At 62.1% G+C, this 114620-nt stretch carries 112 protein-coding genes, 1 tRNA gene and 5 pseudogenes (1 of these 118 running past the window's edge); 79 read left to right on the top strand and 39 right to left on the bottom strand.

Annotated features, from left to right (window positions below; translation table 11 throughout):
* Positions 1-157, top strand: the 3' end of a protein-coding gene (locus X735_RS142565; RefSeq protein ID WP_023813016.1) for a VOC family protein. It extends 281 nt beyond the left edge of the window; the window shows 157 of its 438 coding nt (coding positions 282-438); the start codon falls outside the window, past its left edge; it ends in the stop codon at positions 155-157.
* Positions 158-167: 10 nt separating this feature from the next.
* Here the strand turns inward: X735_RS142565 and X735_RS142570 are convergent, their stop codons facing one another.
* Positions 168-473, bottom strand: coding sequence for a ribbon-helix-helix domain-containing protein (locus X735_RS142570; protein WP_023813015.1), 306 nt, complete (start codon positions 471-473; stop codon positions 168-170).
* Between the two features lie 227 nt (positions 474-700).
* Here X735_RS142570 and X735_RS142575 point away from each other — a divergent pair, with 227 nt between their 5' ends.
* From X735_RS142575 to X735_RS142585, 3 genes are all read left to right on the top strand, one after another.
* On the top strand, positions 701-1096 hold the full coding sequence (locus X735_RS142575; RefSeq protein WP_023813014.1) for a VOC family protein: 396 nt from the start codon (positions 701-703) through the stop codon (positions 1094-1096).
* Between the two features lie 84 nt (positions 1097-1180).
* A complete protein-coding gene (locus tag X735_RS142580; RefSeq protein WP_023813013.1) occupies positions 1181-1711 on the top strand; it encodes a twin-arginine translocation pathway signal in 531 nt (176 codons plus the stop codon).
* A gap of 46 nt (positions 1712-1757) precedes the next feature.
* The gene (locus X735_RS142585; protein ID WP_023813012.1) at positions 1758-3329 is read left to right on the top strand and encodes a GMC family oxidoreductase; all 1572 of its coding nucleotides are present in this window, start codon (positions 1758-1760) and stop codon (positions 3327-3329) included.
* Between the two features lie 65 nt (positions 3330-3394).
* Here the strand turns inward: X735_RS142585 and X735_RS142590 are convergent, their stop codons facing one another.
* Positions 3395-3808 (bottom strand): hypothetical protein, encoded by a 414-nt coding sequence (locus X735_RS142590; protein ID WP_023813011.1) that lies wholly within the window; start codon positions 3806-3808, stop codon positions 3395-3397.
* A gap of 339 nt (positions 3809-4147) precedes the next feature.
* Between X735_RS142590 and urtA the strand changes: the two genes are divergently transcribed.
* The 6 genes from urtA to X735_RS1000000167960 all read left to right on the top strand — a co-directional run bounded on the left by urtA (position 4148) and on the right by X735_RS1000000167960 (position 10334).
* A complete protein-coding gene (gene urtA, locus X735_RS142595; protein WP_245273273.1) occupies positions 4148-5428 on the top strand; it encodes an urea ABC transporter substrate-binding protein in 1281 nt (426 codons plus the stop codon).
* A gap of 97 nt (positions 5429-5525) precedes the next feature.
* Positions 5526-7142, top strand: coding sequence for an urea ABC transporter permease subunit UrtB (urtB, locus tag X735_RS142600; protein ID WP_023813009.1), 1617 nt, complete (start codon positions 5526-5528; stop codon positions 7140-7142).
* Positions 7139-8371, top strand: a complete 1233-nt coding sequence (urtC, locus tag X735_RS142605) for an urea ABC transporter permease subunit UrtC (RefSeq protein WP_023813008.1) — start codon at positions 7139-7141, stop codon at positions 8369-8371. Before urtB ends, urtC begins: the two co-directional genes overlap by 4 nt.
* Positions 8372-8377: 6 nt before the next feature.
* Positions 8378-9124: an urea ABC transporter ATP-binding protein UrtD gene (gene urtD / locus X735_RS142610; protein ID WP_023813007.1), complete on the top strand. Its 747-nt coding sequence runs from the start codon at positions 8378-8380 to the stop codon at positions 9122-9124.
* 69 nt (positions 9125-9193) lie between these two features.
* Complete coding sequence (urtE, locus tag X735_RS142615) at positions 9194-9889, top strand: urea ABC transporter ATP-binding subunit UrtE (RefSeq protein ID WP_023813006.1); 696 nt, start codon at positions 9194-9196, stop codon at positions 9887-9889.
* A gap of 268 nt (positions 9890-10157) precedes the next feature.
* Positions 10158-10334 carry a hypothetical protein gene (locus X735_RS1000000167960; RefSeq protein ID WP_023759335.1) on the top strand — a complete coding sequence of 59 codons (177 nt, stop codon included), beginning with the start codon at positions 10158-10160 and terminating at the stop codon, positions 10332-10334.
* A 144-nt stretch (positions 10335-10478) separates the two neighbouring features.
* On the opposite strand, the gene X735_RS142620 is transcribed toward X735_RS1000000167960, so the two are convergent.
* The 4 genes from X735_RS142620 to uvrA form a co-directional block, all read right to left on the bottom strand.
* Positions 10479-11630, bottom strand: coding sequence for a GGDEF domain-containing protein (locus X735_RS142620; RefSeq protein ID WP_023813005.1), 1152 nt, complete (start codon positions 11628-11630; stop codon positions 10479-10481).
* A 115-nt stretch (positions 11631-11745) separates the two neighbouring features.
* The gene (locus X735_RS142625) at positions 11746-12567 is read right to left on the bottom strand and encodes a DUF72 domain-containing protein (protein WP_023813004.1); all 822 of its coding nucleotides are present in this window, start codon (positions 12565-12567) and stop codon (positions 11746-11748) included.
* A 25-nt stretch (positions 12568-12592) separates the two neighbouring features.
* Positions 12593-13063, bottom strand: coding sequence for a GNAT family N-acetyltransferase (locus X735_RS142630; RefSeq protein WP_023813003.1), 471 nt, complete (start codon positions 13061-13063; stop codon positions 12593-12595).
* Between the two features lie 31 nt (positions 13064-13094).
* A complete protein-coding gene (uvrA, locus tag X735_RS142635; protein WP_023813002.1) occupies positions 13095-16016 on the bottom strand; it encodes an excinuclease ABC subunit UvrA in 2922 nt (973 codons plus the stop codon).
* Between the two features lie 742 nt (positions 16017-16758).
* Here uvrA and X735_RS01000000166210 point away from each other — a divergent pair.
* Positions 16759-17000 (top strand): annotated as a pseudogene (locus X735_RS01000000166210) (hypothetical protein); the annotation flags it as partial.
* Positions 17001-17199: 199 nt separating this feature from the next.
* Here the strand turns inward: X735_RS01000000166210 and X735_RS142640 are convergent.
* From X735_RS142640 to X735_RS142650, 3 genes and pseudogenes are all read right to left on the bottom strand, one after another.
* Positions 17200-17724, bottom strand: a pseudogene (locus X735_RS142640) (ATP-dependent Clp protease proteolytic subunit); the annotation flags it as partial.
* 23 nt (positions 17725-17747) lie between these two features.
* Entirely contained in the window at positions 17748-18239 is a 492-nt protein-coding gene (locus X735_RS142645) for an SRPBCC domain-containing protein (RefSeq protein ID WP_023813000.1), read from the bottom strand.
* Complete coding sequence (locus tag X735_RS142650; RefSeq protein ID WP_013531836.1) at positions 18236-18550, bottom strand: metalloregulator ArsR/SmtB family transcription factor; 315 nt, start codon at positions 18548-18550, stop codon at positions 18236-18238. Before X735_RS142650 ends, X735_RS142645 begins: the two co-directional genes overlap by 4 nt.
* 226 nt (positions 18551-18776) lie before the next feature.
* Between X735_RS142650 and X735_RS142655 the strand changes: the two genes are divergently transcribed.
* Both X735_RS142655 and X735_RS142660 read left to right on the top strand, forming a co-directional pair.
* A complete protein-coding gene (locus tag X735_RS142655) occupies positions 18777-19298 on the top strand; it encodes a single-stranded DNA-binding protein (RefSeq protein ID WP_023812999.1) in 522 nt (173 codons plus the stop codon).
* 117 nt (positions 19299-19415) lie between these two features.
* The gene (locus X735_RS142660; protein ID WP_023812998.1) at positions 19416-19841 is read left to right on the top strand and encodes an OsmC family protein; all 426 of its coding nucleotides are present in this window, start codon (positions 19416-19418) and stop codon (positions 19839-19841) included.
* Between the two features lie 27 nt (positions 19842-19868).
* Here the strand turns inward: X735_RS142660 and X735_RS142665 are convergent, their stop codons facing one another.
* The gene (locus X735_RS142665) at positions 19869-20498 is read right to left on the bottom strand and encodes a MarC family protein (RefSeq protein ID WP_023670949.1); all 630 of its coding nucleotides are present in this window, start codon (positions 20496-20498) and stop codon (positions 19869-19871) included.
* A gap of 146 nt (positions 20499-20644) precedes the next feature.
* A complete protein-coding gene (locus X735_RS142670) occupies positions 20645-21175 on the bottom strand; it encodes a hypothetical protein (RefSeq protein WP_023812997.1) in 531 nt (176 codons plus the stop codon).
* A gap of 85 nt (positions 21176-21260) precedes the next feature.
* Between X735_RS142670 and X735_RS142675 the strand changes: the two genes are divergently transcribed.
* Together X735_RS142675 and gyrA are read left to right on the top strand one after the other, a co-directional pair.
* Positions 21261-22103: an AraC family transcriptional regulator gene (locus X735_RS142675; protein WP_023812996.1), complete on the top strand. Its 843-nt coding sequence runs from the start codon at positions 21261-21263 to the stop codon at positions 22101-22103.
* Positions 22104-22356: 253 nt separating this feature from the next.
* Positions 22357-25158 (top strand): DNA gyrase subunit A, encoded by a 2802-nt coding sequence (gyrA, locus tag X735_RS142680; protein WP_023812995.1) that lies wholly within the window; start codon positions 22357-22359, stop codon positions 25156-25158.
* A gap of 68 nt (positions 25159-25226) precedes the next feature.
* Here gyrA and X735_RS1000000167955 read toward each other — a convergent pair whose 3' ends face one another.
* Positions 25227-25379 carry a hypothetical protein gene (locus X735_RS1000000167955; protein WP_023812994.1) on the bottom strand — a complete coding sequence of 51 codons (153 nt, stop codon included), beginning with the start codon at positions 25377-25379 and terminating at the stop codon, positions 25227-25229.
* 322 nt (positions 25380-25701) lie between these two features.
* Here X735_RS1000000167955 and coaD point away from each other — a divergent pair, with 322 nt between their 5' ends.
* From coaD to tgt, 7 genes are all read left to right on the top strand, one after another.
* Positions 25702-26202, top strand: a complete 501-nt coding sequence (gene coaD / locus X735_RS142685; protein WP_023812993.1) for a pantetheine-phosphate adenylyltransferase — start codon at positions 25702-25704, stop codon at positions 26200-26202.
* Between the two features lie 109 nt (positions 26203-26311).
* On the top strand, positions 26312-26806 hold the full coding sequence (locus tag X735_RS142690; protein ID WP_245273275.1) for a peptidylprolyl isomerase: 495 nt from the start codon (positions 26312-26314) through the stop codon (positions 26804-26806).
* 41 nt (positions 26807-26847) lie between these two features.
* Complete coding sequence (locus tag X735_RS142695; RefSeq protein ID WP_023812991.1) at positions 26848-27360, top strand: peptidylprolyl isomerase; 513 nt, start codon at positions 26848-26850, stop codon at positions 27358-27360.
* A 12-nt stretch (positions 27361-27372) separates the two neighbouring features.
* Entirely contained in the window at positions 27373-27822 is a 450-nt protein-coding gene (locus X735_RS142700) for a DMT family transporter (protein WP_023812990.1), read from the top strand.
* Positions 27822-28910, top strand: a complete 1089-nt coding sequence (queA, locus tag X735_RS142705; RefSeq protein WP_023812989.1) for a tRNA preQ1(34) S-adenosylmethionine ribosyltransferase-isomerase QueA — start codon at positions 27822-27824, stop codon at positions 28908-28910. The genes X735_RS142700 and queA overlap by 1 nt, the downstream gene beginning before the upstream one ends.
* A complete protein-coding gene (locus X735_RS1000000169365; RefSeq protein WP_023812988.1) occupies positions 28900-29073 on the top strand; it encodes a hypothetical protein in 174 nt (57 codons plus the stop codon). The genes queA and X735_RS1000000169365 overlap by 11 nt, the downstream gene beginning before the upstream one ends.
* Positions 29066-30196, top strand: coding sequence for a tRNA guanosine(34) transglycosylase Tgt (gene tgt, locus X735_RS142710; RefSeq protein WP_023812987.1), 1131 nt, complete (start codon positions 29066-29068; stop codon positions 30194-30196). The genes X735_RS1000000169365 and tgt overlap by 8 nt, the downstream gene beginning before the upstream one ends.
* Before the next feature lie 4 nt (positions 30197-30200).
* On the opposite strand, the gene X735_RS142715 is transcribed toward tgt, so the two are convergent.
* Entirely contained in the window at positions 30201-30620 is a 420-nt protein-coding gene (locus tag X735_RS142715) for a DUF4864 domain-containing protein (RefSeq protein WP_023812986.1), read from the bottom strand.
* 266 nt (positions 30621-30886) lie between these two features.
* On the opposite strand from X735_RS142715, the gene X735_RS142720 reads away from it, so the two are divergent.
* The 16 genes from X735_RS142720 (at position 30887) to X735_RS142795 (ending at position 47824) form a co-directional block, all read left to right on the top strand.
* Complete coding sequence (locus X735_RS142720; protein WP_023812985.1) at positions 30887-31198, top strand: Lrp/AsnC family transcriptional regulator; 312 nt, start codon at positions 30887-30889, stop codon at positions 31196-31198.
* Positions 31199-31369: 171 nt separating this feature from the next.
* Positions 31370-32782, top strand: coding sequence for a circularly permuted type 2 ATP-grasp protein (locus X735_RS142725; protein ID WP_023812984.1), 1413 nt, complete (start codon positions 31370-31372; stop codon positions 32780-32782).
* Between the two features lie 163 nt (positions 32783-32945).
* A complete protein-coding gene (locus tag X735_RS142730) occupies positions 32946-33887 on the top strand; it encodes an alpha-E domain-containing protein (protein ID WP_023812983.1) in 942 nt (313 codons plus the stop codon).
* An 85-nt stretch (positions 33888-33972) separates the two neighbouring features.
* The gene (locus tag X735_RS142735) at positions 33973-34767 is read left to right on the top strand and encodes a transglutaminase family protein (protein ID WP_023812982.1); all 795 of its coding nucleotides are present in this window, start codon (positions 33973-33975) and stop codon (positions 34765-34767) included.
* Between the two features lie 132 nt (positions 34768-34899).
* Positions 34900-35631, top strand: a complete 732-nt coding sequence (locus tag X735_RS142740; protein WP_023812981.1) for a peptidase — start codon at positions 34900-34902, stop codon at positions 35629-35631.
* 101 nt (positions 35632-35732) lie between these two features.
* Positions 35733-37142: an aspartate aminotransferase family protein gene (locus X735_RS142745; protein ID WP_023812980.1), complete on the top strand. Its 1410-nt coding sequence runs from the start codon at positions 35733-35735 to the stop codon at positions 37140-37142.
* Positions 37143-37220: 78 nt separating this feature from the next.
* Positions 37221-37988, top strand: coding sequence for a DeoR/GlpR family DNA-binding transcription regulator (locus tag X735_RS142750; protein ID WP_023812979.1), 768 nt, complete (start codon positions 37221-37223; stop codon positions 37986-37988).
* Positions 37989-38113: 125 nt separating this feature from the next.
* Positions 38114-39640 carry a glycerol-3-phosphate dehydrogenase gene (gene glpD, locus X735_RS142755; RefSeq protein ID WP_023812978.1) on the top strand — a complete coding sequence of 509 codons (1527 nt, stop codon included), beginning with the start codon at positions 38114-38116 and terminating at the stop codon, positions 39638-39640.
* 42 nt (positions 39641-39682) lie between these two features.
* Positions 39683-40762, top strand: coding sequence for an ABC transporter ATP-binding protein (locus X735_RS142760; protein ID WP_023812977.1), 1080 nt, complete (start codon positions 39683-39685; stop codon positions 40760-40762).
* A 10-nt stretch (positions 40763-40772) separates the two neighbouring features.
* Positions 40773-41840 carry an ABC transporter ATP-binding protein gene (locus tag X735_RS142765; RefSeq protein WP_023812976.1) on the top strand — a complete coding sequence of 356 codons (1068 nt, stop codon included), beginning with the start codon at positions 40773-40775 and terminating at the stop codon, positions 41838-41840.
* A complete protein-coding gene (locus X735_RS142770; RefSeq protein WP_023812975.1) occupies positions 41841-42707 on the top strand; it encodes a sugar ABC transporter permease in 867 nt (288 codons plus the stop codon).
* A gap of 1 nt (position 42708) precedes the next feature.
* The gene (locus X735_RS142775) at positions 42709-43632 is read left to right on the top strand and encodes a carbohydrate ABC transporter permease (protein WP_027036701.1); all 924 of its coding nucleotides are present in this window, start codon (positions 42709-42711) and stop codon (positions 43630-43632) included.
* A 2-nt stretch (positions 43633-43634) separates the two neighbouring features.
* The gene (locus X735_RS142780; protein ID WP_023812973.1) at positions 43635-43916 is read left to right on the top strand and encodes a DUF2160 domain-containing protein; all 282 of its coding nucleotides are present in this window, start codon (positions 43635-43637) and stop codon (positions 43914-43916) included.
* A 78-nt stretch (positions 43917-43994) separates the two neighbouring features.
* A complete protein-coding gene (locus X735_RS142785; protein WP_023812972.1) occupies positions 43995-45719 on the top strand; it encodes an ABC transporter substrate-binding protein in 1725 nt (574 codons plus the stop codon).
* Between the two features lie 97 nt (positions 45720-45816).
* Positions 45817-47310, top strand: a complete 1494-nt coding sequence (gene glpK, locus X735_RS142790; protein ID WP_023812971.1) for a glycerol kinase GlpK — start codon at positions 45817-45819, stop codon at positions 47308-47310.
* Between the two features lie 34 nt (positions 47311-47344).
* The gene (locus X735_RS142795; RefSeq protein ID WP_023812970.1) at positions 47345-47824 is read left to right on the top strand and encodes a DUF6882 domain-containing protein; all 480 of its coding nucleotides are present in this window, start codon (positions 47345-47347) and stop codon (positions 47822-47824) included.
* 96 nt (positions 47825-47920) lie between these two features.
* On the opposite strand, the gene X735_RS142800 is transcribed toward X735_RS142795, so the two are convergent.
* The gene (locus tag X735_RS142800) at positions 47921-48406 is read right to left on the bottom strand and encodes a BA14K family protein (RefSeq protein WP_023812969.1); all 486 of its coding nucleotides are present in this window, start codon (positions 48404-48406) and stop codon (positions 47921-47923) included.
* A gap of 258 nt (positions 48407-48664) precedes the next feature.
* Here X735_RS142800 and X735_RS142805 point away from each other — a divergent pair.
* Positions 48665-48740: transfer RNA gene (locus X735_RS142805), tRNA-Lys, on the top strand.
* Between the two features lie 63 nt (positions 48741-48803).
* Here the strand turns inward: X735_RS142805 and X735_RS142810 are convergent.
* The 5 genes from X735_RS142810 to X735_RS142830 all read right to left on the bottom strand — a co-directional run bounded on the left by X735_RS142810 (position 48804) and on the right by X735_RS142830 (position 53571).
* Positions 48804-49274 (bottom strand): nucleoside deaminase, encoded by a 471-nt coding sequence (locus X735_RS142810; protein ID WP_023812968.1) that lies wholly within the window; start codon positions 49272-49274, stop codon positions 48804-48806.
* 252 nt (positions 49275-49526) lie between these two features.
* A complete protein-coding gene (gene dprA, locus X735_RS142815) occupies positions 49527-50666 on the bottom strand; it encodes a DNA-processing protein DprA (RefSeq protein ID WP_023812967.1) in 1140 nt (379 codons plus the stop codon).
* A 17-nt stretch (positions 50667-50683) separates the two neighbouring features.
* Entirely contained in the window at positions 50684-51271 is a 588-nt protein-coding gene (gene plsY / locus X735_RS142820) for a glycerol-3-phosphate 1-O-acyltransferase PlsY (protein ID WP_023812966.1), read from the bottom strand.
* Positions 51272-51328: 57 nt separating this feature from the next.
* Positions 51329-52615 (bottom strand): dihydroorotase, encoded by a 1287-nt coding sequence (locus X735_RS142825; RefSeq protein WP_023812965.1) that lies wholly within the window; start codon positions 52613-52615, stop codon positions 51329-51331.
* Positions 52612-53571, bottom strand: coding sequence for an aspartate carbamoyltransferase catalytic subunit (locus X735_RS142830; RefSeq protein ID WP_013531794.1), 960 nt, complete (start codon positions 53569-53571; stop codon positions 52612-52614). Before X735_RS142830 ends, X735_RS142825 begins: the two co-directional genes overlap by 4 nt.
* Positions 53572-53764: 193 nt before the next feature.
* Between X735_RS142830 and X735_RS142835 the strand changes: the two genes are divergently transcribed.
* From X735_RS142835 to X735_RS142845, 3 genes are all read left to right on the top strand, one after another.
* Positions 53765-55393, top strand: a complete 1629-nt coding sequence (locus X735_RS142835; RefSeq protein ID WP_023812964.1) for a DNA alkylation response protein — start codon at positions 53765-53767, stop codon at positions 55391-55393.
* 194 nt (positions 55394-55587) lie between these two features.
* Complete coding sequence (locus tag X735_RS142840) at positions 55588-56157, top strand: hypothetical protein (RefSeq protein ID WP_023812963.1); 570 nt, start codon at positions 55588-55590, stop codon at positions 56155-56157.
* The gene (locus X735_RS142845; protein WP_023812962.1) at positions 56157-56498 is read left to right on the top strand and encodes a DUF6105 family protein; all 342 of its coding nucleotides are present in this window, start codon (positions 56157-56159) and stop codon (positions 56496-56498) included. Before X735_RS142840 ends, X735_RS142845 begins: the two co-directional genes overlap by 1 nt.
* On the opposite strand, the gene ruvX is transcribed toward X735_RS142845, so the two are convergent.
* Positions 56416-56922, bottom strand: a complete 507-nt coding sequence (gene ruvX / locus X735_RS142850; protein WP_023812961.1) for a Holliday junction resolvase RuvX — start codon at positions 56920-56922, stop codon at positions 56416-56418. The two genes, X735_RS142845 and ruvX, sit on opposite strands and share 83 nt — an antisense overlap.
* 123 nt (positions 56923-57045) lie before the next feature.
* Between ruvX and X735_RS142855 the strand changes: the two genes are divergently transcribed.
* The 6 genes from X735_RS142855 (at position 57046) to X735_RS142880 (ending at position 61545) form a co-directional block, all read left to right on the top strand.
* The gene (locus X735_RS142855; protein WP_023812960.1) at positions 57046-57753 is read left to right on the top strand and encodes a metal-dependent hydrolase; all 708 of its coding nucleotides are present in this window, start codon (positions 57046-57048) and stop codon (positions 57751-57753) included.
* A 54-nt stretch (positions 57754-57807) separates the two neighbouring features.
* Complete coding sequence (locus tag X735_RS142860) at positions 57808-58194, top strand: hypothetical protein (protein ID WP_032909417.1); 387 nt, start codon at positions 57808-57810, stop codon at positions 58192-58194.
* Between the two features lie 118 nt (positions 58195-58312).
* On the top strand, positions 58313-58600 hold the full coding sequence (gatC, locus tag X735_RS142865) for an Asp-tRNA(Asn)/Glu-tRNA(Gln) amidotransferase subunit GatC (protein ID WP_023812958.1): 288 nt from the start codon (positions 58313-58315) through the stop codon (positions 58598-58600).
* An 8-nt stretch (positions 58601-58608) separates the two neighbouring features.
* Positions 58609-59064: a GNAT family N-acetyltransferase gene (locus X735_RS142870; protein ID WP_023812957.1), complete on the top strand. Its 456-nt coding sequence runs from the start codon at positions 58609-58611 to the stop codon at positions 59062-59064.
* Positions 59064-60629 (top strand): amidase family protein, encoded by a 1566-nt coding sequence (locus X735_RS142875; RefSeq protein WP_023812956.1) that lies wholly within the window; start codon positions 59064-59066, stop codon positions 60627-60629. The genes X735_RS142870 and X735_RS142875 overlap by 1 nt, the downstream gene beginning before the upstream one ends.
* Before the next feature lie 124 nt (positions 60630-60753).
* Entirely contained in the window at positions 60754-61545 is a 792-nt protein-coding gene (locus X735_RS142880) for a YdcF family protein (protein ID WP_023812955.1), read from the top strand.
* Here X735_RS142880 and X735_RS142885 read toward each other — a convergent pair.
* Positions 61524-62237 carry a DUF599 domain-containing protein gene (locus X735_RS142885; protein WP_013531782.1) on the bottom strand — a complete coding sequence of 238 codons (714 nt, stop codon included), beginning with the start codon at positions 62235-62237 and terminating at the stop codon, positions 61524-61526. The two genes, X735_RS142880 and X735_RS142885, sit on opposite strands and share 22 nt — an antisense overlap.
* Before the next feature lie 178 nt (positions 62238-62415).
* Here X735_RS142885 and X735_RS142890 point away from each other — a divergent pair, with 178 nt between their 5' ends.
* The 4 genes from X735_RS142890 to X735_RS142905 all read left to right on the top strand — a co-directional run bounded on the left by X735_RS142890 (position 62416) and on the right by X735_RS142905 (position 65847).
* Positions 62416-63819 (top strand): L-serine ammonia-lyase, encoded by a 1404-nt coding sequence (locus X735_RS142890; protein ID WP_023812954.1) that lies wholly within the window; start codon positions 62416-62418, stop codon positions 63817-63819.
* Between the two features lie 76 nt (positions 63820-63895).
* Positions 63896-64333 carry a DUF1489 family protein gene (locus X735_RS142895; protein WP_013531780.1) on the top strand — a complete coding sequence of 146 codons (438 nt, stop codon included), beginning with the start codon at positions 63896-63898 and terminating at the stop codon, positions 64331-64333.
* A gap of 84 nt (positions 64334-64417) precedes the next feature.
* A complete protein-coding gene (locus tag X735_RS142900; protein WP_023812953.1) occupies positions 64418-65149 on the top strand; it encodes a hypothetical protein in 732 nt (243 codons plus the stop codon).
* On the top strand, positions 65149-65847 hold the full coding sequence (locus X735_RS142905) for a DnaJ domain-containing protein (RefSeq protein ID WP_023812952.1): 699 nt from the start codon (positions 65149-65151) through the stop codon (positions 65845-65847). Before X735_RS142900 ends, X735_RS142905 begins: the two co-directional genes overlap by 1 nt.
* A gap of 46 nt (positions 65848-65893) precedes the next feature.
* Here X735_RS142905 and X735_RS142910 read toward each other — a convergent pair whose 3' ends face one another.
* Positions 65894-67303: a D-alanyl-D-alanine carboxypeptidase gene (locus tag X735_RS142910; protein WP_023812951.1), complete on the bottom strand. Its 1410-nt coding sequence runs from the start codon at positions 67301-67303 to the stop codon at positions 65894-65896.
* Positions 67304-67588: 285 nt separating this feature from the next.
* Here X735_RS142910 and X735_RS142915 point away from each other — a divergent pair, with 285 nt between their 5' ends.
* From X735_RS142915 to clpA, 3 genes are all read left to right on the top strand, one after another.
* Positions 67589-67918 (top strand): phasin family protein, encoded by a 330-nt coding sequence (locus X735_RS142915; RefSeq protein ID WP_013531776.1) that lies wholly within the window; start codon positions 67589-67591, stop codon positions 67916-67918.
* Between the two features lie 297 nt (positions 67919-68215).
* Positions 68216-68545, top strand: a complete 330-nt coding sequence (gene clpS / locus X735_RS142920) for an ATP-dependent Clp protease adapter ClpS (RefSeq protein WP_023812950.1) — start codon at positions 68216-68218, stop codon at positions 68543-68545.
* A 6-nt stretch (positions 68546-68551) separates the two neighbouring features.
* A complete protein-coding gene (gene clpA / locus X735_RS142925) occupies positions 68552-71020 on the top strand; it encodes an ATP-dependent Clp protease ATP-binding subunit ClpA (RefSeq protein WP_023812949.1) in 2469 nt (822 codons plus the stop codon).
* Positions 71021-71078: 58 nt separating this feature from the next.
* Here the strand turns inward: clpA and X735_RS1000000168920 are convergent.
* Positions 71079-72433: pseudogene (locus X735_RS1000000168920) on the bottom strand (IS3 family transposase).
* A 79-nt stretch (positions 72434-72512) separates the two neighbouring features.
* Between X735_RS1000000168920 and X735_RS01000000166205 the strand changes: the two are divergent.
* A pseudogene (locus X735_RS01000000166205) lies at positions 72513-73065 on the top strand (chloramphenicol phosphotransferase); the annotation flags it as partial.
* 284 nt (positions 73066-73349) lie between these two features.
* A complete protein-coding gene (locus X735_RS07225) occupies positions 73350-74150 on the top strand; it encodes a phosphatase PAP2 family protein (protein ID WP_245273272.1) in 801 nt (266 codons plus the stop codon).
* Between the two features lie 2 nt (positions 74151-74152).
* On the opposite strand, the gene X735_RS142940 is transcribed toward X735_RS07225, so the two are convergent.
* From X735_RS142940 to X735_RS142955, 4 genes are all read right to left on the bottom strand, one after another.
* Positions 74153-74587 (bottom strand): HIT family protein, encoded by a 435-nt coding sequence (locus X735_RS142940; RefSeq protein WP_023812944.1) that lies wholly within the window; start codon positions 74585-74587, stop codon positions 74153-74155.
* A gap of 90 nt (positions 74588-74677) precedes the next feature.
* Entirely contained in the window at positions 74678-75892 is a 1215-nt protein-coding gene (locus X735_RS142945) for a GNAT family N-acetyltransferase (protein ID WP_023812943.1), read from the bottom strand.
* A 50-nt stretch (positions 75893-75942) separates the two neighbouring features.
* Positions 75943-76671, bottom strand: a complete 729-nt coding sequence (locus tag X735_RS142950) for a glycerophosphodiester phosphodiesterase (RefSeq protein ID WP_023812942.1) — start codon at positions 76669-76671, stop codon at positions 75943-75945.
* A 14-nt stretch (positions 76672-76685) separates the two neighbouring features.
* Positions 76686-77150: a RidA family protein gene (locus tag X735_RS142955; protein WP_023812941.1), complete on the bottom strand. Its 465-nt coding sequence runs from the start codon at positions 77148-77150 to the stop codon at positions 76686-76688.
* 138 nt (positions 77151-77288) lie between these two features.
* On the opposite strand from X735_RS142955, the gene X735_RS142960 reads away from it, so the two are divergent.
* From X735_RS142960 to tsf, 5 genes are all read left to right on the top strand, one after another.
* On the top strand, positions 77289-78116 hold the full coding sequence (locus tag X735_RS142960; RefSeq protein ID WP_023812940.1) for a cell envelope integrity EipB family protein: 828 nt from the start codon (positions 77289-77291) through the stop codon (positions 78114-78116).
* A 113-nt stretch (positions 78117-78229) separates the two neighbouring features.
* The gene (locus tag X735_RS142965) at positions 78230-79528 is read left to right on the top strand and encodes a hypothetical protein (RefSeq protein ID WP_023812939.1); all 1299 of its coding nucleotides are present in this window, start codon (positions 78230-78232) and stop codon (positions 79526-79528) included.
* Between the two features lie 43 nt (positions 79529-79571).
* Complete coding sequence (locus tag X735_RS142970; RefSeq protein WP_023812938.1) at positions 79572-79850, top strand: DUF4031 domain-containing protein; 279 nt, start codon at positions 79572-79574, stop codon at positions 79848-79850.
* A 203-nt stretch (positions 79851-80053) separates the two neighbouring features.
* On the top strand, positions 80054-80842 hold the full coding sequence (rpsB, locus tag X735_RS142975; protein WP_023812937.1) for a 30S ribosomal protein S2: 789 nt from the start codon (positions 80054-80056) through the stop codon (positions 80840-80842).
* A 109-nt stretch (positions 80843-80951) separates the two neighbouring features.
* Complete coding sequence (gene tsf, locus X735_RS142980; protein WP_023812936.1) at positions 80952-81872, top strand: translation elongation factor Ts; 921 nt, start codon at positions 80952-80954, stop codon at positions 81870-81872.
* 21 nt (positions 81873-81893) lie between these two features.
* Here tsf and X735_RS142985 read toward each other — a convergent pair whose 3' ends face one another.
* Complete coding sequence (locus X735_RS142985) at positions 81894-82820, bottom strand: LysR family transcriptional regulator (protein ID WP_023812935.1); 927 nt, start codon at positions 82818-82820, stop codon at positions 81894-81896.
* 116 nt (positions 82821-82936) lie between these two features.
* On the opposite strand from X735_RS142985, the gene X735_RS142990 reads away from it, so the two are divergent.
* The 13 genes and pseudogenes from X735_RS142990 to lpxB all read left to right on the top strand — a co-directional run bounded on the left by X735_RS142990 (position 82937) and on the right by lpxB (position 96051).
* Positions 82937-83464: a nuclear transport factor 2 family protein gene (locus X735_RS142990; RefSeq protein ID WP_023812933.1), complete on the top strand. Its 528-nt coding sequence runs from the start codon at positions 82937-82939 to the stop codon at positions 83462-83464.
* Positions 83465-83502: 38 nt separating this feature from the next.
* Positions 83503-84609 (top strand): aldo/keto reductase, encoded by a 1107-nt coding sequence (locus tag X735_RS142995; protein WP_023812932.1) that lies wholly within the window; start codon positions 83503-83505, stop codon positions 84607-84609.
* Between the two features lie 147 nt (positions 84610-84756).
* Positions 84757-85479 (top strand): UMP kinase, encoded by a 723-nt coding sequence (gene pyrH, locus X735_RS143000; RefSeq protein ID WP_013531760.1) that lies wholly within the window; start codon positions 84757-84759, stop codon positions 85477-85479.
* A 99-nt stretch (positions 85480-85578) separates the two neighbouring features.
* Positions 85579-86133: a ribosome recycling factor gene (gene frr / locus X735_RS143005; RefSeq protein WP_023812931.1), complete on the top strand. Its 555-nt coding sequence runs from the start codon at positions 85579-85581 to the stop codon at positions 86131-86133.
* A gap of 34 nt (positions 86134-86167) precedes the next feature.
* The gene (locus tag X735_RS143010) at positions 86168-86902 is read left to right on the top strand and encodes an isoprenyl transferase (RefSeq protein WP_023812930.1); all 735 of its coding nucleotides are present in this window, start codon (positions 86168-86170) and stop codon (positions 86900-86902) included.
* Positions 86899-87714: a phosphatidate cytidylyltransferase gene (locus tag X735_RS143015; RefSeq protein WP_023812929.1), complete on the top strand. Its 816-nt coding sequence runs from the start codon at positions 86899-86901 to the stop codon at positions 87712-87714. Before X735_RS143010 ends, X735_RS143015 begins: the two co-directional genes overlap by 4 nt.
* A gap of 104 nt (positions 87715-87818) precedes the next feature.
* Entirely contained in the window at positions 87819-88961 is a 1143-nt protein-coding gene (gene rseP / locus X735_RS143020; protein WP_023812928.1) for an RIP metalloprotease RseP, read from the top strand.
* 217 nt (positions 88962-89178) lie between these two features.
* Positions 89179-91550, top strand: a pseudogene (gene bamA, locus X735_RS01000000166200) (outer membrane protein assembly factor BamA).
* A 75-nt stretch (positions 91551-91625) separates the two neighbouring features.
* Positions 91626-92684: a UDP-3-O-(3-hydroxymyristoyl)glucosamine N-acyltransferase gene (gene lpxD / locus X735_RS143025; protein ID WP_023812926.1), complete on the top strand. Its 1059-nt coding sequence runs from the start codon at positions 91626-91628 to the stop codon at positions 92682-92684.
* Positions 92677-93144: a 3-hydroxyacyl-ACP dehydratase FabZ gene (gene fabZ, locus X735_RS143030; protein WP_013531753.1), complete on the top strand. Its 468-nt coding sequence runs from the start codon at positions 92677-92679 to the stop codon at positions 93142-93144. Before lpxD ends, fabZ begins: the two co-directional genes overlap by 8 nt.
* A 13-nt stretch (positions 93145-93157) precedes the next feature.
* A complete protein-coding gene (lpxA, locus tag X735_RS143035; protein ID WP_023812925.1) occupies positions 93158-93991 on the top strand; it encodes an acyl-ACP--UDP-N-acetylglucosamine O-acyltransferase in 834 nt (277 codons plus the stop codon).
* The gene (locus X735_RS143040) at positions 93963-94880 is read left to right on the top strand and encodes an LpxI family protein (RefSeq protein WP_023812924.1); all 918 of its coding nucleotides are present in this window, start codon (positions 93963-93965) and stop codon (positions 94878-94880) included. The genes lpxA and X735_RS143040 overlap by 29 nt, the downstream gene beginning before the upstream one ends.
* Complete coding sequence (gene lpxB, locus X735_RS143045) at positions 94873-96051, top strand: lipid-A-disaccharide synthase (RefSeq protein ID WP_023812923.1); 1179 nt, start codon at positions 94873-94875, stop codon at positions 96049-96051. Before X735_RS143040 ends, lpxB begins: the two co-directional genes overlap by 8 nt.
* A 75-nt stretch (positions 96052-96126) precedes the next feature.
* Here the strand turns inward: lpxB and gltA are convergent, their stop codons facing one another.
* Positions 96127-97455: a citrate synthase gene (gene gltA / locus X735_RS143050; protein WP_027036654.1), complete on the bottom strand. Its 1329-nt coding sequence runs from the start codon at positions 97453-97455 to the stop codon at positions 96127-96129.
* Between the two features lie 185 nt (positions 97456-97640).
* On the bottom strand, positions 97641-99065 hold the full coding sequence (gltX, locus tag X735_RS143055) for a glutamate--tRNA ligase (RefSeq protein ID WP_023812921.1): 1425 nt from the start codon (positions 99063-99065) through the stop codon (positions 97641-97643).
* A gap of 101 nt (positions 99066-99166) precedes the next feature.
* On the opposite strand from gltX, the gene X735_RS143060 reads away from it, so the two are divergent.
* Positions 99167-101617, top strand: coding sequence for a ComEC/Rec2 family competence protein (locus tag X735_RS143060; RefSeq protein WP_023812920.1), 2451 nt, complete (start codon positions 99167-99169; stop codon positions 101615-101617).
* Here X735_RS143060 and lexA read toward each other — a convergent pair.
* From lexA to X735_RS143080, 4 genes are all read right to left on the bottom strand, one after another.
* The gene (gene lexA / locus X735_RS143065; RefSeq protein ID WP_013531746.1) at positions 101611-102351 is read right to left on the bottom strand and encodes a transcriptional repressor LexA; all 741 of its coding nucleotides are present in this window, start codon (positions 102349-102351) and stop codon (positions 101611-101613) included. The genes X735_RS143060 and lexA overlap by 7 nt on opposite strands.
* Positions 102352-102762: 411 nt before the next feature.
* Positions 102763-104010, bottom strand: a complete 1248-nt coding sequence (kynU, locus tag X735_RS143070) for a kynureninase (protein ID WP_023812918.1) — start codon at positions 104008-104010, stop codon at positions 102763-102765.
* 79 nt (positions 104011-104089) lie between these two features.
* Entirely contained in the window at positions 104090-104926 is an 837-nt protein-coding gene (gene kynA, locus X735_RS143075; RefSeq protein WP_031213580.1) for a tryptophan 2,3-dioxygenase, read from the bottom strand.
* On the bottom strand, positions 104923-106548 hold the full coding sequence (locus X735_RS143080; RefSeq protein ID WP_023812916.1) for an AMP-binding protein: 1626 nt from the start codon (positions 106546-106548) through the stop codon (positions 104923-104925). The genes kynA and X735_RS143080 overlap by 4 nt, the downstream gene beginning before the upstream one ends.
* A gap of 309 nt (positions 106549-106857) precedes the next feature.
* Between X735_RS143080 and X735_RS143085 the strand changes: the two genes are divergently transcribed.
* Complete coding sequence (locus X735_RS143085; RefSeq protein ID WP_023812915.1) at positions 106858-107688, top strand: alpha/beta hydrolase; 831 nt, start codon at positions 106858-106860, stop codon at positions 107686-107688.
* Positions 107689-107736: 48 nt separating this feature from the next.
* Here the strand turns inward: X735_RS143085 and glp are convergent, their stop codons facing one another.
* Genes glp through X735_RS143110 form a run of 5 tightly spaced genes read right to left on the bottom strand, consistent with a single transcriptional unit; the run spans position 107737 to position 113149 of the window.
* Complete coding sequence (gene glp / locus X735_RS143090; RefSeq protein WP_023812914.1) at positions 107737-108942, bottom strand: gephyrin-like molybdotransferase Glp; 1206 nt, start codon at positions 108940-108942, stop codon at positions 107737-107739.
* A complete protein-coding gene (moaC, locus tag X735_RS143095) occupies positions 108942-109424 on the bottom strand; it encodes a cyclic pyranopterin monophosphate synthase MoaC (protein ID WP_023812913.1) in 483 nt (160 codons plus the stop codon). Before moaC ends, glp begins: the two co-directional genes overlap by 1 nt.
* A 2-nt stretch (positions 109425-109426) precedes the next feature.
* On the bottom strand, positions 109427-110239 hold the full coding sequence (gene trpC, locus X735_RS143100; protein ID WP_023812912.1) for an indole-3-glycerol phosphate synthase TrpC: 813 nt from the start codon (positions 110237-110239) through the stop codon (positions 109427-109429).
* Between the two features lie 10 nt (positions 110240-110249).
* Positions 110250-111260 (bottom strand): anthranilate phosphoribosyltransferase, encoded by a 1011-nt coding sequence (gene trpD, locus X735_RS143105; protein ID WP_023812911.1) that lies wholly within the window; start codon positions 111258-111260, stop codon positions 110250-110252.
* Positions 111257-113149 (bottom strand): SurA N-terminal domain-containing protein, encoded by a 1893-nt coding sequence (locus X735_RS143110; RefSeq protein ID WP_023812910.1) that lies wholly within the window; start codon positions 113147-113149, stop codon positions 111257-111259. The genes trpD and X735_RS143110 overlap by 4 nt, the downstream gene beginning before the upstream one ends.
* Positions 113150-113294: 145 nt before the next feature.
* Here X735_RS143110 and tpiA point away from each other — a divergent pair, with 145 nt between their 5' ends.
* The gene (gene tpiA, locus X735_RS143115; protein WP_023812909.1) at positions 113295-114062 is read left to right on the top strand and encodes a triose-phosphate isomerase; all 768 of its coding nucleotides are present in this window, start codon (positions 113295-113297) and stop codon (positions 114060-114062) included.
* A 170-nt stretch (positions 114063-114232) separates the two neighbouring features.
* Positions 114233-114620, top strand: a 388-nt coding sequence (gene secG / locus X735_RS143120; RefSeq protein WP_023812908.1) for a preprotein translocase subunit SecG, incomplete at its 3' end; no start/stop codon positions are given.

Here is a 114620-nt window from a genome sequence, read left to right as displayed (position 1 = left end):
GTTCACTGTGGACGACATTGACGGGACGCTCGAAAGGCTCCGCAATCGCGGTGCGCGGCTCGAAGGCGAAGTCGTCCAGTATAGAGACGTGTATCGGCTATGTTACATTCGAGGGCCTGGAGGGCTTCTCATCGGGCTCGCCCAAGAACTCAGCTGAGCGCAATACGCTAAGCGGCCTCCCGCTTCGGCACCATCTGCTCATCCATTCCCGGCCGATGGCCGCGCAAATAGAGCGCGCAGGTGGTGCGCAGCATCGACGCAAAGTTCGGGATGGCGCCGTTGATCTCTATGGCTTCGTCATAGAGCTTGGAGATGAATTTCGGCGTCGTCAGGTTCTGGTTTTCGGCGATCTCGTCGAGCAACGCCCAGAATGTTCCTTCAAGCTGGATGCTGGTCGAGTGGCCGTCGATGCGAATCGACCGGTTGATCTGGCGATAGCCTTCGGGATCCTGGCCCGCAAACACCCTGCACATCCGACAAACCTCCCATAATTGTTGGTCTTGGGTGGACGGGCGTGCAGTTTGATACTGCTTGACCTGTCCCCACATGCATTCTCGGGCAAAATCGCCGCCACGGCAATCGAACTTTTGTCCTTGTTGGCGATGGAGGACGGTTCACGGCTTCGGGCGTGGTAACCGGCTGCCACCACCTTATTGTCCGTGCCGCGCATAATCGTCTCCACACCAGAGCGGAGACTGATTTGGCCAAGGCGATCCACAGCATGATCCGGGTTCTCGAAGAGGCCCGGTCCGTCGATTTCTACAGAAATGCATTCGGGCTCGATGTCGCCGACAGGCTGGACTTCGAGACATTCACGCTCATTTACCTCAGCAACGCAGAGTCGGGGTTCGAACTCGAACTGACCGTGAACAAGGATCGGCAAGAGCCTTACGGGCTCGGCGACGGCTACGGTCACCTCGCTGTCTCGGTCGCCGATCTCGACAGCGAACATGACCGTCTCGGTGCGCTTGGCCTCAATCCGAAGAAGATCGTCGAGTTCAACCGCGACGGATCGCTGATCGCCCGCTTTTTCTTCATCGAGGACCCCGACGGCTACAAGATCGAGGTTCTGCAACGCACAGGTCGCTTCCAATAGGAGACATCGCAGCCGCCTCTGAGGGGCGGCGCGCCAGCAACGGCGTTCTGAGCAGAGCGCACATAGCAAGCAGGGAGGAATAAAATGGTCACGATCTATGACGCGAAGCCTGGGCTTTCCCGTCGAGAGCTTCTCAGACGCGGCGGCATCGGTGCGCTGCTCGTCATCTCCGGCAGCGCCGTCATCAGCCCCGAACATGCCTGGGGGCTCGAGACATCGGCACTCAAGCCCGAAACCATGGCGACGCTGATCCAGATGGCGCGTGACATCTATCCGCACGATCAGGTTCCGGACAAATATTACGCCATTGCCGTGAAAGGTCATGACGAGCAGGCCGGCAAGGACGCCGCCTACAAGTCGATGCTCGAGGACGGCATCGCCGACCTCGACAAGAAGTCCGGTGGCGGCGGCTATCGCGGCCTTGGCTGGGAGGACCAGCGGATCGCCGTGCTGAAGCAAATCGAGGTGACGCCATTCTTCCAGGCCATCAGAGGCGGCCTCGTCGTCAGCCTCTACAACCAGAAAGAGGTGTGGCCGATCTTCGGTTACGAGGGCGAGTCCTATTCCAAGGGCGGCTACATCGCGCGCGGTTTCGACGACATCGAGTGGCTCTGAGCCCCGTCGTTCCTGAACCCGCAAACAGAAATCATGGGAGGAAACCATGGCAGCTTCATTTGATCTGAACAACGACGGCGTGGTCGTCATCATCGGCTCGGGTGCCGGTGGCGGCACGCTCGGCAACGAACTCGCCCAGAAGGGTGTCGACGTCGTCATCCTGGAAGCCGGCGCGCGCCACGAATACGAAGACTTCATCAATGACGAGTGGGGTTCGTTCAGCCAGCTCGCCTGGACGGACAAGCGCACCACGTCGGGTGACTGGCGTGTGGCCAAGGACTTTCCCAACCTGCCGGCCTGGATCGTCAAGTCGGTCGGCGGTTCGACCACGCATTGGGCCGGAGCTTCGCTGCGCATCCAGGAGCATGAGTTCAAGACGCTGTCGACCTACGGCAAATTGGAAGGCGCCAACCTGCTCGATTGGCCGATCACGCTGGCCGAGCTGGAGCCCTACTATGCCAAGGCTGAAGCCAAGATGGGCGTCACCGGCACCAATGACTGGCCGCGGCTGCCGGGCAACAACAATTTCAAGGTGTTGAAGGCCGGCGCCGACAAGCTCGGCTACAAGGAATGCCACACCGGCAACATGGCGATCAATTCGGTCGATCGTGACGACCGCATGTCTTGCCAGCAGACCGGCTTCTGCTTCCAGGGCTGCAAATGGGGCGCCAAATGGTCGACGCTCTACACCGAGATCCCCAAGGGCGAGGCGACAGGCCATCTCGAAGTCAGGCCGAACGCCATGGCGATCAAGATCAACCACGACGCTAGCGGAAAGGTGACCGGCATCGTCTACGCCGACAAGGACGGCAAGCTGCAGGAGCAGAAGGCGCGCATCGTCGCGGTTGCCGGCAATTCGATCGAGAGCCCAAGGCTGCTGCTCAATTCGGCATCGGGCAAATTCCCCGATGGGCTTGCCAACTCATCGGGGCAGGTCGGCAAGAACTACATGCGCCACACCACCGGCTCGGTCTATGCCATCTTCGACAGACCGGTGCATATGTATCGCGGCACCACTATGGCCGGCATCATCCGCGACGAGGCGCGGCATGATCCGTCTCGTGGGTTCGTGGGTGGCTACGAGTTCGAGACGCTGTCGCTCGGCCTGCCGTTCATGGCGGCGTTCCTCGATCCGGGTGCCTGGGGGCGCTCGTTCACCACCGCACTCGATCACTACGACCACATGGCCGGCCTGTGGATCGTCGGTGAGGATATGCCGCGTGCGGAGAACCGCATCACGCTGCATACCGACGAAAAGGACGCGCACGGCATGCCGATCGCCGACGTGCATTTCGACGACCATCCGAACGACACCGCGATGCGCAACCACGCCTACAAACAGGCTACGGCACTTTACGATGCGGTCGGCGCCACCCGCACCTTCCCGACGCCGCCCTATCCGTCGACCCACAATCTCGGCACCAACCGGATGAGCGAGAAAGCGGAAGACGGCGTCGTCAACAAGCACGGCCAGGCGCACGACATCAAGAACCTGTTCGTGTCCGACGGCAGCCAGTTCACCACCGGGGCCGCCGAAAACCCGACCCTGACGATCGTGTCGCTCGCGATCCGCCAGGCCGACTACATCGCCGCGCAGATGTCGGCAAAGACGATCTAGTCAAATCCTCCCGACAGACTGCTGGCGCGGAACCCGCAAGGTTCCGCGCCTTTTTTCCTGCCGCTTCATTGCTTGGTGCAGGTCGAGGCGGTGAAGGCGCCGTCGGGCTGCTTCATGATGATGTCGAAGGAAGGGGCGGTTTCACCGTCGAGCGTCGCCTGGGTCAGCGACAGCGAATTGCCGCCGGTGGTATATCCGCCCAGCGGCCCCAGCCACGAGATCACGCCGTTTGCGTCCATTTGATAGTTATAGCCCTGCTGCACGGGGTCGAAGACGCGGAGGCTGGTGTAGACCGGGCCGCTGTAGACGTTCCCCTTGATGGTGATGTCGCCGAGGCTGAGGAACATGCCAAGCAGGTACACTTCGCAATGATAGGTGCCGTCAGGCATCTTGCCGTCGCTGAAATCGGCTCGCGCAGGCCCGGTTGCTGCGGCCAGAAGCAGTATGCCGATAAAAATGCGTGAAATCCCTGAAACCATGACGTCGCTCGCTTGAAGAGCGAGCTTGCCCTATTTTTGCACCGCGCCGCAACATCGGTCGCCTGAGGCACTGGTGAGATCAAAATCTAGGCAGATTGGGCAAATGATCGAAAAATAGGCAGCAGCTGCGAAAGCTGCGCAAATTTCCCTCAATCGATTTCTGGCCACCTCTCTTTGTTTTGTAAGCTCTATATTCCAAGGTGCTGATATCTCTAATTTATTTGTGCCCTTTCGGGATTGCCAGAGCGGTTGGCATGGGGGTTGCTTTGTAGTGTTGCGGTGCAATCAACCAGCTTGGGAGTCCGTCATATGAGGGGTAATTTCTCGACAATAACAAAAATGTTTTCGGCGAGCGTGGTCGCCGCCGGCCTGTTGATCTCCGCTCCGGCGAAGGCCGCCGACGACACGATCAAGGTCGGCATTCTCCATTCGCTGTCGGGGACCATGGCGATTTCGGAGACGACGCTGAAGGACGCCATGCTGATGCTCATCGACGAGCAGAACGCCAAGGGCGGCCTGCTCGGCAAGAAGCTCGAGGCGGTCGTTGTCGATCCGGCTTCCAACTGGCCGCTGTTTGCCGAAAAGGCGCGCGAGCTGATCTCCAAGGACAAGGTCGCGGCGGTGTTCGGCTGCTGGACCTCGGTGTCGCGCAAATCGGTGCTGCCGGTGTTCTCGGAACTCGACAACATCCTGTTCTACCCCGTCCAGTATGAGGGCGAGGAAAGTGAGCGCAACGTGTTCTACACCGGTGCGGCGCCAAACCAGCAGGCCATTCCGGCCGTCGACTATCTGATGAGCGAGGATGGCGGTTCGGTGAAGCGCTGGGTGCTGGAAGGCACCGACTACGTCTATCCGCGCACCACCAACAAGATCCTCGAAGCCTATCTGAAGGCCAAGGGCGTGGCTGCGGAAGACATCATGGTCAATTACACGCCGTTCGGCTTCTCCGACTGGCAGACCGAGGTTTCGGCGATCAAGAAGTTCGGTTCGGCCGGCAAGAAGACCGCCGTCGTCTCGACCGTCAACGGCGACGCCAACGTGCCGTTCTACAAGGAACTCGGCAACCAAGGCATCAAGGCCGAGGACATTCCGGTCATGGCCTTCTCGGTCGGCGAGGAAGAGCTTGCCGGTCTCGACACCGCGCCGCTGGTCGGCCATCTCGCTGCCTGGAACTATTTCGAGAGCATCGATACGCCCGAGAACAAGAAGTTCATCGCCGACTGGCACAAGTTCATCAAGAACGACAAGCGCACCACCAACGACCCGATGGAGGCCCATTATATCGGCTTCAACATGTGGGTGAAGGCGGTCGAGAAGGCCGGCACCACCGATCCGGACAAGGTCATCGACGCCATGATCGGCGTCTCGGTGCCGAACCTGACCGGCGGCTATTCGACGATGATGCCGAACCACCACATCACCAAGCCGGTGCTGATCGGCGAAATCCAGGCCGACGGCCAGTTCGAAACCGTGTCGCGCACGCCGGGCCTGGTGATGGGCGACGAATGGTCCGACTATCTGCCTGATTCCAAGGACCTGATCTCCGATTGGCGCGCGCCTCTGTCCTGCGGCAACTTCAATGTTGCCACCGGCAAGTGCGGCGGCAAGGGCACGAACTGATCCCTCCCAGGGCTGACCTAGTCAGACCGCGCGCGTCCGGACGGCTTCCTCCGCCGTCCGGACGCCCACTTCAACCTTCAAGGGTTACCAGAGACCGATGAACCTGTTTCGTACGATTGGTTTGATGCTGTTGTTCCTGCTGGCGACACTGTCGTCCTCCGGCGCCGGCGAAGCCGATCTGCGCGGCATCATCGCCAAATTCGCCGCGGCCAAGGGCTTTTCCGAGATCGGAGCCGTCGTCCACGAACTGGCTGCTGCCGGCGATCCGGCGGTGGAGCGGCCGCTTGCGGCACTGGCCGACGGCAACCTCTATGTCCGCAAGGCCGATTCCCTGGTGTTTGTCGGCAAGGAAGCGGGCGAAAGCGTCCAGCTTTCCGACCCGTTGAGCGGCGAGGCATCGGGCGAGGCGGCCAAGGACGACATCACCAAGATCAAGGTCAACAACACGCTGCGTCGCGTCATCCGCGATGCGTTGGGCACGCTGACGCTTTGCGCCAAGGATCCGGCCGTGCGCATCGCCGCCGCCGACACCATGTTCAAGACGCCCGACGCCGCAAACATCGGACCGCTCGACACGGCAATCGCCAGTGAGACCGTGGCCAGCGTCAAGGCGCTGCTCGAACAGGCTCGTGCCGCCTCCGTTCTGGTCTCCGACCGGCCTGAAGCCGACAAGCTCGCTGCAATTGCCCTGATCGGCGCGCGTGGCGACCGCGATGCGGTTTCCCTGCTCACCTCGGTCGAGGCGAAATCCACCGACGCGGTCAAGCAAGCGGCGACGACCGCAATCGCCAACATCAATTCGACGCTGGCCTTCTGGGATGCCGGCCAGAACATCTGGTACGGCATTTCGCTGGGCTCGGTGCTGCTGCTGGCGGCGATCGGCCTTGCCATCACCTTCGGCGTCATGGGCGTTATCAACATGGCGCACGGCGAGATGGTCATGCTCGGCGCCTACACGACCTTCGTCGTCCAGCAGGTGATCCGCACCTCCTTTCCCGGCCTGTTCGACTGGTCGCTGGTTATTGCGCTGCCGCTGGCTTTCCTCGTCTCGGCTCTGGTCGGCCTGATCATCGAGCGCGGCGTCATCCGCTTTCTCTACGGGCGGCCGCTGGAAACACTGCTTGCGACTTGGGGCGTCTCGCTGATCCTGCAACAGGCCGTGCGTTCGATCTTCGGGCCGACCAACCAGGAGGTGGGCAACCCCTCGTGGATGTCGGGCTCGTTCAATGTCGGACAGTTGGCGATCACCTGGAACCGGCTGTGGATCCTGGTTTTCGCGCTCGCTGTCTTCGGCATCCTGCTCTACGTGATGAAGCGCACGCCCTGGGGCCTTCAGATGCGCGCCGTCACCGCCAACCGGCGCATGGCCGCCTCGATGGGCATCAGGACGCCATGGGTAGACGCGCTGACTTTCGCGCTCGGCTCCGGCATTGCAGGCATTGCCGGTGTCGCGCTCAGCCAGATCGACAATGTCTCGCCCAATCTCGGTCGCGGCTACATCATCGACAGCTTCATGGTCGTCGTCTTCGGCGGCGTCGGCAATCTGTGGGGCACGCTGGTCGGCGCCTTCTCGCTTGGCATCGTCAACAAGTTCCTCGAGCCCTATGCGGGCGCGGTGCTCGGCAAGATCGTCGTGCTGGTGCTGATCATCCTGTTCATACAGAAGCGCCCGCGCGGCCTGTTCGCGCTCAAGGGCAGGGCGGTGGAAGCATGATCACGGGACGCTTCTTTGCCGCCGGCGCGGACCGCCGCATCGCCATCACGATCTTCATCCTGCTGGCGGTGGCCGTCATCGTGCCGCTGCTCAACCTTGCGGTGTCTCCTGCCAGCGCCTTCTACATCCCATCCTACATTGTCGCGCTGACCGGCAAATATCTCTGTTATGCACTGCTCGCCTTGGCGCTCGATCTTGTCTGGGGCTATTGCGGCATCCTTTCGCTTGGCCACGGCGCCTTCTTCGCGCTCGGCGGCTATGCGATGGGCATGTATCTGATGCGCCAGATCGGCTCACGCGGCGTCTACGGCAATCCCATCTTGCCCGACTTCATGGTGTTCCTGAACTACAAGGAATTGCCCTGGTTCTGGTACGGTTTCGACCATTTCTGGTTCGCCGGCCTCATGGTGCTCGCGGTGCCCGGCCTGCTCGCTTTCGTCTTTGGCTGGTTCGCCTTCCGCAGCCGCGTCACCGGCGTTTATCTCTCGATCATCACCCAGGCGATGACGTACGCGCTGCTGCTTGCCTTTTTTCGCAACGACATGGGGTTCGGCGGCAACAACGGCCTGACCGATTTCAAAGATATTCTGGGCTTCAACGTGCAGGCCGACGCGACGCGCTCGGCGCTGTTTGCCGCCAGCGCCGTGATGCTCGCGCTAGCCGTCTTCGTCACCTGGGCGATCGTCGGCTCCAAATACGGCAAGCTCTTGATGGCTGTGCGCGATGCCGAGAGCCGCACGCGCTTCCTCGGCTGGCGGGCGGAGAACGTAAAACTGTTCGCCTTCACCGTCTCGGCCGTCATGGCCGGCATAGCCGGCGCGCTCTACGTGCCGCAGGTCGGCATCATCAATCCGGGTGAATTCGAGCCGGCCAATTCGATCGAGGTCGTTGTGTGGGCCGCCGTCGGCGGGCGCGGCACCATTGTCGGACCGATCATCGGTGCGTTGCTGGTCAATGCCGGCAAATCCTGGTTCACCGGCGTGCTGCCGGAATTCTGGCTGTTTGCCTTGGGTGGGCTGTTCGTCGCCGTCACGCTCTTGCTGCCCAAGGGCATCATCGGCATGTGGGACAGCTGGCGCGGCAACGCCAGGGCGTTGCGGGCAGCTTCGATTGCCGAGGAAGCCGGCACCGATGCCGACGTCCCGCCGCCGGCGAAAATCGTTCGCAGCGAGGCGAGAAAGCCCGGCGACTGGTCCGCCAGCAACCCCGAACCGCAGCCGGCGGAGTGAGCGACCATGTCAAAGTCGAACACGATCCTTTATCTCGACGGAGTTTCGGTCTCCTTCGACGGCTTTCGCGCCATCAACAATCTGTCGCTGGTGCTCGACAAGGGTGAGATGCGCGCCATCATCGGCCCCAACGGCGCCGGCAAGACGACGATGATGGACATCGTCACCGGCAAGACGCGGCCCGACGAAGGCGACGTGTTCTTCGACGGCCAGGTCGATCTGACCAAGCATGATGAGGCCGAGATCGCCATGATGGGCATCGGCCGCAAGTTTCAGAAGCCGACCGTGTTCGAAAGCCACACGATCGAGGAAAACCTGATGCTGGCGCTGAAGGGGCCGCGCTCGATCTTCCCGGCGCTGTTCCATCGCCGCTCGGCCGCCGAGACGCGGCAGATCGATGACATCCTCGGCATCATCCGGCTTGGCGACAAGCGTGACGAACTGGCGGCCAATCTGAGCCATGGGCAAAAGCAGTGGCTCGAGATCGGCATGCTCTTGGCGCAGGACCCGAAACTGCTTCTGGTCGACGAACCGGTCGCCGGCATGACCGATGCCGAGACCGAGGAAACCGCGCGGCTGCTCAAGGATATTGCCCGCGACCATTCGGTCATCGTCGTCGAGCACGACATGCATTTCGTGCGCGAGCTCGGCGTCAAGGTCACCTGCCTGCATGAGGGCTCGGTGCTGAGTGAGGGCACACTCGATTTTGTGTCGGCCGACGAGCGTGTCGTCGAAGTCTATCTGGGGAGATGAGCATGGTTTGGCGGGTGCAGTTCCATCACTTCGATTTGTCGTTTCTGCGGTTCTGGAAAAGGCGCTGACATGCTCGAAGTTTCCAATGCCACGCTGCACTACGGCGCCGCCCAGGCGCTGCGCGGCGTGTCGCTGAAGGCGGGCGCCGGCAAGATCACCTGCGTGCTCGGCCGCAATGGCGTCGGCAAGACCAGTTTGATGAGATCGATCGTCGGCCATCACCGGCTGACGAGCGGAAGCGTTGCCTTCGAGGGGAAGGCGCTCGACCGGAGCGCGGCGTATGACCGCGCCCGGTCGGGCATCGCATTCGTACCGCAGGGCAGGGAGGTCTTTCCGCTGCTCACCGTGCGGGAGAACCTGGAATCAGGCTTCGCGCCGCTGAAACGGGCCGACCGCAACATTCCTGCACATGTCTTCGAATTGTTCCCGGTGCTGAAGCAGATGCTCGGCCGTCGCGGTGGCGATCTTTCCGGGGGCCAGCAGCAGCAGCTCGCCATCGGGAGGGCATTGGTGATGCGGCCGAAGCTGCTGGTGCTCGACGAGCCGACCGAAGGCATCCAGCCGTCGATCATCAAGGACATCGGCCGCGCCATCCGCTACCTGCGCGACCAAGCCGGCATCGCCGTGCTTTTGGTCGAACAATATCTCGATTTCTGCCGCGAACTCGCCGACGAGGTCAACATCATGGACCGGGGCGTGATCGTCCATACCGGTCCGGCGGAAGATCTGGACCGTGCCGATGTCCGGAAGTTCCTGACGGTGTAGAATCGCCGCCGCACTTCAGTTGACGATCCGAAGTCCTTGCCAAATCCAATATTTCTCCGGCCCTGCATCAGCGTCTCTGGTGCATCGGCAACTGCGTGCTAGTCTTTTCCTAGGCTTTTGTGAGTCGGCCGCTTCCGTACCAGTCTGGTTTATCGCAGATCGAGGCCGCGGCTATCACCGGCAAGTCTCACGCAAGCAAGGCTTCCTAGCTTCTCTCCTGCGATCTTTGTCGTTCAACGCGTTTGGGCACACAGGCTAAGGGACAGCCATGGAACGTTACGTCGAGGACTACCAGAAGCGGCGGCTTACCGAGCGCGTCGATATCATCACTGCCATCAACATCTTGAAGTCCCAAGGCTACGGCCATGACGACCTGATCGAGGAGATCACCAAGGTCTTCTATGTCGACCTGGATGCATTCAATGAAATCGTGATGGCGGCGTAGAGCAATTCTGGGAAAAGTGCGAAGCGCTTTCCCTGGATAATTGCATCAGACAACGGGTTAGAGCAGCTCGCCGTTTCCTTGAAACGGTGAAATGCTCTGGAAGTCGCACAGCTCATCGTGATCGTGGCTGCCACAGATGCGCGATCAGCCTGCGCGCCTGAACGGAGAGGCGGTGACGCGGTTGCGGCCACCGCGCTTGGCGTCGTAGAGCGCCTTGTCGGCGGTATTGAGCACCTTGTCGAAGCCGAGACCTTCCTTGGTGCCGAAAGCAAATCCGGCACTGACCGTGCATATCAGCGAGCCTGTCTCGGTTTCGATGCGGTGCGCGGCAAAAGCTGTCCGTATGGCCTCGGCGGTGGCCTCCACCGTTTCGGGCAAGGTCCGCTTCAGCACCAGCGCGAATTCCTCGCCGCCCATGCGCGCGGCGACGTCGCCCGGGCGGAGATTGCCGGCGAGTTCCCGTGCGAACACCTTCAGCACCTCATCGCCGGCGGCGTGGCCGAATTCGTCGTTGACGGCCTTGAAGTTGTCGAGATCGAAGACGACCACCGCCGTGAAGGCGCCGACCGGCGCATCGCCGTGCAGGTCGAACAGGGCGCGGCGGTTGAGCAGGCCGGTCAGCGGGTCGGTCAGGGCATTGTGGCGGTGATGCCGGGCCAGACGTCCCTGGTTCAGGGCCAGGGAAAGCGCCCCGATCCCGGTCATGCTGGCGATGACGATGATGAGGCTCAGTTCCTCGGCCCAGTTGCTTGGCGCATGTCCAAGGACCAGCTTTCCATCCAAGGCTAGAACCATGGCGCAGAGAGCGAAGGATGCGGCCGTGGCGGAATAGAGCGCGGTGATACCGATCGTCAGGGCAGGGGCTTCGTCGCGGCCTTTCCAGTATTCGACCGCCGTTGCGAACAGAAGCAAGGCGGCGAAGGCATTTTCGAACATGAAGCCCAGCCCGTCATAGCCTAGAGCCATCGGAGGCAACGTCACGGCCAGCGAAATGGCGCTGCCAAGCACCGTTCGCGGCACTGGCGAGCCGCCGGTTCTGAACTGGTAGGCCGCGCCCAGCATTGTCGAGAAACCGAGCAGGAGGAAAGCCAGCGTGGCGATGCCGAGCAGGCGCCCGGGCATATCGATATAGGCGTCATAGACAAAAATATCGCCGACCACGAACACCAGACTGATCGCCCATGTCAGCAGGAATTTCTCCGAGCGAGCGGTCAGCCACATGCCAAACAATGTCAGGCTCAGGCAGGCAGCGGAAAAACCGACAGCCAGCAGAAGTGAAGTGTAGTCGAGCGACATGCCCCTCGTCCTTGCCCGCGGCGGCCCAAATCTGCGACTGGTTCGGCTGGATTCATGCAGCAAGGAGGTATCGATAAGGTTACGACGGTAGCGAAGATGCCATGATTCCGCTGCGTCAGGGCACCGGCTGACCCTGGTCCACTCGCTTCATCAGTGCCATGGCGCCGAACGGCGCGCGCACCTTGCCCTCGGTGATGAAGTAGACGAACACGTCGCGCGGCTTGACCGGCGCATCGGTGGCGGGGTCGGCGCGCCGCAGGTCGGCCGGCTGCTTGCCTTGCGCCCAAATCTTTACCCGCGCGGCCCATTCATCGAGGCCTTTCGGCGTGTAGCAGTCGGGATTGTCATCGCTGCCGGTCTGCAGCCGGGCGTAGACGAAATCACCGGTGACATCGGCGATGTCGGGATATTTGGCATGGTCGGCGTAAACGATCGCGGCCTTGTATTTTCGGGCAAGTGCTGCGAATTCCGGCACGACAAAACTGTCGTTGCGGACTTCGAGCGCATGGCGCAGCCCAACGCCGTCCTGCTTTTCCGGCAGCAGTTTCAAAAAGGCTTCGAAATCGTCCGGATCGAATTTCTTGGTCGGCGCGAACTGCCACAGGATCGGCCCGAGCTTTTCACCGAGCGCGGCAACACCCGAGCCGAGGAAGCGCATCATCGATTCGCCGGCCTCGCCGAGCACGCGCCGGTTGGTGACGAAGCGGTTGCCCTTTAGCGAGTACACGAAACCGTCCGGCGCCTCGTTGGCCCATTTAACGAAGGTCGGCTCCTTGAAGCTGGAATAGTAAGTGCCGTTGACCTCGATGCTCGGCACCTGGCGAGTGGCGTAGTTCAGCTGCTTGGCCTTGGGAAGCTTGTCGGGATAGAAGGACGTATCCCAGGGCTCGAAGGTCCAGCCGCCCATGCCGGCGCGGATTGTTCCCGATGTGCTCATTGTCATCCTCCCAGTGCTGAAAAAATCAGGCCGCGGTGGTCTCATCGACGACTTTTGCCATGTCGACGAGCACCCATCCCGGCCGGTAGGGATTGGGCCGGCGACCCGTTTCGTGGAAACCGTAGGCCAGATAGAGCGCGATGTTCCGCTCCATCCTGGCGTTGGTGTAAAGCCGCACCTCGGGCAAGCGCCACAGCCGCGTCTGTTCGTCCGCGTGTTTGAGCAACGCAATACCGAAGCCTTTGCCCTGAAAGTCAGGAGAGACCGCGACGGAGAAGATCATCGCGTGATCGTCGTGCCGTTCCAGTGTGAGTACTCCGGCAATTTCGCTGCCGCTTTCCAACACCCACACCTCGCCGCGCGCGATGCGCGGCGTATAGTCTTCGGTGACTGGGATCGGCGGTGCGCCTAACAGTGCAGTGTAAGGCGCATAGGCCGCTTCCGTCAGCGAGACGACAGTTTGGAGATCACCGGCAAGCGCTCTTCTGATTTTCATTCAAAAGCTCTCCAGGCGCCAACCGGTCCGATCACTCCGCCGCTTCGCGCTTGCCTCCGGGGCGCCGCTCCAGAAGCTCCTTGAGGAACTGGCCGGTGTAGCTGCGCTTCTCGCGCACGATTGCTTCCGGCGTGCCGGAGGCAACCAGTTCGCCGCCGCCGTCGCCGCCTTCGGGGCCGAGGTCGAGCACCCAGTCGGCGGTCTTGATCACTTCGAGATTGTGCTCGATGACCACCACCGTGTTGCCCTGGTCGACCAGTTCATGCAGCACTTCCAACAGCTTGGCGACGTCGTGGAAATGCAGCCCGGTGGTCGGCTCGTCGAGGATATAGAGCGTCTTGCCAGTTGCCTTGCGCGACAGTTCCTTGGCGAGCTTGATGCGCTGCGCCTCGCCGCCGGACAGCGTCGTCGCCTGCTGGCCGATGTGGATGTAGCCGAGGCCGACCTGCTTCAGCGTTTCGAGCTTGTCGCGCACGCCGGGCACGGCGGCGAAGAAGTCGACGCCTTCCTCGACCGTCATGTCGAGCACGTCGGCGATCGACTTGCCCTTGAACACGACGTCGAGGGTCTCTCTGTTGTAGCGCTTGCCGTGACAGACGTCGCAGGTGACGTAGACGTCGGGCAAAAAGTGCATCTCGATCTTGATGACGCCGTCGCCCTGGCAGGCCTCGCAGCGGCCGCCCTTCACGTTGAAGGAGAAGCGTCCCGGCTGGTAGCCGCGCGCCTTGGCTTCGGGCAGCCCAGCGAACCAGTCGCGGATCGGCGTGAAGGCGCCGGTATAGGTGGCGGGGTTCGAACGCGGTGTCCTGCCGATCGGCGACTGGTCGATGTCGATGACCTTGTCGAGGAATTCGAGACCCTCGATGCGGTCGTGTTCGGCCGGATGTTCGCGCGAGCCCATGATGCGGCGCGACGCGGCCTTGAACAGCGTCTCGATGAGGAAGGTCGACTTGCCGCCGCCCGACACGCCGGTCACGGCGGTGAAGGTGCCGAGCGGGATTTCTGCGGTGACGTTCTTCAAATTGTTGCCGCGCGCGCCGACGATTTTCAGGCGGCGGTTCTTCTTCGCCTCGCGCCTGACACCAGGCGTCGCCACTTCGAGCGCACCGGACAGGTATTTGCCGGTGATCGAATTGGGATTGGCCATGACCTGCTGCGGCGTGCCCTGGGCGATGATCTCGCCACCATGGATTCCGGCGGCCGGGCCCATGTCGACGACATAGTCGGCATGCAGGATGGCATCCTCGTCATGCTCGACGACGATCACCGTGTTGCCGATGTCGCGCAGATGCTTCAGCGTATCGAGCAGACGGGCATTGTCGCGCTGGTGCAGGCCGATCGATGGCTCGTCCAGCACATAGAGCACACCGGTAAGACCCGAGCCGATCTGCGACGCCAGCCGGATGCGCTGGCTCTCGCCGCCCGACAGCGTGCCGGAATTGCGCGACAGCGTCAGATAGTCGAGCCCGACATCGTTGAGGAAGCGCAGCCGCTCGCGGATCTCCTTCAAGACCCGCACCGCGATCTCGTTCTGCTTGTCGTTGAGCGACGCTGGCAGGTCGGTGAACCACTGGTCGGCCTTGCGGATGGAAAGCTCGGTGACTTCGCCGATGTGCTTGCCGGCGATTTTCACCGCCAGCGACTCGGGCTTCAGCCGATAGCCCTTGCAGACCGGGCAGGGCGTCGCCGACATGAAGCGCTCGATCTCCTCGCGCATCCAGGCGGATTCGGTTTCCTTCCACCGCCGTTCGAGATTGGGAATGACGCCTTCAAAGGTCTTGGTGGTCTTGTAGGAGCGCAGGCCGTCATCATACTGGAAGGTGATTTCGCGCTCGCCCGTGCCGTGCAGGATGGCTTCCTTGGCCTCTTCGGACAAATCCTTGAACTTGTCGCCAAGCTTGAAGCCATAAGCCTTGCCCAGCGCTTCCAGCGTCTGCGCGTAATAGGGCGAGGTCGACTTCGCCCACGGGCTGACGGCGCCGTCGCGCAGCGAGATGTTCTCGTCCGGCACGATCAGATTGCCGTCGATGGCGCGCTGGCTGCCGAGACCGTCGCAGGTCGGGCAGGCGCCGAACGGGTTGTTGAACGAGAACAGCCGCGGTTCGATTTCCGGAATGGTGAAGCCGGAGACCGGGCAAGCGAACTTTTCCGAGAACAGGATGCGCTCATGCGTCTCGTTCTTCGACTTGTTGACCGAATCCTCGCCGGTCTGGCTGGCATCGAGCGGCTTGTCGGCGAATTCGGCGACCGCCAGCCCATCGGCCAGCTTCAGGGCGGTCTCGATGGAATCGGCAAGCCGCGTCGCCAGATCGCCGCGCACGACGATGCGGTCGACGACGACGTCGAGGTCATGCTTGTACTTCTTGTCCAGCGCCGGCACGTCGGCGATTTCGTAGAAGACGCCATCGACCTTGACGCGCTGAAAGCCCTTTTTTTGCAACTCCAGCAATTCCTTGCGGTATTCGCCTTTGCGGCCGCGCACCATCGGCGCCAGGATGAACAGCCGCGTGCCTTCCTCGACCGCCAGCACGCGGTCGACCATCTGCGAAACCGTCTGGCTCTCGATCGGCAGGCCGGTGGCCGGCGAATAGGGGATGCCGACGCGCGCAAAAAGCAGCCGCATATAGTCGTAGATCTCGGTGACGGTGCCGACGGTCGAACGCGGGTTCTTCGAGGTGGTCTTCTGCTCGATGGAGATGGCGGGCGACAGGCCGTCGATCTGGTCGACGTCAGGCTTCTGCATCATCTCAAGGAATTGCCGCGCGTAGGCCGACAGGCTTTCGACGTAGCGGCGCTGGCCTTCGGCATAGATCGTGTCGAAGGCAAGCGATGACTTGCCGGACCCCGACAGGCCGGTCATGACAATCAGGCTGTCACGCGGCAAGTCGAGATCGACATTCTTCAGATTGTGTTCGCGCGCCCCGCGAATGGAAAGATATTTATGGTCGGCCATAGCCGGTCGCCGCCTCAGAATCTGGAATTTCCTGGAATGGCGGGTTTTCCCGGCCATCCCCTATGTAGGTAGTTTTGCCGCCACGTCGAGAGACGCCACAATTCCCGACCAAAGCGTTTAACCGTCTTTCGCGTGAACGGGCAAGCGGAAAGAACAAAGGCCGAACACGCTCCTGACAAAGCTGTGCAAAAGCTGACCTGCACGTAACCTTCCGGCGATCACATTTTTCGGTAACCGGCTATTGATGGTTGACGCCACCAGCTGACGGGAGCAGTCTCCAGCAGTCAACGAAGACGGCCGTCTTTCGATGGCCTCGCCGCCCAAAGGCGGCCTGCGAGACGCCGCAGGCATTTGCGATTTGTGCTTCGTGACGACAACGTCGCAATGGACAAAGGAGCGGAGCTATGACGCCACCGGATCGTCCCATAGGGTTCCAGTTGTTACTGGAGCGGCGGCAGGCATAAGTGCCAGGGTTTAGCGTTTTCGCCACCCGACAAACCGTGACCTGCCATATCCCCGTAAAAATCAGAGACTGTTAGTCGGATCGTCGGTTGAACGCCGCGTTGCATCCGAAATCAAATGCCGGCAGTACACTCCCGGTAGAGATTGGATTTGAGATCCAAAAAGGCCCCGTCCGTTTGCGCAAAGCACGGCGGGGCCGTTTTCATGTGCGGATTGTCTGTTGGCGACAGGCGCAACGCAGCACGCGCCGACAGACTGTCAGTGGCGCGGCCACCGCGTCATCGCCGTTGTAGCGCTCGCCATTGCGGGCCTCATCAGCGGCGCGGCACTTGCCGAAGACAGTTCGCCGTCAACGCAAAAAGGCGCCCTGCCCGGCCGTAACCGGTGACTACCGCATCGCCAAGCCGGCTCCGGAGCCCGACGACGCGTTTCCCGGCAAACGGCAACGGCCAGTTCAAGATCGGCGATACGGATGTCAGGATTTCCGGCAGCATCACCGTCGATGTCGGCGCCAGCTCGATCGGGCCCATGGTCGACGATGCCCCATGCCTGGGCCTCGCGGGCGGTCCTGTTTTCGACACGCGAAAAAAGGCGGCGTGAGCCAGGGCCGGATCGGAGTCCGTCCGGCTGTCGAAGATTTGACGATGCCGGTCTGGTTCCATCGGCGGCGCGCCACTATAGTCTTGGGATGACCGACACTCATCAGTCCAGATCATTGCACGCGGTCCAGCGTGCGCTCGACCTCTTCATAGCTGCGGCCGCAATGCTGCGCGTAGAGTTCGGCCATGTGCCGTTTCGTCCGGCCGATGCGCTCGGCATGGCGCTGGATGTCGGAGGCCTGGCCCTGGAACCCGCCCAGCGGCTGATGCAGCAGGATGGTGGCGTTCGGCAGCGAGAACCGGCGCCCCGGTGCGCCTGCCATCAGCAGGAACGAGCCCATCGATGCGGCAAACCCCATGCATACGGTCGACACCGGGCAGCTGATGTATTGCATTGTGTCGTAGATGGCGAAGCCGCTGGTGACCACGCCGCCCGGCGAGTTGATGTAGAGCGAGATCTCCTTGTCGGGATTGTCCGATTCCAGCGACAGAAGCTGCGCGCAGACCAACGCCGAGATGTCGTCGTTGATCTCACCGTTGATGAAGACGATGCGCTCGCGCAGCAGTCGTGAAAAGATGTCGAAGGCGCGTTCGCCGCGGCTCGATTGCTCGATCACCATCGGAACCAGATTGGCAACACCGCTCATTGTCTCTCTCCGTCTGTTTGTTTTCAGGCCGCGCGCAGCAGGAGGCGAGGCGTGTTTGCGGCGATTGGCTTAGGTGACCTGTTTGCATCGAGCGAAAGCCGGCAGCCGGCGCCTGCCATGGCGACGGCAGGCATGGCCTTGCGGGCAAAGCCGTCATGGACGACACGCAGATGCGTGCCGCCGGAAACGGTTCGGGCAAGTGTGAAGGTGACGGTGCTGTCGAGCGGATCCTGCCTGGCTGCGTCGCCCGGCTGCTCCCGCCAGGAATAGCGCAGCAGCTTCTCGGGATCGGCGTCGAGGATTTCGCATTCGATCGACGCGCCCGTTCCGGCGAAGGCAAAACGGTTGCCCATCTCGGGTCTGATGTCGTTCGGCATCATCCAGGCGGCGAGCAATTCCGGTACGGTCAGGGCCCGCCAGACCTTTTCCGGCGGCTCGGCAAGCTCGTACTCGAACTCGAGCGCATCCGCGGCGTCGCTTTGGCCCGCGTTGGTCGTTGATCCCGCCTTCTTCATTGATCCATGTCCTTCAAAACCGCCTTCAGCCTTTCGATGCGCTCCGGCCAGAAGGTCCGGTAGCGTTCGATCCAGGAGAGCAAGGGGGCGAGCCCCTGCGGATCGGCGCGGTAATAGGCGTTGCGGCCGGCTCGCCGCTCGACCACCAGCCCGGCCCCACGCAGCACCGCCAGATGCTGCGACACCGCGGGCTGCGACACCGTCATCCCGGTGCGCAATTCCGACACGCTCATCTCGCCGGCGGCCAGCCGCTCAAAGACGGCGCGGCGCGTCGGGTCGGCCAGTGCCCGGAAAATCTCTGCTTCGATCATGCCAAAAGCATAAGTGAATACTTATTGATTTGGCAAGCGGTCTTTTCAAACCCATATGAGCGGCTTCGGCATTGCTGCCATTCCTTGACAATAAGCAGCGATGCGGATAAGAACGAAAAGGGAACAAAAACCTTGTGGGTAAAGGCAGCCATGGCAAGCGGCGATCGCCTGCAGCCTGTAAGGTGCTGCGACAAAAATTTGTTTCGGATGAGCGCGGAGAAATATCATGGCGGGTAGCGTCAACAAGGTCATTCTGGTCGGCAATCTCGGCGCGGATCCCGAAATCCGTCGCCTGAATTCGGGTGAACCGGTCGTCAACATCCGCATCGCCACATCGGAAAGCTGGCGCGACAAGAATTCCGGCGAACGCAAGGAAAAAACCGAGTGGCACAACGTCGTCATCTTCAATGAGGGCATCGCCAAGGTGGCGGAGCAGTATCTGAAGAAGGGCATGAAGGTCTATGTCGAGGGCCAGTTGCAGACGCGCAAATGGCAGGACCAGACCGGTGCCGACAAGTACACGACGGAAGTCGTGCTGCAGAAATTCCGCGGTGAGCTGCAGATGCTCGACGCACGCGGACAGGGCGAGGGCGGTCAGGTCGGCGGCTATACCGGTGGCGGCAGCAGCCGTGGTTCCGATTTCGGTCAGTCCAGCCCGAGCGAAGGCTTCAATCGCGGCGGCGGCGGTACCAAGAGCGGCGGCGGTGGCGGTTCGTCGCGCGAATTGGATGACGAAATCCCGTTCTGATCGCAACAGTTATGTCAGACACAGTGCCCCGAGAGTCATTCATGGACTTTCGGGGTTTTGCATCGTGATTGAGGCTGACCGGGCCGATCAAGGAAATACGGTGAAAGGACGAGTTCGGTGAAAGCACGCGTAAAGTGGGTCGAGGAGCGCACCTTCGTCGGGGAATCCGGCAGCGGTCACAAGGTCGTGCTCGGAACAGCGCACGGATCGGAAGGCAAGACGCCGGGTCCAAGCCCGATGGAGCTGGTGCTGATCGGCACCGGTGGCTGTTCGGCCTATGATGTCGTGCATATCCTCGAAAAAGGCCGCGAGGCGGTCGAGGACTGCGTCGTCGAACTCGACTCCGACCGGGCCGAAACCGAGCCCAGGGTTTTTACACGCATCCATATGCATTTCGTCGTCAAGGGCAGGGCACTCTCCAGCGACAAGGTGAAACGCGCGATCGACCTTTCGATCGAAAAATATTGCTCGGCGTCTGCGATGCTGGCCAAGACCGCGACGATTACCCACGATTTCGAAGTGATCGACACGACGGTGAAATAGGGCCGGCTTCGGCGGCAGCTCGTCGCGTTACCCCGCCATCAGCGCCTTGATGCCGTCGGCCACGAATTGCACCGCCAGTGCCGCCAGGATGACGCCAAGCAGCCGGGTCAGGATCGAACGACCAGTCTGGCCGAGGATGCGGTCGATGCGTTCCGACAGCACGAACACCAGATAGGTGATGGCGAGGCAGACGAAGATGATGCCGACCAGGGCTGCCTGCGCGGCAAATCCCTGAAATGAACCGGAAAGCAGCACCGTCGCCGAAATCGCGCCGGGGCCGGCGATCAGCGGGATCGCCAGCGGGAAGGCGGCGATGTTGTGGATCATGTCCTTGGTGATGGCGACGTCGCCGATCTTCTCCTTACGGTCCTGCCGGCGCTCGAACACCATCTCGAAGGCGATGAAGAACAGCAGGAAACCGCCGGCGACGCGGAAGGCCGGCAACGTTATGCCGAACACCGACAGGATCGATGCGCCGGCAACTGCAAACAACGCCATCACCAGGAAGCCGATGATCGAGGCACGGACGGAAACCTGCTGGCGCTCCTCGCGGTTCATGCCGCGCGTTACGGCCAGGAACAGCGGCGCCAGGCCAGGCGGATCGATGGTCACGAGAATGGTGACGAAGGCGTTGAACAGGCTGTCGAAACTCGGCATCTCTGACCCTCCCGCCGGGCCGTGCCCGGACAGAATATTGGTAGAGCAAAGCCCGGTCGGTGGGAACTGTCAGCGGGAAAGTGGTTGATGCCGGCGCAAAGGATCGCGACGCTTTTATTCTGGGCTGCTGCTGCATTCCTCGGCGATCAAACCTCTCGGCGCGCCAGGAACTCGACTTCCAGCCGCCATGTCGCGCCATTGTCTTGCGAGCGTTCGCCCAGCCATCGGAAGGAGTTTTCGGTGATGCGTGAAAAGCTCCAGCGTACTGAACTGCCGGTGCCGTCGGCGCCCACTTGCATGATCGTGTCGCCCTCGGCGCGACCGAGCTGGCGGCTGTAATACTGGTTGCGCGGATCGCTCCAGAAGATGTGCCAGGCATCCGCGCCGGGATCATAGACGCGCAGCGTCGTGCCATAAAAAGTCCATTTGCCGAGCGAAGGCTGGGAACCAGTGTCCCGCGCGGGCAGGATCCACACGTCCTGAATCGCCCGGCCTTCCAGCACCCAGCCGAAATGCACCTCGCCACGCCCGGTCAGCACCGTACCGTCCTCGAGATGGCGCGAGGCGTTGAAAGTCCAGGCGCCGACGAAGCGGCCGTAAAGGCTCAGTTTTTCGGCAAGCCCTTCGATCGGTCCGGGGCTATGCAGGGCTTCGGCAAACGAGGATTGATCGAACATGGTTGTGGCCTCTTCTTGTCAGGAGACCGGGAAGGGTAGGCGGTGAAGGGGTTCTGGGCTTGGGAAAAATTGCTATATTTCGGCCATGACAGCGACCACACATATTCTCGCCTCCGGACCTGGCTGGCACGTGACGGATGTCATCTGCACGGCCGGTGCCGGCGACCGGCCGTTCGAGGAAGCACATCAGGATTTCTGCGTGGCTGCCGTCACCAGCGGCACGTTCCGCTACCGTGCGCAACAAGGCACGGCGATGCTGGCGCCCGGCGCGCTCCTGCTCGGCAATCCCGGCACATGCTACGAATGCGGGCATGAGCATGGCGGCGGCGACCGTTGCCTGTCGTTTCATTTCGGACCGTCTTACATGGAGCGGGTCGTGGCCGGCGTGCCGGGCGCCAGGAAGCTGGCCTTCGCCACGCCGCGCCTGCCGCCTTTGCCGGTGCTGGCGCCACTGCTGGCCGAGGCGGAAGCCGCGCGCGAGACTGCTGACATGGATGCCTTCGAGGAACTTTCCCTGCGCATGGCCGGTGCCGCCGCGACGATTGCCACCGGAGCCACGCATGTCAGGCGCGCGCCGAGCCGCCGCGATCAGAAACGGGTGGCCGAAGCGGTGCGGCGGATAGAGTTGGATGCCGACGGGCCGGTCTCGCTTTCAGCGCTTGCGGATGAGACTGCGACCAGTCCTTACCATTTCCTGCGCATCTTCCGGCAGGTCGCGGGCATGACGCCCTATCAGTTCTTGCTCAAGACGCGGCTGCACAGGGCAGCGGTGCGGCTGCAGATGTCGGATGATGCGGTCTCGGCGATCGCCTTCGGGGCCGGCTTCAACGACCTGTCGACCTTCAACCGCCGGTTTCGTCGTGTCATGGGCGAAACGCCCGGTAAGTATCGCGCCCGCCGTGGCGCTATGGGCCTTCGCGTCTCGTGAATCGGCTCAGGTGCTCGCAAGGGCAGCCACAGGGTCCAATCCATCGCGCTCGTGGCTTTTGCTCGGGGAAAACGTCCATTGCAGGCTTTTGCGTCGATGGCGGCGAAACCGCCTTGGCCATATCGTCGCAATCAGTGGTATCCATTTGAAATTACCACCAAAAATGACACTGGAAAAGTGCTGGGAATGTTGGAGTTTCAGCCTTGCTTCCTATATAAGCACCAAGTGATTCCTGATTAGATTGTGATCCGATTTGACCGACCAGAAGACACCGCGCGGCGCCGACGGCGGCCCCACCGGCATCGAGCCGATATCCATCGTCGAGGAGATGCAGCGCTCCTATCTCGATTACGCCATGAGCGTCATCGTCAGCCGTGCGCTGCCGGACGTGCGCGACGGCCTCAAGCCGGTGCATCGCCGCATTCTCTTCGCCGCCCATGAGAGCGGTTACCACTGGAACCGCAAATATGTGAAGTCGGCGCGTCCTGTCGCCGACGTGATGGGTAAATACCATCCGCATGGCGACGCCTCCATCTATGATGCCTTGGTGCGCATGGCACAGGACTGGTCGCTGCGCGTTCCGTTGATCGACGGGCAGGGCAATTTCGGCTCGATCGACGGCGATCCGCCTGCGGCGATGCGCTACACGGAAGCGCGCCTGACCAAGGTCGCGCACGAGCTCCTGGAGGATATCGACAAGGATACCGTCGATTTCCAGGACACTTATGACGCGTCGGGCAGCGAACCGAAGGTTCTGCCGGCACGGTTTCCCAACCTTTTGGTCAACGGCTCGGGCGGCATCGCCGTCGGCATGGCGACCAACATCCCGCCGCACAATCTCAGCGAAATCTGCAACGGCGCCATTGCCCTAATCGACAATCCGGCGATCGACCTGCCGGCGTTGATGGAGATCATTCCGGGACCGGATTTCCCGACCGGCGGCATCGTGCTTGGCCGTTCGGGCATCTACAACGCCTATTCGACCGGCCGTGGCTCCATCGTCATGCGCGGCAAGGTCAACATCGAACAGCGCGGCAATGACCGCGAGTCGATCATCATCACCGAAGTTCCCTACCAGGTGAACAAATCGTCGATGATCGAGAAGATGGCTGAACTGGTGCGCGACAAGCGTATCGAGGGCATTTCCGATATCCGCGACGAGAGCGACCGCCAGGGCTACCGCGTCGTCATCGAGTTGAAGCGCGACGCCGTTGCCGACGTCATCCTCAACCAGCTCTATCGCTTCACGCCGCTGCAGACCTCTTTCGGCGCCAATATGGTGGCACTGAATGGCGGCAAACCGGAAGTGATGAACCTGACCGATATGCTGAAGGCGTTCGTCGCCTTCCGCGAGGAGGTGATCACAAGGCGGACAAAATTCCTGCTGCGCAAGGCGCGCGACCGCGCCCATGTGCTGGTCGGTCTCGCCATCGCCGTCGCCAATATCGACGAGATCATCAAACTGATCCGCACCGCTCCGGATCCGCAGACAGCGCGTGAGCAGTTGATGGAGCGGCGCTGGCCCTCTGGCGACGTGGAATCTCTGATCCTCCTGATCGATGACCCGCGTCATCGGATCAATGAAGACGGCACCTACAATCTGTCAGAGGAACAGGCGCGCGCCATCCTCGAACTGCGCCTGCAGCGCCTGACCGCGCTCGGCCGCGACGAGATCGCCGACGAGTTGAACACGATCGGCGCTGAAATCATTGATTATCTGGACATTTTGTCGTCCCGAGCGCGTGTCCAGAAGATCGTCAAGGACGAGCTTGCCGCCGTGCGCGACGAGTTCGGCACGCCGCGCCGCACCGAACTCACCGACGGCGGTTCGGACATGGAAGACGAGGATCTGATCCAGCGCGAGGACATGGTCGTGACGGTGAGCCATTCCGGCTACATCAAGCGCGTGCCGCTGTCGCTCTACCGGGCGCAGCGCCGCGGCGGCAAGGGCCGCTCCGGCATGTCGACCAAGGAAGAGGATTTCGTCACCCGGCTGTTCGTCGCCAACACCCATACACCGGTGCTGTTCTTTTCCTCGCGCGGCATCGTCTATAAGGAAAAGGTCTGGCGGCTGCCGATCGGCAATCCGCAATCACGCGGCAAGGCGCTGATCAACATGCTGCCGCTGGAGCAGGGCGAGCGCATCACCACCATCATGCCGCTGCCCGAGGACGAGGCCAGCTGGAGCGAACTCTACGTGATGTTCGCCACCACACGTGGCACCGTGCGCCGCAACGATCTATCCGACTTCGTCCAGGTCAACCGCAATGGCAAGATCGCCATGAAGCTGGAGGAAGCAGGCGACGAGATCCTCGGCGTCGAGACCTGCACCGACAAGGACGACGTGCTGCTGACCGCCAGTTCCGGCCAGTGCATACGCTTCTCCGTCGGCGACGTGCGCGTCTTCCAGAGCCGCAATTCGGTCGGCGTGCGTGGCATAACCATGGCCGAGACCGACCGCATCATCTCGATGTCGGTGATAGAGCATGTCGATGCTTCGCCGGCGGAACGCGCCGCTTACCTGAAGCGCGCGGCGGCGGAGCGGCGTCTTGCCACAGAAACGGCCGGCGAAGAGGAAGAGATCGCGCTGACCAATGAGGAGATCGGCGAGGAGACGGAGCTTTCCGAAAGCCGATACGAAGAGCTCAAGGCGCACGAACAATACGTGCTGACGGTGACCGAGTTCGGCTACGGCAAGCGTTCGTCGTCTTATGATTTCCGGCTGACTGGACGCGGCGGCAAAGGCATCCGCGCCACCGACGTGTCGAAGGCAGCCGAGATTGGCAGGCTGGTGGCGACGTTCCCGGTCGGCAATGACGACCAGATCATGCTGGTGTCGGACGGCGGCACCGTCATCCGGGTGCCGGTCAACGGCATCCGTTTCGCCAGCCGCGCCACCAAGGGCGTGACCATCTTCAACACGGCTGAAGGTGAAAAGGTGGTTTCGGTCGAGCGGATATCGGAACCGCAAGCGGACGAAGAAAGCGACGAGACGGTCGAGGGCGGTCCCGATGCCGCTCCGGCGCCTGACGCCGGTCCGGAGGGTACGGACTAAGTCCGGCACCCAGGTTTTGACATGGCAACGCCGGCCAGTTGGCCGGCGCAGCAGCAAATCAGGCTTTATCAGTAGTGACGATATGGCTTGCGCAGGCCGAAGCCTTCGAAGCGCTTGGTGTTTGCCTTGACGCGGATGCGTTGTGCCTCGTGATGCAGCCCAAAGACGGTGGCGATCAGCATGGCGACGGTCATTGCGGTGGCGAGCATGTAGATCAGCATGTGCGTGTTCTCCTGCGCCTAACAACGGATAGATGGGATTTTGGTTTCATCTTATTAAGGTGCAACCTAGTGAACGCTGCGTGAAGGCTTCGTGATCAGCGTGTTCATCTGTCGTTCATGTGCCGGAAAAGGTTCATGGCCGGCGCGCCGATCGGATTTGCCTTTGCGAGAGAGGCTCGCTAGAGCCTGTTCCATCTTGATGGACGGAAGATGGAACAGGCTCTAGCTTTCATTTGAGCATGATCTCTAGGACAAACGAAAAACCGTTTGTCCGCAAAAACCGGTTTCCACTTTTTGGGATCATGCATTAGAAGCACCAGCCATGACTGAACGCATCGCCCTCTATGCCGGCTCCTTCGACCCGCTGACCAACGGCCATCTCGATGTGCTGAAGGCCTCGCTGGCCGTGGCCGATATCGTTTATGCGGCGATCGGCATCCATCCGGGCAAGCAGCCGCTGTTTTCCTTCGAGGAGCGGGTGAAGCTGATCGAGACGGCGACGAAGACGGAATTCGGCAGCGATGGTGCCCGCATCAAGGTCGTCGCCTTCGACGGGCTGGTCATCGACGCCGCCAGGAAGCACGGCGCCTCGATCATGATCCGCGGCCTGCGCGACGGCACCGACCTCGACTATGAGATGCAGATGGCCGGCATGAACGAGACCATGGCGCCTGAACTGCAGACGGTTTTTCTGCCCGCCAGTCCTTCGGTACGCACCATTACCGCCACACTTGTCCGCCAGATTGCCTCGATGGGCGGCGACATTCGCCCCTTCGTGCCGGCGGCGGTTGCCGGCGCGCTCACAGCCAAGTTCAAGAAGTAAGTTTTCGGAGAAAACCATGCAGCTGAAAAAGCTAGCCTCGTTCCTTGTCGTGCTCGCCGGTCTTGTGGCTGCGTCGGTCTCGGCTTTCGCCGCCGACCCGGAAAACACAATGATCATCACGCTGAAGGACGGCGACGTCACCATTGCGCTGAGGCCCGATCTGGCGCCAAAGCATGTCGAGCAGATCAAGAAGCTGGTGCGCCAAGGCGCCTATGACAACGTCGCCTTCCACCGCGTCATCGACGGCTTCATGGCGCAGACCGGCGACGTCAAGTTCGGCAATATGAAAAAGGGTTTCAGCGCCGAGGCCGTTGGCACCGGCGGTTCCGACCTGCCCGACCTGCCCGCCGAATTCTCACAGACCGAACATTATAAGCGCGGCGTGGTCGGTATGGCCCGCTCGCAGGACCCCAATTCGGCCAATTCGCAGTTCTTCATCATGTTCGCTCCGGCACCGCCCCTCGATGGCCAGTACACGATCGTCGGCAATGTCGTCAGCGGCATGGAACTGGTGGATCACATCAAGAAGGGCGACCAGGCGGACAACGGCACGGTCACCGATCCCGACCGGATGATCAAGGTGCGCATCGCCGCCGACAAGTAAATTGTCGAATAACTCTGTTTTTCTGAAAAAGGATATCTGACATGGCCGAAATCAAGGACCGCGAGAACGCGCTCATCATGGAAACGACCAAGGGCAATGTGGTCATCGAACTTTTCCCCGACCTGGCGCCGGGCCATGTCGCCCGCATCAAGGAACTGGCCAGGGAAGGCGCCTATGACGGCGTGGTCTTCCACCGCGTTATCGAGGGTTTCATGGCGCAGACCGGCGACGTCAAGTTCGGCAATTCCAGCAAGCATTCCTTCGCGCCGTCCCGCGCGGGCATGGGCGGCTCTGAAAAGCCGGATTTGAAGGCTGAATTCTCCAACGCCAACCATGCTCGCGGCACCTGCTCGATGGCCCGTTCGCAGAACCCGAACTCGGCCAATTCGCAGTTCTTCATCTGCTTCGACGATGCCGCCTTCCTCAATCGTCAGTACACGGTCTGGGGCCAGGTCATCGAAGGCATGGACAATGTCGACAAGATCAAGCGCGGCGAGCCGGTGCAGGATCCCGACAAGATCGTCTCGCTGAAGGTCGCGGCCGACGTCAAGTAAGGGCAAACGACAATGATGGGCGTCGTCTGGTCGCTTCTCGGCATCCTGTCCGGCGCCTTCATTGCCATTCAGGCGCCGATCAATTCGCAACTGGCGCGCGGCCTGGGCCTCCCGGTCGCGGCGGCTGCGTTTTCGTTCCTGTCGGGCGCGATCGTGCTCGGCATTATTTCCGTCACGGTGGTGAAGCTGCAGGGCATCTCGCTCGACTGGAAGGCGCCGGCGCCCTGGCTGTTCGTGGCCGGCGGCATGCTGGGCGGTTTCTATGTCACGCTGTCGACGATTCTCACGCCACGCATGGGTGCGGCCGCGCTGATGGCGTTTCTGGTCGCCGGCCAGTTGCTGGCCGGCATGCTCATCGACCGCATCGGCTTCCTCGGCGTCGCGGTGCGTGAAATCTCGCTCGGTCGCATCGCCGGCGCGGTGCTGCTGCTGGTCGGAGCGCTGCTCGTCCGGCTCTACTGATGCGCGTCGATCTCTTTGACTTCGATTTGCCGGAGGAGCGCATCGCGCTTCGCCCGGCGGAGCCGCGCGACAGCGCCAAGATGCTGGTGGTCAAGCCGGGCGAGGCGCTCGACGACCGGACGGTTGGCAACCTGCCATCGTTGCTCAGGGCCGGCGACGTGCTGGTGTTCAACGACACCAAGGTCATTCCAGCGCAGCTCAAAGGCATCCGGCGGCGGGGTGAGGCGACGGCGCAGGTCGAAGCCACGCTGCATATGCGCATGGCGCCGGACCGCTGGCTGGCCTTCATGCGGCCGGGCAAGCGCATCGCAGCCGGCGACCGTATCCATTTCGGCCATGACGGCAATTCCTGTTTCCTCGGTCAGCTCGACGCCACGGTGATCGAGAAAGGCGAGGGCGGCGAAGCGCTGCTTGACTTCGATCTGTCGGGGCCGTTCCTCGACGAGGCGCTGCACGCGGTCGGCCACATTCCGCTGCCGCCCTACATCGCCTCGAAACGCGACGACGACGAACGCGACCGGGCCGACTACCAGACCATCTATGCAAGCGAGGAAGGCGCCGTTGCGGCTCCGACAGCGGGCCTGCATTTCACGCCGGAGCTTTTTGCAGCGCTTGACAGCAAGGGCATCGAACGCCGCTTCGTCACCTTGCATGTCGGCGCAGGCACGTTCCTGCCGGTGAAGGCGGACGATACCGCCGACCACAAGATGCATGCCGAGACCGGTTCGGTCAGCGAAGCCACTGCGGACGCCCTGAATGCCGCAAGAGCAAGGGGCGGGCGCATCGTCGCTGTCGGCACGACCTCGCTGCGTCTGCTGGAGAGTGCGGCGCGTGAGGACGGTACTCTGGCTGCGTGGTCCGGTCCGACCGATATCTTCATCACGCCCGGCTACCGTTTTCGCACCGCCGACGTGCTGATGACCAATTTCCATCTGCCGCGCTCGACGCTGTTCATGCTGGTCTCGGCCTTCAGCGGCCTCGGCACGATGCGCGCGGCCTATGCGCATGCCATCGAGAGCCGCTACAGATTCTATTCCTATGGCGACGCAAGCCTGCTTTTCCGAGCGGAGACGAGCGATGGACGATGATCTGCAAGCCTTTGACCGTGATGCGCTGGTCGCGGAAGTGAAAAAACTGCGCGCGGGCATTCGCCAGCACCGCGATTCCACCATGCGCGGCATCCACTACCGCCAGTCGCTTGACAATCAGGCGCCGGACGCCCCGGTCCACGACAAGGAATTCAATGGCTAAGCCGTTCAGCTTCAAGGTTCTGGCAACCGACGGCAAGGCGCGACGCGGCGTGATCGACATGCCGCGCGGCGAAATCCGCACGCCGGCCTTCATGCCGGTCGGCACCGGCGGCACCGTCAAGGCGATGTATATGGACCAGGTGCGCGGTGTCGGCGCCGACATCATCCTGGGCAACACCTATCATCTGATGCTGCGGCCCGGCGCCGAGCGCGTCGCGCGGCTCGGTGGCCTGCACGAGTTCGCCCGCTGGCCGCATCCGATTCTGACCGACAGCGGTGGTTTCCAGGTGATGTCGCTGTCGAAGCTGAGAAAGCTGACCGAAAAGGGCGTCACCTTCCGTTCGCATATCGATGGCGCTGCCTACGAGATGTCGCCGGAGCGGTCGATCGAGATCCAGGGACTGCTTGATTCCGACATCCAGATGCAGCTCGACGAATGCACGGCGCTGCCGGCCGAGATGAAGGAGATCGAGCGCGCCATGGAGCTGTCGCTGCGTTGGGCCGAGCGCTGCAAGACGGCGTTCGGCGATCAGCCGGGCAAGGCGATGTTCGGCATCGTGCAAGGCGGCGACAACGCAGCGCTCAGGGTGCGTTCGGCGCAGGCGCTGAGCGCGATGGAGCTGAAGGGCTACGCGGTTGGCGGCCTGGCCGTCGGCGAGCCGCAAGCGGTGATGCTCGAAATGCTCGACATCACCTGTCCGGAATTGCCAGCGGACAAGCCGCGCTATCTGATGGGCGTCGGCACGCCTGACGATATCCTGAAATCGGTGGCGCGCGGCATCGACATGTTCGACTGCGTAATGCCGACGCGGGCCGGCCGCCACGGCCTTGCCTATACAAGGCGCGGCAAGGTCAATCTGCGCAACGCCCGCCATGCCGACGATCCGCGGCCGCTCGACGAGGAAAGCGACTGCCCTGCCGCCCGGGACTACTCACGCGCCTATCTGCATCATCTGGTGCGCTCACAGGAGGCACTTGGCGCCATGCTTTTGACCTGGAACAACCTTTCCTACTATCAAAAGCTGATGCAGGATATCCGCGCTGCGATCGAGGCCGGCGCCTTCGAGGCGCGCGGCGCGGAAATCACCGAGGGCTGGGCAAGGGGCGATATCCCGTTGCTGTGAGGCCTCAAGTGCTGAGCGAATTCGAGGCGCGCAGGCTGCAACCGGTGATCTGGAACGTGCCGTCGGGCTGTTGCTGCAACGTGTAGACAGCCTCGTAGTCCTTGCCGTTGGGGCCGACGATCAGCACCTGCTGGACGATCGAACCCGGAGCCGTCTCCTCGACCTTGCCGAAGGAATAGGTCCGCGGCTTGCGCACCGGCGGATAGCCGTTGGTCACCATGTTCATGAAGGCGTCGACGGTCGGGAAGATCCGCTTCACATTCGGGGCGGCGAAGCTGTAGGCAGTGGCGCCGTCATCGGCAATGAGGGCCTCTAGCTGACTGTCGATGACGGACTGGCCCGCCTTGATCTCGGCATCGCCGGCCAATGCCGACGATACAAAGAGGAATGGAACGACTGCGATTGCGAAAAAGGCGTGGCGCATGGCCTGTCTCCGTTATCCCGCGAAATATCTTCCCTCAAAAATGGTGCTGTCCGAAGACGCATCATAACATACGCTTGGCAGCGCATCGCGGTTTCAGCGATTGCGAATAATCGCTGGCGATCGGCGGCAGGTTGCATGCTGGTGTAGCAGCTGCGGAAGGTCGCAGCCCAGGCCTGGGCCGGCTGGGTACGGATTCCAGCGCTTGAAAGCCCGCCTCCAGTCTGCCAGAAGGGCCGCTGGACTTGGACGTTTAGCGGGACGAAGCCATGAAGGCGTTTTTCGTGCAGATCAAATGCGAGCTCGGCAAATCCTATGAGGTTGCCAGCGCGCTTGCCGATGCCGAGATCGCCTCGGAAATCTACTCCACCGCCGGCAATTACGATCTGCTCGCCAAATNCAGCGCGCTTGCCGATGCCGAGATCGCCTCGGAAATCTACTCCACCGCCGGCAATTACGATCTGCTCGCCAAATTCTACGTCGACGATGAGGAAGACGTCGGCCATTTCGTCAATGAGAAGGTGCAGATTCTCCCCGGCATCAAGGACACGTTCACCGTCGTCACGTTCCGCGCTTTCTAGCTGGCAAACGCATTTGCCCGGGCACGAGGCAAAGGCTGACCAGGGTCATATTTCGACTGCCTCAATTTTAGGCAGGCGCAACATACTGATCGCCCGTATCTCCCAAATCACCGATTGCGCTTGATTTTCTCCGGCGACGCCAGTGAAATGGCGTCACAGGGGAGTATGCGATTGGCAGCGTTCGATGAAATGCTTCCGGAAGTCTCCGGATTGAGAAGACCGTATTCGGCTTATGATCGCTGGCTGAAGGAGCAGGACCCAGCCAGGTTGACCGAGAAGATGCAGGACGCCGAACGCGTCTTCCGCAAGACCGGTATCACCTTCGCCGTCTATGGCGAGCAGGAAGCCTCCGAGCGGCTGATCCCGTTCGACATCGTTCCCCGCATCATTTCAGGCAATGAATGGCGGCGCCTCACGCAGGGCATAGAGCAGCGCGTGCAGGCGCTGAACGCCTTCCTCGACGACATCTACCATCGCCAGGAAATCCTGCGCGCAGGGCGCGTCCCCAGGGAATTGATCGCCAGGAACGAGGCCTTCCTGCCGGAGATGATCGGGGTCAGGCCGCCGGCCGGCGTCTATACCCACATCATCGGCGTCGACATCGTCCGCATCTCGGAGGACGAATTCTACGTGCTGGAGGACAATGCGCGCACGCCGTCGGGCGTCTCCTACATGCTGGAGAACCGCGAGACGATGATGCAGCTGTTCCCCGAGCTGTTCCAGAAGATCAAGGTGCGGCCGGTGGAAAACTACCCTCAGCTTCTGCGCCAGTCGCTGGCGGCGGTGCGGCCGCAAAGCACAAAGGGTGCGCCGACCATTGCGGTGCTGACGCCCGGCAGTTTCAACTCCGCCTATTTCGAACACGCCTTCCTCGCCGACCAGATGGGCGTGCAACTGGTCGAAGGCCAGGATCTGCGGGTCGTCGACGGGCATGTCGCGATGCGCACGACCGAAGGCTACAAGCAGATCGATGTGCTTTACCGCCGCGTCGATGATTCCTTCCTCGACCCGCTGACCTTCCGGCCGGACTCCGCACTTGGCATACCCGGCATCATGGATGTCTATCGGGCCGGCAACATCACCATCGCCAACGCGCCGGGCACCGGCATCGCCGACGACAAGGCGATCTATTCCTACATGCCCGAGATCATCGAATTCTACACCGGCCGCAAGGCGATCCTGGGCAACATCCCAACCTGGCGCTGCTCGGAGCCCGACAGTCTGAAATACGTGCTCGAACACATCGACGAACTGGTGATCAAGGAAGTGCACGGTTCCGGCGGCTACGGCATGCTGGTTGGGCCGGCAGCAACCAAGAAGGAATGCGAGACGTTTGCCAAGAAACTCCAGGCAAAACCTTCGAATTACATCGCCCAGCCGACGCTCGCGCTGTCGACATGCCCGATCCTGACGGAAAAGGGGTTGGCGCCGCGCCATGTCGATCTCAGGCCTTATGTGCTGGTCTCCGACCGCATCCAGATCGTGCCCGGCGGGCTGACCCGCGTCGCGCTGAAGGAAGGCTCGCTGGTGGTCAATTCCTCGCAGGGCGGCGGGACGAAGGATACGTGGGTGCTGGATGATTGAAGTGAGTGAGTAAGGAATTAGGCAGTAGGCAGCAGGCAGCAGGCAGCAGGCAGTAGGCAGTAGTGGAAGCAGAGGACAGGGAAATGCCATATTCCATTGAGATTCAAACTCTTACTATTCCCTACTGCCTATTCCCTACTCACTAGCCCGAGGGGCCAATTCAATGCTTTTAGGCCGCACCGCCAACGGGCTCTATTGGATGAACCGCTATATCGAGCGGGCGGAAAACATGGCGCGCTTGGTCGATGCCGGCCTGCGCATGGCGCTGACCCGCACGCAGAGCGCCTCGGAAGAGTGGAGTTCGGTGCTGCTCAGCGCCGGTTCCGACGTCACCTTCAGCCAGAAATATTCTGACTATACCGCCGCCAATGTCGCCGACTTCCTGTTGCGCGACACGTCGAACCCGTCGAGCACGATGGCGTCGATCGAGACGGCCCGCAACAATGCCCGCATGGTGCGTACCGCGCTGACGCGCGAAACCTGGGAAAGCATCAACGAAGCCTGGATGTCGCTGAAGCGGATGCTGGCCAGGCCGATCGACGAGCGCGACCTGCCCAGCGTGCTCGACGCCATCAAGCGCGAGACGGCGCTGATCCGCGGCTCATTCTACGGCACCATGCTGCGCAACGAGATCTTCGACTTCTCGCAGCTCGGCACTTATGTCGAGCGCGCGGACAACACGGCGCGCATCCTCGACGTGAAATATTATGTGCTGCTGCCGTCGATCTCCTGGGTCGGCTCGACGCTCGACAATTATCAGTGGGAATCGATCCTGCGTTCGGTCTCGGCGCATCGCTCCTATCGCTGGGTCTACGATGCCGATTACAAGCCGACCAACATTGCCGATTATCTGATCCTCAACGTTCGTATGCCGCGCTCGCTGATGTTCTGCTATCGCTTCCTGTCGGAGCATCTGAAATTCCTCGGCGACGATTACGGCGAACGCCATGCCTGCCACGCAACGGCCGAGAAGACGCAGACAATGCTGAGAGCCGGGTCGATCAAGGGCATATTCGACGCCGGCCTGCATGAATTCCTGGCCAATTTCATTCGCGACAACACCAAGCTGGGCGAAGAGATCGCACAAGATTATCGGTTCAATTGAGCATGGTCCCGAAAGGTGGAGCCGGTTTTCTCAGACAAATGGAAACCGTTTGTCCGGAGATCGTGCTCACAAACGGAATAGAAGCATGCGGCTGAAGATCACCCATCGGACCGAATACCGCTACGATGCGCCGGTGCACTATCTGTTGCAGCGGCTGCGGTTGCTTCCGGTCAGCGGATCGACGCAGACTGTTCTGTCCTGGGCTCTGGCGATCGAAGGCGCGCGCGAAGAGGTCCGCTTCGTCGACCATTTCGGCAACGACACAAGGCTGTTGAGCGTCGAGGGCGAGCGCGACTTCATCACTGTGGAAGCATCAGGCGAAGTGGTGACGCGCGACACCGCGGGTGTCTCGGGACCACACCAGGGCTTTACGCCGCTCTGGCTGTACAGCCATGAGACACCATTGACGACGATCGGCAGCGGTGTTCGCGATCTCGCCGCGTCGGTCGGCAAGGGCAGCGACATTGAAAGGCTGCACCGGCTGATGGCCATCATCGGCGAACGCGTCGCCTACACGCCCGGCACCACCAACGCGACGACGCCGGCGGAGGAAGCCTTGGCGCTCAAGACCGGGGTCTGCCAGGATCATACCCATATCTTTGCCGCCGCCGCCCGCGCCATGGGCTTTCCAGCTCGCTATGTCAGCGGCTATCTGATGCTGGATGCCACGGTCGAGCAGGCGGCCAGCCATGCCTGGGCCGAAGCGCATGTCTCGGGTCTCGGCTGGGTTGCCTTTGATGCCGCCAATGGCATTTCACCCGACGAGCGTTATGTAAAGGTGGCAACGGGCCGCGATTACCGCGACGCCACGCCGGTGTCGGGAATTCGGCTGGGACAGGCGGAAGAACGGCTTGCGGTCACCGTCACGGTGGAGCAGTAATCCTCCGCACGATTGCTGCCGAGCGATTCATCGTTTCAAGGAACGCCGAACCGCTCTATCCCCTTGTTTTAACGCAATTCCGCACGGAAAACCGCTTCACACTTTTCCTGGAATTGCTCTAGAAGAGATTCCATGACCTATTGCGTTGGCCTGAAGATCGACCGCGGGCTCGTGTTCATGTCGGACACGCGCACCAATGCAGGCATGGATTCCATCTCCACCTTTCGCAAGATGCATGTCTGGGAAGAGCCGGGCGAGCGTGTCATCGTTTTGATGTCGGCGGGCAATCTGGCGACGACGCAGGCCGTGGTCAGCCTGCTCGACGAGCGCACCAAGGCGATCTCCGAAAGGCATTCTACGGTGCTCGAAACGCCGTCGATGTACCAAACGGTCCGCATTGTTGGCGACACGGTCAAGGAGGTCATCGCCAATTCGTCACCCGCTGGCGAAAAGGCGGATTCCTATTTCAATGCGTCCTTCATCCTCGGCGGTCAGATCAAGGGCAGCGAGCCGCGCCTGTTCATGATCTATCCCGAAGGCAATTTCATCGAATCGACCGATGACACGCCGTTTTTCCAGATCGGCGAGACCAAATACGGCAAGCCGATCATCATCCGCGCCTACGAAAGGACGATGAGCCTGGCCGAGACGGTGAAGCTGCTTTTGGTGTCGTTCGATTCGACGTTGAAGTCGAACCTGTCCGTCGGCTTGCCGCTCGACCTGCTCTTCCTGGAGAAGGACGCCTTCAAGGTCGGATTGAAGAAGCGGATCGGCCAGGATGACCAGTACTACCGCACGATCTCCGACGGCTGGTCGAATGCGCTGAAGACGGCCTTTGCCAGCCTGCCGGATTTCCCCGGCTGAGGCGTGCGGCATCCGTTGCTGGTTGCATATATTTCACGCGTTAATTAATAAAGAGACCAGCCGCGATGGATGGTAGCGATGGATCATGTCGGGAGGACAGGATGAACAACGATGATTTCCGGCAATGGTCGCGGCGCGCCGCCGACTGGGGCGCCGACTACCGCAATACGCTGCGCGAGCGGCCGGTGCGGCCGCTGGTCGAGCCTGGCGACATTTTCCGAGGCATAGAGGCGTCGCCGCCCGAAGACGCCGAACCGATGGACCGGATCTTCGCCGACTTCGAAGAGAAGATTCTGCCTGGAATGACACATTGGCAGCATCCGCGTTTCTTCGCCTATTTCCCGGCCAATGCGGCGCCGGTCTCGGTGGTGGCGGAATATCTGGTTTCGGCGATGGCCGCGCAATGCATGCTCTGGCAAACGTCACCGGCAGCGACCGAACTCGAAACGCGCACCGTCGACTGGATGCGCCAGGCGCTCGGTCTGCCCGAAGGGTTTTCCGGGGTGATCCAGGATTCGGCTTCGTCGGCGACACTGGCCGCGGTGCTCACCATGCGCGAGCGGGCACTCGAGTGGCAAGGCAACAAACAAGGCCTGGCAGGGCAGGCGCGGCTGCGCATCTATTCCTCCGATCAGGTGCACACATCGATCGACCGGGCGATCTGGGTGTCAGGCATCGGCGAGGACAATCTCGTGCGCATTCCGGTCGGCGGCCGCTTTCGCGCCATGGACACCGCAGCGCTCGAGGCGGCAATCATCGCCGACCGGGAAGCGGGCATGCTGCCGGCCGGCATCATCGCTTGCGTCGGTGGCACCAGCACCGGCGGCACCGACGACATCGCCGCGGTGGCAGAGGTGGCGCGGCGGCATGGGCTCTATCTCCACGTCGATGCCGCATGGGCGGGGTCGGCGATGATCTGTCCGGAGTATCGGCATTTCTGGACAGGCGTCGAAGGCGCCGATTCGATCGTCTTCAACCCGCACAAATGGCTGGGCGCCCAGTTCGACTGCTCGATCCAGTTCCTGCGCGACCCCGAAAGCCATGTGAAGACGCTGGCCATCAAGCCGGATTATCTGAAGACGCACGGTCATGACGGCATCATCAACTATTCGGAATGGTCGGTGCCGCTCGGCAGGCGCTTCCGCGCCCTGAAATTGTGGTTCCTGCTGCGCGCCCATGGTCTGGAAAACCTGCGCATGATGATCCGCAATCATGTCGCGTGGAGCGAAGGGTTGGCGGCGCGGCTGGCAAGGGAGCCGGATTTCGAGATCGTCAGCGAACCGATGCTGTCGTTGTTCTCGTTCCGACACAAGACCGCAACCGATGCGGACGAGCACAATCTGCGCCTGGTCAATGCGATCAACGACGATGGCCGCATCTACCTGACGCAGACGAAAGTCGATGGACTGATAGCAATCCGTTTCCAGGTCGGCCAGTTCGAGGCGACCGCCGCCGATGTCGATATGGCTTTTGTGGTGATTACTGATATCGCACGTGGCTTGGATCGCTGATTTCGTTAGCCGGCTTATGCCTTTTCATCGGTTTCGTTTTCGACTATAGACAAGAAAAACGAAAACGGGAGGTTGCCTATGTATCTGTCGCCGCGCCATGCCGAGATTATCCAGATGGCCAAGGATCATGGCCGCGTGCTGGTCGATGATCTGGCCGCCCACTTCAATGTGACGCCGCAGACCATACGCAAGGACCTCAACGATTTGTGCGACCAGCGGCTGCTCTCGCGCATCCATGGTGGCGCGCTGTATCCCTCCGGCATCGAGAACATGGAGTATGAGGCGAGACGCAAGATCGCCGCCGACGAAAAGGAGGCGATCGGCCGTGCGGCCGCCAGACTGATTCCCGACAATGCCTCGCTGTTCATCAACATCGGCACCACGACAGAGTCGGTCAGCAAGGCGTTGCTCGATCACAACGGTCTCATGGTCATCACCAATAACATCAATGTTGCCAATAGGATGCGGATATATCCCTCGATCGAGGTGGTGATCGCCGGCGGGGTTGTGCGCGGTTCTGATGGCGGTGTGGTCGGCGAAGCGGCGGTCGACTTCATCAGGCAGTTCAAGGTCGACTACGCGGTGATCGGTGCATCCGCCATCGACCATGACGGCGCCTTGCTCGATTTCGATTTTCGCGAGGTCAAGGTGGCGCAGGCGATCATCGCCAATGCAAGGCATGTCATCCTAGTTTCCGACCAGACCAAATTCGAGCGAACCGCACCGGTGCGCATCGGCCATCTGTCGCAGGTCAACACCTTCATCACCGATCGTTGCGACATCCCGTCGGTGCGCAAGATCTGCCAGGAGGCCGAGGTTCAGCTGATCGAGACGTCGCTCGCCTAGGCGGTTTTCACCCGATATCACGCGCTCGTGATATTTCGTTTGACATTCGTTATCATTTCGAAATAATTCCGACACGGTTTCGTAAAAGCCCAAAAATGGTGCAATGCGAAATCGTTGGAGGAATTGTGGACGCATCTCCGATCCGTGACATTTTCGTCATAGGTGGCGGCATCAATGGCTGCGGCATTGCCCGTGATGCCGTCGGTCGTGGCTTTTCCGTGTTTCTCGCCGAGATGAACGACCTCGCCAGCGGAACCTCCTCGGGTTCGACCAAATTGATCCATGGCGGCCTGCGCTACCTCGAATTCTACGAATTCCGCCTGGTGCGCGAGGCGCTGATGGAGCGCGAGGTTTTGTGGAAGAACGCGCCGCACATCATCTGGCCAATGCGCTTCGTGCTGCCCTATGCCAAGGGCCTGCGCCCGGCCTGGCTGATCAGGCTCGGTCTCTTCCTCTACGACCACATTGGCGGGCGCAAATTGCTGCCCGCGACCCGGACGCTGGACATGGCCAGGGATCCGGCCGGCAAGCCTTTGAAGCCACTGTTCAAAAAGGCCTTCGAGTATTCGGATGGCTGGGTCAATGATGCGCGGCTGGTGGCGCTGAACGCACGTGACGCCGCCGACCGCGGCGCAACGGTCCGCACCCGCACGAAAGTGACCGGCGCGCGCCGCGAAAACGGCCTGTGGGCAATCCAGATCGAGGATCTGCAGACCGGCGAGACCGAGGAGATCAAGGCGCGACTGCTGGTCAATGCCGCCGGCCCCTGGGTCGATCATGTGCTGTCCGGCGTCGTCGGGCTCAACGATGTGCACAATGTTCGTCTCGTGCAGGGCAGCCACATTGTCATCGCCAGGAAGTTCGACGATCCACGCGCGTATTTCTTCCAGAACAAGGATGGCCGCATCATCTTCGCCATTCCCTATGAGGAAGAGTTCACCCTGATCGGCACCACCGACCAGGATTATCCCGGCGATCCGCATGACGTGAAGATCAGCGACACCGAGATCGATTATCTCTGCGCCGCGGCAAGCGAATATTTCGCCCAACCCGTCAAGCGCTCGGACATCGTCTGGACCTATTCGGCCGTCCGTCCGCTCTATGATGACGGCGCCTCCAAGGCGCAGGAAGCGACGCGCGACTATGTGCTCAAGGCCGATGGCGGCGAGGGCGCCGCCCCGATCGTCAACGCCTTCGGCGGCAAGATCACCACCTATCGCCGGCTGTCGGAATCGATGCTGGAAAAGATCGAGGGTTTTCTCGGCAAGCGCGGCAAGCCGTGGACGGCAAACGCGCCACTGCCGGGCGGCGATTTCCCGGCCACCGGTTTCGATGCCGAAGTGGCGAAATTGAAAACCGCTTATCCATTCCTCGACGCGCGCCTGGCTCGCCGGTTGACCCGGCTCTATGGAACCCGCGCGAGGATGCTGTTGGGGCTGGCCAAATCGAACGTCGATCTCGGCCGCAACTTCGGCGCCGATCTCTACGAGGCCGAGGTGCGCTATCTCGTTCAAAACGAATGGGCCGTCACATCAGAAGATGTATTGTGGCGCCGGACCAAGCGCGGTCTGCATCTCAGCCGCGAGCAGGTGGCGGCGCTCGATGAATTCATGCGCGGCATAAGCCGGCGCCATGTCGCGGCTGCCGAATGAAGAGGGGTTTGAGCTGATGCGGAAGGCCTGGGAGGAGGCGTCATGCTGGAACTGAGAAACGTCACCAAGGCGGTCGGCGCGGTCGAGCATATAAGCGACGTGTCGCTGACGCTCCAGCACGGCTCGCTCAACGTCCTGCTCGGACCTACGCTTTCCGGCAAGACAAGCCTGATGCGGCTGATGGCCGGCCTGGACGTGCCAACCTCCGGTTCGATCTGGTTCGACGGCCAGAATGTCACCGGCGTGCCGGTGCAGAAGCGCAAGATCGCTATGGTCTACCAGCAGTTCATCAACTATCCGGCGATGACCGTCTATGAGAACATCGCTTCGCCGCTGCGGGTGGCCGGCATCGAGCAGGCCAGGATCGACAGCCAGGTGCGTGAAGCCGCCGCTCTTCTCAAGCTGACACCCTATCTCGACCGCACGCCGCTCAGCCTGTCGGGCGGCCAGCAGCAGCGCACCGCGCTGGCGCGCGCCATCGTCAAGAACGCAAGCCTGGTCCTGCTCGATGAACCGCTCGCCAATCTCGACTACAAATTGCGCGAGGAACTGCGCGCCGAATTGCCCAGGATATTCGCCGCCGCCGGCACAATCTTCGTCTATGCCACGACCGAGCCGCACGAAGCGCTGCTGCTCGGCGGCAACACGGCGACGCTTTCTGAAGGGCGGATCACCCAGTTCGGACCGACCATCGAGGTGTTCCGCAAGCCGGTAGATCTGGTGACAGCCAGGACGTTTTCCGATCCGCCGCTCAACACCATCGTGCTCGCCAAGAAGGGTCGGGATTTCCTGCTCGAGGGCGGCGTGAACCTGCCGGTGCCGGCCGAACTCTCCGGCATTGCCGACGCCATCTATACGATCGGTTTTCAGCCGCACCACCTGTCGCTCGAGCGGCCCAATGCGGCGGCGGTGCCGGTGCGTGCCAAGGTGACGATCACCGAGATCACCGGATCGGAGAGCTTCATCCATCTCGATTTTGCCGATGCGCGCTGGGTCATGCTGACCCATGGTATCAGGCATTTCGAGCCAGACGAGGTGGTCGAGGTGTTCATCGATCCGCGCCACATCATGGTTTTCGACGAGCACGGCAGCGCCGTGACTGCGCCGAAGCTGGCGGCTTGAGGGCAAAGAGATGGCACGCATCGACGTCAACCATGTCCGACATTCCTACCTGCCTAACCCGCAGAAGGATGCCGATTTCGCGCTGCGGGAAGTGCATCATGTCTTCGAGGACGGCGGCGCCTATGCGCTGCTCGGGCCCTCCGGTTGCGGCAAGACCACGCTGCTCAACATCATTTCGGGATTGTTGCACCCCTCGCATGGCCAGTTGCTGTTCAACGGCAAGGACGTGACCAATTTGTCGACGCAGGAGCGCAACATCGCGCAGGTGTTCCAGTTCCCGGTCATTTACGACACCATGACCGTCTACGATAATCTGGCCTTCCCGCTGCGCAACCGCGGCGTGCCGGAAGCCGATGTCGACCGCAAGGTTCGCGAGACGTTGGAGATGATCGATCTGGCGTCCTGGGCGAAGAAGAAGGCGAGGGGCCTGACCGCCGACCAGAAGCAGAAGATCTCGCTCGGCCGCGGGCTGGTGCGCTCCGACGTCAACGCCATCCTGTTCGACGAGCCGCTGACCGTCATCGATCCGCACATGAAGTGGGTGCTGCGCTCGCAGCTGAAGCAGTTGCACCGCCGCTTTGGCTACACCATGGTCTATGTGACCCACGACCAGACCGAGGCGCTGACCTTCGCCGAGCAGGTCGTGGTCATGTATGATGGCGGCATCGTGCAGATCGGCACACCGGCCGAATTGTTCGAACGGCCACGCCATACCTTTGTCGGTTATTTTATCGGCTCGCCGGGCATGAACGTCATGCCGGTGGCAATCGACGGCAAGACGGCGACACTCGGCTCGCAGCGCATCGAACTGCCGGGCGCGCCAAAGGCAGGCAGCGGCGCCGTCGAGCTCGGCATCCGTCCCGAATATGTCCGGCTCGGCCGCGAAGGCATGGCCGTGCAGGTCAGCAAGGTCGAGGATCTCGGCCGCCACAAGGTGGTGCGCGCCAAGCTCGAAGGCCGCGATATTTCTGCCGTGATCGGTGAGGACGAGACCCTGCCCGCCGATCCGAAGGTGCGGTTCGACCCGGCCGGCATCAACATCTATGCCGATTCCTGGCGTGTCGAGATGGAGGCCTAGATGGAGAAGACCTGGAACAACAAGGCCTGGTTCATGGTGCTGCCGGTTCTTCTGCTGGTGGCGTTCTCGGCGGTGATCCCGCTGATGACGGTGGTCAACTATTCGGTGCAGGACACGTTCGGAAACAACGTCTTCTTCTGGAACGGCTCGGACTGGTACACCGAAATCCTGGAGTCGGAACGCTTCTGGCTGTCGATGGTCCGCAACCTGATCTTTTCCGCAACCATCCTCGCCATCGAGATTCCGCTCGGCATCTTCATCGCTCTTAACATGCCCAAGAAAGGCTGGGGCGTGCCAGTCTGCCTGGTGCTGATGGCTCTGCCGCTGCTGATCCCGTGGAACGTCGTCGGCACGATTTGGCAGGTATTCGGCCGCATCGACATTGGCCTGCTCGGCTACACGCTGTCGGCGCTCGGCTTCGACTACAACTACGTCAACGATCCGACTGATGCCTGGGTGACGGTCATCCTGATGGACGTATGGCACTGGACAAGCCTCGTCGTTCTGCTCTGCTACGCCGGACTGGTCTCGATCCCCGATGCTTTCTACCAGGCGGCCAAGATCGACGGCGCCTCACGCTGGGCAGTGTTCCGCTACATCCAGCTGCCGAAGATGAACCGCGTGCTTCTGATTGCAGTGCTGCTGCGCTTCATGGACTCGTTCATGATCTACACCGAGCCGTTCGTCGTCACGGGCGGAGGCCCTGGCAATTCGACGACGTTCCTGTCGATAGACCTGGTCAAGATTGCGATCGGTCAGTTCGATCTCGGGCCGGCGGCCGCCATGTCGATCATCTACTTCCTGATCATCCTTTTGCTGTCTTGGGTGTTCTACACCGTCATGACCAATGTCGATGCGGAGCGCTGAGATGAGCGGCGCCAACGAAGGAACGACGAGGCAGGACCGAGTGCGTGAGACGGCGGTTTCGGACGGGCTCGCCAGCACATTGTCGCAGGACCAGCTTGCGCGGCTGATGCGCCGGCGCGGCGAAGAATCCCGGTTCTGGTGGTTGGTGCCAACGATCTACATCATCTTTCTGATGCTGCCGATCTACTGGCTGGTCAATATGAGCTTCAAGACCAATCAGGAGATTCTGGGCGCGTTTTCGCTGTGGCCGAAGAGCCCGACCCTGGCCAACTACATCGTGATCTTCACCGACCCGTCCTGGTACAAGGGCTACATCAATTCGATCATCTATGTCGTCATGAACATGGTGATCTCGGTTTCGGTGGCGCTGCCGGCGGCCTACGCTTTCTCGCGCTACCGGTTCCTCGGCGACAAGCACCTCTTCTTCTGGCTGTTGACCAACCGCATGGCGCCGCCGGCAGTGTTCGCGCTGCCGTTCTTCCAGCTCTATTCGGCGTTCGGGCTGATCGACACGCATATCGCGGTGGCGCTGGCGCACTGCCTGTTCAACGTGCCGCTGGCGGTCTGGATCCTCGAGGGTTTCATGTCCGGCGTGCCGAAGGAGATCGACGAGACCGCCTATATCGATGGCTATTCCTTCCCGCGCTTCTTCCTGAAAATCTTCATGCCGCTGATCGCAAGCGGCGTCGGCGTGGCCTGCTTCTTCTGCTTCATGTTCTCATGGGTCGAACTGCTGATCGCGCGCACCTTGACCACGACGGCCGCCAAACCGATCGCGGCGATCATGACGCGTACGGTCTCGGCCTCCGGGCTCGACTGGGGCGTGCTGGCCGCCGCCGGCGTGCTCACCATCCTTCCAGGCGCGCTCGTGATCTGGTTCGTCCGCAACTACATCGCCAAGGGCTTTGCCCTAGGGAGGGTATGACCATGAACCTCACCTGGATGGCATGGACGCTGCCAACGGCGATCTTTTTCATCACGATCCTGGTACTGCTCTGTGGCATGGCGGTCTGGGAATACGCCTCGCCTGGCGGCAATCCCCGGGTCGGCCTCCTGCGCTTCGAGACGACGCGCGGCGACCGCCTCTTTGTTTCGCTGCTCGGCAGCGCCTTTATCCATCTCGCTTGGCTGGGTCTTGTCGGACCCAACCTGTGGTGGGCTCTCGCTCTCTCCGTAGTCTACGCCGTCGGCGTGTTCCGCTACGTATAGAGGGGGAAACTGTTGGAGCGACCGCGTGCCGACGGCCGCTCCAGATCGCACTTGAAACTTGAAAAGTGGAGGAACGAAATGCGAAGGCAATTTTTAACATCAACGACTGCGCTTGTCCTGCTCTGGGGAGCAGGCCAGGCCTATGCCGGAATGGACGAAGCCAAGACTTTCCTCGATACCGAAATCAAGGACTTGTCGACGCTCGATCGCGGCGCCCAGGAAGCCGAATTGCAATGGTTCATCGATGCCGCGAAGCCTTTCGCCGGGATGGACATCAAGGTGGTCTCCGAGACCATCGATACGCATAGCTATGAGTCCAAGGTCTTGGCGCCCGCCTTCACCGCGATCACCGGCATCAAGATCACTCACGACCTGATCGGCGAAGGCGATGTCGTCGAGAAGCTGCAGACGCAGATGCAGTCGGGCGAAAACATTTACGACGCCTACGTCAACGACTCCGACCTGATCGGCACCCACTGGCGGTACCAGCAGGCGCGCAGCCTGACCAAGTGGATGGCGAATGAGGGCAAGGATGTCACCAATCCCAACCTCGACCTCGCCGACTTCATCGGCACCAAGTTCACGACCGCTCCGGACGGCGACCTCTACCAGCTGCCCGACCAGCAGTTCGCGAATCTCTACTGGTTCCGCTACGACTGGTTCAACGACGAGAAGAACAAGGCCGATTTCAAGGCCAAGTACGGCTACGACCTCGGCGTTCCGGTCAACTGGTCGGCCTATGAGGACATCGCCGAGTTCTTCACCGGCCGCGAAATCGACGGCAAGAAGGTCTATGGCCACATGGACTACGGCAAGAAGGACCCGTCGCTCGGCTGGCGGTTCACCGACGCATGGCTGTCGATGGCCGGCAACGGCGATAAGGGCCTGCCGAACGGTCTTCCCGTCGACGAATGGGGCATCAAGGTCAACGAGAAGTCGCAGCCTGTCGGCTCGTGCGTCGCGCGCGGCGGCGACACCAATGGCCCGGCTTCCGTGTATTCGATCCAGAAGTACCTGGATTGGCTGAAGGCCTATGCGCCGCCGGAAGCCCAAGGCATGACGTTCGGCGAATCCGGCCCCGTCCCGTCGCAGGGCACGGTCGCGCAGCAGATGTTCACTTACACCGCCTTCACCGCCTCCTTCGTCAAGGAAGGGCTGCCGGTCGTGAACGCGGACGGCACCCCGAAATGGCGCTTTGCTCCCTCGCCGCATGGCGTCTACTGGAAGGACGGCATGAAGCTCGGCTACCAGGACGTGGGTTCATGGACGCTTCTCAAGTCCACGCCTGACGATCGCGCCAAGGCCGCCTGGCTCTATGCGCAGTTCGTCGTATCGAAGACGGTCGACGTGAAGAAGAGCCATGTCGGCCTGACGCTGATCCGCGAGTCGACGATCCAGGACAAGAGCTTCACGGAACGCGCTCCGAAGCTCGGCGGCCTGATCGAGTTCTACCGCTCGCCGGCCCGTGTTCAGTGGTCGCCGACCGGAACGAACGTTCCGGACTATCCGAAGCTGGCACAGCTCTGGTGGCAGGCGATCGGCGATGCGTCGTCGGGTGCCAAGACGGCACAGGAGGCGATGGACTCGCTTTGCTCTGAGCAGGAAAAGGTCATGGAACGCCTGGAAAAGGCCGGCATCCAGGGCGATATCGGCCCGAAGATGGCCGAAGAGCATGACCTCGCCTACTGGAACGCCGACGCGGTCAAGAAGGGCAATCTCGCTCCTCAGTTGAAGATCGAGAACGAGAAGGAAAAGCCGGTCACCATCAATTACGACGAGCTGGTGAAGAGCTGGCAAAAGTAAGGCTGTTCTAAGCGGGCGTCTGCGCCCGTGTGAAATTAGGGGAGGCGGCTCGTTGCCGTCTCCCCTGTTTGTGTAAAAGACTAAGCGGGGAGGCAGAATGACCGGATACATCCTTGCCATCGACCAGGGCACGACTTCGACCAGGGCGATCCTGTTCGACGGCGAGATGAAGCTCGCCGGCAGCGGGCAAAAGGAATTCGCCCAGCACTATCCGGCTTCCGGCTGGGTCGAGCACGATCCCGAGGATATCTGGGCGAGTGTGGTGTCGACCGTGAAGGCGGCGCTGAAGAAGGCCGGCCGGAATGCTTCCGACGTGGCCGCGATCGGCATCACCAATCAGCGCGAAACCGTGGTCATCTGGGACAGAGCGACCGGCAGGCCGATCCACAATGCCATTGTCTGGCAGGACCGGCGCACCGCGCCGCTGTGCCAGAAACTCAAGAAGCAAGGGTTGGAGAAGACATTCACCAAGAAAACCGGGCTGCTGCTCGATCCCTATTTTTCCGGCACCAAGATCGCCTGGATGCTGGACAAGGTGAAAGGCGCCAGAAAACGCGCCGAGAAGGGCGAACTGCTCGCCGGCACCATCGACAGTTTCCTGATCTGGCGGCTGACCGGCGGCAAGGTCCACGCCACGGACGCCACCAACGCCTCGCGCACGCTGGTCTACAACATCGCTGAGAATGCCTGGGACGACGAGCTGCTGTCGATCCTCAACATCCCGGCAAAAATGCTTCCCGAGGTGAAAGACTGCGCCGATGACTATGGAATCACGGAGAAAAATCTCTTTGGCGCCGAGATAAGAATCCTCGGTGTCGCCGGCGACCAGCATGCGGCAACCATCGGCCAAGCCTGCTTCGAGCCAGGCATGATGAAATCGACCTACGGCACCGGCTGCTTTGCGCTGCTCAACACGGGTAGCGACCTGGTGCGCTCGAAAAACCGGCTGCTGACCACTATCGCCTACAGGCTGAACGGCAAGACGACCTATGCGCTGGAAGGTTCGATCTTCATTGCAGGGGCCGCGGTGCAGTGGCTGCGCGACGGCGTCAAGGTGATCGGCAAGGCCGAGCAGAGCGGCAAATTGGCGGCCGAGGCTGATCCGACGCAAAATGTCTATCTGGTGCCCGCCTTCGTCGGGCTGGGCGCGCCGCATTGGGATGCCGAAGCACGCGGCGCCATCTTTGGGCTGACCCGCAATTCCGGCCCGGCGGAGTTTGCCCGCGCCGCCCTGGAAGCCGTGGCCTACCAGACGCGCGACCTGCTCGACGCCATGCGCAAGGACTGGAAAGGCGCTTCGGCCAAGACAGTGCTGCGTGTCGATGGCGGCATGGTGGCGTCGGACTGGACGATGCAGCGTCTGGCCGACATCCTCGATGCACCGGTCGACCGCCCGACCATTCTGGAGACGACGGCGCTCGGTGCCGCCTGGCTGGCCGGCTCGAAGGCAGGTGTGTGGCCGGATGCCAAGAAGTTTGCGAAGAGTTGGGCACTCGAACGGCGCTTCAAGCCGGACATGGATGGCTCCGTGCGCGCAGCCAAGCTCGCTGGTTGGCGCGATGCTGTGCGCAGGACGCTCAGCGTGTCATAAACAGCCATCAGTGGCGGGTGATGGGGCGCGAGGAATGCAGCCAGACTGGTATCCTGCTTGGCGCGACGAGGCTATCGAACAGCTGAAGGCCAAGAATGCACGCTTGAAAAAAGATCTCCACCTCGGTAGCTGGTTGCGCTATGACTATGACCTGACGGCCGGAACGCTTCTGTTCTCGCAAGACGGGGTCGCCAAGGTCGTCACCGAAATCCAGATTGTCGGCTCAACGAGCACGGAGGCCGGAAGCTGGCTGTGGGCTTGGGCAAATTCCAGCCTGCCCAGCGAGCTCCTCAGCGATGCAAAGCTAGTCCGATCCTTCGGAGAGCAGAATGGCATCGACGAACTGGCCCAAGCCTATGCGACGGATGCGGACAATGCGCTGGAAGTGGTTGGTTGGGAACTCAGTGCGGTGATGGCCCGTATCTGCAATGGGTTGGGTATCTATCGTTGTCCCAGCAGAGAGGACGGCGGTGGCTTTTATCTGATGCTCAAGAGCATCAACTGGGCAAACTGACGGCAACTGTTCGTCTTCCGGCCAAACGATCAAAAGCCCGCGCCGCTGCCGGCGCGAGCTCCACTAACGCATCTCAGCTACTTAAACGCGCCTTGATCAGTAAGGCGAACGGCACTCCTTGCGAGGGCCGTAATTCGGCTGGAACGTGTTGTCCGAAGCACGGTAGCTGCGATAGCGGTCGTAGCACCATTGGACGTGGGCGTTGCCTCCGTAGACGCGGTTGTTTTCGTTGTTGATGATTGCGCCGGTAATCAGCGCGCCGGTAGCGAAGGCGGCAAGCGGGAACCAATAATCGCCGTGACGACGGTAGCCGGGGCGATATTCGCGATAGCCGCGATGGCCGTTCCAATACGCGCCGCGATTGCGGGAAAAATTGCGGTCACGCGAAAAACTGCGGTCACGCGAAAAATTGCGATTGTGGCGGTCCTTGCGCCACTCCCGGTACTGGACTGTCTGCACATCCGGCACCGCGACCTGGGATTGCGGCACATAGTTCGGTTGGGCATTAACGGACACCGCCTCCGCCGCAACGAATGTGACGGAGAGAGTGGCCGCCAGCAGGCTCGTTGTGATTCTGTTCATTGGTCTTCTCCTCGATAGTTTGGCGGACGTCCCTGTGCCGGGAAAACGAGCGGCGCATACAATTGTTCCCCAGACTGGATGCCGCTGTCGGGCAGAAATGCCAGTGTTCCCTTGGCTGTTCTCCCACCGATGGCGCGGCTGGCAAGTGTCGCGACAGGGCGAAGCCGCCCGTGTTTGCGAGCCCTCTTTTTCCGGTTGACCGGTCGAGGCACTCTCCCTATGTTCCGCGCAATTTCGAGGGCCGCCTTTCGCCCGCGGGAGCGCGTAGCTCAGCCGGTAGAGCAACTGACTTTTAATCAGTAGGTCATGGGTTCGAATCCCATCGCGCTCACCAAATCCACGCGATAAACTGTCACCCATCTCTCGGGAAGGGCACACCACAACTGGCTCGAAGCCGTCAGCGCTTCCAGAAATCGCGGTGCGGTGCGAGCATCTCGTCGGCGATTTCTGGGAAGGGGCCAAAGACCTCGATCTTTTTCTGGCCAGAGTCGAGGACGGTGCGCGAAGAGAGGCTCATCGTCGGATTCTCTGCGTGATCCCCGGTGAGCGCCAGCAGCTCGGTCTCCTCGAAGCCGTAGACCAGCCGGCCGATATTCGCCCAGTAGAGCGTTCCGGTGCACATCGCGCAGGGCTCACCGGTTGAGACCAGCGTGCATTGCCATAAGAACTCCGGCTCGTAGGCTGCCGCGGCGCGCCGGGCGAGCTCCGTCTCGGCGTGGCGCACCGTGTCGAGATTGCCTTGCCGCATCAGCACCCGATCGTCCGGCCCGACCAGCACGCAACCAAACGGATGATGCCCATGCGCCGCCGCCTCGCGCGCGACCGCGTCGGCGGATCGAAGGTGGGCGAGCATCGGATCGCGTGTCATGGCAAGATCCTGTCATGCCGACATCCACCGATGAGCGGCTGAGCGAGATTGGTGCCAACGGACGCGAGTGGCAAGAGCCAACTTTTGCTTGAGACCTTTGCCTCGGGATATCAGACCTTTGCCCTACAATCCGCCGGCCGGTCTTGGCGTCGAACAGATGAGCACAGGCGCGGCAAAGCGGAAAGCCGGCTGAAAAGGCCATCCTCGCCGAGCTTCTCGAAGGAGTTCGGCGGCGCGAAAATGCGAACAGCGTCAGACCGAAGGCTCCCCGAACACCAGCGAAACATTGGCGCCGGCGTGGCGTTCGAGCCGGCCGGCGAGGTCGAGTTCCAGCAGCACCATGAAGACCTGGGCCGGGTGCAGGCCGGTGTGGCGGATGATCTCGTCGACCGCCACTGGCGTCGGGCCGAGCGCCTCGATGACGCGGGCGCGGTCGCTTTCGCCGGGCGGTGGTGTGGCCGAGAAGTCGGGCGGCTCTTCGAACGGCGGCACGTCGGGCGCCCGCATGCCGGTCAGCGGGGCGATCGCCCTGGAAATATCCGATGCCTCGGTGACCAGGGTGGCACCATCCTTGAGCAGGCCGTTGGTACCGGCGGCGCGTGGATCGAGCGGTGAGCCCGGCACGGCAAAGACCAGCCGGCCCATTTCGCCGGCAAGCCTGGCGCTGATCAGGGAGCCGGAGCGTTGCGCTGCCTCGACCACCACCAGCCCAAGGACCGCACCCGCAACAAGGCGGTTGCGGCGCGGAAAATCCTGGGCGCGCGGCTGCCAGCCGAACGGCATCTCCGAAATGATGGCGCCACGCTCGGCGATTTCCTCGCACAGGCCGGCATTTTCAGGCGGGTAAGGCAGGTCGAGACCGCCAGCCAGGACGCCGATCGTGCCGGTCGCAAGACTGCCCTGATGCGCCGCGGTGTCGATGCCGCGCGCCAGGCCGGAGACGATTGCGTAGCCGTCGCGGCCGAGGTCGGCTGCCAGCATGCGTGCCATCTTGATGCCGGCCAGCGACGCGTTGCGTGCCCCGACGATGGCGACACCCGGCAGCCGGAAAACAGCTGCGTTGCCCTTTACCGCCAGCAGGGGCGGCGGATGGTCCATGTTGCGCAACAGGGGTGGGTAGTCTGTCTCACCGATCCCGACAAAGCGGGCGCCGGCCTTTCCGGCTAGTTCCAGTTCCGCCTCGGCTTCGGCAACGGAAGGGATGCGAGCGATCCGGATGGCGCCGCCCGAAATCATCAGTTCCGGCAATATCTCCAGCGCCACCTCGGCCGAACCGAAACGGTTGATGAGGTCGCGAAAGGATGCGGGGCCGACATTCTGGGTGCGGATCAGCCGCAGCCAGCTCAGCCGCTGCCGGTCGCTGAGCCGCGGCCCGGCGGCCGGCCCACTCACCACGGCGGCAGGCTCGCTCACCCCTTGGCTCCGATCTTGCCCTCGGTGCCGGTAAGCAGGCGCGAAATGTTTTCCCGGTGCTTGATGAAAACGATGATGCTCATCACCACGAACAAGGCCGCATTCTGTGGTGTGCTCAGCACATAGAGGGCGATCGGCACGATGACCGCCGCTGTCAGCGCCGCAAGCGAGGAATACCGGAAGAGGAATGCCATCACCAGCCAGGCGACGGCGAAGATCAGCGCCACCTGCCAGGCAAGGCCGATCAGCACACCGAGATAGGTGGCGACGCCCTTGCCGCCCTTGAAACCGAGCCAGACCGGGAAGAGATGACCGAGAAAGGCGCCGAGACCGGCCCAGATCGCCAGGTCAGGCGCGAAATGGCCTGCTATCAGCACGGCGGCCGTGCCCTTCAGCGCGTCGAGTAGCAGCGTCGCGGCGGCAAGGCCCTTGTTGCCGGTGCGCAGAACGTTGGTGGCGCCGATATTGCCGGAGCCGATCTTGCGCACATCGCCAAGGCCAGCGGCGCGAGTGAGCAGGAGCCCGAACGGAATCGAGCCAAGCAAATAGCCGAACACGAGCGCTGGGATGAGGCTGTAAATCATTGTTTCCCCCGCATTTCCCCAGTTCGGCCGGATCAGGCGCGGTGCGCCGTGGCCGGTTCAGGCGGAAAACACTGTGCGGCCCGCAATCAGCGTTTGCAAGACCTTGCCTTGCAGTCGCGCGCCTTCGAAACAGGTGTTTTTCGACCGCGAACGAATGCCGCTTTCGCTGACGATCCAGGGTCCGTCGAGGTCGACAAGCGCAAGATCGGCGACAGCGCCCGGCTTCAGCGTGCCGCCGGGCAGGCCGAACAGTTTTGCGGGAGCGGTGGACAGGGTTTCGATCAGCCGGAGCAACGGCACATCGCCATTGTGGTAGAGCCGCAGTGCGGCGCCCAGAAGCGTCTCCAACCCTATGGCGCCGGCCGCCGCATCGGCGAAGGGCAGGCGCTTGGTGTCGACATCCTGCGGATCATGCGAGGAGACGATGATGTCGATCGTGCCGTCCCTGACCGCCTCGATCATCGCCAACCGGTCTTCCTCGGCGCGCAAAGGTGGCGTCAGGCGGAAGAAGGTGCGGTATTCGCCGACATCGTTTTCATTCAGCGACAGATTGTGGATCGCCACGCCTGACGTCACCGTCGCGCCGTCGGCTTTCGCACGCGTTATGGCGTTTGCCGCCATCGCCGTCGAGATCTTTGCTGCATGGTACGAACCACGCGTCAGCCGGGCCAAGGCCAGATCGCGCTCCAGCGGGATGGATTCGGCTTCGCGCGGAACGCCGGAGAGGCCGAGCCAACTGGCGTAGAGGCCTTCATTCATCACGCCGGATGAACCGAGGTCCGCATCCTGCGTCTCATGCACGATGGTGGCGCCGAAGTCGCGCGCATAGGTCAGCGCGCGGCGCATCACCAGCGCGCTCGATATGGTGTGACGGCCATCGGTGAAGGCGACGGCGCCGGCTTCGCGCAGCAGGCCGAACTCGGTCATTTCGCGCCCGTCGAGGCCCTTGGTGATCGCCGCAGCCGGAAAGACGTTGACGATGGCCGTGTCCTTGGCGGTGCGCAGCACGAATTCGACCAGCGCCACATTGTCGATCACCGGATCGGTATCGGGCATCATGACGATGGATGTGACGCCGCCGGCCGCCGCCGCGACACTTGCCGACGCAATGGTCTCGCGATGCTCGCCGCCCGGTTCGCCGATGAAGACACGGCCGTCGATCAGGCCTGGAATGATCGCCTTGCCGGCGCAGTCGATAACGGTGGCGCCCTCGGGCGCGCCCTGGTTCAGCGCTGCTTTGCCGGCGGCTACGATCTTGCGGCCATCGACGAAGACGGCGCCGACTTCATCGATGCCGCGCGAGGGGTCGATAATGCGTGCGCGCTCAAAGACCGTTATGCTCATGCCCCGCGGCCCTCTTGATTACGGCGCGGGTCAAGAAGCGCTTCCATCACCGCCATGCGCACGGCGACGCCCATCTCGACCTGTTCCTGGATGACGCTCTGCGGACCGTCGGCGATTTCCGAGGCGATCTCGACGCCGCGGTTCATCGGCCCGGGGTGCATCACCAGCGCGTCGTCCTTGGCGGCCTTCAGTTTTTCCGCATCGAGGCCGAAATAGCGGAAATATTCGCGCACCGAAGGCACGAAAGCGCCTTCCATGCGCTCGCGCTGCAGGCGCAGCATCATCACCACGTCGGCGTCCTTGAGGCCTTCGGCCATCGAACGGGTTACGATGACGCCCATCTTCTCGATGCCGGTGGGCAGCAGCGTCGACGGAGCGACGACGCGCACCTGCGCGCCGAGCGCGTTGAGCAGCATGATGTTGGAACGCGCCACGCGCGAATGCAGGATGTCGCCGCAGATTGCCACGATGAGCTTCGACAGCGGACCCTTGGCGCGACGAATGGTCAGCGCATCGAGCAGCGCCTGTGTCGGGTGTTCATGCGCGCCGTCGCCGGCGTTGACGACGGAGCAGCCGACCTTCTGCGCCAGAAGGGCGGCAGCACCGGCCGATTGGTGGCGGATGATCAGGATGTCGGGCCGCATGGCGTTCAGCGTCATCGCCGTGTCGATGAGCGTTTCGCCCTTCTTCACCGAAGAGCTTGCCACCGACATGTTCATGACATCGGCGCCGAGCCGCTTTCCGGCAAGCTCGAACGACGACTGTGTGCGCGTCGAGGCTTCATAGAAGAGGTTGATCTGTGTGCGACCGCGCAGCGTCGAGGTTTTCTTCTCCGACTGCCGCGAGATCGCGACCGCCCGGTCCGCCCTGTCGAGCAACAGCTCGATATCGGCGGGGGAAAGGTCGCGGATGCCCAGAAGATGGCGATGAGGATAGGGGGACGAAGCGTCGGTCATCTCAAGGCGCTGCTATAGGGTGGAGACTTTGCGGCTGCAAGCGCCAGCTTTGCATTGTAGCCGTTCTCCTCAATTTTTTCGTGTAGATAGCCGATTGTATCGGCCGGTATTTTCATCGCGCGCGCTGCATGGCTTGGCTATATCTAGCCGACAGCCCCGGATTCGTGGCTTTCTGACGATAGAAGGATTGGGCGTGACCGACGACGTGACGAACCAGCCGCCGCCGCTGACGGGCGGCAACGCCTGGCGGGGCGATCCGTTGCTGATCCAGCTAGCGGAGCGTTTTTCCGATCCGGTGCGCCGGGAACTCGATGGTCTCGGCCGCTTTGTGCTGACGCAGGAGGCGCAGGAATTGGCGCGCCTCGCCAATGTCGAGACGCCGAAGCTCAGGACGCATGATCGCCAGGGACGGCGCATCGACGTGGTCGAGTTCCATCCCGCCTATCACGCCTTGATGCGCCGCTCTGTGGCCAACGGGCTGCATTCCTCGGTGTGGGAGAACGGCGACACCGAGATCGGCCGCCGCCATCAGGTCCGTGCCGCCCGGTTTTATCTGACGGCGGAGCTGGAGACCGGGCATCTGTGCCCCATCACCATGACCAACGCTTCGCTGGCGGCCTTGATGGCCAGCCCGAAACTGTTTCGCGAATGGGCGCCGCGCGTGACGACGCGCAAATACGACCAGAGCCAGAAACCGCCGGTCGAGAAGACCGGGCTGACCCTCGGCATGGGCATGACCGAGAAACAGGGCGGCACCGATGTGCGCGCCAATGTGACGAGGGCGGAACGCGCCGGCAGCGGTTTTTATCGTCTGAACGGGCACAAATGGTTCATGTCCGCGCCGATGTCGGATGCCTTCCTGGTGCTGGCGCAGGCGCCTGAGGGACTATCGTGCTTCCTCGTGCCGCGCGTTCTCGGTGACGGTTCGGGCAACGGCTTCCGCTTTCAGCGGCTGAAGGACAAGCTCGGCAATCGTTCCAACGCCTCCTCCGAAGTCGAATTTGTCAATGCCATCGGCGAGATGGTCGGCGAAGCCGGTGCCGGTGTGAAGACGATCATGGACATGGTCACCCTGACCCGGCTCGATTGTGCCATCGCATCGTCGGCGATCATGCGCGCGGGCCTGGCCGAGGCCGTTCACCACGCCCGCCATCGCCAGGTGTTCGGTTCGACCCTGATCGAGCAGCCGTTGATGCAGCGCGTTCTGGCCGACATGGCGCTCGATGTCGCCGCCGCCACCGCGCTGTCGTTCCGGTTGGCGCGCTCCTTCGACGAGGCGGCCAGCGATCGCGGCGAGGCGGCGTTTGCTCGGGCCATGACGCCGGTCGTCAAATACTGGGTCTGCAAGATCGCGCCGCCTTTGCTCTATGAGACTATGGAGTGCCTCGGCGGCAATGGCTATGTCGAGGAGGCGCCACTCGCCCGCTACTATCGCGAGGCCCCGGTCAACGCGATCTGGGAAGGCTCGGGCAATGTCATGGCGCTTGATGTGCTGCGCGTGCTCGGCCGTGCGCCCGGCCTGTTCGAGGATGTGCTGGCCGGCATCGACCGTGATCTCGGCGCCGGCGGACGCGGCACGATCGGCGTGCTGAAGGCGGCGATGCAGGTTGCCTCAACCGACGAAGGTTCTGCCCGGCTGCTGACCGAGCAGCTGGCGCTGTCGGCTGCGGCGGCGGAATTGCGCCGTCTGGGGGCAGGGCGGATCGCCGACGCTTTCGTCGAGACGCGTTTGGCCGGCCAATGGCGCAACACCTATGGCATGATCGATTCGCGCCACGATGCACGCATGATCATCGACACGCTCTATCCGCCGGTGAACTGAGCCGCGAGCATCGCAAAAACCGGCGCCATCCACAGTTTTGACGCGTTGGCGGGCATCTTCACGCGTATGGCTAATCGCCGTTAACCTTAACAAATGGTTTCCATTGCGATGGCGGACGGCAAGGCCCACTGTCCTAGTGCAAGCAGGGAATGGTTCAGATTGGCCGTCTCTTGCTTTGCGAAGCAGGAACACCGATGCGACAGGTACTGACCTCTTTTCTGGCCTTGCACTGGGCGATTGTTTTCGCCCTGCTTGCGCTAATCTGCATCGACGGAAACCGGGGTGTGGCGGCGGCGCTCGGCGTGCTGGGCACTACAATCGAGGGTACCCGCTTCGTCGACCTCGACAATTTCGTCGTCGTGGCGCCGCTCGCCACCGCATTGCTTGTCGTCGCGGTTCTGTTTTTCTGGGCCTTTGTCGAAGCCCTGGTCAACGACGCGACCAGCGCGGGCGCCGACAGCGTCGCCCGCATCGCCTTCATATGCGCGTCCGGCGTGTTGTCGCTGATCGTCGTCGGTGGCGCCGCGCAAGGCATCAACGGGCTGTTCATGGCTGTCGCCGTGCAACTGGCGGCACTTCTGGCGTCCTATGTCGCCATGCTTGCCGAGCGGCGGTCCGTGGTTGCGGCAGCGGCTTCCGGCGAAAGCGAGATCCATGCCGTCGCGCATGGCATGGCAAAAGCCGCGGCCCACAATTCGCTGCTTTCACTCATATCAGGCCGAACGGTCTCCAAGACCGGCTCCAATCCCAGGGGAGGCCGCTGATGCGCTACATCTTCGGATTTTGGGCGGCGCCGATGGCGATTTTCTGGGGCTGGTTCTATCTGTCGGCCAATGACATCAATTTCGGCTACACGATGCTCAGCCGACAGATGCACGACTTCTTCTTCCAACTCTATGGCCAGATGCTCGGCATCGATCCGGCGATCATTCCCGGCATGGTGGCGAAGACGTGCGTCTTCGACGGGTTGTTGCTGATGGCGCTTTGGGCCTTCCGCCGTCGCCGCGAAATCGCCGGCTGGGTCAGACAGCGCTGGGCGGGTCCGGTTCCGTTCGAGCGGATGCGTGGAGCGACTGAAGCCGGTCCAAAACTCCCTGCAGAATAAACGCGGCTGCCGCCGAATCGATCTTGCCGGCGCGCTTGCGGCGCGAGAAATCCATCTCGATCAGCGTCCTTTCGGCCGCGACCGTCGATAGTCTTTCATCCCAGAGCACGAAGGGCAGGTCGCTCATCTGGGCCATGTTGCGGACGAAGGCGCGCGATTTCTGCGCACGCGGCCCTTCCGAACCGTCCATATTGATCGGCAGCCCAATCACCACCGCGCCGGCATTCTCCTTCCGCAGCAAGGCGAGCAGCACCGCCGCATCGAGCGAGAATTTCCTTCGCATGATGACCGGGCGCGGATGGGCGAAGGAAAACCTCTGGTCCGAGACCGCGACGCCGATCGTCTTGTCGCCGAGGTCAAGCCCCGCCAGCGTCTTGCCGCCGGTTAGCCGCGCCGGCAATTCCTCGATCGTGATAATGCCCACCGGCCGTCCTTCGCCTTTCACCACCACGTGTTTTGTCAAACGCGTGGCGGACACAGTAACCCTTTGATCTCCGGGCCGTCGGCGTTCTATCCTTTGGCAAGATAAAAATCGAGGAATGCATTCATGAAACTGACCTGGTACGGCCACTCGGCCTTTCGCATCGAGACCGCTGATGCCAAGATCCTCATCGATCCCTATCTGATCGGCAATCCGTCCTGGACGGGCGGCTGGGAGGGACCGGCCGAGGGGATCACGCATGTGCTGCTGACGCATGGCCATAGCGACCACATCAGCGGCGCCGTGGAAGTGCTCGGCAAAAGCGGCGCCCAATTGGTCGCCAATTTCGAGATCTGCATGTATCTGGTCGGCAAGGGTGTCAGCGACAAGAAGATCAACCCGGGCAACATCGGCGGCACCGTCGATTGCGGCAGCTTCACCACCACTTTTGTCCAGGCGCTGCACTCATCCTCGTTCCCCGGCGAGGGCGGCCAGAACACCTATCTCGGCAATCCGGGCGGCCTCGTCCTGCATTTCCCGGAAGACAAGACGCTCTATCACATGGGCGACACCGACATCTTCTCCGACATGGCGCTGATCAACGAGTTGCATGAACCCAAGGTCGGCCTGGTGCCGATCGGCGACCGCTTCACCATGGGCGGCGCGGTGGCTGCACTTGCCTGCCGGCGCTTCTTCAAATTCGACACCGTGGTTCCCTGTCACTTCGGCACGTTTCCGATGATCGACCCGACCGCCGACAAGTTCGGGGCCGGCATGGAAGGGTCCGGCGTGACGGTGGCATTGCCTGACATCGGTGAGACGATTACGATCTAGGCACAGCTAAAGCGGAATGAAACCATGGCTTTGAGGAAATCTCTTTGTGTATCGATGTTGGTCGCGGCGTCGCCCGCGCTCGCCGCGAATGATTTCATCGAGGGCGTCTACCTGCAATCCGAGGAGCTTTGCAAACAGGCCAAAAAGGACACGCTGCAAACGCTGATCGACGCAGGGAACATCGTGCTTTCGGCGCACGGCCTGCAGAGCGTCGAATACAATTGCGAGTTTCTGCAGATCAGCAAGGCCACGGCTTCGCCGAGCTGGGCGGTGACGGCCATCTGCCAGGAACCGGGTTATGTCTTTCCCGACGTTCTCTCCGTGACGCAAATGAACGCCAAGCAGATCGATCTCGTGTCGGTTCGGCCCGTCGACGACGAAAGCGAAGCAAGCGGCAACAGCGGCAGCTACTATCTGTGCGAAGGCGTGGCTCTGCCATAGACGTATTCTGAGGGCCCACGAGCGGGCCGCCGGCACAGCCTGGTCTCTCGCACGATGCATGTTGCGCAGCGCGCGCGGCGCCGCTATAGCCCGAACTGGTTTTCCCCGAGGCAAAAACATGTCCGTAGATCTTCAGACAGTGAAGCGCGTCGCGCATCTCGCCCGCATCGCGGTGAGCGAAGAAGACGCCGAACGGATGACCGGCGAGCTGAACGCCATTCTGGGCTTCGTCGAGCAGCTGAACGAGGTCGATGTTTCCGGTGTCGAACCAATGACCTCGGTGACGCCGATGGACATGAAGAAGCGCAGCGATGTCGTCACCGACGGCGGCAAGGCGGCCGACATCGTCGCTAACGCGCCGGCGACCGAAGAGAATTTCTTCCTCGTGCCGAAGGTCGTGGAGTAAACCGGCCGATGGCAATCGAGATCGCCATTGAGAAGCCGCTCCAGGACGACGTGCGCAGGCTGGTCACGGAACTCAACGAGACCTTGCTCGAACTGACGCCGCCGGAGCATTGCTACCATTTGACGGTCGAGCAGATGGCCGGTGAGGACACGACGGTTTTCATCGCCCGCGATAATGGCCTGGCCATTGGCTGCGGCGCGCTGAAGCGTCATGACGGCGCCATTGGCGAGGTCAAGCGCATGTATATCAGGCCGTCGCATCGCGGGCAGAAGATCGGCGCGAAAATCGTTGAGCGGGTCGAATCGCTGGCGCGCAACGAGGGGCTGAAGCGCCTGGTGCTGGAGACGGGCGATCGTCATCCCGCGGCGTGGACAGTCTACGAACGCGCCGGGTTTTCGCGCTGCGGCCCGGTGCTGGATTACCCCGATTCTGAGTGGTCGGTGTTTTACGAAAAGAGCCTTTGATGAGCGACCTGACCCAGCTGACGATTTCACAGGCCCGCGCCAAGCTGCGCGACAAGGAAATCACCGCGACCGAGATCACCGAGGCCTATCTCGGCGCTATCGAGCGCGCCAATCCGGCGCTCAATGCCTATGTCGCCGTGACCGGCGACAAGGCGCGCGACATGGCCAAGGCGTCCGACGCCAGGCTGGTCAAGGGCGAGGGCGGTGCGCTGGAAGGCATTCCGTTGGGGATCAAGGACCTGTTCGGCACCGAAGGCGTCCACACGCAGGCTTGCAGCCATGTGCTCGACGGGTTCAAGCCGCGCTACGAATCGACCGTTACGTCAAATCTGTGGGCCGACGGCGCCGTTATGCTCGGCAAACTCAACATGGACGAGTTCGCCATGGGCTCGTCCAACGAGACGTCCTACTATGGCCCGGTCATCAATCCGTGGCGGCGCTCGCGCCTCGATACTGCGGTGATGCCCACGACGCATCAGGGCGACGGCGGCTTCGTTTCGGCCGGCGGCACGAGGACCGTGCGCAGCCTGGACAATGCGCAGTTGGTGCCGGGTGGCTCTTCTGGCGGGTCGGCCACGGCAGTCTCCGCCTTCCTGTGCGCCGGCGCGACCGCGACGGACACTGGCGGCTCGATCCGCCAGCCGGCCGCCTTCACCGGGACGGTCGGCATCAAGCCGACCTATGGCCGCTGCTCACGCTGGGGTATCGTCGCGTTCGCCTCGTCGCTCGACCAGGCCGGCCCGATCGCGCGCGACGTACGCGATGCCGCGATCCTGTTGAAATCGATGGCCTCTGTCGATCCGAAGGACACGACGTCGGTCGACCGGCCGGTGCCGGATTATGAGGCGGTGATCGGCAAGCCGATCAAGGGCATGAAGGTCGGCATTCCCAGGGAATACCGCGTCGACGGCATGCCCGAAGAGATCGAAGCGCTGTGGCAGAAGGGCATTGCCTGGCTGAAGGACGCCGGCGCCGAGATCGTCGACATTTCCCTGCCGCATACGAAATACGCGCTGCCCGCCTATTACATCGTGGCGCCGGCCGAGGCTTCGTCCAACCTCGCCCGCTATGATGGCGTCCGCTACGGCTTGCGCGTGCCGGGCAAGGATATCGTCGACATGTATGAGAAGACCCGCGCCGCGGGTTTCGGCCGCGAGGTCAAGCGCCGCATCATGATCGGCACCTATGTGCTGTCGGCCGGCTATTACGACGCCTACTATCTGCAGGCGCAGAAGGTGCGCAATCTGATCAAGCGGGATTTCGAGACTGTCTTCGCCGCCGGCGTCGATGTCATCCTGACCCCGGCAACGCCGTCCGCCGCCTTCGGCATCGCCGACGAGGACATGGCTGCCGATCCGGTCAAGATGTACCTGAACGACATCTTCACCGTCACTGTGAACATGGCGGGCCTGCCGGGCATCGCTGTGCCCGCCGGGCTCGACGCCAAGGGCCTGCCGCTCGGCCTGCAGCTGATCGGCCGGCCGTTCGATGAGGAAACCCTGTTCCAGACCGCTGCCGTCATCGAGCAGGCCGCAGGCACGTTCCAGCCGGAGAAGTGGTGGTAGGGACGTCGCTCGTCTAGCGCATGCCCTGAAAGTCGAATCGATTTTCGGAAGGATCCTGCGCAAAATCAAAGTGTTAGCGTCCTTTGAGCGCGCACGCCCGCGCGGCGCTGCAATGGGGTGAGCGATGTTCTTCTACCTGTCCAAGATCTTTTGGTTCTTCATCCAGCCGCTGAACCTGGCGATCTTTCTGCTGCTGGCGGGATTGCTCGCGGCCATGATCGGGCGCCGGCGGCTGGCGGCTACCGGCAGCGTGCTGGCATTTCTGGTCCTTGCGCTGTCAGCGTGGACGTCGCTCGGCGCCATGATGCTCAATCCGCTGGAAGAGCGCTTCGCGCGCCCGCCGCTGCCGGCAAAGGTCGACGGCATCGTCGTGCTCGGCGGCGGCTTCGAGGGCGCCATCAATCTGGCGCGCGGCGGCTATGAGTTGAACAGCAGCGGAGATCGGATGGTCGAGACCGCAGTTCTGGCCCGGCGCTTTCCCACCGCCAAGGTGGTCGTCTCCGGCGGCACCGGCGCGTTGTTTCTCGATGGCGAGGGCGATGCCGCAACCGCGCCGCGCCTGCTCACCGCGCTTGGCGTGGCCGCCGATCGTCTGATCCTGGAGAACAAGTCCCGCAACACCTATGAGAACGCGGTCTTCACCAAGGAGTTGGTCACGCCGAAGCCCGGCGAGACCTGGCTGCTGGTGACCTCGGCCTTCCATATGCCGCGCGCCAAGGCGCTGTTCGACAAGGCCGGCTTCGCCACCGTTCCTTGGCCGGTCGACTATCGCACCTCGGGCAAAGAAGGCATCGGGCTATTCCGCGACAATCCAGCCGATTCGCTGCAGGCCACCACCATGGCCATCCGCGAATGGATCGGGCTTTTTGCCTACTGGCTGTCAGGCCGGATCGATCAGCCTTTTCCAGGCGGCTGACCGATCACCGCCTGCCTGGCGGCCGAGAAGAACTGGCGCCGCACCAGCACCGCCAGCAGCAACAGCGTCGACAAGACGAACACCATGGGGTCGACGAACCAGCCGAGATAACCGATCGAGAAGAACACGCCGCGCAGGCCGGAGTTGAAGTGCTTTCCGGCCAGCATGTTCATTTGTGCCGCACGCCACACCGCCGTTTCGGTGACCGGATTGCGTGAGGCTTCGCCATGCGGGATCGGCACGGCGCCGATCAGGATCGTGCAATAGTTGAACAGCCGGTATGCCCAGCCGAATTTGAAGAACGAAAACGCCAGGATCAGCACCAGCCCGAACACCTTTATCTGGAAGGCCGCGCGCGACGGCGCGCCGCCCAGGGGCAGGTCGCTGAGCACTTCAAGAACCCGGTCGGACGCGCCGAGCAAGGCAAAGCAGCCGCCGATGGCGATCAGCGAGCTGGAGGCGAAGAAGGCGGTGCCTTGCTGCAGCCCGCTCATGATGGCGGTGTCGACGATGCGGATCTCGCGCTCGGCCATGGTCCGCATCCAGGCTTGCCGCTGTGCATTCATCGCCGTCGTCAGCGACACGCGGCTGACCAGCTTGCCGTCGGAGGCAAACGTGTGCAGCAGCCACGCGACGAGGAAGAAGGCCAGCGCCGCGAGATCGGCTGTCGAAAGATCGAGGGAATCGCCCATGGCCTGAATTTATCACATTCAGCGCGATCGCTTCGATGTCCGCATACAGCGATCGTACCAATGTCGCTGCCGGAGCAAACAAGGTCGGCGGGTGCAGCGCCGCGATTTCCAAAAGAGCGGAAACATCGTGGGAATTCCTATATATAGTCCTCGACCTGACGCCAGGAGACTACGCCGCGTGTTCCTTTCGGTTTTCGACCTGTTCAAGATCGGCATAGGACCCTCGAGTTCGCACACGATGGGGCCGATGACCGCCGCTGCGCGGTTTCTCGACGAGGTCGCGGGAAATGACTGGCCGCGTCCGGCGGGCGTCAAGGTTGACCGGCTTGGCGCGAGCCTGCACGGGTCACTCGCCTACACCGGCATCGGCCACGGCAGTGATCGCGCCGTCATGCTCGGCCTTGCCGGTCTGACGCCGCAGACGGTCGATCCCGACCAGGCCGATGGCATTGCCGGCCGCATCGCCGCCGAAAAGCGCATTTCGCCGCCCGGCCATCCCTCGTATCGCTTCGATCCGGCCACCGATCTGGTGCTGGATCGCAAGACGCCGCTCACCGGTCACGCCAACGGCATGGCGTTCTACGCCTATGATTCCGGCGGCCGCCTGCTGCTCAAGCGCATCTATTATTCGATCGGCGGCGGCTTCGTGGTTTCCGAAGAAGAGCTGCAGCGGATGAAAGCCAAGGGTTCGGTGACAACCGAAGGCAAGAAAGTGCCTTATCCGTTCAAGAATGCGGTCGAGATGCTGGCCATGGCCGGCAAAAGCGGCCTTTCCATCGCCGACATGAAACGCGTCAACGAGGAGACACAGATGACGCGCGAGGAGCTCGACGCCGGCCTCGACGGTATCTGGAGCGCCATGAAGGGCTGCATCGACCGTGGCCTGTCGCAGGATGGCATCATGCCGGGCGGGTTGAAGGTGCGCCGGCGTGCCCGCATGCTGCACGACAAGCTGCAGGAGCAGTGGCAGCAGAACAAGCCCAATCCCCTGCTCGCCAATGACTGGCTGTCGATCTACGCCATGGCCGTGAACGAGGAAAATGCCGCCGGCGGCCGCGTCGTCACCGCGCCGACCAATGGCGCTGCCGGCACGCTGCCGGCGGTGCTGCGTTACTGGCTGCATTTCCATCCCGAGGCGGACCAGCCGAGCATTCGTGATTTCCTGCTGACGGCTGCCGCCGTTGGCGGCATCATCAAGACCAACGCATCGATCTCGGGCGCCGAGGTCGGCTGCCAGGGTGAGGTAGGCTCCGCGTCGGCGATGGCGGCGGCCGGCCTGTGCGCCGTCATGGGCGGCACGCCCGAGCAGGTCGAGAATGCCGCCGAGATCGCGCTCGAACATCATCTCGGCATGACCTGCGATCCGGTTGGTGGTCTGGTTCAGGTGCCGTGCATCGAGCGCAATGCGCTGGGCGCGGTCAAGGCGGTGACGGCCGCGTCGCTGGCCATCAAGGGCGACGGCATCCATTTCGTACCGCTCGATGCGGCGATCGAGACCATGCGCCAGACCGGCCTCGACATGAACGAGAAGTACAAGGAAACCAGCCTTGGCGGGCTTGCAGTCAACGTCGTGGAGTGCTGAAGGCTGGCCTAAACCGCCACTGTGGAGAAGTCGATCCGGTCGTTGACGCGTTCGCGTGCAGGACTAACCTTAAGCGATGTCTCTCAATCTCATAAAACTCTGTGTCGGCTGCGACAGCGTCGAGGATCTCGAAGAGTGGATCGCCTTCCGCCTCGACGAGCGGCGGCGCGCCGGTGAGCCGGTCGAGCAGTATCACACCACCCGTATGATGCCGACGCGCGGCGCCGAGGTTACCGATGGCGGTTCGCTCTATTGGGTGATCAAAGGCAATGTGCAGTGCCGCCAGTTGATCACCGAAATCCGGCCGTTCACCGACAGTGAAGGCATAGGCCGTTGCCATCTGATACTCGACCCCGAGGTTGTACGCACCGACTGGCAGCCACGCCGGGCTTTTCAGGGCTGGCGCTACCTGAAGCCGGCGGACGCGCCGCTCGATCTGGGTAAGGGCAAGGCCGGATTGATCGAGATGCCGCCGAAACTCAGGCGCGAGCTGGCCGATCTCGGTCTGCTCTGACCCCAGGTGGCATCACCGCCTGGCCCTTTGCACTGCCCGATGTGGGGCTTGCAAGCGATGTGGCAACGCCACATCTTGTTTTTCATGAGCGATAAGAAGCAGCCTGTGCCAGCGGGGACCAATCCTGCGCCGATCAAGCCTCAATCCAACGCCGGCGAGATCGACGCCTTCATTCGTCAGGCGAGGACACTTGCCGCGTCGGCGACCGATTCGGGCAGGCTGATCCTTGCTCTCGACGCAACAATGAGCCGCCAGCCGACCTGGGATCTGGCTTGTGAGCTGCAGGGCCAGATGTTCGACGCTGTCGGCAAGGCCGGAACCCTCAGCGTGCAACTGGTTTATTTTCGTGGTCTCGGCGAGTGCCGTTCGTCCGCTTTCGTGAGCGACACCAATGCCTTGAAGCAGCTGATGACGCGGATCGAATGCCGCAGCGGCCACACCCAGATCGGCAAGGTCCTGACGCATGCGTTGAAACAGACGGCGGCCGCCAAGGTCAATGCGCTGGTCTACATCGGCGACGCGATGGAAGAGAATATCGACGATCTGGCCGAAAAGGCCGGCAGCCTCGGCCTTCATGGCGTTCCCGTCTTCGTGTTTCAGGAAAGCCATGATTCCGGCGCAGAAAAGGCGTTCAAAGAGATTGCGCGGCTGTCCAAGGGGGCTTGGTTTAGATTTGATCGGCGGGCTGCCGCGACCCTGGCAGGACTGCTTTCGGCCGTCGCCGTGTTTGCGACCGGCGGGTTGAAGGCGCTCGAAGCCAGGGGCAGGCCGGAAGACCGGCTGATGATCGAGTATCTGCGGGGCGGCGGAAAATAATGGGCGCGATCATCGCTTTTGGAGCGTTGCTTCTGCTGCTCCTCGGCGCGGTGACGATCTTTCTGCGTGCCGAGCCGGCGAAACTGGCGAGCACGCTGCGAACGCTCGGGCCGGCTCTTCTGGCACTTGTCGGCGTCGCCGTGCTTGTGGTCGGCCGGGAAGGCATCGGCGGCATGATTCTCACCGGCGCAATTGCCTGGTATGGTTCCATGCGCATGAAACGCCAGCCGGCCGGGCTTGCACCGGGCAAACGCTCGACGGTGCGCACAGCGGCATTGGAAATGGAACTCGATCACGACACCGGCGGCCTCGAAGGACTGGTCCTGGCTGGCCGCCACGAAGGCAAGATGCTTGGCGCGATGGGGCTGGCGGAATTGCAACACCTCTACCGCGAACTCTCCGGCGATCCGGAGAGCCGACAGCTGCTAGAGACGTATCTTGACGGCAGATTTCCCGTCTGGCGCAAAAACGCTGAGACGAACGGTGGCGAAGGGCTGGGTGTTGCGCCAGGTCCGGGCGCCATGACTAAGGAGGAGGCCTACAAGGTCCTTGGTCTTGAAGCGGGGGCCGCCGCGGCGGATGTCCGCAAGGCGCACCGCCGCCTGATGCAGCGCCTGCACCCCGATGTCGGCGGCACGTCTTTCCTGGCGGCGCGGATTAACGAAGCCAAGGACGTCTTGCTCTCCAATCACAACTAGTCTCCTTCGACGCAGAATTTTTCCGGGAGATGGCTTGCACGCCGTCCTACTGCTGGACGGCGTAGCACTCGATGTTCTTCTTCTTCAAAGCGGTACAGGCCTTCCAGGCGGCGGTCTTCGAACCGAAGCCACCGAAGCGGGCGCGGTAGTAGGTGACGCCATCCTTGTCGAAGGCGACAGTGAAACCGGAAGCGTCCGCCAGCACCTTGGGCGCCTGCTTGGTGGTCTTGTCGAGAAAGGCCTGGGCCTCGGACTGCTTGGGCGACGAGGCGACCTGAATGGCCCAACCCGAAGGCACCGACGCGGTGTTGACCGGGTCGACAGCCGCCGGCGTCGGCTCGGCATAGGCCGCTACAACCTGGGCCGTCGCGACTTGGGGGGCTGAGACGATGACGGTCTTGACCTTTCTGGTCTTGACGACGGGGGCTGCTTCTCCGGCCTGCGCGGTATCGTCTTCCGCGACCGTGGCGTCCTCGGCAACGGTGACATCGTCCTGCGCTATGACAGGCTTGTCGTCCGGTGTCGGAGCGTCATGCTTGGGCAGGAGAACCTTGGCAAGGGCGGTGATCGGGTTGTTGCCACCGGCCTTGGCGACCAGATCGCCACCACCGCGAGTCGACGCCCTCGGCAGATAGGTGTTGATCAAGCTGGCCATCTGATTGTCGCGGCTGCCGCCCGAGGTGCCGCCCATGACCACGCCGACGATGCGGCGATTGCCATCGGAAACCGATGAGACGAGGTTGAAGCCGGAGGCGCGGGTGTAGCCAGTCTTGATGCCGTCGACGCCCTTGATGCGTCCAAGCAGACGGTTGTGGCCGTTGATGCGCTGGCGCCCATAGAGAAAGGAGCGCTGCGAGAAATAGCCGTAATACTGGGGAAAATGCTCGCGCAGCGCGATGCCGAGCGTCGCCATGTCGCGCGCGGTGGTGAACTGGCCGGGGTCGGGCAGGCCATTGGCGTTGCGGAACACGGTGCCGTTCATCCCCAGCGCACGCGCCTTGGCGGTCATCATGCGGGCAAAAGTGGTTTCATTGCCGCCGAGCATTTCGCCGAGCGCGGTGGCCGAGTCATTCGCCGACTTGGTGACGATCGACAGGATCGCGGTCTCGACCGTGACGGAACCGCCCGGCTTCACGCCAAGTTTCGTCGGCGCCTCGGCGGAGGCCTTGGCGGAAAACACCACTGGCGTGTTCCTGCTGATCTTGCCCTTCGCCATCGCTTCGAAGGTCAGATACAGCGTCATCATCTTGGTCAGCGAAGCCGGATAGCGCCTGCCGTTGGCGTCGGCGGAGTAGAGCACTTTGCCGGTCTTGGCATCCACGACGATGGCCGCCTGCCTGGCCGCCAGCGACGAGGCAACGTCGCCAAAAACGAATGTCATCGCCAGGGCGATGATCATCATCGTTTTGAGAGGGGAGGTAGATTTGGAAACGATGCCCAACAACGCCTTACGCACTGGTACTTCCCTTGGATTTCTTCGTTGCGTTGGAGGCGGCAAAGGGTCCTGCCTCGCTTCCGGCCAAGCTACCGGCGCAGCGTTACCAATCCGTTTATGGTAACCGCCGCGTTCACCATTTTCTTCGGGCTTGTGGCTCTCTTTATTCGATTTTTAGCCATTGGCTGCGCAGGCGGGTCCGCAAGCCCGCGAAATCTTGACTTTTGTGCGGTGCACAATATATTATCTTGCATTGCACAAGGGCGCCCCGAAGAAGGACGCTTCAACCGTCAAGGGAATCGTGAAATGACCCAGACCTATGAGGACTTCAGCAAATACGGCAAAGAGTTCGCCGACACCGGATTGAAGAGCTTTGCGTCGCTGTCCAAGGGCGCGCAGGCGATTGCCACCGAAGCTGGTGAATACACCAAGAAGAGTTTTGAAACCGGCAGCGCCACGGTGGAGAAGCTGTTTTCAGCCAAGTCGCTGGAAAAGGCGATCGAGATCCAGTCGGATTACGCCAAGCAGTCCTATGAGGCGTTCGTCGCCGAGGCCACCAAGATCGGCGATCTCTATGCCGAACTCGCCAAGGAAGCTTACAAGCCATTCGAATCGATCGTTGCCAAGGCAAAGTAATTTTGCCCGGGCCAACTGATTTCGCCTGACGTGACCCCAGATTCAGCCTTTGAACCCGAGAAAAAGCCCGGCCACGGAAACGCGGCCCGGCTTTTTCGTGTCAATTTCCGTTCCAGAGCCTCGCGCCCCTTCACGATTGCGAAAATCGTCCAAGTTTGGTGACCTAGCCATATTGTCAGCTAACCAGAAGGGCTTAAAATCGTACATCGAACACCTACATGTCGAACTCGCATGGGGAATCGAAAGAGGCAGGAATACGTGACGATCGGTTTGACTGCCACGAGACGAGTGGTGCGGATGCAAGACGGCGACGGTAACGGCAATGGGGCCGGCCGTGGGACGGCCGTCATCACGCGCACCAAAACCAAGACCAAGAAGCCCAGCCTTTATCGGGTCCTCATCCTCAACGACGACTACACTCCGATGGAGTTCGTGGTTCACGTGCTGGAGCGTTTTTTCCAGAAGGATCGCGAAGCCGCCACACGCATCATGCTTCATGTTCACAATCATGGAGTGGGCGAGTGCGGGGTCTATACATTCGAGGTGGCCGAGACCAAAGTGTCCCAGGTCATGGATTTCGCCCGACAGAATCAGCATCCGCTGCAATGCGTGATGGAGAAGAAGTGAGGTAACATGCCGGCTTTCTCCCAAGGCCTGGAAAAGGCGCTTCACCAGGCGCTGACGCTCGCCAATGAGCGGCACCATGAATATGCAACCCTAGAACATCTGCTGCTCGCGCTCATCGACGACACCGAGGCGGCCGCCGTCATGCGCGCCTGCAATGTCGATCTCGATGAGCTCAAGCACACGGTTCTCACCTATATCGACACCGAGCTCGACAACCTCGTCACCGGTTACGACGAGGACTCCAAGCCGACCGCCGGTTTCCAGCGCGTCATCCAGCGCGCGGTGATCCATGTGCAGTCGTCTGGCCGCGAGGAGGTTTCGGGCGCTAACGTCCTCGTCGCCATCTTCGCCGAGCGCGAGAGCCATGCCGCCTATTTCCTGCAGGAACAGCAGATGACCCGCTACGACGCGGTCAACTACATCTCGCACGGCATTGCCAAGCGTCCGGGCGCATCGGAGACACGCTCGCCGCGCGGTGCCGATGACGAGCAGGGCGGCCAGAACGGCGCCGAGCCACAAGAGGAAGGCGGCAAGAAGAAGCAGCAGCAGGATGCGCTGACGGCTTATTGCGTCAATCTCAACAACAAGGCCAAGGCCGGCAAGATCGACCCGCTGATCGGCCGCGAGTCCGAGATCAACCGCACCATTCAGGTGCTGTGCCGCCGCTCGAAGAACAACCCGCTCTATGTCGGTGATCCCGGCGTCGGCAAGACGGCGATCGCCGAGGGTCTGGCCAAGCGCATCGTCGAGGGCGACGTTCCCGAAGTGCTGCACAACGCCACCATCTTCGCGCTCGACATGGGCACGCTGCTCGCCGGCACGCGCTATCGCGGCGATTTCGAGGAACGGCTGAAGCAGGTCGTCAAGGAACTCGAGGACTATCCCGGTGCCGTGCTGTTCATCGACGAGATCCATACGGTCATCGGCGCAGGGGCTACTTCAGGCGGCGCCATGGATGCGTCCAACCTGTTGAAGCCGGCGCTGTCATCGGGTGCGATCCGCTGCATCGGCTCGACCACCTACAAGGAATTCCGCCAGTTCTTCGAGAAGGACCGTGCTTTGGTGCGGCGCTTCCAGAAGATCGACGTCAACGAACCGACCATCGCGGACGCCATCGAGATCATGAAGGGCCTCAAGCCCTATTATGAGGAGTTCCACAAGGTGAAGTTCACCAACGAGGCGATCAAGGCCTCGGTGGAGCTGTCGGCACGTTACATCAACGACCGCAAGCTGCCGGACAAGGCGATCGACGTGATCGACGAGACCGGCGCCTCGCAGATGCTGGTTCCGGAAGCCAAGCGCAAGAAGACGATCGGCATCAAGGAGATCGAGGCGACGATCGCCACCATGGCCCGCATCCCGCCGAAGACGGTTTCGGCCGATGACGAGAAGGTGCTGCAGGGTCTCGATATCGAGCTGAAGCGCGTCGTTTATGGCCAGGACACCGCGATCACCGCGTTGACCTCGGCGATCAAGCTGGCGCGTGCCGGCCTGCGCGAACCGGAGAAGCCGATCGGCTCCTACCTGTTCTCCGGCCCGACCGGCGTCGGCAAGACCGAAGTGGCCAAGCAGTTGGCCGCGTCGCTCGGCGTCGAGCTGATCCGCTTCGACATGTCGGAATATATGGAACGCCACACCGTCTCGCGGCTGATCGGCGCTCCTCCCGGCTATGTCGGCTTCGACCAGGGCGGTCTTCTGACGGACGGCGTCGACCAGCATCCGCATTGCGTGCTGTTGCTCGATGAGGTCGAGAAGGCGCATCCGGACCTGTTCAACATCCTGTTGCAGGTTATGGACCATGGCAAGCTGACCGACCACAATGGCAAGCAGATCGACTTCCGCAATGTGATCCTAATCATGACCACCAATGCGGGCGCGTCGGATGCGCAGCGCGCGGCGATCGGCTTCGGCTCGACCAAGCGCGAAGGCGACGATGTCGAGGCGATCAACCGGCTGTTCACGCCGGAATTCCGCAACCGTCTCGATGCGATCATCCCGTTCGGCTCGTTGCCGGTGCCGGTCATTCATCAGGTGGTGCAGAAGTTCGTCATGCAGCTCGAGGCCCAGCTTTCCGAGCGTGGCGTCACCTTCGACCTGTCGGCGGATGCGATCGCCTGGCTCGCCGACAAGGGCTATGATGAGCGCATGGGAGCGCGGCCGCTCGGCCGTGTGATCCAGGAGCACATCAAAAAGCCGTTGGCCGACGAGGTGCTGTTCGGCAAGCTCAAGAAGGGCGGCACGGTGCGTGTCACCGTCGAGAAGAAGGAAACCGGCGAGACCGGCCTGAAGCTCGAATCACTCGCCGACGAGGCGCCGGTGAAGCCGAAGAAGGAAGAGCCGGAAGAAACAACGAAGCCCAGAAAGGCCGTGACGAAAAAGCCCGCGGCCAAGAAGCTGGTGGCGCAGAAGCCCGAAGCCAAGGGCAAGGACGGCGGCAAGCGCAGCCTCGTGCCGCAACTGCCCCGAAAGAACTGACCTTGACGAAAGTCGAAAAAAGCCCCGGAAATGAACTGACCCCATAAAGTTGGACGGTTCATTGAGTTGGTAGGTTTAAGGGCTGGTTCCTGTATTGCACAGGGGCCAGCCCTTTCAGTTTCAGTTTGATGCGGCGGTGGTTGTAATAGTCGATGTAGTCCGTGATGGCGTCGTCCAGGCTTTGAACGGTGTCGAAGGTTCCGGGATGGAAGAGCTCGGATTTGAGGATGGCAAAGAAGCTCTCCATTGGGGCGTTGTCGAGGCAATTGCCTTTGCGTGACATGCTCTGTTGGAGGCCTCTGGCTTCCAGCCTGCGTTGGAATGCCGACATCTGATACTGCCATCCCTGATCGGAATGCAGGATCGGCCTTTCGTTCTCACCAAGCCGGGCGAGGGCTTTGGTCAGCATATTGTCCACCATTTTGAAGCGTGGCCGCCGCGCCGTCTCGAACGCGACGATCTCGCCATTGTAGAGATCCATGACCGGGGACAGATAGAGCTTGTCGCCGGCCAGGCTGAACTCCGTCACGTCGGTCACCCATTTGCGTTTGGCGCGGTCGGCGCCGAACTTGCGCTGCAACAGATCGGGAGCGGTCCGCCCAGCCTCGCCCCTGTAGGAGCGATACTTCTTCGGCCTGACCAGCGACTTCAATCCCATCCCGGCCATCAGGCTCTGGACGGTCTTGTGGTTGACGCGCCGGCCCAACCGGTGCAGTTGCGCAGTCACCCGGCGATAGCCGTAGCGACCCTTGTGGCTGTCGAAGATGGCCTTGATCGCCGCCTTCAGCGCCGCATGGCGGTCCGAGCGCTTCGCTGCTTTCTGTCTGTAATAGAACGTGCTGCGCGCAAGCTTCGCCAGCTCGAGCAGCCCCTCAAGCGAATGCAACGGCCTTAACGCCTGGACGGCTTGCGCTTTTTGAGCGCATGTCCCTGCGTTAAGGCCTCTAGTTTTTTTAGGTAGTCGTTCTCCATCCGCAGATGCTTCAGCTCAGCCAGCAGTTCTTCGCGGCTTTTGGCCTCGTCACTGGCTGCAACAGGCACTGCGGGGGACGGCGGCTTTGACATGGGTCGTCCTCTGGGACGTGGGCCGAGCGCCTCTATCCCGCCCGCATGATAGCGCTTCTCCCAGCCCGTCAGGCAACTGGCATTGCGGATATTGAACAATGCAGCCGTCTGCCGATACGACAGACCTTCCTCCCACATTCGCTCAAGCACCGACAGCCTGAACGCCGCGTCGTAACGACCGTACTTACCAGATAGCCCGGCATCGCCATGCGCCTGGTACAACGCAACCCACTTGCGAACAGTGGCCGCATCAACGCCATGCATCGACGCCGCACTCGCGCAGCTCTCATCCCCGCCTAAATAGCTATCGACAACCGAGCGCTTGAAACTCTCGCTGTATTTGGACATGCAAAACCCCCGAAGGTTGTGTCCAACTTTCGGGGGGTCAGTTCAAAACGGGGCTTTTTTCATTGGAGCGGGAGGACGCATGGCCGGGCAGATCATTATCCTGAACGGCGCGCCGCGATCGGGAAAATCAAGCATCGCGAGGGCTATTCAGGAGAGCTTCGACGGCGTCTGGCTCAATCTCGGCGTCGACGTCTACGAGCAGGCCACGCCGGCACGCTATCGGCCTGGGATTGCGGCCTGGCGGCGAGCGTCCGGACCTTGAGGCCCTCGTGCCCGGATTATACGCCGCGCTCTACGAATCGATAGCCGCTCATAGCCGGTTGGAGCTGAATGTCGTTGCGGATGTCGGCCATCACGATGCCTATTCGAAACCGCTCCACATCCTGGCCGATTGCGCTCGCCGTCTCGCCGGTCTGCCGGTGCTGCTTGTCGGTGTTCGCTGTCCGATCGAAATCATCATGGAGAGGCGAGCGGTGAGCGCGACGGACAAGAGATATGTGACCGGCTCGCCCGACGATCCCGTGCCATTGCCCGTGCGTCTGTGGCAGGAAGAGGTTCACCGGCCAGGCATATACGATCTGGAGGTCGACACCTCGCTTCTGAACCCTGTGCAATGCGCGGATGCGATCCGCCTGTGGCTTTCTTCGGGGCGGCGGAGTTGACGGCGTTTCAAAGGCTTTCGGACCCGTCCTTGTTATGGCATCGGTCGTCCTGGGTCAGAATTGCCATCCGACGGCTTTTTTCACTCCAAATTAACGCCATCCGGCCATTTTTCGACAATGGTCTTACTTCCCGCAGAACGGACGATCCTGACTGTCGCGTTGGCGCTGGTTGCCGTTTGCATGTTCCTTGCCTGGGACAAGAACGTTACCCTCGCGCTTGACAGTTATGGTTTTCCGTCGGCTTTGCGGTTGTGATGATTGCCATTGGCCAATTCTACCGTCGTGTTCGCAAGGCTGAGCGGATCGCGCTCTCCACACACGTTCTGGCCCTGTTTGTTTTCTATTCAGTGCCGGCCGCGCTTTTCAACCTTCTGCTCTTGCCGCGGCCTTTCGCGCCGATCGACGCTACGCTCGTGCGGATGGATGCTTGGCTCGGCTATTCCTGGCCTGATGCCTGTGCATGGATTTCCCGCTATCCACGCCTCTCGGACATTCTCAGGCAGGTCTATACCCTGACGCTGGCCCAGATCCTGTTTGCCTTTCTCTTCCTGGGTATGGCCAACGATCGGCGGCGGCTGCACGCGGCAGCCTTGGCGACGGTATTCGGATCTCTGGCCACCATCTTTTGCTGGGCGCTGTTTCCGTCCAGCGGGGCGTCCGCCTATTGGACCTTGGCGCCTGAAATCGACCGGATCGTTCGGCCGGTGGTCAATTCAGCTTACGGTTCGGAATTGAATCGGCTGCTGGTTGAGGGCGTCACAGACATTTCGGAGTTGCAGGTGACGGGGCTTGTGGGATTCCCTTCATTTCACACGGTGATGGCGCTGATGTCTCTAATCGCAATCTGGCCGTACAGGCTTGCGCGTCTCGCGCTGATTCTCGTCAACACCGCTTTGCTGCCGGCTATTCTGATCCATGGCGGGCACAATCTCATGGATGTGCTCGGCGGAACCGTGATCACGGTGATATCCTGGTGGCTCGGGCTGCGGGTGTTCGAAGCACAAGATCGCCGTCTGCCTCGGCTTGGATACGCCGTGCCGGCGATCGAGACCTGACGTCAATTCGTCGTCAGCGCCGCCCGTATCTCACCGGCGTTTTCGGCCAACACCTCCGGCTTCTCCATCTCGCCCGTGTGCGGCTTCAGCGGGACGCCGTTGAAGCGCGGGATCACATGCACATGCAGGTGGTACACGGTCTGCCCCGAGGCCGGCTCGTTGAACTGCATGACGGTGACGCCGTCGGCACTGAAGGCCTTTTTTACCGCCTGTGCTATCCTCTGAACGACCGTGAAAAGCGGACCGAAAATCGACGGATCGGCGTCAAGCAGGTTGCGCGACGGCACCTTCGGCACCACGAGCGTATGGCCTGGCCCCTGCGGCATCACATCCATGAAGGCTATGAACGCATCGTCCTCGTAGACGCGGTGCGAGGGAATTTCGCCGCGCAGGATTTTCGCGAAAATGTTGTCGGTGTCATAGGCGGTTTCAGCCATGGCAATGCTCCGGATTGTGACTTTCGTGTAGCGAAGCCGTCGAAAGTCGGCAAGGCGATCGTCGACCCTGCCCCTCCGGGCAGCCGGTCGCTACTCTTCTAAATCCTTGCGGAACGGGGTGTGCCCCTCGAGATATTCGCTCATCCGCTCCACCTCGTGGCGTTCACGCTTGAGATAATCGGCGACGGCATTGCGCAGGCCTGGGTGTGCAATGTAGTGCGCGGAATGCATGGTCACCGGCCGGTAGCCGCGCGCCAGCTTGTGCTCGCCCTGCGCGCCCGCCTCCACCACCTTCAGCTTGCGCTCGATGGCGAAGTCGATCGCTTGGTGATAGCAGACCTCGAAATGCAGGAAGGGATGGTCCTCGATACAGCCCCAGTTGCGGCCATAGAGTGCGTCGGAGCCGATGAAATTGATGGCCCCGGCAATGTATCGCCCGTTGCGCCTCGCCATCACCAGCAGGATGTCGTCGGCCATGCGTTCGCCGATCAGCGAAAAGAATTGACGGTTGAGATAGGGCCGACCCCATTTGCGGCTGCCGGTGTCCATGTAGAAGGCGAAGAAATCGTCCCAGGCCTTCTCCGTGAGGTCCTTGCCGGCCAGCCGGTCGATCGAAATGCCTGGGGCAAGCGCTTCACGCCTTTCCTTCTTCATCGCCTTTCGCTTGCGCGAGGCAAGGGTGGCGAGGAAGTCGTCATAGGTCGAAAAGCCTTCGTTGAAGAAATGGAATTGCTGGTCGGTGCGGTGCAGGAAGCCTGCCGCTTCCAGCACCTCCACATCGCTCTCTTGCGCGAAGGTGACATGCGCGGAAGAGACGCCGAGTTTTTGCGTCACCGCCTTCAGGCCCGCCACGAGACCGGCCTTTACTTTGGCGCTGTCCTCGCCTTTGCTGACCAGCAGGCGAGGGCCGGTGACCGGGGAGAACGGCACGGCACTTTGCAGTTTGGGGTAGTAACGGCCGCCGGCGCGCTCGAAGGCATCCGACCAGCCATGATCGAACACATATTCGCCCTGGCTGTGCGATTTGAGATAACAGGGCACCGCGCCCAGCAATCTGCCTTGCCCGTCCTCCAGCCTGAGGTGATGGCCCTGCCAGCCGGTACGCCGCACGGCGCATCCAGAATCTTCGAGCGCACTTAGAAAAGCGAAGGAAACCAAAGGATTGTAACTGGTTTCTGAATCTCCGCGCGCAGTTCCGGCAAAGCCGTTCCATTCATCACAGGTGAAGGCGCCGATGCCCGCGGCGACGCGGATCGAATAGTCCGCATTGGCCGTTTGTCCGTCACCCTCGTCGCCCTGATCCATGAGGCTTATTTAAGCTCCGTCCGGCCTGGTACAAGTCACGTTTCAGACACTCAGGCGACTTTGACCAGATCGGGTTCGAACCCTTCGAACGTCATCTGGTCGGCATATCTGAAGGTCAGGTCGACCGCCGGCTGGTCATGCACCGTCCAGGTGATAACAGGCATTTTCAGCCTTTCACGCACGAAGCTGACAAATGGGTTCGGCAGGTCGCCGGCGGCGTAGGAGGTGAAGGCGATCTCATGCGCCAGCATGGCGAAATGCGCCTCGATCAACCCGACGTCCTTGCCGTAGGCGGTGAGCCCCCCTGGGATACCCGGCGCGTCCTTCGGAAAATCGCGGACCAGCCAGTGGTCGAACGACATGATCGCCGCTTTGCCCTTGTAGCGCTTGAGCATCTTGCCGACGCTTGCCACCAGGCCTTCGTCATAGCCGGGCGTGCCTTTCAACTCGACCACCAATGGCACGCGGCCGTTCACCAGGTCGAGCGCTTCCTGCAGCGTCGGCACATGGTCCGCCGTGCCACCGACCCTGAGCGCCGCGAGTTCAGCTGCGGTACGCTGCCAGACGAAACCATCCTGGCCGGTCAGGCGCTTGAGATCGCCGTCATGGATGATGACGGGAACACGGTCGGACGACAGGTGCACGTCGCATTCGATGGCATAGCCGCGCTCGGCGGCCGCGGCGAAGGCCGACAGCGTGTTTTCCCAGCGCGTCTTGTTCATGTCGTGGAAGCCGCGATGGGCGACGGGCCGGGCGGTCAGCCAGGATAGGTCGGTCATATCTATCCCCTGGCTCATTCGATTTCGAAGACGGCTTCGATTTCCACTGCGGCATTAAGCGGCAGGCAGGCGGTGCCGACGGCGGAGCGCGCATGCTTGCCACGTTCGCCAAGGGCCGCCACCAGGAAATCGGAGGCGCCGTTGGCAACCAGATGCTGCTCGACGAACTCAGGTGCCGAGGCGACGAAAACGGTGATCTTCACCAGACGGCTAATCTTCTCGAGGTCGCCGAGTGCTGCCTTGGCCTGCGCCAGGATGTTGATCGCGCAGTATTTTGCCGCGTCCTTGCCGCCTGCCGTATCCAGATCGCGACCTAACAGCCCGCTCGCCTGCAGCTTGCCGTCCTTGAGCGGCAATTGCCCGGCGGTGAACAGCAGATTGCCGGTCCGGCAATAGGGCACGTAGTTGGCGGCGGGCGCGGCGGCGACGGGAAGCGTCACACCCAGATCACTTAGCCGCTTTTCGATTGTTTCACTCATGGTATTTCCCTATTGCTTGGTGACGCCGCGCCGGCCGGGCCGAAATTGCTATTTTTGCCTCGCTTCCGCCACGACTTTTTTTAAGCTGGACCATCTTTCCCTGCGGCCTGCCATCAGTCGCGACGATCGGAGTACCTCATGCGCGCAACGCGCCTCGCATTCCATGCCGTCCTGTTGTCGGGAGCCCTCTCGATAGGCCCTGCCTTTGCCGCGCCGGCGCTGCAAGCCCACCGCGCCGTCTACGATCTTACCCTGAAAAAGGCTTCCGATCAGTCCGGCATCACGGGCATATCCGGCCGCATGGTCTATGAGTTCAATGGCTCGGCCTGCGAAGGCTATACGGTGAAATTCCGCTTCGTCACCCAGATCGTCACCGCCGACAACACCAGGTTGACCGACCAGCAGACGACCACTTTCGAGGACGCCGAAGGCAAGACTTTTTCGTTCGTGACAAAATCCTTCGTCGACCAGAATCTCGACAAGGAGGTCAAGGGCATCGCCACGAAAGAGACCAAGGGCCTGAAGGTCGACATCGACAAGCCTGAAAAGAACAGCGTCGAGCTGGCGACAACCCAATTTCCGACCCAGCACCTGGTCGAGCTGATCGGCAAGGCCGAAAAAGGCGAGAATTTTTACGAAACGAACCTGTTCGACGGTTCCGAAGACGCCAACAAGGTGATGACCACCACTGTCGTGGTCGGCAAGAAAACCGATGCCGACAAGGCCGACCCGGAAGCTTCGGCACTGGCAAAGCTCGCCACGGACAAATACTGGCCGGTCGACATCGCCTATTTCGACGACACCAACAAGACGGGCGAAGAGGTGCCGGAATACCGTATCAGCTTCAAGCTGCATGAGAACGGCATCACCCGCGATCTCGTCATGGACTATGGCGACTTCTCGATGACCGGCAAGCTGGTCAACCTGTCGCTGTTCGACCAGACGAAACCCTGCCCCGCCAAATAGTGCCGGTCTAGGCAGTTGATTTACCACGACACGGCGTGGTCGTTGCGATCGACTTGAACGTGCCGCAATCGTCTCTCAACCTCTCCCAGCGTCCAGGCGCGAGGGGGATCAGCTTGAGCAGGATCGATACATTCGTCGCGCCGCGGCCCAACCCGGCACTGATCAGGGCCATGACATCCGTCAACCGGATCGTCATGCTGCGCGGCATTCCCGGATTTCGGGATCTGTTGCCGTTCAATCGCCTGGCCGGTCTTCGCGGCGTCGCCAATGTCCGCCATATCGACTTTCCCGACGCCGATCTTGAGCGGCTGAAGGCCAGTTGCGGGGCAGGGAAGGCGACCTTCATCACGCCCAATCATCCCGAGTTCTTCACCGACTGGATGATCGACAAGGAGATTGTGTCGCAGGTCAGCCCGCTCACGGCCTCATGGGCAACCAACGGTGTCGTCAACGGCCTTGGCCGGCTGATGCAGAAGTTCTGGCTGGCCAACAATCTGATCGCCCAGATTCCGGGCAACAGCGGGGCAGCCAAGGAACACTCGATCGCCTGGGCCTTGAAAGGCCATGGCGTGCTGCTGCATCCCGAAGGCGGCGTCGGCTGGCATGCCAATGTCGTTGCGCCTTTGCTGCCGGGTGCCGTCGAGATGGGGCTCGAGGCCCTCAAGCGCGGCCGGGCCACGGATCCGGATTTCAAGGTCTGGATCGCGCCAGTCGTCTGGAAGCTGGCCTTCACCGGGAATGTCGAAGCGGCGCTGGCGAAGGAATGCGCCTATGTCGAGAAAAGCCTGAAAATAGAACGCCTTGCGACCGACACGCTGCCGCAGCGCATCCACCATGTCTATTCGACGCTGCTGGCCCGCGATGAAGCAGCATCGGGCATGCCATCCGACGAAGGCGCAACCTATACCGAGCGTCAGCAGGCATTGGTTGCTGAACTCGGCCGCCGACTCGGCGAAAGCATCTCGCCCGACACTGATGTCACCGACGCAACCGAACTTCTGCGGCGGGCGCGTCGTTGGCAGCGCGAAAACAGTGGCGATGCGGAAGGCCGAAAGCAGGTCCGCGCGCTCGCCGACACGATTCAGAGGCTGCAACGCGTCGGGCCCTGGGCCGCGGCCAACCCGCGCATCAGCCTGGAAGAGATCGCCGAACATCTGAAGCGGGTCCGCAACGACTATTGCCGGGGCGGACTGCGTGACACGATCAACCGGTTCATTCCGCAGCCGGCCGGACCGCGTTGCGCCCATATCCGGGCGCCGGAGGCGCTGGGCCTGCATGAGTATGCCGGCTCGATCGACGATGCGGTTGCCGAGTTGCATCGTCGCATGCAGGACACAATGACCAGCACCGTGGCTGAAGTCGAGGCCGGCGGCGGCTTCATTTTCTATCCGAATCCCTTCTATCATCGCTAGACGAGTGCCTGTCGGCGCAAGATGAAGGAATACGGCAAGCCTCATGGCAGTCTATGTCGACGCAGCGATCTGGAACTGGGCCGGCCATCGCTGGTGCCATCTGTTGGCCGACGACACCGACGAGTTGCATCGCTTTGCCGCCCGGCTCGGCGTCAAGCGTTCATCGTACCAGGGACCGCCCAAGACTTCGGCGCCGCATTATGACATAACGGGCTTCGAGCGTGATCGTGCGGTGCGGCTCGGCGCTATCGAATGCAGCCGCGAGGAGATCGTCGCGGTCTTCCGGCGGGTGCGGGTGCCGAACGGCAAGGTCAAGCGCTGACAGCAGGGCGCGGATCGTCGCACGCAACACCACGGATCCTGCGGCGCTTGCGTTTATCGCGCATCCCCTCTATATGCGCGCTCATTCCACACACGGACTTTGGTGTCTGCCCGGGAGAAATCCGGCTGAAACCTCCGGTGGCGTTCGAGGACAAAGTCCAAAAATGCCTGTGTCCGTGGAGGCTAACCGGAAAGGAACTTTGAATGGCACTGCCTGATTTCAGCATGCGCCAGCTTTTGGAAGCTGGCATTCACTTCGGCCACCAGACCCACCGCTGGAACCCGAAGATGGCGCCCTACATCTATGGCGCCCGCAACAACATCCACATCATCGACCTGTCGCAGACGGTGCCTTTGCTGCACCAGGCGCTGAAGCAGGTTTCCGACACCGTTGCCAAAGGTGGCCGCGTGCTGTTCGTCGGCACCAAGCGCCAGGCCTCCGACATCGTCGCCGATGCGGCACAGCGTTCGGCTCAGTATTATGTCAACTCGCGTTGGCTCGGCGGCATGCTGACCAACTGGAAGACGATCTCGAACTCGATCCAGCGCCTGCGCAAGCTCGACGAGATGCTGGCCGGCGAAGCGCAAGGGTTGACCAAGAAGGAACGCCTCAACCTCGACCGCGAGCGCGAGAAGCTCGACAAGGCGCTGGGCGGCATCAAGGACATGGGCTCGACGCCCGACCTGATGTTCGTGATCGACACCAACAAGGAAGCGATCGCCATCCTCGAGGCCAAGCGCCTCGGCATCCCGGTCGTCGCCATCATCGATTCGAACTGCGATCCGGACAAGATCGACTTCCCGATCCCCGGCAATGACGACGCGGCCCGTGCCATCCAGCTCTATTGCGACCTGATCGCCAAGGCTGCGATCGACGGCATCGCCCGCCAGCAGGGCGCGCTCGGCGTCGACATCGGCGCTTCGGTCGAAGCTCCGGTCGAACCCGCGCTCGACCCGGCTCCGGCCCCGGCGTCGGAAGCTCCCGAAGCTTGATAATCGAAGGCCGGTTGCGGCCTTCATCTTTCTCATATTCTGGCACGCTAAACAGACGCACCATCGAATACCGATGGTGCGTCGGTGCATTTAAAACAAAGAGGCGACAATGAGCATTTCGGCTGCACAGGTCAAAGAACTCCGCGACTTGACCGGCGCGGGCATGATGGATTGCAAGGCCGCGTTGACCGAGACCAACGGCAACATGGAAGAGGCCGTCGACTGGCTGCGCAAGAAGGGTATCTCCAAGGCCGACAAGAAGGCTGGCCGCACCGCGGCTGAAGGTCTGATCGGCGTCGACAATGGCGTGCGCGAAGCTGCCGTCGTGGAAGTCAATTCCGAGACCGACTTCGTGGCCCGCAACGCCGCGTTTCAGGAAATCGTCGCCAACGTTGCCAAGGTTGCGCTGGCCTATGGCACGACGGAGGCTGTGGCCGCCGCAAAGTATCCGGGGTCCGACAAGTCGGTTGCCGACACCATCAAGGACGCTGTCGGCACCATCGGCGAAAACATGGGCTTCCGCCGCTCGGCCAAGCTCACCGTTCCGCACGGCGCTGTCGCTACCTACGTTCACAACGCGGTTGCCGACGGCCTTGGCAAACTCGGCGTGCTGGTCGCGATCGAGACCACGGGCAATGAGCATGCCGCCAACGCCTTTGGCCGCCAGGTGGCGATGCATGTTGCCGCCACCAACCCTCTGGCGCTGACGGCAGAGCAGATCGATCCGGCCGCGGTCGAACGCGAGAAGGCGATCTTCTCCGACCAGGCGCGCCAGTCCGGCAAGCCGGAAGCGATCATCGAGAAGATGGTCGAGGGCCGTCTGCGCAAGTTCTACGAGGAAGTCGTGCTCCTGAAGCAGGCCTTCGTGCTCAATCCCGACATCACTGTCGAGAAGGCGCTGAAGGATGCCGAGAAGGAGATTGGTGCGCCGGCCAAGATCACCGCCTACCTGCGCTTTGCGCTGGGCGAGGGCATCGAGAAGGAAGAGACCGATTTCGCCGCGGAAGTCGCTGCAGCGGTCAAGAAATAGCCCTTTCCAGGGCTCACGAACTCAGGCAACTCGGCCGGGTGTCCGCAAGGAGGCCCGGCCGATTTCTTGTGCGGTGTCGATAAAGGCCCTGAGCTTCGGCGCCATCGCCGCCCGGCGAGGGAAATAGAGGAATAGCCCCGGTTCCTCGATCGCCGTCTGCGGCAGCACCTGGACGAGGCGGCCCGCGGCAAGATCGGCGCGCGCCAGCGGCTCGAACACATAGGCAAGCCCGACGCCTGCAAGCGCAAGATCGATTGCTGCGAGCGAATCCGTCACGACAACGCTGCCCCGCGTCTCCATGGCGATGTCCTTGCCATCCTCGATCAAATCCCAGCGATAGAGCGCACCGGAGCGGACGAGCCGGTAGCCGATACAATTGTGGTTCGCCAGGTCGGCAACGCCGCCGGGACGGCCGTGCCTTCCGATATAGGCGGGCGAGGCGACGATGACGACGGAGAATGGCGGCGTCAGCCGGACCGCAACCATGTCCTGAGCGATCATCTCGCCAAGCCGGACGCCGGCATCGAAGCCTTCGCCGACGATATCAACCAGACCCTGGTCAGCGAAGACCTCGACCGTAACCTCCGGATAGCGCTCGGCCATCGCCGCGACCACCGGCGTCACCGCCAATGGTATCGCTATGTTGGAGGCGTTGATCCTGAGCAGGCCAGACGGCCTGCCTTTGACGCTGCGGATGCGGTCCATCCGCTCGGCAATATCCTGGAGGGCCGGAGCCGCCGTTTCCACCAGCGCCTTGCCGGCCTCGGTGAGCGAAACGCTGCGCGTCGTGCGGGCGAACAAGGGCTGGCCGATCCGCTCTTCGACAATGCGCACCGCATGGCTGACCGCCGAAGGGCTCATGCCGAGTTCGGCGGCGGCAAGCGCGAAGGCGCCACGCCGGGCAACGGCGACCACGACCGGAAGATGGCTGAGCAGATCGCGATCCATTCATGAATGATATCGCATGGTCTTTGCGAACAATGCAACCTTATCGATGCCAAGGCGGTGGTCCACATTGTCGCCAACTCATCGGCGATCGGCTGATGGCACTGAGGAGACGAGACATGAACACGTTAAAGCACGTAACTTTCACGGCAGTCATGGCGTTGGCGCCGATGGATGCCGGTGGGGCGGAGCCATCAGACTGGCGGGCCCTTGCAGACGAACGCGCGGTCATTCGCATTGCCGATGCCATCGACCGGGCCGTTGACGCCCAGGACTGGAAACTTGCACGCGGCTATTTTGCGGATCGGATCACCGCCGACTTCAGCAGTCTCTCCGGACAGCCGGCGGCCAACATCGCTTCCGACGATCTGGTTGGCGCTTGGGCGGCCAACCTCAAGGGCAGCAAGACAAGCCTGCATCTGCGCACCAATCACCAGGTCGCTCTCAAGGCGGACACGGCGACTGTCCTGTCGAACGGCTATGCTTGGAACCGGATGGAAGGCAATGGCGACCCGCTTTGGGAGGTCTGGGGCACCTATGAGCATCACCTGACGCGTTTTGCGGATGGCTGGAAGGTCGATGGCTTCGCGTTCCACATGACACACGAGCGCGGCAATCCCTGGGTCAAGAACACTCCGGGCCAGTGACGCGCGGGGTATCTATCACCAAGCATTGGAAGACGATCATGACCATGACCTACTACACTCTTGGCAACAGCGGCCTTAGGGTCAGCCGACTGGCACTGGGCACGATGACTTTCGGCAAGGAATGGGGCTGGGGAGCCGACAGGGATACGGCGCGGGCGATTTTCGACGCCTATGTCGAGGCGGGCGGCAATGTGTTCGACACGGCGGATCTCTACACAGATGGCACGGCCGAAGCCTGGCTTGGTGAATTCATCGCCGAGCGCGGGCTGCGCGACACGGCGGTGATAGCCAGCAAGTTCACCATGAACATGCAGCCCGGCAATCCGAATGCTGGCGGCAACGGCCGCAAGAACATCATGCGGGCCGTCGATGCTTCGCTGAAACGGTTGGGGACCGACTATATCGATCTCTATCTCATGCATGTCTGGGACAGGCTGACCCCGGCTGAAGAGGTCATGCGCACGCTGGACGACCTGGTCCGGATGGGCAAGGTGCGCCATGTCGGCCTTTCCGATGTGCCCGCCTGGTATGCGGGCCGCGCACAGGCGATCGCCGAATTGCGAGGATATGAGCCGGTTTCGGCGCTACAGCTCGAATATTCGCTGGCCGAACGCGCGATCGAGAACGAGTTCGTGCCATTCGGCACGCGCCATGGCGCCGGCATCATGGTGTGGAGCCCGCTGGCCGGCGGTTTGCTGAGCGGCAAGTATCGACCGGCCCAGACCGGAAACGGCCGCCTCGACGGATTTCGCAACTCGACGCATCCGGGTTTCCAAAAGTTCACGCAACGCAACTGGGCTATCGTGGCCGAACTCGAGAAGGTCGCATCCGAGGTCGGCCGCAGCATGCCTCAGGTCGCGCTCAACTGGGTGGCCACGCAGCCGGGGATCGCAACCGTCATCCTCGGTGCGACGACGCTCAGCCAAATGCATGACAATCTTGGCGCGCTGGATTTCGAGATTCCGAAAGCGCATCGCGACCGGCTGGAGAGAGCCAGCAGAACTCCAGCGCCGTTTCCCTATTCCTATTTCGGTTCGCAGATACAGGCGCGCGTTACCGGCGGCGCGACAACCGGCGACAAGCCCCCCAACTACGTGTCACCGGTGCTTATCGAAGGAGAGTCGGCCAGCGTGTCCACCAATTGATCAATGGGCAGGAAACCGGCAATTTGCCGTTTGGGCGCCGCGTGACATCGCGGCGCCCTTCGTGTATCGGAACGCCATTGTTTCGGATGGCGCGCCTGCGCCAGAGCAGCCACCCGGAACGCGCCACATGCAAATGAAGAGGCCCAGATGACGGTGAAGCCCCTCTACCGACGTGTCTTGCTGAAAGCGTCGGGCGAAGCACTGATGGGCGAGCAGCATTTCGGCATCGACGTTTCAGTAGTGGATCGCATCGCCGGCGACATCGCCGAGGCGCGTGCATTGGGCATCGAGGTCGGCGTCGTCATCGGCGGCGGCAACATCTTTCGCGGCGTGGCCGTTGCCTCCAAGGGCGGCGACCGTGTCACCGGCGACCACATGGGCATGCTTGCCACGGTGATCAACTCGCTGGCGCTGCGCACGTCGTTGAACAAGATCGGCGTCGACGCCGTGGTGCTTTCGGCGATCGCCATGCCCGAACTTTGCGAGAGCTTTTCGCAGCGCCAGGCGACCGCCTACATGAACCAGGGCAAGGTGGTGATCTTTGCCGGCGGCACCGGCAATCCATTCTTCACCACTGATTCGGCCGCAGCCCTTCGCGCCGCTGAAATCGGCGCCGACGCGCTGTTCAAGGGCACTCAGGTCGACGGCGTCTACTCGGCGGACCCGAAGAAGGACCCGAATGCGACGCGTTTCGAGCGCATCAGCCATGGCGAAGTCATAAATCGCGGCCTTTCCATCATGGATACCGCTGCGATTGCACTTGCGCGCGAAAACAACATTCCGATAATCGTCTATTCGATCCACGAAAAAGGTGGTTTCGGCGATATTCTGAGGGGCGGCGGCCGCTGCACGGTCGTCGCGGACGATTGATCGGCGGCCTGACCCGAAAAGGGAAGCCGGTTTTCGGAAGTTCGATTCGAAGACGGCCCCGAAGCAGTGAGCCCGCATTAGACGGTCGAGGAGATAAAGATGAGTGGTGAGTACGACGATCTCAAGCGGCGCATGGATGGGGCCATTGCCGCGTTCAAGCATGATCTGGCCTCGCTGCGGACCGGTCGCGCCTCCAGCAATCTGCTCGATGCGATCCAGGTGCAGGCCTACGGCACCACCATGCCGATCAATCAGGTCGCCAACGTCTCGGTGCCGGAGCCGCGCATGATCTCGGTATCGGTATGGGACAAGTCGATGGTTGGCGCGGTCGACCGCGCGATCCGCGAATCCAATTTGGGGTTCAACCCGATCGTAGACGGCACCAACCTCAGGATTCCACTTCCCGAACTTAACGAACAGCGCCGCAAGGAACTGGTCAAGATCTCGCACACCTACGCCGAGAACGCCCGTGTCGCCGCGCGCCATGTGCGCCGCGACGGCATGGACTTCCTGAAGAAGGCGGAGAAGGACGGCGACATCAGCGAAGACGATCAGCGCAAGCGCTCGGACCAGGTCCAGAAACTTACCGACGAGACGATCAGCAACATCGACCACCTGCTTTCCGATAAGGAAGCTGAAATCATGCAGGTTTAGGGTCATGGCCGCCGGCTGACCCGAAAGCAAGAACATGGCAACGCCCGCGCATGTCGCGATCATCATGGACGGAAACGGACGCTGGGCCAAGGCGCGCGGCATGCCCCGTCTTGCGGGCCACCGTGCCGGTGTCGAGGCGCTGCGCAAGACGGTGCGCGCGGCACCTGGGCTCGGCATTTCCTACCTGACCGTCTATGCTTTCTCGTCGGAGAATTGGTCGCGGCCGAAGTCCGAGGTCAGCGACCTGATGGGCCTCTTGAAAATGTTCATCCGCCGTGACCTTGCTGAACTGCACCAGAGCGGTGTGCGGGTTAGAATCATCGGCGACCGGGCAGGGCTGCAGTCTGATATCAGGGGACTGCTCGATGAGGCCGAAACGCTGACGGCCGCAAACGAATCGCTGACGCTGGTGATCGCCTTCAACTATGGCGGACGAGACGAAATCGTTCGCACGGCACAAAAGCTTGCGGCGGCCGTGGCGCGTGGCGAACTCGACGCCGAGGCGATATCAGCCGAAAGTTTTGCCGGCGCGCTTGATACGCAAGGCATTCCCGACCCGGAACTCGTCATCCGCACCAGCGGCGAGCTTCGGTTGTCAAACTTCCTTCTGTGGCAAGCCGCCTATAGCGAACTCGTCTTCCTGCCTTGCTATTGGCCCGACTTCAGCCGCGAGCACCTTGCGGAAGCTTTGCGTGAGTTTGCTGGCCGCGAACGCCGTTTCGGCGGACTTGGAGGCCAGGACGTCGCTTCGCGACCGGCCGCGGGATGAGCAATCTTCAACTCCGTATCGTTTCGGCGATCGTGCTCGCCATCATCACTCTCGGCTTGACCTGGATCGGCGGTTTGCCGTTCCGGCTGCTGTGTGCCGTGATCGTAGCGGCGATCTTCTATGAATGGACCCGCATGTCGCGGCCAACCGGGGCAACGGGTCTGGGTTTCCTGCCGGAAGCACTGCTGGTTGTCTTCATTGGCGCCTTGATTGGCGGCCTGGCCTCCTCCTGGCTGCTACCGCTTGTGGCGGCCATTGTTGCCGCAACGGCGATAGCCGCCTCGGTTCGCAAGACCGGACAATGGGATGCGAGCGGCCTTGCCTATGCCGCGGTTTCAGGCCTGTCGCTCGCCTTGCTGCGGGATGGCGATCGTTCAGGCCTCATTGCCATCCTGTTCCTGTTCGCGGTCGTCTGGGCCACCGATATCCTTGCCTATTTCGTGGGGCGCGCCGTTGGGGGGCCGAAACTGGCGCCGGCGATCTCGCCCGGCAAGACGCGCAGCGGCGCACTCGGCGGCGCTGTCGGCGGCGTCGTCGCCGGGCTGGTCCTCGCCGCAGCTGCCGGTGTCGGCAATCTGGTATTGCTCGGCTTGGTCGCGCTCGTGCTGTCGATTGTCTCGCAGGCAGGCGACCTGTTCGAATCCTGGATCAAGCGCCGCCATGGCCGCAAGGATTCGGGGGCGCTCATCCCGGGCCATGGCGGCGTCATGGATCGTGTCGACGGGCTTGTCGCAGCGGCATTCGCCCTATACGTCATCGGCTGGATTTCGGCGAACGCCGATCATCCGGCGCAGGGTCTGTTTCCCGTTTGAGCGATGTCATTTCAGGGTCCTATGCGCGGTGCGCCTTGGATTCGCCCGGATTGGTGTCACAGTCACGGCGCAGTCTGCGCCGTGGAAGAATTTGAGGGTTTGTCTTGAACGAGATTCTTCACGCGCTTTTCAGCACAGAAGGCTTTGTCCTGGGCACGCTGGTGCCATTCCTCTTCGTGCTGACAGTGGTCGTGTTCGTCCATGAAATGGGCCATTACCTTGTCGGGCGCTGGTGCGGCATCGGTGTCAGGGCCTTCTCGATCGGCTTCGGCCCGGAACTTTTCGGCTTCAACGACAGCCACGGCACGCGCTGGAAACTGTGTGCGATACCGCTTGGCGGCTATGTCAAATTCGTCGGCGACATGAACGCCACATCGAGCCAGCCCACGTCGGAAGAAATTGAAACGCTGACCGAGGAAGAGCGCAAGGTCGCCTTCCACACGCAGCCGATCTGGAAGCGCGCGGCAACGGTGGTGGCCGGACCGTTGTTCAATTTCCTGCTGACGATCGTCGTCTTTTCCGTGCTGTTCACCGCCTATGGCCGCTATGTCGCCGAGCCCATGGTGGCCGAGGTGACCGCCGACAGCCCGGCGGCGAAGGCCGGCATTCTTCCCGGCGACCGATTCGTCAGCGTCGACGGCAACAAGGTCGAAACCTTTGGCGACGTTCAACGCCTGGTCTCGGGCCGTGCCGACGACGCAATCACCTTCGTCATGCTGCGCGACGGCCAGGAGGTCACTGTGACCGCGGCGCCGCGGCTGATGGAACAGGAAGACGCGCTCGGCAACAAGGTCAAGGTCGCCGTGATCGGTGTCGTCAATAACAAGGAACTCGGCCAGCCGAGGCTCATCACCTACACGCCGGTCGGAGCGGTCGCGGCGGCGGTCGAGGAAACCGGTCACGTCATCCAGCGCACCGGCCAGTTCCTGCAGCGCTTTGTTGTCGGGCGCGAAGACAAATGTCAGCTGGGCGGTCCGGTGAAGATAGCCGACATGGCGGGCAGGGCTGCGAAACTGGGATTCGAATGGCTCGTGCAGCTGGTTGCACTGCTATCCGTTGGCATCGGAATTCTGAACCTTTTGCCGATTCCCCCCCTCGACGGCGGTCACCTCTTGTTCTACGGGGTGGAGGCTGTCATTCGCCGTCCGGTGTCGGAACGGATGATGGAAATGGCCTATCGGGCCGGGTTGCTTCTGGTGCTGTGCTTCATGGGGTTCGTTTTTTGGAACGATCTGTTTGGGTGCTGAAATCATGAAGAAATTTGGCTTCTGCATGGACGATGTTGAGACGCCGTTTACCATGCAAGGGGATATGAGTGACGCGAAAGCCACGCCGCAGGGTTAAGTAAATACAAATTAACCAGAAGCCTTGCGTGTAGGGAAAATCCGGTTAATACGGTAGGGGAAATTACCGCACGTCCGGTTTTCTCGCCGTGGGGACTACGAGAAAAGGTTATTAAGCCCGATGAAGGCAGCATCCAAGTTTCTAAGCGCCGCGTCCGCGGTGACCCTGTCCGCGGCCATGGTCGTGCCAGGCGCGCTCGCAGTGCAGTTCGTTGCCACATCGGCGGCTGAAGCCGCTGTCGTCAGCAGAGTCGAAGTGAGCGGCAATCAGCGTATCGACGCTGAGACCATCCGCAATTACATCACCATCAAGCCGGGCAAGGCTTTCTCCAGTTCCGATATCGACGGTGCGGTCAAGGCGCTCTTCGGCACAGGCCTGTTTTCGGACGTGCAGATCAACCAGGTCGGCTCGACGCTGGTGGTCAAGGTTGCCGAGTACCAGGTTGTCAACCAGGTGCTGTTCCAGAACAACAAGAAGCTCAAGGACAATGCGCTTGCGGCGGCCGTGCAGCTGAAGCCGCGCGGAACGTTCTCGCAGGCGACGCTCGATGCCGACGTGGAATCGGTCAAGGCTGCATACAGGCGCATTGGTCGCGACGATGTGACCGTGACCACGCAGGTCATGCAGCTTGGCGACAATCGCGTAAATGTTGTCTTCAACATCGCTGAAGGCGATCGCACGCAGATCGCGGCGATCAATTTCGTCGGCAATAGCGCCTATTCCAGCCGCCGCCTGTCGGATATCATCAACACCAAGCGTTCGTCCTGGGTTTCCTTCATCCTGCGCGACGACGTCTATGACGACGACAAGCTGCGCGCCGACCAGGAGCTGCTGCGTCGCTTTTACTACAATCATGGGTATGCCGACTTCCAGGTCGTGTCCGCTGTCGGTGAACTCGACAGTGCGACGAACAAGTACACGGTCACCATCACCGTCCAGGAAGGCGACCGCTACACGTTCGGTGACGTCAGCGTCGAGAGCTCGATCCCTGAAGTCGACGGCAAGTCGCTGGAATCGGTGATCGAGACCCACAAGGGTGACGTCTACAACGCCAAGAACGTAGAGGATTCCATCATCGCGCTGACCGAGAAGGTGGCCGGTTCCGGCTATGCCTTCGCGCAGGTCACGCCGCGCGGCGACCGCAATTTCGAGAACCACACCATTTCGGTTGTCTATACGATCGACCAGGGCACCAAGGCCTATATCGAACGCATCGAGATCCGCGGCAACGATCGCACGCGTGACTATGTCATTCGCCGTGAGTTCGACGTCAGCGAAGGCGATGCCTTCAACCAGGTGCTCATCCAGCGCGCGAAGAAGCGTTTGGAAAACTTGAATTACTTTGAGAAAGTCGACATCTCGACCGTGCCGGGCTCGCAGCCTGACCAGGTCGTTCTGGTGGTCGATGTGGTCGAGAAATCGACCGGCGAGTTCTCGGTAGGCGCTGGTTATTCGACCGGTGGCGACACGGCCGGTCCGTCGGTCGAAGGCTCGGTGACCGAGCGCAACTTCCTCGGTCGTGGCCAGTTCATCAAGCTGTCGGCGGGCGGCGGCAAGAATTCACGCGACTACAGCCTGTCCTTCACCGAGCCTTATTTCCTCGGACGGCGCATCGCTGCCGGTTTCGACATCTTCAAGCAGACCAGGGAATACGACAACTACGAAAGCGACACTGTGGGCGCGACGGTGCGCTTCGGTCTGNTCTGCCGATCACCGACAGCATCTCGACCCAGTTGGCGTACAACATCTCGCAAGAAAAGTATAAGCTGGAAGACGATTGCGTGACCGGCGGCGTTTACGATCCGGCGAAGTGTGACGTTTCCACGGCTATCCTGGATGGCATCGAACAAAGCCCTTGGATCAAGTCGTCGGTCAGCCTCGGGCTGGTCTACAACACCATCGACGATATGAAGAGCCCGCACGAGGGTATCTACGCCACCACGACGGTAGAAGTCGCAGGCCTCGGCGGTGATGCCAAGTTCGTGAAGGTCACGGGGCGCGGCAGCATCTACCAGACGTTGTCGGAGCAGTACGACCTAGTCGGGCTCATTTCAGGTGGCGCTGGCCATGTTGAAGGATACGGCAGCGATGGTCTGCGGATCTTCGATCAATTCCAGAGCACCGATCGCATGATCCGTGGCTTTGCCTATGGCGGCATCGGTCCTGTCGATATTGCTACGGGCGACCATCTCGGCGGCACGACCTATTTCAATGCGTCCGCAGAAGCTCAGTTTCCGTTGCCGGTCGTACCGGAAAGCTTCGGCTTGCGTGGCGCTGTCTTCGCGGATGCGGCAACGCTCTATGGAAGCAAGGTCGACACCGCTGGCGTCACCCAGGACTCGGTCGGCATGAAGTTGCGTGCCTCGGTCGGCCTCGGCCTGATGTGGGCGTCGCCGTTCGGTCCGATCCGTATCGACTATGCGATCCCGGTCAAGAAGGAAGCGCGCGACGACGTGCAGGAATTCAACTTCGGCATATCGACCCGCTTCTGATCGGCGGCCAACGATGCTCCCGGGTCTTCAGGGTCCGGGAGAAATGTTCCGACCTAGCTGGATATAGCTTCTGGAATGACCGATCCGGTGTTCTTCGCGCCATCACGCCGGTATACGGCGGGCGAAGTCGCGAATCTGACCGGCTCGGTGCTCGTCGATTCCGGCCACTCAGATATTTCGATCGAAGCACTCGCGCCAGCCAGCGAGGGCGGCGAGAATGCGCTCGTCTTTGTCGACGGCAAGCGCAATTCCGCGCTGATGCCGTCGCTGCGGGCAGCCGCGGTCCTGTGCCCGGCGGAATTTGCCGGCAAGGCGCCGGCCGGCGTTGCCGTTCTGGTTCATCCGCGTCCGCAACAGGCCTTCGCGTTTGTCGGGCGTCTGCTGTTTCCGAGGGCGGCGACACCAGGGCCGATGACCAGTGAAACCGGCGTCTCGCCGCACGCTCATGTCGATGCGACCGCGCATGTCGAAGCCGGTGCCGTCATCGAAGCCGGCGCGGTCATCGGGCCAGGTGCTTCGATCGGCAGCGGTACCGTCATCGCCCCAAATGCGGTCATCGGATCATCTTGCCAGATCGGCCGCGACGGCTATGTCGGTCCAGGCGCTAGCATCCAGTATGCCTTGATCGGCAATCGCGTCATCATTCATGGCGGCGCCAGGATAGGCCAGGATGGTTTTGGGTTCGTTGGCGGGGCCAAGGGTCCCGAGCGCGTGCCGCAGATCGGCCGTGTCGTTATCCAGGATGACGTCGAGATCGGCTCCAACACCACCGTCGATCGCGGCGCCATGTCCGATACGGTCATCGGCCAGGGCACCAAGATCGACAATCTCGTGCAGATCGCCCATAACGTCCGCATCGGCCGCAATTGCATAATAGCCGGGCTTTCGGGTATTTCGGGTTCTGTGGTCGTGGGTGACAATGTCACCATGGGCGGCGGCGTCGGGCTTGCGGATCACCTGACCATAGGGACAGGGGCCAAGCTTGCCGCCAGAAGTGGATTTATGAGCAATGTCCCTGCAGGCGAGATCTGGGGCGGCTATCCGGCACAGCCGATGGCGGAAGCCATGCGGGAGATAGCCATGCTGCGCAAGCTCGCCAGGACCCGCAAACAGGGCGAGGGAGGCAATGGCTGACATGATCGCGTCGACGACGCTGGAAGCGGTCGACATCATGGGGCTGATGAAGCTCCTGCCGCACCGCTATCCGTTCCTGATGATCGATCGTATCGTCGACATCGATGGCGACGAATCCGCCATCGGCATCAAGAACGTGACCATAAACGAGCCGCATTTTCAGGGCCATTTCCCTGAGCAGCCGGTCATGCCGGGTGTGCTCATCGTTGAGGCGATGGCGCAGACGGCCGGCGCCATCTGTATCCGCAGCCTGGGCACCGAAAAGCCGTCGCTGGTCTATTTCCTGACCATCGACAACGCCAAATTCCGCAAACCGGTCGTTCCCGGCGACCAGTTGAAGATCTATGTCAAGAAAATCAAGAAACGCGGCAATCTGCTCAAATTCGCTTGTGAAGCTATGGTCGACGGCGCCAAGGCGGCCGAGGCCGAGATTTCAGCCATGATGGTCACCAGCGACTGACGATCGAGTGCTTATGAAAATCAAAACATCCATCCATGCTTCCTCCGTTGTGGAGGAAGGCGCTCAAATCGGCCAAGGTGTGCGCATCGGACCGTTCTGCCATGTCGGTGCCGATGTGGTGATCGGCGACGACGTCGAACTGGTCAGTCATGTCTCGGTGATGGGCGCGACGTCGATCGGCGCCTCGACCAAGGTCTATCCGATGGCGACATTGGGCGCACCGCCGCAAAACACCAAGCACAAGGGCGGCCGCACCACCCTGGTCATCGGCAAGAACTGCACGATCCGCGAAGGTGTGACCATGCATCTCGGCACCGATTCCAGCCGCGGCGAGACCACGGTCGGCGACAATGGCAATTTCCTTGCCTACGCACATATCGCCCATGATTGCGTCGTCGGCAACAATGCGACGTTCGCCAATGGCGCAACGCTGGGCGGCCACTGCGAGGTCGGCAACAATGTCTATATCGGCGGCCTGACCGCTGTGCATCAGTTTGTTCGCATCGGCGACAACGCCTTTCTGGGCGGCTGCTCGGCGATCGTCGGCGATGTCATTCCCTTTGCCATCGCGGTCGGCAACCGCGCCAGCCTGCGCGGTCTCAACATCATCGGCCTCAAGCGTTCCGGTCTGCCGAGGTCCGAAATCCTTGTGCTGCGCAAGGCTTACAGGATGATCTTCGATCGTTCCCGCACCGTTGGCGAGAACATCGAATTCGCCAAGGCGGAGTTCGCGTCGTCGCCGACCGCCATGAAGATCATCGATTTCATCACCAGTCGCGGCAAGCGGCACTATGCTGTGCCGTCGCTCAAGGGCGGCGATGGCGACGATGTCGATGACGAAGACTGAGACAGCGGCAGCGCGTCTTGATCTTCCGCCGGGCTCCAGGGTCGGCATCATTGCCGGCGGCGGCAGTCTGCCGGTCGAAGTCGCGGCCGGTTCGGCTGAACAAGGTTATCCGCCCTTCGTCATCCTGATGGAAGGCGAAGTCGACCGCATCGCGGAACTCTCCCGATACGATCACGAAAACCTCGCTCTGGAAGGTATAGGCTCGCTCGTCCCATTGCTGCGGCGGCACCGGATCACCCATCTGGTGCTTGCAGGCGAGATCAAGCGCCGGCCGCGATTGCTTGCGCTGCGCCCCAGTCTCAGCCTGCTCGCGGTGATTCCTTTGGTCGTCATGGCGCTCGCGCGTGGCGATGATGGTCTTCTAAAGATCTTGGCACGGGGCCTCGAAGCGCGTGGAATAAAGGTCGTTGGCGCCCACGAAGTAGTGCCGAATCTTGTCGCCGCCGAAGGCGTGCTGACCAAGACCGAACCGCGAAAATTGGACTGGCGCGATATTGAGGCGGGCCTTGCGGCAGCAAAGGCCATCGGGGCGCTGGATGTCGGCCAGGCGGCGATCGCCGTTGGCGGCCGGGCAATCGCGCTGGAAGGCATCGAAGGAACAGCCGGCCTGCTTGATCGTGCGAAGCTGCTGCGCGGCCACGGCCGTATTGCGGGCAAGACCCGCGGCGTCCTCGTCAAGTGCGCCAAGCCTGGTCAGGAACTGCGCGCCGATCTTCCATCCATCGGTCCGCAGACGGTCGAGGCAGCGCACGCGGCCGGGCTCGCCGGCATTGCCGTCGAGGCGGGACGCTCGCTGATCCTCGAAGGTCCTGAAACCATCGCACGCGCCAATGCACTCGGCCTGTTCGTCCTTGGCCTGCCTGTCGCCACGGAGCCGCGTAATGGCTGACAGGGTATTGAAGATCGCGATCGTTGCCGGAGAGGAGTCCGGCGACCTGCTCGGCGCCGACATAGTACGCTCGCTCAGGCAGGCGGCCGGGCGCGAGGTGCAACTCGTCGGCCTCGGCGGCCGTCATTTGCAGGCGCTGGGACTGGTCTCGCCATTCGATGCCGGTGAGATCGCCCTCATGGGGTTCAGTGCCGTCCTGCGCGACCTGCCGCGCCTGATACGGCGGATCAGCCAACTGGCCAAGACCGTTGCCGACGAAAAGCCGGACTGCCTTGTCACCATCGACAGTCCGGACTTTTCGTTGCGCGTCGCCAAAAAGGTGCGTGCGGCCAACCCGTCGATTCCGATCATCCACTATGTCTGCCCGAGCGTATGGGCGTGGCGGCCGGGCAGGGCGGTGGCGATGAAGCCCTATGTCGACCACATCCTCTGCATCCTGCCTTTCGAGGTCAAGGAGCTCGATCGGCTCGGCGGGCCACCGGGCACTTATGTCGGGCATCGCCTGACCCACGATGCGGGCTTGCTGGCCGCAGCCAAGGCGCAGGAGCTGCCGCGCGACCTTTCTCCTGATCGCGTCAAGACCCTGCTCGTCCTGCCCGGTTCGCGGCGTGGCGAGGTACGGCGGCTGCTCGACCCGTTCGGCGAGACGGTGTCGATTCTGCGTGCGCGTGGCCACCGCCTACGGCTGCTGCTGCCGACCGTTCCGCATGTCGCCGACCTCGTCAAATCCTCCGTCAACCGCTGGGATGAAAAGCCTGAGATCATCGTCGATCCCCAACGCAAATGGCAGGCTTTCGGCAAAGCCGATGCGGCGCTGATCGCGTCCGGGACGGTATCGCTGGAACTGGCGCTGGCCGGCGTGCCGATGATTTCCTGCTACAGGCTCGACCCGGTCGCGCGCGTCTTGGCGCCGTACCTCGTTTCCGTCTGGTCGGCGCTGCTGCCCAATCTGATATCGGATCGAGCGCTTATTCCGGAATTCTACGACGGCTACATCAAGCCGAACAATCTGGCCCGGCAATTGGAAGCCCTGTTCGCCGACAGCGGCATGCGCGCCTGGCAGAAGAATGGATTTGCAGAGATCACGCGGCGCATGGCGACGGATAGACCGTCCGGCGAGATCGCCGCGCAGGTGGTGATGCGGTATATCAAGAGAGGGAATAGTCAGTAGGGAGTAGGGAAGTTGACCGTGCCTACTGCCTACTGCCTACTGCCTACTGCCCAATCCCCAATCCCTACTCCCAATTCACCGCTTGGCGATCGGCACGTAGTCACGCTCGGGTGCGCCGGTATAGAGCTGACGCGGGCGGCCGATCTTCTGGCGCGGATCCTCGATCATCTCTTTCCACTGGGCGATCCAGCCGACGGTGCGGGCGACCGCGAACAGCACGGTGAACATGGTGGTGGGAAAGCCCAGCGCCTTCAGCGTGATGCCGGAATAGAAGTCGACATTCGGGTAGAGCTTCTTCTCGATGAAATAGGAATCGGTCAGCGCGATCTTTTCCAGCTCCATGGCGATGTCGAGCAGCGGATCGTCCTTGATGCCGAGCTCGCCCAGAACCTCATGTGCCGTCTTCTGCATGATCTTGGCGCGCGGATCGTAGTTCTTGTAGACGCGGTGGCCAAAGCCCATCAAGCGGAACGGGTCGTCCTTGTCCTTGGCGCGGGCGATGAATTCGGGGATATGATCGACATGGCCGATCTCGCCAAGCATGTTGAGCGCCGCTTCATTGGCGCCGCCATGCGCCGGTCCCCACAGGCAGGCTATACCGGCGGCGATGCACGCAAACGGGTTGGCGCCCGACGAGCCGGCGAGACGAACGGTCGAGGTCGAGGCGTTCTGCTCGTGGTCGGCGTGCAAAATGAAGATGCGCTCCATGGCGCGCGCCAGCACCGGGTTGATCTTGTATTCCTCGCACGGCACGGCAAAGCACATGTGCAGGAAGTTGGCGGCGAAGTTGAGCTCGTTCTTCGGGTAAATGAACGGCTGGCCGATGTGGTATTTGTAGGCCATCGCCGCGATCGTCGGCATCTTGGCGATCAGCCGCATGGAGGCAACCATGCGCTGGTAGGGGTCGGAGATGTCGGTGGAGTCGTGGTAGAAGGCCGACAGCGCGCCGACCACGCCGCACATCACCGCCATCGGATGCGCGTCGCGGCGGAAGCCGGTGAAAAAGCGCGACATCTGCTCATGCACCATGGTGTGGCGCGTCACGCGATAGTCGAAGTCGTCCTTCTGCGCCTTGGTCGGCAATTCACCGTAGAGCAGGAGATAGCAGACCTCGAGGAAATCGCCATGTTCGGCCAACTGGTCGATCGGATAGCCGCGGTGCAGGAGGATGCCGGCGTCGCCGTCGATGAAGGTGATTTCGGACTCGCAGCTTGCCGTCGAGGTGAAGCCGGGATCGTAAGTGAAGGCGCCGGTGGTTGAGTAGAGCGAGGCGATATCGATGACATCAGGCCCGACCGAACCACTTCGCACCTTGAATTCATGGGTCTTGCCGGCGAATGCAAGCGTTGCCGTGGCCTCCTGGGTCTTGCCGCCCAAATCCATTTTTTTCGCAGCTTCGGTCATTGCAAACTCCTTCTTGTTTCCTCATGCCGGCAAAGGCAAAATTCTGCAGAGCGACACGTCGAAAATCACCGCAATGCGCGTATTCGCCACCGCATCTCAGGAGGTGCGTGCCAGATTGGGCCAAGGCCTAATGTTGCACTGCGAAACCCGCCTTTCAATGCCAATCTTCTTGGGCCAGTTTGCTCCTAATCGATTTGATCTGAGATGCGCGCCAGGCTTTCCTCGCGGCCGAGCACGGCGAGCACATCGAACACGCCCGGCGAGGTGCTTTTGCCGGTCAACGCAGCGCGCAAAGGCTGGGCCACCGCGCCGAGCTTGTGACTGCCGGCCGCTGCCACCTCGCGGATCGCCGCCTCCGCCGAGGCGGCTGTCCAGTCACCCGCAAGCCCGTTCAAAGCTTCGTGAGCACTGCGCAGGATCTTGCGGGCATCGTCGGTAAGCAGAAGGGCCGCCTTGTCGTCGATCGGCAGGGGGCGCGTGGCGAACAGGAAGGCCGCGCCATCGACGAGCTCGACCAGTGTCTTGGCGCGCTCCTTCAGGCCCGGAAGCGCTGCCAGCAACTGCGCCTTGGTGCTGTCGTTCAGGCGCGCGGCGATCGCCGGGCCACCTTCGAGATAGGGCAGGGTGGCGATGAAGATGTCGAACAGTTCGGCATCGCTCATGCGGCGCATATGCGCGCCGTTGATCGCCTCCAGCTTGGCGAAGTCGAAGCGCGCCGCGCCCTTGTTGACATCGCCGATGTCGAACCACGAGATCATATCCTTGATCGACATGATCTCGTCGTCGCCATGGCTCCAGCCAAGGCGCGCCAGGTAGTTGAGCAGCGCCTCCGGCAGGTAGCCCATGGCGCGATAGGCCTCGACGCCAAGCGCGCCGTGCCGCTTCGACAGCTTGGCGCCATCGGCGCCGTGGATCAGGGGGATATGCGACATGGACGGCACGTCCCAGCCCATGGCGTTGTAGATCACGGTCTGGCGAGCGGCATTGGTCAGATGATCGTCGCCGCGAATGATATGGGTGACGCCCATATCATGATCATCGACGACGACGGCATGCATGTAAGTGGGATTGCCGTCAGAACGCAGGATGATGAAGTCATCGAGATCCTTGTTGGGAAAGCGCACCTCGCCCTGGACACGGTCATGGACGATGGTCTCGCCTTCGGTCGGCGCCTTGATGCGGATGGCGCCCTTGACGCCTGCGGGCGCCTCAGAGGGGTCGCGGTCGCGCCAGCGGCCGTCATAGCGGGGCGGCAGCCCCTTGGCTCTGGCAGCCTCGCGCATGGCCTCCAGTTCGGCTGGCGTGGCATAGCAATAATAGGCCATGCCCATGCGCACGAGCTCCTCCGCCACCTCGCGGTGGCGCGGCGCACGCTCGAACTGTGACACCGGCTCGCCGTCCCAGCTCAGGCCAAGCCAGGAAAGCCCGTCGAGGATGGCAGCCGTCGCGGCTTCATTGGAGCGTTCACGGTCGGTGTCTTCGATGCGCAGCAGCATCGTGCCGCCAGTGTGCTTTGCATACAGCCAGTTGAACAGCGCCGTGCGCGCGCCGCCTATGTGCAGATAGCCGGTGGGCGAGGGGGCAAAACGGGTGACGACCTTGTCGGACATGGAACTCTCGGAAACCATCTGAAGCGGGTGCGGTTGCGCGGACTTTCGCGCGCCCGGCGTTCATGTAGCATAGGGTGTCGAGGGCGCAAGGGGCAGACCCGATGGCTGGACGAGGCTGGGGCTCGGATCAGGGCGAGGACGCTGCCATCGGCGTCAGCGAACGGTCCCTCTTTGCGCCTCTGCCATTGCCGTCGCCCCTCCTGCCGGATCCCGGCCAAGCGCCGTTACAAGCGGATGTCGCCGCCTCTGTTCCTGTTGCCGAAACCGGCAGGATCGTTCGCGTGCGCCGGCAAATCAGCCTGACATCACTGCCTCGCCTGCGCCACAGCGTGAACACGGCGGCGAGCCTGGAACTCGACCGGGGCGTGGCCTTCCTGCTGGTGCCGGTCTGCCTGGCGATCGGAGCGATCGGCTATTTTTCGCTGACGGCTGAACCCGACTTTGCGAGACCTGTCGCGGTTGTCATTCTGACGGGGATCTGTGCGCTGGTCTCGCGCTCATGGCCAAAGACCCATCTGTGTTTCATGGCGGCACTTTTGTGCGCCCTAGGACTGCTTGCTGCCAAGGTCGAGACGTGGCGTGCGGGCACACAAATGTTGGGCTCGGAAATTTCGACGCAAGTCACCGGCCGCGTCGTCTCGCTCGACCGGATGGAAACCGGCCGTATCCGGCTGACCATCGACGTGACATCGACCGCAAGACCGAAACTGCGCTATGCGCCGGAACGGGTGCGGCTTTCGGCACGCAAGATCCCGGCTGACGTGACCGCCGGCTCCCTCATCACCGGATATGCCAAGCTCTTGCCGCCGACCGGGCCGGTGCGGCCGGACAGCTATGACTTCTCCTTCGACAGCTACTTTGCCGGCATCGGTGGCAGCGGGTTCTTTCTCGGCAATCCAAAGCTTGTCGTCAACGATGACGGCGACATGCCGCTGCCGGCCCGAATTTCCTCTAGCGTGGAAAATGCCCGTGAAGGCATCGCCGACCATATCAGGGCGAGCGTCGGCGGCGCCGAAGGCGAGATCGCCGCGGCGCTGATCGTCGGCGTGCGCGCCGGCATTCCCGATGACATCAATGAGGCGATGCGACGTACCGGCATCTACCACATCATCTCCATTTCGGGACTGCACATGGCTCTGGTCGCAGGCACCATCATGGGTTTGCTGCGCGGCGCCTTCGCCTTGTTTCCCGACTTTTCCGCGCGTCGCCCGGTCAAGAAGTATGCCGCCGCCGCCGCACTGTTCTCGATCGCGGCCTATCTCATCATCTCGGGAGTCGTCGTTGCCGCCGAGCGCAGCTTCATCATGCTGGCGGTGATGCTGATTGCCGTGCTGTTCGATCGAGCAGCACTCACCATGCGCAATCTGGCGATCTCGGCGATCGCCGTCATCGTGGTGTCGCCGCATGAGGTGGTCGGCCCGAGTTTTCAGATGTCGTTCGCCGCGACCGCGGCTCTGGTCGGCGCCTATGCCGGCTGGGCGGATCACCGCGCGGGAAAAGCAAGACCGCCGCCGCCAAAGCGATCCGTGCCCGGTTTCCTGACGCGAAAATTCCTGCTGGCGGCAACCGGCCTTGCCATGACCTCGATCATCGCGGGAAGCGCGACGACGCTGTTTGCCATCTGGCATTTTCAGCGTGTCTCGCCGCTCAGCCTGTTTGCCAATCTCGCGGTAATGCCGATCGTCACCGTCGTCATGTTCCTGGCCGTCGCCAGCGCGCTGTTGATGCCTTTCGGATTGGATTGGCCGGCTCTCTACCTGATGGGTAAGGGCCTGACGATGATGATCGCCATATCAGGCTGGATCTCCGAGCGTTCGCCTGTCGATGGGGTCGGGCTGATTTCGCAGCAGTCGGTCCTGTTGGTGGCAATTGCCCTGGTCATCGCGACAATGGCGACAACTTGGCTGCGGCTCGCTGCTCTGCCATTCGCGCTGGCAGGCTTGCTGACCGTCTCGGATACGCGCACGCCGGATGTGCTAATCTCGGAAGACGCCCGGCTGGTGGCGTTGCCGATCGGTGGCGGCGAGCTTGCCGTCAGCCGGGAACGGCCGAACGAATTCACCGTCGACAACTGGAAACGCGCCCTGACATCAGAAACCATCGTCGTGCCAGAGGTGTTCGACAACAGCGATGGGCAATTCGATGTCGCGGATGCCGTTGATCTGCCGCTGGGATCGCCGTTCTATTGCTCCTCAGGCGTTTGCGTGGCCAGGCACATGTCCGGTGCGATCATTGCCTATGTCGAGGACCGCAAGGACGCCTGGAAAGCCTGCGGCTTCGCCGAGCTGATCGTCATCAATGACGCCACCGCGTATGACGCCTGTCACAATCCGCTGGTTCTCGTCATCACCAAGCGGCAACTGGCTCGCAAAGGCAGTGCCGCGGTCTTCTTCGATCGCCAATCGGCGACCACGCCGGCGACGATCAGCTTCGCGGTGGACAGCCCATATCGGCCCTGGCACACGCAACGCAAATACTCTCGTGAGGCAAGGGGGCTGGCACCCTTCAAGAAACCGGAGAAGCCAGCGGCCAACCCACAGCCGCCTCAGTAGCGGCGGATCAGGCCGACGAGCTTGCCTTGCACCTTGACCCTGTCCGGGCCGAAAATACGGGTTTCATAGGCCGGATTGGCGGCTTCGAGAGCAATCGAAGCGCCCTTGCGGCGGAACCGCTTCAGCGTCGCTTCCTCTTCATCGACCAGCGCCACGATGATCTCGCCGGGGCTCGCCGTGTCGGCATTGCGGATGATGACGGTGTCGCCGTCGAAGATACCGGCCTCGATCATCGAGTCTCCCTTGACCTCCAGCGCATAGTGGGCGCCGCCCATGATCATGTCCGGCGGCACCGAGATCGAATGCGTCTGATGCTGGATGGCATCGATCGGCACACCGGCGGCGATACGGCCCATGACCGGGATCGACACGGCGGAGACCGCATCGTCATCATTGCCGGGCGAGGGCATCCGCGAAGGCGCCGGCTTGATCTGCCGGCCAAGGGCGCCACCCTGACCGAGACTGCCCTGGATGACGCTTGGCGAAAACTTCTTTGCCGCGTTGAGACCGGGCGCGATCGAGTCCGGCAATCGCAGCACTTCCAGCGCGCGTGCCCGGTTGGGCAACCGGCGAATAAAGCCGCGCTCCTCAAGTGCGGTGATCAGCCGATGAATCCCGGATTTGGAGGCAAGGTCAAGCGCCTCCTTCATCTCGTCGAAGGATGGCGGAATGCCGCTCTCCTTCAGGCGTTCATGGATGAACATCAGCAGTTCATGTTGCTTGCGCGTCAGCATGGCGGCCCCCAGGTTACCTGAAACCAGAATCGAAAAACAAACCCAGAACAAACCCTATCTGTTCCAGTTGTGTTCTGCAACCGTTTAAAGTTTAATGAATTTGTTAAGGCTGCTGAAATTATTTGGCGCTTGCCAGCGGGTCGCGATCAACAGGCGCTAGGCACGGCGATGCGCCTGTTCCCATTGAAATTATTATGGTTAATGACCTGTGGCTCATCCTCGACCCAAGGCTTGGCATTATCAGTCTATCGACCTCCACAAAGGACGATATCAATCTTCGGGACGTTCGTTTGCCGTGAACGAAACGGAGCCAAAACGCCAACGTCTGTTGGCATTTGTGGCTGGAAATTCAGCCCTCCGTCATCTGCCAGGCAGTGAGGGCGGCGGCGGTGGATCGCGGGGATCGTTGCGTCAGGTAACGGCTTCCTTGACCGCGAAACGGCGGTCCTTCCATGCGCCCGTGCGCAGAATACCCTCCAGCACCTCAACCGCCAGCCACACATCCTTGTAGCCGACATAGAGCGGCGTGAAGCCGAAACGGATGGTCGATGGCGCACGAAAATCACCGATGACGCCGCGCTCGATCAGCGCCCGCATGATTTGATAGCCGTGATCGTGAAGGAACGACACCTGGCTGCCGCGCCTGGTCGCGTCGCGGGTGGTCTCCAGCGTGAGACCGTAGGCGCCGCACCTGGCTTCGACGAGCTGGATGAACAGTTCTGTCAACGCGACACTCTTCTTTCGCAATGCCGCCATGTCGACGTCATTCCAGATGGCAAGCGCGCCTTTGAGCGCCCGCATCGACAGGATCGGCTGAGTGCCGCACAAAAAGCGGCGGATGCCGGTGCCGGCAACATAACCCCGTTCGAAGGCAAAGGGCCGCGCATGGCCCCACCAGCCGCTGAGCGGCTGGCTGATATCGCCGTGGTGGCGCTGCGCGGCATAGATGAAGGCCGGTGCGCCCGGACCGCCGTTGAGGTACTTGTAGGTGCAGCCGATGGCGAAATCGGCATTTGCGTGATCGAGCTCGACGGGCAGGGCGCCGGCGGTGTGGCAAAGATCCCAGACGATCAGCGCTCCGGCCGCATGAGCTTTGCGCGTCAGCGCCGCCATGTCGCGCAGTTCACCCGATTTGTAATTGACGTGATTGACCAGCACCACCGCGACGTTTTCGTCGATCAGCTCTTCGATGGTCGGCGCGTCGACACCCGCGAGGCGCAGCAGGACGCCATCCCGGGTCGAGGCCACGCCTTCGGCGATGTACAGGTCGGTGGGAAAACTGTCACCTTCGGCGACGATGGCCGACCGGCCGGGCCGCATCTCCATCGCCGCGTGCAGCACCTTGTAGATGTTGGTCGATGTCGTGTCGCAGACAACGGTCTGGCCGGCCGCGGCTCCTATCAGGCGTCCGAGCTGGTCGCCGAGTTCGATTGGCATCTCGAACCATCCGGCCGTGTTCCAAGCTCGGATGAGATCCTGGGCCCATTCTTGGGTCGCCGCCTGCTGCAGCTCGCTGAAAACGGCATGAGACGCTGCCCCCAGTGAATTGCCGTCGAGATAGATCATCCCCTCCGGCAGAATGAAACGGTCGCGCATGGCCCGCAGCGGATCCGTGGCATCCATCGCTTCGACTGCGGCGAGATCAGGAATTCCACTCATGGTCGGTCAGTCCCCGGTTGTTCGCGAAGGGTTTTCCGCCACAGCGCGTCCCCTCGGTGTGCCTGTTTTCATTTCGACGTCAGAGCCGGGTGCGGACCGTCCACAGCTCCGGGAACAGCACGACCTCGAGCATTTTCTTCAGATACGAAGCACCCGACGTGCCGCCGGTGCCGCGTTTCAGGCCGATGATGCGCTCCACCGTGGTGACGTGGTTGAAGCGCCAGCGGCGGAAGTAGTCCTCGAAGTCGACCAGCTTCTCGGCCAGTTCGTAGAACATCCAGTAGCGCTGCGGATCGCGGTAGATGGTCTGCCAGGCGACCAGCACCTCTTCATTCTCGGTTCGCGTCTCACGCCAGTCCGTGCGCCTGGCATCGGCACCGATGTCGAATCCGTTGCGCGCCAAAAGCAGCAGTGCCTCGTCATAGAGCGACGGCTCGGCCAGGATCGCTTCCAGCTTCCCGCTCAGGTCGGGCCGATGCTTGTGCGGCCCGAGCATTGCCAGGTTTCGGTTGCCGGCCATGAACTCGATGGCGCGATACTGCCAGGACTGGAAACCCGAGGACTGGCCGAGCGCGTCGCGGAACTCGGTGTATTCGCTGGGCGTCATCGTCCGCAGCACGTCCCAGGCATTGTTCAGCTGCTCGAAGATGCGCGCAACGCGCGACAGCATCTTGAAGCTCGGCTCGAGCCGGTCGGCGCGGATGGAACGGATCGCGGCGCCAATCTCGTGCAGAGCAAGCTTCATCCAGAGCTCGGAGGTCTGATGCTGGATGATGAACAGCATCTCGTCATGCGCCGATGACAGCGGCGTCTGGGCCTCCAGCACTTTCTCCAGGTGCAGGTAGTCGCTGTAGGACATGCGCTCCTTGAACGACATCTGGGCGCCTTCGGACGCCGGATCGTACGGTTGGCTCAATTGATTTTCTCCGTGCGCAGCCGGAAGCGCTGGATCTTTCCGGTCTGGGTCTTGGGCAGAGCGGCGATGAATTTTACCGATCGCGGATATTTATAGGGCGCGATCGTTGCCTTGACATGGTCCTGCAGGCGCTTGGTGGTGAGGGCGTCGGGCGCGACGCCCTGCACCAGCACGACATGCGCCTCGACGATCTGGCCGCGTTCGGCGTCCTCTGCACCGATCACCGCGCATTCGGCGACGTCCGGATGCGCCAGCAGCGCCGCCTCGACCTCGGGACCGGCGATGTTGTAGCCGGCGCTGACGATCATGTCGTCGGAGCGTGCGGCGAAATGGAAGAAGCCGTCCTCGTCCTGCGTGAAGGTGTCGCCGGTGAGGTTCCAGCCGTCGCGCACATATTCCTTCTGCCTGTCATCGGCCATGTAGCGGCAGCCGGTCGGGCCGCGCACCGCCAGCCTGCCGGTCGTGCCGCGCGGCACCTCGCGCATCTCGTCATCGACGATGCGCGCCTCATAGCCGCCCACCGGCTTGCCGGTCGACGCAGGCCTCATGTCATCGAAGCGGTTGGAGATGAAGATGTGCAGCATTTCGGTGGCGCCGATGCCGTCGAGGATCGGCTTGCCGGTCTTTTGCGTCCACTCTTCGAAAACCGGGGCGGGCAAGGTTTCGCCGGCCGAAACGGCGACGCGCAGCGACGACAGGTCGGCACCTTCATCCATGGCCTTCAGCATGGCGCGGTAGGCAGTCGGCGCGGTGAAGGAGATCGTCGCTTTGTAGGTCTCGATGATGTGGATCATGTTGGGTGGCGTCGCCTGCTCCAGCAGCGTCGCCGCCGCACCGAAGCGCAGGGGAAAGATAGCGAGCCCGCCAAGGCCGAAGGTGAAGGCCAGCGGCGGCGAGCCGACGAAGATGTCGTCCGCCGTCACCTCCAGGATTTCGCGTGCATAGGCGTCGGCAATGATCAGGAGGTCGCGGTGGAAATGCATCGTCGCCTTCGGAACGCCTGTCGTGCCCGAGGTGAAGCCGAGCAGGGCGACATCGTCGCGGCCCGTGTCGACTGCGGTGAACGTCACCGGCTTGTCGAGAGCGGCACGATCGAGTTCGGCATCATGGTTGGCGGTGCCGTCGAAACCGATGACCTGCTTGAGGAACGCGCTGTCCTTGGCGCAGGCAGTCATCTCGTCCATCAGTCTGGTGTCGCACAGCGCAACGGTAATCTCGGCCTTGTCGACGATCTTGGCGAGTTCGCCGGCGCGCAGCATCGGCATGGTGTTGACGACCACGGCGCCAACCTTGGTGGCAGCCAGCCAGCAGGCGACCATGGCGGGGTTGTTGGCGGAGCGGATCAGCACCCGGTTGCCGGGCTCGACGCCATAATTCTCGACCAGCGCGTGGGCCAGCCTGTTCGTCCAGTCGGACAGTTCCTTGTAGGTGCGGCGGCGGCCATTGCCGATCAGGGCGGTGTGGTCGCCGAGACCTTTTTCGACCAGCCTGTCGGTCAGTTCGACACCGGCGTTGAGGCGTTCGGGATAGTCGAAGCCGTCGAGCAGGATTTCAGGCCATTGCTCCGGCGGCGGCAGGTGATCGCGCGTGAACGTGTCGATATGCGCTGAAGGCCCAAGCATGTCGCCGCTATCCCGTCTGCTGCCTGACCAGTGCGCGATGCGCCTTGGCCGGATGTAGTGGATCCTAAGGTCCTGCTCTGAGGAAGCTTCGTACTACCCATCGCACCTGCTGAGATGCGCCCAGAAAGGGTGAACATCTGCAGGTTCGGGCAGCACAGCAGACCTCCCATTGTCGGCTGTTCGTTGGGGCAGGATCGCACCAGTCGAAATTTGTTTCAAGCCTAAAATGTTTTTGCTCAGGGCATTGACGCATGGCATGGCGGTGGCCATTGCTAGCAAGTAGCGATGCCGTCTTGGGGAAGGGCGCAGATGTTCGAACGTCACATCGTCGATTGGGATGATGCCTATGCCAACGGTGCGAATATCGCCGGCAGTGATCGCTGGCCGGCCGCATGGGCGAAGCCGGCGCAAGCATTCCGTGATGCGCTGTCGGCGCAGGGCCGGGCACGGCTCGACATCGCCTATGGCGAAGGGCCGCGCAATCGGCTCGATCTTTTCATTCCTAGTGCCGCGCCCAAAGGGCTGGTGGCGATTATCCATGGCGGTTACTGGCTGGAGACCGACAAGAGTTTGTGGTCTCACCTTGCCAATGGCGCGGTCAGCAACGGTTTTGCCGTTGCGATGCCGTCCTACACGCTGTGCCCGGACATACGCATCGCCGGCATCGTCAGGGAGATTGGGGCGGCAATCGGCGAGGCAGCGGCAATGGTCGACGGACCGCTGATGCTGACCGGACATTCGGCCGGCGGCCATCTCGCCACCCGGATGGTGACGACAACCACGCCGTTGGCTGCCGATGTGGCGCGGCGCATACGCCACGTCGTTTCGATTTCAGGCTTGCATGACCTGCGTCCGATCATGCGCACCGGCATGAACAAGGAACTGGCAATCGACGAAGAGGAGGCGCTGGCTGAAAGCCCGGCGCTGCTGCGCCCGATAAATGGCGCCCGCATCACCTGTTGGGCCGGTGGCGGCGAGCGCGCCGAATTCCTGCGCCAGAATGCGCTGCTTGCCAACATCTGGACCGGCCTCGGCGCCACCACCAGCGTCGTGGTCGAGCCCGACCGGCATCATTACAGCATTGTCGACGGCCTTGCCGACCCGGCGCATCCGCTGACGCAGAGCTTGATCTCGAACTAGAGCCGGGATCACTTTCTCGTCTGTTATGAGTGGCTTGTCTGGGATTCCTCAGCGCAGCATCAAAACGCTGCAAGCCTCGCCAGCAGCTGCTGCAGGGGCAAACGGCGCCCGCACGATCAGCCCGTTGGCGTCGGCCAGCATTCTCAGCATCGAGGAATCCTGGATACCGAACGGCGTCGCCACCGGTACGCCGTCATCTTCCCTGACCACGGCTCGGACATAGTCCTGGCGCAAATCATTGGCCGGCATTGCGGCGCCCAATCGCGCTTGGCGAACGTCCTGGCGATGATTGCGGCCGCCGAGCCGCGCCAGCAGCGGCTTCAGGAACAACTGCGAGCAGACCAGGCTTGCCACCGGATTGCCGGGCAGGCCGATGCACCTGATGTCGCCGAGGCGGCCGAACATCAGGGGCTTGCCGGGGCGCATGGCGATCTTCCAGAAGCCGAGCGTCATGCCTTCGCCGGTCAGCACGTCGTGGATCAGGTCGTGATCGCCGACCGAGGCGCCACCAAGCGTCACGATGACATCCGCACCGGCCGCGACCGCTTGTCTGATCAGGGCAGCGATAGCCTCCTTGCGATCGGCGGCAATGCCGAGATCGAGCGCGCGGGCGCCGACCGAGTGTGCGGTGGCAGCGACGCCATAGGCATTCGATGAGATGATCTGATCCGGGCCGAGATCACTGCCCGGCGGCAGCAATTCGTCGCCGGTGGCGACGATGGCGACCAGCGGCCGTTTCACCACGCTGACCCGAGGATGGTTGGCCGATGCTGCCAGCGACAGTGCCGCCGGGTCGAGTAAGCGGCCTTTTTCCAGCAGCATGTCGCCTGTTGAAAAATCGAGCCCGATGCGGCGGATATTGCGCCATTGCGCCGTCGGCTCGGTCACTTCGATTTCGCCGCCGCCGAGGTCGCGGACATTCTCCTGGATGACGATGGTGTCGGCGCCTTCGGGCAGCGGCGCGCCGGTGAAGATGCGCACGGCCTGCGTCTGGCCGACCGTGCCGTCGAAGCCACGTCCAGCCGGCGCCATGCCGATCACCGACAGCCTGGATGGGACCGACGTGACGTCGGCGGCGCGCGCCGCATAGCCGTCCATGGCGGAAGCATTGAAAGGCGGCTGGGTGCGAAGAGCAACGACCGGTTCCGCCAGAACACGATCCACCGCCTCGAACAGAGGAACGCTTTCGCCGGCTAGAGGTGCCGCACCATCGAGCAGGCGTTCAAGCGCCTCCGCGATAGGAACCAGCGCCATCAGGCGCTCGCCTTGTAGTCACCCGACTTGCCACCCGTCTTTTCGACCAGGCGGATGCCGGTGATGACCATAGCGCGGTCGACTGCTTTCGCCATGTCGTAGATGGTCAGGCAGGCCACCGAAGCGGCGGTCAGCGCTTCCATCTCGACACCCGTCTTGCCGGTGACGCGCGCCAGCGCGGTGACCTTCAGGCCCGGCAAAGCATGGTCGGGCTCGATGTCGACGGAAACCTTGGTCAAAAGCAGCGGGTGGCAGAGCGGGATCAGTTCATGCGTCTTCTTCGCCGCCATGATACCGGCGATGCGCGCTGTGCCGAGCACATCGCCCTTCTTGGCGTTGCCGGCGAGGATCATCTTCAGCGTCTCGGGCTGCATCGCGACAAAGCCTTCGGCAATCGCCGTGCGCGTTGTTTCTTCCTTGTCGCCGACATCGACCATGTTGGCCTCGCCCTGCGCGCCGAGATGGGTAAGACCTGATACCATCGTCAGATAGCCCCGGCCAAAGCCTTGCCTGTCAGCAGCAGGCGCGTCGCCGCGGTGACGTCCTGTTGCCGCATCAGGCTCTCGCCGACAAGAAAAGTGCCGATGTCGCTCTTTTGCAGCCTGAGGCAGTCGTCATGCGAGAAAATACCGCTCTCGCTGACCAGCAAGCGGTCGGCCGGAACCATCGTCGCCAGCCGCACTGAAGTGTCGAGGCTGGTCTCGAATGTGCGCAGATTGCGGTTGTTGATGCCGATCAGCCGCGACGACAATTTTAGCGCGCGTTGCGTCTCGGCCTCGTCATGCACTTCGACCAGTGCATCCATGCCGAGTTCGAACGCCGTCGCCTCGAGCTCGCTCGCCAGGGCGTCGTCGACGCTGGCCATGATGATCAGGATGGCATCCGCGCCCCAGGCGCGGGCTTCGTAGACCTGATACGGATCGAACAGGAAATCCTTGCGCAGCGCCGGCAGCGCGACGGCGGCTCGCGCCCGGGTGAGAAATTCAGGCGCACCCTGGAAGGACGGTGCATCGGTCAGCACCGAAAGACAGGCAGCACCACCCTTGGCATAGGCCTGCGCCAGAGCCGGTGGATCGAAATCGGCACGGATCAGACCCTTGGAGGGGCTCGCTTTCTTGATCTCGGCGATCAGCGCGAAGGCGCCGGATTTGCGCTTCGCTTCCAGTGCGGCAAGAAAACCGCGCGGTGCGTCGGCATCTTTTGCCCGGACCTTGATTTCGGCCAACGGCACGCGTGCCTTTGCCGCCGCGATCTCGTCGCGCTTGTAGGCCTCGATCTTGCGAAGAATGTCAGACACGCTCTATCCGTTATCCGTTCGAAATCTCGACCAGCCTGTCGAGCACTTGCAGGGCACGGCCGCTATCGATGGCTTGCGCCGCCGCCGCGATGCCGTCGCCAAGCGTCGTCGCCTTGCCGGCCACAACCAGTCCGGCACCGGCGTTCATCAGCACGGTGTCGCGATAGGCGCCGGCGCCGCCGCCCAGCATATCGCGCAAGGCCTTGGCGTTGTAGTCCGCATCGCCGCCGCGCAACTCATCCTTGCTATGGCGCGCCAGCCCAACCGCTTCAGGGGTCAGCGTGAAGCTGCGGATTTCGCCGCCGATCAGTTCGGCGACCTGCGTCTCGCCGGTGGTGGTGATCTCGTCATAGCCGTCGCCATGGGCGACCCAGACATGCTCGGCACCCAGCGCCTTCAGTGTCTCGGCAACCGGCAGGATCCATTCCGGCAGGAACACACCGACCAGCTGCCGCTTGACGCCGGCCGGATTGGAGAGCGGCCCGAGCAGGTTGAATATGGTGCGGGTGCCGAGTTCGACGCGGGTCGGGCCGACATGCTTCATCGCAGGATGATGCGCGGGCGCGAACATGAAGCCAACGCCTGCCTCGTGGATGCAACGGCTAATGAAATCGGGCGAGATGTCGATCTTGACCCCGAGCGCCACCAGCACATCGGCTGCCCCTGTCAGCGACGACAGGCCGCGATTGCCGTGTTTGGCAACCGGCACGCCGCTGCCGGCAACGACGAAGGCCGATGCCGTCGAAATGTTGACGCTGTGAGAATTGTCGCCGCCGGTGCCGACGATGTCGACGGCATCGGTGGGCGCGTCGACGTGCAGCATCTTGGCCCGCATGGTTGCGACGGCGCCGGAAATCTCGCTCACCGTCTCGCCGCGCACGCGCAGCGCCATCAGGAAACCGCCGATCTGGCCGGGGGTCGCGTCACCCGACATGATGATGTCGAAGGCCTCGCGCGCTTCCTCAAAGGAAAGCGCGCTACCGGTCGCGATCTTGGCGATATGGGTTTTCAGCGCGCTCATCTTGTCGAGGCTTGGGCGACGGCGGCCTGATCGATGCGAACGTCGTACTGCGTCTGCAACTGCGCCACCAACTGATCGAGCAGATCATCCGACATGCCGGAGGTGAAGGATTTCTGTGCGTCATCCGGCACCGAGCTGGCATCGGCTCCGGCGGGCTCGAACACTTCGGCGACCTTGTACAGGATCTGCCCGTCCCCGGTGGGCGAGGGGATCAGGCCGGTGCCGCCTTCGCCAACGCCGAACATCGCTGCCGCACCCTCCTTACCGAAGTCGACGTCGTCAGCCTCACGCTTAACACCGCGCTTGGTCTGCTTTTCGAGCTTCAGTTCGCTGGCGATGACATCGAGCGTTGCGCCGGCCTTGAGCCGCTTTTCCAGCTCGTCAGCCTTGGCGGCCAGCCGCTTGCTTATTTCCGCCGCGGTCCAGTCGGTGACGGCTTTCTGACGAACCTCATCCAGCGTGCGGTCGCGAGCCGGCGTGATGGACGCCACCTCATAGAAGACGAAGCCGTTGTCGGCTGTGGTCAAGGCATCGTTTTCCGTGTTGGGTTCGGCGTCGAAGACCGCTTTGATCAGCTCCGGCGATTGCGGCAGGTCCTTGACGATGCTTGCATCTGGCCGCAGCCCACTGCGATCGATGGCGTCGATGGTGACGACCTTCAGCTTCAGCTTGGCCGCGGCCTCTGCCAGCGAACTGCCGGCGGCGCGGGTGTCATCGTAATTGTCACGCACGTCCAGAAGGATGCGGCTTGCCTCGCCCAGCGCCAGATCCTTGCGGATCTGATCGGACACCTCGGCCAGTGGCTTCACCACCTCGGGCTTGATCTCGGTGACGCGCAGCAGCACCGGACCGAAGGCGCCTTGCACGACCTGGCTGACTTCATTGGCATTGAGCGAAAAGGCCGCGCCGGCGACCGCCTTGTCGGCAATCTTGTCCTTGGCAAGCGTGCCGAGCAGCGTGTCGGCCGGGGTCTTGCCTTCCGCCGTGACCAGCTTGTCGAAGGTGGCGCCGGCCTTGAGCGAATCGAGTGCGGCCTTGGCCGCATCCGGCGTCTTGAATACAAGCTGCTCGACGGTGCGCAGTTCCGGCGTGGTGTAACGCGCCTTGTTCTTGTTGTAGTCGTCGCTGACCTGGCTGTCGGTGACGGCGGTCGTGTCCATGATGTCGACGGGTTCGAGGCGGACATAGGAGAATTTGCGGTATTCGGGTGCCGCATATGTCTTCTTGTTGGCTTCGAAATAGGCCAAGAGCACGCTATCGGACGGTGCCGCGATCGGCTCGACCAGTGCCTTGGGCAGCGTCAAATAGTCGATGGTGCGGTCTTCGCCGCGATAGAGTGCAACAGCCTTGAAGAAAGTGTCCGGAGCCTTGAGGCCATCCGAGACAGCCTCGACGATCTGCTGGCGCACCGCCACCTGGGCACGGTTCTTCAGATAGTCCTCGGGCCGCATGCCAATCTGCTGCAGCATGTATTCGAATGTTCTGCGGTCGAACTGGCCGCCCGGGCCCTTGAATGCCGGGTCTTCGCGCGTCAACTCGGCCAGCCGGTCCTTGGAAAGTCCGAGGCCCAGCTTGCGGGCCTGTTCGTCGAGAACGGCACCAGAGACGAGCTGAGCCAACACCTGGTTGTCGACGCCGAGCGCCTTTGCCTGTTCGTGGCTGAGACGCTGGCCGAACTGTTGCGACATGACGGCGAGCTGGCGATCGTAGGCGAGACGGTATTCGTTGATCGACACTTTGGTGCCGCCAGCCGTTATGACCGAATCATGGCCAGCCAAACCGCCCATCAGCCGTCCGGAAACGCCCCAGACCAAAAAGCTGAGCACCAGCAGCACCAACAGCCCTTTCGCGACCCAGGTGCCTGCCGCGCTTCTCAATATACCAAGCATTTTTACTTCCGATTTATGCGCATTTTCGCATGCGCCGAGTCTGAAACAAGCGCAATAGCGCCCTTCCGGCCCACTGTCGATTGCTTTGTGGCCTGATTTTGGTAGTGAGGGCCAGAGCCCCGATATCATCCGGAGAAGCAAACCCATGACGCCAGGAATTCGCCCGCTCGTCGCCGGCAACTGGAAAATGAACGGCACCAGTGCCTCGCTCAACGAGCTCAGGATGATCGGCAACGGCTTCATGAGCGGACTTGATGCGGAGACCGAAGCGTTGGTTTGCGTTCCCGCGACCCTGCTTGCCCACGCCGCGGAGATCCTGTCACGCACGCCGGTGCATGCCGGCGGTGAGGATTGCCATACCAAGGAGAGCGGCGCCTACACCGGCTGCATCTCGGCGGAAATGCTCAGGGATGCCGGTGCGAGCCATGTCATCGTCGGCCATTCCGAATGCCGCGAGCAACGCGGCGAGGATGACGCCACTGTCCAGGCCAAGGCATCCGCCGCATGGCGTGCCGGGCTTGTTGCCATCATTTGCGTCGGCGAAACGCATGAACAGCGTGAAGCGGGCGCCACGCTGGATGTGCTGTCGCGGCAGGTCGATGGTTCGGTCCCGCCAAGCGCCACCCCGTCCAACACCATCATTGCCTATGAGCCGGTATGGGCGATCGGCACCGGCCTGACGCCGACAGCCGGCGATGTGGCGGCAGCACATGCACATATCCGCGAAAAGCTGTCGGAAAAGCTCGGCGGCGTCGCGGCGAAGATGCGCATTCTCTACGGCGGCTCGGTCAAGCCCTCCAACGCGGTCGAATTGCTCGGCGTCAGGAATGTCGACGGCGCGCTGGTCGGCGGCGCCAGCCTGAAAGCGGCGGATTTTCTCGGCATCGCCGAGGCCTATCGCAATATTGCCTGAAGACATTCGCTGCGCCGGACAGGGCTTCCGGTACACGAAATCGTTGCAAAGGACGGGTTGCTTCCCATATTCCGGCCACGGGCTTGGAAATGCCGTCAAAGCATTGTATTGAGCCGCCTCCAATTCACCGGTCGTGTCCGCGGCCGGGCAAGGCCTTGCCAGGATAAACTATGGAAACCGTACTGATCGTCATCCATCTCATGGTCGTGCTCGCCCTTGTCGGCGTGGTGCTGCTGCAGCGTTCCGAAGGCGGTGGCCTCGGCATCGGTGGCGGATCCGGCTTCATGACCGCGCGTGGTGCTGCCAATGCGCTGACGCGTGCGACGGCGATCCTGGCGGCCGCTTTCTTCGCCACGTCACTGACACTGTCGATCGTCGCCCGCTACGGCGAGAAGCCGATCGATATCCTCGACCGCGTGCCGGCGACGTCGGACGGCGCAGGCAAAGGCGTGCTCAACCAATTGCCCGGCACGACCACCCCGGCGCCCGCCGGCAGCACCACGCCGACGGCGCCTTCCGGCAACGACGCCGCGGCTCCGGCGACTGCGCCTGCCGCCG

Source organism: Mesorhizobium sp. L2C084A000 (assembly GCF_000502875.1).
Classification (GTDB): Bacteria; Pseudomonadota; Alphaproteobacteria; order Rhizobiales; family Rhizobiaceae; genus Mesorhizobium.
This window is presented reverse-complemented; position numbering and strand designations above follow the sequence as displayed.

Bases quoted from the DNA above. Each gene is read 5' to 3' on its own strand.
- trpD (WP_023812911.1), bottom strand. From the start codon at position 111,260: ATGAGCGCGCTGAAAACCCATATCGCCAAGATCGCGACCGGTAGCGCG.
- X735_RS142620 (WP_023813005.1), bottom strand. From the start codon at position 11,630: ATGTCGCTCGACTACACTTCACTTCTGCTGGCTGTCGGTTTTTCCGCT.
- X735_RS142950 (WP_023812942.1), bottom strand. From the start codon at position 76,671: ATGACCGACCTATCCTGGCTGACCGCCCGGCCCGTCGCCCATCGCGGC.
- X735_RS142765 (WP_023812976.1), top strand. From the start codon at position 40,773: ATGGCACGCATCGACGTCAACCATGTCCGACATTCCTACCTGCCTAAC.
- X735_RS142795 (WP_023812970.1), top strand. From the start codon at position 47,345: ATGCAGCCAGACTGGTATCCTGCTTGGCGCGACGAGGCTATCGAACAG.
- X735_RS142630 (WP_023813003.1), bottom strand. From the start codon at position 13,063: ATGAAAATCAGAAGAGCGCTTGCCGGTGATCTCCAAACTGTCGTCTCG.
- X735_RS142670 (WP_023812997.1), bottom strand. From the start codon at position 21,175: ATGTTCGATCAATCCTCGTTTGCCGAAGCCCTGCATAGCCCCGGACCG.
- gatC (WP_023812958.1), top strand. From the start codon at position 58,313: ATGTCCGTAGATCTTCAGACAGTGAAGCGCGTCGCGCATCTCGCCCGC.
- urtD (WP_023813007.1), top strand. From the start codon at position 8,378: ATGTCAAAGTCGAACACGATCCTTTATCTCGACGGAGTTTCGGTCTCC.
- X735_RS142945 (WP_023812943.1), bottom strand. From the start codon at position 75,892: ATGGATCAGGGCGACGAGGGTGACGGACAAACGGCCAATGCGGACTAT.
- X735_RS142750 (WP_023812979.1), top strand. From the start codon at position 37,221: ATGTATCTGTCGCCGCGCCATGCCGAGATTATCCAGATGGCCAAGGAT.
- rpsB (WP_023812937.1), top strand. From the start codon at position 80,054: ATGGCACTGCCTGATTTCAGCATGCGCCAGCTTTTGGAAGCTGGCATT.
- X735_RS142960 (WP_023812940.1), top strand. From the start codon at position 77,289: ATGCGCGCAACGCGCCTCGCATTCCATGCCGTCCTGTTGTCGGGAGCC.
- X735_RS142940 (WP_023812944.1), bottom strand. From the start codon at position 74,587: ATGGCTGAAACCGCCTATGACACCGACAACATTTTCGCGAAAATCCTG.
- X735_RS142655 (WP_023812999.1), top strand. From the start codon at position 18,777: ATGGCGGGTAGCGTCAACAAGGTCATTCTGGTCGGCAATCTCGGCGCG.
- X735_RS142900 (WP_023812953.1), top strand. From the start codon at position 64,418: ATGAGCGATAAGAAGCAGCCTGTGCCAGCGGGGACCAATCCTGCGCCG.
- tsf (WP_023812936.1), top strand. From the start codon at position 80,952: ATGAGCATTTCGGCTGCACAGGTCAAAGAACTCCGCGACTTGACCGGC.
- X735_RS142695 (WP_023812991.1), top strand. From the start codon at position 26,848: ATGGCCGAAATCAAGGACCGCGAGAACGCGCTCATCATGGAAACGACC.
- X735_RS142665 (WP_023670949.1), bottom strand. From the start codon at position 20,498: ATGCCGAGTTTCGACAGCCTGTTCAACGCCTTCGTCACCATTCTCGTG.
- X735_RS143110 (WP_023812910.1), bottom strand. From the start codon at position 113,149: ATGCTTGGTATATTGAGAAGCGCGGCAGGCACCTGGGTCGCGAAAGGG.
- X735_RS142990 (WP_023812933.1), top strand. From the start codon at position 82,937: ATGAACACGTTAAAGCACGTAACTTTCACGGCAGTCATGGCGTTGGCG.
- X735_RS142570 (WP_023813015.1), bottom strand. From the start codon at position 473: ATGTGCAGGGTGTTTGCGGGCCAGGATCCCGAAGGCTATCGCCAGATC.
- X735_RS142590 (WP_023813011.1), bottom strand. From the start codon at position 3,808: ATGGTTTCAGGGATTTCACGCATTTTTATCGGCATACTGCTTCTGGCC.
- X735_RS1000000167955 (WP_023812994.1), bottom strand. From the start codon at position 25,379: ATGCTGATCTACATGCTCGCCACCGCAATGACCGTCGCCATGCTGATC.
- coaD (WP_023812993.1), top strand. From the start codon at position 25,702: ATGACTGAACGCATCGCCCTCTATGCCGGCTCCTTCGACCCGCTGACC.
- X735_RS142625 (WP_023813004.1), bottom strand. From the start codon at position 12,567: ATGAGCACATCGGGAACAATCCGCGCCGGCATGGGCGGCTGGACCTTC.
- X735_RS142825 (WP_023812965.1), bottom strand. From the start codon at position 52,615: ATGAGCATAACGGTCTTTGAGCGCGCACGCATTATCGACCCCTCGCGC.
- lpxD (WP_023812926.1), top strand. From the start codon at position 91,626: ATGACCGATCCGGTGTTCTTCGCGCCATCACGCCGGTATACGGCGGGC.
- X735_RS142915 (WP_013531776.1), top strand. From the start codon at position 67,589: ATGACCCAGACCTATGAGGACTTCAGCAAATACGGCAAAGAGTTCGCC.
- X735_RS142955 (WP_023812941.1), bottom strand. From the start codon at position 77,150: ATGAGTGAAACAATCGAAAAGCGGCTAAGTGATCTGGGTGTGACGCTT.
- urtC (WP_023813008.1), top strand. From the start codon at position 7,139: ATGATCACGGGACGCTTCTTTGCCGCCGGCGCGGACCGCCGCATCGCC.
- glp (WP_023812914.1), bottom strand. From the start codon at position 108,942: ATGGCGCTGGTTCCTATCGCGGAGGCGCTTGAACGCCTGCTCGATGGT.
- X735_RS142730 (WP_023812983.1), top strand. From the start codon at position 32,946: ATGCTTTTAGGCCGCACCGCCAACGGGCTCTATTGGATGAACCGCTAT.
- lpxB (WP_023812923.1), top strand. From the start codon at position 94,873: ATGGCTGACAGGGTATTGAAGATCGCGATCGTTGCCGGAGAGGAGTCC.
- uvrA (WP_023813002.1), bottom strand. From the start codon at position 16,016: ATGGCCGACCATAAATATCTTTCCATTCGCGGGGCGCGCGAACACAAT.
- X735_RS142770 (WP_023812975.1), top strand. From the start codon at position 41,841: ATGGAGAAGACCTGGAACAACAAGGCCTGGTTCATGGTGCTGCCGGTT.
- X735_RS142830 (WP_013531794.1), bottom strand. From the start codon at position 53,571: ATGACCGACGCTTCGTCCCCCTATCCTCATCGCCATCTTCTGGGCATC.
- queA (WP_023812989.1), top strand. From the start codon at position 27,822: ATGCGCGTCGATCTCTTTGACTTCGATTTGCCGGAGGAGCGCATCGCG.
- X735_RS142870 (WP_023812957.1), top strand. From the start codon at position 58,609: ATGGCAATCGAGATCGCCATTGAGAAGCCGCTCCAGGACGACGTGCGC.
- X735_RS142845 (WP_023812962.1), top strand. From the start codon at position 56,157: ATGCGCTACATCTTCGGATTTTGGGCGGCGCCGATGGCGATTTTCTGG.
- X735_RS142735 (WP_023812982.1), top strand. From the start codon at position 33,973: ATGCGGCTGAAGATCACCCATCGGACCGAATACCGCTACGATGCGCCG.
- frr (WP_023812931.1), top strand. From the start codon at position 85,579: ATGAGTGGTGAGTACGACGATCTCAAGCGGCGCATGGATGGGGCCATT.
- X735_RS142780 (WP_023812973.1), top strand. From the start codon at position 43,635: ATGAACCTCACCTGGATGGCATGGACGCTGCCAACGGCGATCTTTTTC.
- X735_RS142995 (WP_023812932.1), top strand. From the start codon at position 83,503: ATGACCATGACCTACTACACTCTTGGCAACAGCGGCCTTAGGGTCAGC.
- X735_RS142970 (WP_023812938.1), top strand. From the start codon at position 79,572: ATGGCAGTCTATGTCGACGCAGCGATCTGGAACTGGGCCGGCCATCGC.
- X735_RS142775 (WP_027036701.1), top strand. From the start codon at position 42,709: ATGAGCGGCGCCAACGAAGGAACGACGAGGCAGGACCGAGTGCGTGAG.
- clpA (WP_023812949.1), top strand. From the start codon at position 68,552: ATGCCGGCTTTCTCCCAAGGCCTGGAAAAGGCGCTTCACCAGGCGCTG.
- X735_RS142650 (WP_013531836.1), bottom strand. From the start codon at position 18,550: ATGATCGAAGCAGAGATTTTCCGGGCACTGGCCGACCCGACGCGCCGC.
- urtA (WP_245273273.1), top strand. From the start codon at position 4,148: ATGTTTTCGGCGAGCGTGGTCGCCGCCGGCCTGTTGATCTCCGCTCCG.
- gltX (WP_023812921.1), bottom strand. From the start codon at position 99,065: ATGTCCGACAAGGTCGTCACCCGTTTTGCCCCCTCGCCCACCGGCTAT.
- kynU (WP_023812918.1), bottom strand. From the start codon at position 104,010: ATGAGTGGAATTCCTGATCTCGCCGCAGTCGAAGCGATGGATGCCACG.
- X735_RS143010 (WP_023812930.1), top strand. From the start codon at position 86,168: ATGGCAACGCCCGCGCATGTCGCGATCATCATGGACGGAAACGGACGC.
- X735_RS143060 (WP_023812920.1), top strand. From the start codon at position 99,167: ATGGCTGGACGAGGCTGGGGCTCGGATCAGGGCGAGGACGCTGCCATC.
- X735_RS142690 (WP_245273275.1), top strand. From the start codon at position 26,312: ATGATCATCACGCTGAAGGACGGCGACGTCACCATTGCGCTGAGGCCC.
- X735_RS142800 (WP_023812969.1), bottom strand. From the start codon at position 48,406: ATGAACAGAATCACAACGAGCCTGCTGGCGGCCACTCTCTCCGTCACA.
- X735_RS142895 (WP_013531780.1), top strand. From the start codon at position 63,896: ATGTCTCTCAATCTCATAAAACTCTGTGTCGGCTGCGACAGCGTCGAG.
- X735_RS142860 (WP_032909417.1), top strand. From the start codon at position 57,808: ATGTTGGTCGCGGCGTCGCCCGCGCTCGCCGCGAATGATTTCATCGAG.
- lpxA (WP_023812925.1), top strand. From the start codon at position 93,158: ATGAAAATCAAAACATCCATCCATGCTTCCTCCGTTGTGGAGGAAGGC.
- X735_RS1000000167960 (WP_023759335.1), top strand. From the start codon at position 10,158: ATGGAACGTTACGTCGAGGACTACCAGAAGCGGCGGCTTACCGAGCGC.
- X735_RS142585 (WP_023813012.1), top strand. From the start codon at position 1,758: ATGGCAGCTTCATTTGATCTGAACAACGACGGCGTGGTCGTCATCATC.
- tpiA (WP_023812909.1), top strand. From the start codon at position 113,295: ATGACGCCAGGAATTCGCCCGCTCGTCGCCGGCAACTGGAAAATGAAC.
- glpK (WP_023812971.1), top strand. From the start codon at position 45,817: ATGACCGGATACATCCTTGCCATCGACCAGGGCACGACTTCGACCAGG.
- X735_RS142715 (WP_023812986.1), bottom strand. From the start codon at position 30,620: ATGCGCCACGCCTTTTTCGCAATCGCAGTCGTTCCATTCCTCTTTGTA.
- X735_RS142760 (WP_023812977.1), top strand. From the start codon at position 39,683: ATGCTGGAACTGAGAAACGTCACCAAGGCGGTCGGCGCGGTCGAGCAT.
- urtE (WP_023813006.1), top strand. From the start codon at position 9,194: ATGCTCGAAGTTTCCAATGCCACGCTGCACTACGGCGCCGCCCAGGCG.
- X735_RS142880 (WP_023812955.1), top strand. From the start codon at position 60,754: ATGTTCTTCTACCTGTCCAAGATCTTTTGGTTCTTCATCCAGCCGCTG.
- moaC (WP_023812913.1), bottom strand. From the start codon at position 109,424: ATGGTATCAGGTCTTACCCATCTCGGCGCGCAGGGCGAGGCCAACATG.
- X735_RS142675 (WP_023812996.1), top strand. From the start codon at position 21,261: ATGACAGCGACCACACATATTCTCGCCTCCGGACCTGGCTGGCACGTG.
- X735_RS142885 (WP_013531782.1), bottom strand. From the start codon at position 62,237: ATGGGCGATTCCCTCGATCTTTCGACAGCCGATCTCGCGGCGCTGGCC.
- lexA (WP_013531746.1), bottom strand. From the start codon at position 102,351: ATGCTGACGCGCAAGCAACATGAACTGCTGATGTTCATCCATGAACGC.
- tgt (WP_023812987.1), top strand. From the start codon at position 29,066: ATGGCTAAGCCGTTCAGCTTCAAGGTTCTGGCAACCGACGGCAAGGCG.
- X735_RS142740 (WP_023812981.1), top strand. From the start codon at position 34,900: ATGACCTATTGCGTTGGCCTGAAGATCGACCGCGGGCTCGTGTTCATG.
- fabZ (WP_013531753.1), top strand. From the start codon at position 92,677: ATGGCTGACATGATCGCGTCGACGACGCTGGAAGCGGTCGACATCATG.
- X735_RS142875 (WP_023812956.1), top strand. From the start codon at position 59,064: ATGAGCGACCTGACCCAGCTGACGATTTCACAGGCCCGCGCCAAGCTG.
- plsY (WP_023812966.1), bottom strand. From the start codon at position 51,271: ATGATTTACAGCCTCATCCCAGCGCTCGTGTTCGGCTATTTGCTTGGC.
- X735_RS142840 (WP_023812963.1), top strand. From the start codon at position 55,588: ATGCGACAGGTACTGACCTCTTTTCTGGCCTTGCACTGGGCGATTGTT.
- X735_RS142745 (WP_023812980.1), top strand. From the start codon at position 35,733: ATGAACAACGATGATTTCCGGCAATGGTCGCGGCGCGCCGCCGACTGG.
- X735_RS143040 (WP_023812924.1), top strand. From the start codon at position 93,963: ATGGCGACGATGTCGATGACGAAGACTGAGACAGCGGCAGCGCGTCTT.
- clpS (WP_023812950.1), top strand. From the start codon at position 68,216: ATGCAAGACGGCGACGGTAACGGCAATGGGGCCGGCCGTGGGACGGCC.
- X735_RS143015 (WP_023812929.1), top strand. From the start codon at position 86,899: ATGAGCAATCTTCAACTCCGTATCGTTTCGGCGATCGTGCTCGCCATC.
- X735_RS142785 (WP_023812972.1), top strand. From the start codon at position 43,995: ATGCGAAGGCAATTTTTAACATCAACGACTGCGCTTGTCCTGCTCTGG.
- X735_RS142985 (WP_023812935.1), bottom strand. From the start codon at position 82,820: ATGGATCGCGATCTGCTCAGCCATCTTCCGGTCGTGGTCGCCGTTGCC.
- pyrH (WP_013531760.1), top strand. From the start codon at position 84,757: ATGACGGTGAAGCCCCTCTACCGACGTGTCTTGCTGAAAGCGTCGGGC.
- X735_RS142580 (WP_023813013.1), top strand. From the start codon at position 1,181: ATGGTCACGATCTATGACGCGAAGCCTGGGCTTTCCCGTCGAGAGCTT.
- X735_RS142905 (WP_023812952.1), top strand. From the start codon at position 65,149: ATGGGCGCGATCATCGCTTTTGGAGCGTTGCTTCTGCTGCTCCTCGGC.
- X735_RS142810 (WP_023812968.1), bottom strand. From the start codon at position 49,274: ATGACACGCGATCCGATGCTCGCCCACCTTCGATCCGCCGACGCGGTC.
- urtB (WP_023813009.1), top strand. From the start codon at position 5,526: ATGAACCTGTTTCGTACGATTGGTTTGATGCTGTTGTTCCTGCTGGCG.
- X735_RS1000000169365 (WP_023812988.1), top strand. From the start codon at position 28,900: ATGGACGATGATCTGCAAGCCTTTGACCGTGATGCGCTGGTCGCGGAA.
- X735_RS07225 (WP_245273272.1), top strand. From the start codon at position 73,350: ATGATTGCCATTGGCCAATTCTACCGTCGTGTTCGCAAGGCTGAGCGG.
- gltA (WP_027036654.1), bottom strand. From the start codon at position 97,455: ATGACCGAAGCTGCGAAAAAAATGGATTTGGGCGGCAAGACCCAGGAG.
- X735_RS142855 (WP_023812960.1), top strand. From the start codon at position 57,046: ATGAAACTGACCTGGTACGGCCACTCGGCCTTTCGCATCGAGACCGCT.
- X735_RS143085 (WP_023812915.1), top strand. From the start codon at position 106,858: ATGTTCGAACGTCACATCGTCGATTGGGATGATGCCTATGCCAACGGT.
- X735_RS143080 (WP_023812916.1), bottom strand. From the start codon at position 106,548: ATGCTTGGGCCTTCAGCGCATATCGACACGTTCACGCGCGATCACCTG.
- X735_RS142700 (WP_023812990.1), top strand. From the start codon at position 27,373: ATGATGGGCGTCGTCTGGTCGCTTCTCGGCATCCTGTCCGGCGCCTTC.
- X735_RS142645 (WP_023813000.1), bottom strand. From the start codon at position 18,239: ATGAAGAAGGCGGGATCAACGACCAACGCGGGCCAAAGCGACGCCGCG.